Origin of the sequence: Pseudomonas sp. NFX224, from assembly GCF_048565165.1 — a bacterium.
In the GTDB taxonomy this organism is placed as follows: Bacteria; Pseudomonadota; Gammaproteobacteria; order Pseudomonadales; family Pseudomonadaceae; genus Aquipseudomonas.
Genome location: NZ_CP183416.1, coordinates 2,575,457 through 2,690,799 on the forward strand (window position 1 = coordinate 2,575,457; position 115,343 = coordinate 2,690,799).

The 115,343-nt window shown below is 59.4% G+C and carries 104 protein-coding genes, 2 tRNA genes and 2 pseudogenes (2 of these 108 running past the window's edge); 61 read left to right on the top strand and 47 right to left on the bottom strand.

Translation table 11 applies throughout. The annotated features are described in order from the left end of the window. Positions 1–987, bottom strand: partial view of a pilus assembly protein PilM gene (locus ACNYC6_RS11510; protein WP_419712403.1) — the 5' portion only. Its footprint begins 75 nt before the window's first position; the window shows 987 of its 1,062 coding nt (coding positions 1–987); its start codon is at positions 985–987; its stop codon lies beyond the left edge, outside the window. Positions 988–1,204: 217 nt separating this feature from the next. Here ACNYC6_RS11510 and ACNYC6_RS11515 point away from each other — a divergent pair, with 217 nt between their 5' ends. Continuing rightward, entirely contained in the window at positions 1,205–3,643 is a 2,439-nt protein-coding gene (locus ACNYC6_RS11515; protein ID WP_419712949.1) for a penicillin-binding protein 1A, read from the top strand. A 924-nt stretch (positions 3,644–4,567) separates the two neighbouring features. Here ACNYC6_RS11515 and ACNYC6_RS11520 read toward each other — a convergent pair. The 3 genes from ACNYC6_RS11520 to rpmE all read right to left on the bottom strand — a co-directional run bounded on the left by ACNYC6_RS11520 (position 4,568) and on the right by rpmE (position 7,061). Beyond that, positions 4,568–5,836 carry a malic enzyme-like NAD(P)-binding protein gene (locus ACNYC6_RS11520; protein ID WP_419712404.1) on the bottom strand — a complete coding sequence of 423 codons (1,269 nt, stop codon included), beginning with the start codon at positions 5,834–5,836 and terminating at the stop codon, positions 4,568–4,570. Between the two features lie 182 nt (positions 5,837–6,018). Further along, complete coding sequence (locus tag ACNYC6_RS11525; RefSeq protein ID WP_419712405.1) at positions 6,019–6,807, bottom strand: thermonuclease family protein; 789 nt, start codon at positions 6,805–6,807, stop codon at positions 6,019–6,021. A 35-nt stretch (positions 6,808–6,842) separates the two neighbouring features. Then, the gene (rpmE, locus tag ACNYC6_RS11530; protein WP_008047849.1) at positions 6,843–7,061 is read right to left on the bottom strand and encodes a 50S ribosomal protein L31; all 219 of its coding nucleotides are present in this window, start codon (positions 7,059–7,061) and stop codon (positions 6,843–6,845) included. Positions 7,062–7,227: 166 nt separating this feature from the next. Between rpmE and ACNYC6_RS11535 the strand changes: the two genes are divergently transcribed. The 10 genes from ACNYC6_RS11535 to ACNYC6_RS11580 all read left to right on the top strand — a co-directional run bounded on the left by ACNYC6_RS11535 (position 7,228) and on the right by ACNYC6_RS11580 (position 20,032). Continuing rightward, positions 7,228–9,447 carry a primosomal protein N' gene (locus ACNYC6_RS11535; RefSeq protein WP_419712406.1) on the top strand — a complete coding sequence of 740 codons (2,220 nt, stop codon included), beginning with the start codon at positions 7,228–7,230 and terminating at the stop codon, positions 9,445–9,447. A gap of 165 nt (positions 9,448–9,612) precedes the next feature. Beyond that, positions 9,613–11,349, top strand: a complete 1,737-nt coding sequence (gene argS / locus ACNYC6_RS11540; protein WP_419712407.1) for an arginine--tRNA ligase — start codon at positions 9,613–9,615, stop codon at positions 11,347–11,349. 1 nt (position 11,350) lies between these two features. Then, positions 11,351–12,061 carry an SPOR domain-containing protein gene (locus ACNYC6_RS11545; RefSeq protein ID WP_217872653.1) on the top strand — a complete coding sequence of 237 codons (711 nt, stop codon included), beginning with the start codon at positions 11,351–11,353 and terminating at the stop codon, positions 12,059–12,061. 231 nt (positions 12,062–12,292) lie between these two features. After that, complete coding sequence (hslV, locus tag ACNYC6_RS11550; protein ID WP_077045027.1) at positions 12,293–12,832, top strand: ATP-dependent protease subunit HslV; 540 nt, start codon at positions 12,293–12,295, stop codon at positions 12,830–12,832. Between the two features lie 52 nt (positions 12,833–12,884). Continuing rightward, entirely contained in the window at positions 12,885–14,222 is a 1,338-nt protein-coding gene (hslU, locus tag ACNYC6_RS11555; RefSeq protein ID WP_419712408.1) for an HslU--HslV peptidase ATPase subunit, read from the top strand. Between the two features lie 64 nt (positions 14,223–14,286). After that, the gene (locus ACNYC6_RS11560; RefSeq protein ID WP_419712409.1) at positions 14,287–14,664 is read left to right on the top strand and encodes a gamma-butyrobetaine hydroxylase-like domain-containing protein; all 378 of its coding nucleotides are present in this window, start codon (positions 14,287–14,289) and stop codon (positions 14,662–14,664) included. 256 nt (positions 14,665–14,920) lie between these two features. Continuing rightward, positions 14,921–16,603 (top strand): class II poly(R)-hydroxyalkanoic acid synthase, encoded by a 1,683-nt coding sequence (phaC, locus tag ACNYC6_RS11565; protein ID WP_419712410.1) that lies wholly within the window; start codon positions 14,921–14,923, stop codon positions 16,601–16,603. A gap of 80 nt (positions 16,604–16,683) precedes the next feature. Continuing rightward, positions 16,684–17,538 (top strand): poly(3-hydroxyalkanoate) depolymerase, encoded by an 855-nt coding sequence (gene phaZ, locus ACNYC6_RS11570; RefSeq protein WP_338584296.1) that lies wholly within the window; start codon positions 16,684–16,686, stop codon positions 17,536–17,538. Between the two features lie 130 nt (positions 17,539–17,668). Beyond that, the gene (gene phaC, locus ACNYC6_RS11575; protein ID WP_419712411.1) at positions 17,669–19,351 is read left to right on the top strand and encodes a class II poly(R)-hydroxyalkanoic acid synthase; all 1,683 of its coding nucleotides are present in this window, start codon (positions 17,669–17,671) and stop codon (positions 19,349–19,351) included. A gap of 60 nt (positions 19,352–19,411) precedes the next feature. After that, complete coding sequence (locus tag ACNYC6_RS11580; RefSeq protein WP_419712412.1) at positions 19,412–20,032, top strand: TetR/AcrR family transcriptional regulator; 621 nt, start codon at positions 19,412–19,414, stop codon at positions 20,030–20,032. A gap of 50 nt (positions 20,033–20,082) precedes the next feature. Here ACNYC6_RS11580 and ACNYC6_RS11585 read toward each other — a convergent pair whose 3' ends face one another. From ACNYC6_RS11585 to ACNYC6_RS11600, 4 genes are all read right to left on the bottom strand, one after another. Further along, positions 20,083–21,030 carry an IS110 family transposase gene (locus tag ACNYC6_RS11585; protein WP_419708264.1) on the bottom strand — a complete coding sequence of 316 codons (948 nt, stop codon included), beginning with the start codon at positions 21,028–21,030 and terminating at the stop codon, positions 20,083–20,085. 356 nt (positions 21,031–21,386) lie between these two features. After that, positions 21,387–22,268: a phasin family protein gene (locus ACNYC6_RS11590; protein WP_419712413.1), complete on the bottom strand. Its 882-nt coding sequence runs from the start codon at positions 22,266–22,268 to the stop codon at positions 21,387–21,389. Between the two features lie 10 nt (positions 22,269–22,278). Further along, a complete protein-coding gene (locus tag ACNYC6_RS11595) occupies positions 22,279–22,701 on the bottom strand; it encodes a phasin family protein (RefSeq protein ID WP_338584292.1) in 423 nt (140 codons plus the stop codon). 183 nt (positions 22,702–22,884) lie between these two features. Continuing rightward, positions 22,885–23,160: a polyhydroxyalkanoic acid system family protein gene (locus ACNYC6_RS11600; protein ID WP_419712414.1), complete on the bottom strand. Its 276-nt coding sequence runs from the start codon at positions 23,158–23,160 to the stop codon at positions 22,885–22,887. Between the two features lie 155 nt (positions 23,161–23,315). Between ACNYC6_RS11600 and ubiE the strand changes: the two genes are divergently transcribed. From ubiE to ACNYC6_RS11670, 14 genes and pseudogenes are all read left to right on the top strand, one after another. Beyond that, positions 23,316–24,086, top strand: coding sequence for a bifunctional demethylmenaquinone methyltransferase/2-methoxy-6-polyprenyl-1,4-benzoquinol methylase UbiE (gene ubiE / locus ACNYC6_RS11605; RefSeq protein WP_007948968.1), 771 nt, complete (start codon positions 23,316–23,318; stop codon positions 24,084–24,086). Beyond that, the gene (locus tag ACNYC6_RS11610) at positions 24,086–24,709 is read left to right on the top strand and encodes a ubiquinone biosynthesis accessory factor UbiJ (RefSeq protein ID WP_419712415.1); all 624 of its coding nucleotides are present in this window, start codon (positions 24,086–24,088) and stop codon (positions 24,707–24,709) included. The genes ubiE and ACNYC6_RS11610 overlap by 1 nt, the downstream gene beginning before the upstream one ends. After that, positions 24,706–26,310 (top strand): ubiquinone biosynthesis regulatory protein kinase UbiB, encoded by a 1,605-nt coding sequence (gene ubiB / locus ACNYC6_RS11615; protein WP_419712416.1) that lies wholly within the window; start codon positions 24,706–24,708, stop codon positions 26,308–26,310. Before ACNYC6_RS11610 ends, ubiB begins: the two co-directional genes overlap by 4 nt. Before the next feature lie 81 nt (positions 26,311–26,391). After that, positions 26,392–26,793 carry a phosphoribosyl-AMP cyclohydrolase gene (hisI, locus tag ACNYC6_RS11620; protein ID WP_046816940.1) on the top strand — a complete coding sequence of 134 codons (402 nt, stop codon included), beginning with the start codon at positions 26,392–26,394 and terminating at the stop codon, positions 26,791–26,793. After that, positions 26,786–27,118 (top strand): phosphoribosyl-ATP diphosphatase, encoded by a 333-nt coding sequence (locus ACNYC6_RS11625; RefSeq protein ID WP_090328169.1) that lies wholly within the window; start codon positions 26,786–26,788, stop codon positions 27,116–27,118. Before hisI ends, ACNYC6_RS11625 begins: the two co-directional genes overlap by 8 nt. Before the next feature lie 25 nt (positions 27,119–27,143). After that, positions 27,144–27,416 carry a twin-arginine translocase TatA/TatE family subunit gene (locus ACNYC6_RS11630; RefSeq protein ID WP_218439040.1) on the top strand — a complete coding sequence of 91 codons (273 nt, stop codon included), beginning with the start codon at positions 27,144–27,146 and terminating at the stop codon, positions 27,414–27,416. A 10-nt stretch (positions 27,417–27,426) separates the two neighbouring features. Next, positions 27,427–27,885, top strand: a complete 459-nt coding sequence (gene tatB, locus ACNYC6_RS11635) for a Sec-independent protein translocase protein TatB (protein WP_419712417.1) — start codon at positions 27,427–27,429, stop codon at positions 27,883–27,885. Then, positions 27,882–28,676, top strand: coding sequence for a twin-arginine translocase subunit TatC (gene tatC, locus ACNYC6_RS11640; protein ID WP_419712418.1), 795 nt, complete (start codon positions 27,882–27,884; stop codon positions 28,674–28,676). Before tatB ends, tatC begins: the two co-directional genes overlap by 4 nt. After that, complete coding sequence (locus ACNYC6_RS11645; protein WP_419712419.1) at positions 28,673–29,380, top strand: 16S rRNA (uracil(1498)-N(3))-methyltransferase; 708 nt, start codon at positions 28,673–28,675, stop codon at positions 29,378–29,380. Before tatC ends, ACNYC6_RS11645 begins: the two co-directional genes overlap by 4 nt. 99 nt (positions 29,381–29,479) lie before the next feature. Then, positions 29,480–30,493: pseudogene (locus ACNYC6_RS11650) on the top strand (methyl-accepting chemotaxis protein); the annotation flags it as partial. A 198-nt stretch (positions 30,494–30,691) separates the two neighbouring features. Then, complete coding sequence (locus ACNYC6_RS11655) at positions 30,692–31,396, top strand: methyl-accepting chemotaxis protein (RefSeq protein ID WP_419712950.1); 705 nt, start codon at positions 30,692–30,694, stop codon at positions 31,394–31,396. A gap of 216 nt (positions 31,397–31,612) precedes the next feature. Then, the gene (locus ACNYC6_RS11660) at positions 31,613–34,279 is read left to right on the top strand and encodes a fibronectin type III domain-containing protein (RefSeq protein WP_419712420.1); all 2,667 of its coding nucleotides are present in this window, start codon (positions 31,613–31,615) and stop codon (positions 34,277–34,279) included. Positions 34,280–34,335: 56 nt separating this feature from the next. Further along, positions 34,336–35,433: an IS630 family transposase gene (locus tag ACNYC6_RS11665; protein WP_419709546.1), complete on the top strand. Its 1,098-nt coding sequence runs from the start codon at positions 34,336–34,338 to the stop codon at positions 35,431–35,433. A 40-nt stretch (positions 35,434–35,473) separates the two neighbouring features. Next, entirely contained in the window at positions 35,474–36,415 is a 942-nt protein-coding gene (locus ACNYC6_RS11670) for a fibronectin type III domain-containing protein (RefSeq protein ID WP_419712421.1), read from the top strand. Positions 36,416–36,504: 89 nt separating this feature from the next. Here ACNYC6_RS11670 and mdoH read toward each other — a convergent pair whose 3' ends face one another. From mdoH to hutC, 17 genes are all read right to left on the bottom strand, one after another. Continuing rightward, complete coding sequence (gene mdoH, locus ACNYC6_RS11675) at positions 36,505–39,075, bottom strand: glucans biosynthesis glucosyltransferase MdoH (protein ID WP_419712422.1); 2,571 nt, start codon at positions 39,073–39,075, stop codon at positions 36,505–36,507. Then, a complete protein-coding gene (locus ACNYC6_RS11680; RefSeq protein WP_419712423.1) occupies positions 39,068–40,885 on the bottom strand; it encodes a glucan biosynthesis protein G in 1,818 nt (605 codons plus the stop codon). Before ACNYC6_RS11680 ends, mdoH begins: the two co-directional genes overlap by 8 nt. 321 nt (positions 40,886–41,206) lie before the next feature. Then, positions 41,207–41,644 (bottom strand): D-aminoacyl-tRNA deacylase, encoded by a 438-nt coding sequence (dtd, locus tag ACNYC6_RS11685; protein WP_419712424.1) that lies wholly within the window; start codon positions 41,642–41,644, stop codon positions 41,207–41,209. Further along, positions 41,641–42,612, bottom strand: coding sequence for a prolyl aminopeptidase (pip, locus tag ACNYC6_RS11690; protein WP_419712425.1), 972 nt, complete (start codon positions 42,610–42,612; stop codon positions 41,641–41,643). Before pip ends, dtd begins: the two co-directional genes overlap by 4 nt. 104 nt (positions 42,613–42,716) lie before the next feature. Further along, positions 42,717–43,634: an alpha/beta hydrolase gene (locus ACNYC6_RS11695; protein ID WP_419712426.1), complete on the bottom strand. Its 918-nt coding sequence runs from the start codon at positions 43,632–43,634 to the stop codon at positions 42,717–42,719. Continuing rightward, complete coding sequence (locus ACNYC6_RS11700; RefSeq protein ID WP_419712427.1) at positions 43,634–44,581, bottom strand: choline ABC transporter substrate-binding protein; 948 nt, start codon at positions 44,579–44,581, stop codon at positions 43,634–43,636. Before ACNYC6_RS11700 ends, ACNYC6_RS11695 begins: the two co-directional genes overlap by 1 nt. 176 nt (positions 44,582–44,757) lie before the next feature. Then, positions 44,758–45,561, bottom strand: coding sequence for an N-formylglutamate deformylase (hutG, locus tag ACNYC6_RS11705; protein ID WP_419712428.1), 804 nt, complete (start codon positions 45,559–45,561; stop codon positions 44,758–44,760). 10 nt (positions 45,562–45,571) lie between these two features. Further along, positions 45,572–46,777 carry an imidazolonepropionase gene (hutI, locus tag ACNYC6_RS11710; RefSeq protein WP_419712429.1) on the bottom strand — a complete coding sequence of 402 codons (1,206 nt, stop codon included), beginning with the start codon at positions 46,775–46,777 and terminating at the stop codon, positions 45,572–45,574. An 89-nt stretch (positions 46,778–46,866) separates the two neighbouring features. Beyond that, positions 46,867–48,399, bottom strand: a complete 1,533-nt coding sequence (gene hutH / locus ACNYC6_RS11715; protein ID WP_419712430.1) for a histidine ammonia-lyase — start codon at positions 48,397–48,399, stop codon at positions 46,867–46,869. Positions 48,400–48,517: 118 nt separating this feature from the next. Then, on the bottom strand, positions 48,518–50,041 hold the full coding sequence (hutH, locus tag ACNYC6_RS11720) for a histidine ammonia-lyase (protein WP_419712431.1): 1,524 nt from the start codon (positions 50,039–50,041) through the stop codon (positions 48,518–48,520). Between the two features lie 142 nt (positions 50,042–50,183). Continuing rightward, a complete protein-coding gene (locus ACNYC6_RS11725; protein WP_150735520.1) occupies positions 50,184–51,014 on the bottom strand; it encodes a quaternary amine ABC transporter ATP-binding protein in 831 nt (276 codons plus the stop codon). Continuing rightward, positions 51,011–51,862, bottom strand: coding sequence for an ABC transporter permease (locus ACNYC6_RS11730; protein WP_419712432.1), 852 nt, complete (start codon positions 51,860–51,862; stop codon positions 51,011–51,013). Before ACNYC6_RS11730 ends, ACNYC6_RS11725 begins: the two co-directional genes overlap by 4 nt. Before the next feature lie 70 nt (positions 51,863–51,932). Further along, positions 51,933–52,901 carry an ABC transporter substrate-binding protein gene (locus tag ACNYC6_RS11735; protein ID WP_419712433.1) on the bottom strand — a complete coding sequence of 323 codons (969 nt, stop codon included), beginning with the start codon at positions 52,899–52,901 and terminating at the stop codon, positions 51,933–51,935. 69 nt (positions 52,902–52,970) lie between these two features. Then, a complete protein-coding gene (locus ACNYC6_RS11740) occupies positions 52,971–54,443 on the bottom strand; it encodes a purine-cytosine permease family protein (RefSeq protein ID WP_419712434.1) in 1,473 nt (490 codons plus the stop codon). A 136-nt stretch (positions 54,444–54,579) separates the two neighbouring features. After that, entirely contained in the window at positions 54,580–56,247 is a 1,668-nt protein-coding gene (gene hutU, locus ACNYC6_RS11745; protein ID WP_253557707.1) for a urocanate hydratase, read from the bottom strand. Positions 56,248–56,695: 448 nt separating this feature from the next. Continuing rightward, a complete protein-coding gene (locus ACNYC6_RS11750; protein ID WP_419712435.1) occupies positions 56,696–57,265 on the bottom strand; it encodes a HutD family protein in 570 nt (189 codons plus the stop codon). Then, the gene (gene hutC, locus ACNYC6_RS11755; protein WP_419712951.1) at positions 57,262–57,972 is read right to left on the bottom strand and encodes a histidine utilization repressor; all 711 of its coding nucleotides are present in this window, start codon (positions 57,970–57,972) and stop codon (positions 57,262–57,264) included. The genes ACNYC6_RS11750 and hutC overlap by 4 nt, the downstream gene beginning before the upstream one ends. A 146-nt stretch (positions 57,973–58,118) precedes the next feature. On the opposite strand from hutC, the gene ACNYC6_RS11760 reads away from it, so the two are divergent. Further along, positions 58,119–59,483, top strand: a complete 1,365-nt coding sequence (locus ACNYC6_RS11760) for a formimidoylglutamate deiminase (RefSeq protein ID WP_419712436.1) — start codon at positions 58,119–58,121, stop codon at positions 59,481–59,483. Between the two features lie 48 nt (positions 59,484–59,531). Here the strand turns inward: ACNYC6_RS11760 and ACNYC6_RS11765 are convergent, their stop codons facing one another. Next, positions 59,532–60,101: a lipocalin family protein gene (locus ACNYC6_RS11765; RefSeq protein ID WP_419712437.1), complete on the bottom strand. Its 570-nt coding sequence runs from the start codon at positions 60,099–60,101 to the stop codon at positions 59,532–59,534. A 31-nt stretch (positions 60,102–60,132) separates the two neighbouring features. Further along, a complete protein-coding gene (locus ACNYC6_RS11770) occupies positions 60,133–60,387 on the bottom strand; it encodes a hypothetical protein (RefSeq protein WP_273901397.1) in 255 nt (84 codons plus the stop codon). A gap of 30 nt (positions 60,388–60,417) precedes the next feature. Here ACNYC6_RS11770 and ACNYC6_RS11775 point away from each other — a divergent pair, with 30 nt between their 5' ends. The 5 genes and pseudogenes from ACNYC6_RS11775 (at position 60,418) to ACNYC6_RS11795 (ending at position 63,340) form a co-directional block, all read left to right on the top strand. Next, positions 60,418–60,570: a hypothetical protein gene (locus ACNYC6_RS11775; RefSeq protein WP_419712438.1), complete on the top strand. Its 153-nt coding sequence runs from the start codon at positions 60,418–60,420 to the stop codon at positions 60,568–60,570. Between the two features lie 110 nt (positions 60,571–60,680). Continuing rightward, positions 60,681–61,703 (top strand): annotated as a pseudogene (locus ACNYC6_RS11780) (cache domain-containing protein); the annotation flags it as partial. 93 nt (positions 61,704–61,796) lie between these two features. Further along, on the top strand, positions 61,797–62,561 hold the full coding sequence (locus tag ACNYC6_RS11785) for a methyl-accepting chemotaxis protein (RefSeq protein ID WP_419712952.1): 765 nt from the start codon (positions 61,797–61,799) through the stop codon (positions 62,559–62,561). 177 nt (positions 62,562–62,738) lie between these two features. Then, complete coding sequence (locus ACNYC6_RS11790; protein WP_419712439.1) at positions 62,739–63,011, top strand: type II toxin-antitoxin system Phd/YefM family antitoxin; 273 nt, start codon at positions 62,739–62,741, stop codon at positions 63,009–63,011. Continuing rightward, positions 63,008–63,340: a type II toxin-antitoxin system RelE/ParE family toxin gene (locus ACNYC6_RS11795; protein ID WP_419712440.1), complete on the top strand. Its 333-nt coding sequence runs from the start codon at positions 63,008–63,010 to the stop codon at positions 63,338–63,340. Before ACNYC6_RS11790 ends, ACNYC6_RS11795 begins: the two co-directional genes overlap by 4 nt. A 12-nt stretch (positions 63,341–63,352) precedes the next feature. Here ACNYC6_RS11795 and ACNYC6_RS11800 read toward each other — a convergent pair whose 3' ends face one another. From ACNYC6_RS11800 to ACNYC6_RS11820, 5 genes are all read right to left on the bottom strand, one after another. Further along, positions 63,353–63,955 (bottom strand): DUF924 family protein, encoded by a 603-nt coding sequence (locus ACNYC6_RS11800; protein ID WP_419712441.1) that lies wholly within the window; start codon positions 63,953–63,955, stop codon positions 63,353–63,355. Between the two features lie 3 nt (positions 63,956–63,958). Further along, positions 63,959–64,969 (bottom strand): class 1 fructose-bisphosphatase, encoded by a 1,011-nt coding sequence (locus ACNYC6_RS11805; RefSeq protein ID WP_419712442.1) that lies wholly within the window; start codon positions 64,967–64,969, stop codon positions 63,959–63,961. Between the two features lie 250 nt (positions 64,970–65,219). Beyond that, positions 65,220–66,590 (bottom strand): DUF3999 domain-containing protein, encoded by a 1,371-nt coding sequence (locus tag ACNYC6_RS11810; protein WP_419712443.1) that lies wholly within the window; start codon positions 66,588–66,590, stop codon positions 65,220–65,222. Beyond that, positions 66,587–69,757 (bottom strand): DUF2339 domain-containing protein, encoded by a 3,171-nt coding sequence (locus ACNYC6_RS11815; RefSeq protein ID WP_419712444.1) that lies wholly within the window; start codon positions 69,755–69,757, stop codon positions 66,587–66,589. Before ACNYC6_RS11815 ends, ACNYC6_RS11810 begins: the two co-directional genes overlap by 4 nt. A gap of 163 nt (positions 69,758–69,920) precedes the next feature. Then, on the bottom strand, positions 69,921–72,371 hold the full coding sequence (locus ACNYC6_RS11820) for a glycogen/starch/alpha-glucan phosphorylase (protein ID WP_419712445.1): 2,451 nt from the start codon (positions 72,369–72,371) through the stop codon (positions 69,921–69,923). Positions 72,372–72,626: 255 nt separating this feature from the next. Here ACNYC6_RS11820 and ACNYC6_RS11825 point away from each other — a divergent pair, with 255 nt between their 5' ends. Continuing rightward, a complete protein-coding gene (locus tag ACNYC6_RS11825) occupies positions 72,627–73,064 on the top strand; it encodes a YkgJ family cysteine cluster protein (RefSeq protein ID WP_085725491.1) in 438 nt (145 codons plus the stop codon). 153 nt (positions 73,065–73,217) lie between these two features. On the opposite strand, the gene typA is transcribed toward ACNYC6_RS11825, so the two are convergent. Together typA and thiI are read right to left on the bottom strand one after the other, a co-directional pair. Next, entirely contained in the window at positions 73,218–75,038 is a 1,821-nt protein-coding gene (gene typA, locus ACNYC6_RS11830) for a translational GTPase TypA (RefSeq protein WP_090465730.1), read from the bottom strand. Between the two features lie 139 nt (positions 75,039–75,177). After that, positions 75,178–76,632 (bottom strand): tRNA uracil 4-sulfurtransferase ThiI, encoded by a 1,455-nt coding sequence (thiI, locus tag ACNYC6_RS11835; protein ID WP_419712446.1) that lies wholly within the window; start codon positions 76,630–76,632, stop codon positions 75,178–75,180. Positions 76,633–76,963: 331 nt separating this feature from the next. On the opposite strand from thiI, the gene glnA reads away from it, so the two are divergent. The 5 genes from glnA (at position 76,964) to ntrC (ending at position 82,384) form a co-directional block, all read left to right on the top strand. Continuing rightward, positions 76,964–78,370: a type I glutamate--ammonia ligase gene (gene glnA, locus ACNYC6_RS11840; protein WP_056852215.1), complete on the top strand. Its 1,407-nt coding sequence runs from the start codon at positions 76,964–76,966 to the stop codon at positions 78,368–78,370. Positions 78,371–78,514: 144 nt separating this feature from the next. Continuing rightward, positions 78,515–79,024 carry a DUF4124 domain-containing protein gene (locus tag ACNYC6_RS11845; protein WP_419712447.1) on the top strand — a complete coding sequence of 170 codons (510 nt, stop codon included), beginning with the start codon at positions 78,515–78,517 and terminating at the stop codon, positions 79,022–79,024. Continuing rightward, positions 79,021–79,635, top strand: a complete 615-nt coding sequence (locus ACNYC6_RS11850) for a DUF4124 domain-containing protein (RefSeq protein WP_419712448.1) — start codon at positions 79,021–79,023, stop codon at positions 79,633–79,635. The genes ACNYC6_RS11845 and ACNYC6_RS11850 overlap by 4 nt, the downstream gene beginning before the upstream one ends. A gap of 230 nt (positions 79,636–79,865) precedes the next feature. After that, the gene (glnL, locus tag ACNYC6_RS11855) at positions 79,866–80,951 is read left to right on the top strand and encodes a nitrogen regulation protein NR(II) (protein ID WP_419712449.1); all 1,086 of its coding nucleotides are present in this window, start codon (positions 79,866–79,868) and stop codon (positions 80,949–80,951) included. After that, positions 80,948–82,384, top strand: coding sequence for a nitrogen regulation protein NR(I) (gene ntrC / locus ACNYC6_RS11860; RefSeq protein ID WP_137804065.1), 1,437 nt, complete (start codon positions 80,948–80,950; stop codon positions 82,382–82,384). Before glnL ends, ntrC begins: the two co-directional genes overlap by 4 nt. Before the next feature lie 614 nt (positions 82,385–82,998). Here ntrC and ACNYC6_RS11865 read toward each other — a convergent pair. After that, entirely contained in the window at positions 82,999–83,439 is a 441-nt protein-coding gene (locus ACNYC6_RS11865) for a hypothetical protein (RefSeq protein ID WP_419712450.1), read from the bottom strand. Between ACNYC6_RS11865 and ACNYC6_RS11870 the strand changes: the two genes are divergently transcribed. Further along, positions 83,438–83,893, top strand: a complete 456-nt coding sequence (locus ACNYC6_RS11870) for a tRNA (cytidine(34)-2'-O)-methyltransferase (protein WP_419712451.1) — start codon at positions 83,438–83,440, stop codon at positions 83,891–83,893. The genes ACNYC6_RS11865 and ACNYC6_RS11870 overlap by 2 nt on opposite strands. Before the next feature lie 85 nt (positions 83,894–83,978). Here ACNYC6_RS11870 and secB read toward each other — a convergent pair whose 3' ends face one another. From secB to ACNYC6_RS11885, 3 genes are read right to left on the bottom strand one after another with little or no spacing between them, the layout of a single operon-like run. Then, a complete protein-coding gene (secB, locus tag ACNYC6_RS11875; RefSeq protein WP_034148553.1) occupies positions 83,979–84,464 on the bottom strand; it encodes a protein-export chaperone SecB in 486 nt (161 codons plus the stop codon). Positions 84,465–84,506: 42 nt separating this feature from the next. After that, entirely contained in the window at positions 84,507–84,761 is a 255-nt protein-coding gene (gene grxC / locus ACNYC6_RS11880; RefSeq protein ID WP_008058538.1) for a glutaredoxin 3, read from the bottom strand. A gap of 1 nt (position 84,762) precedes the next feature. After that, positions 84,763–85,176 carry a rhodanese-like domain-containing protein gene (locus ACNYC6_RS11885; protein ID WP_419712452.1) on the bottom strand — a complete coding sequence of 138 codons (414 nt, stop codon included), beginning with the start codon at positions 85,174–85,176 and terminating at the stop codon, positions 84,763–84,765. Between the two features lie 154 nt (positions 85,177–85,330). On the opposite strand from ACNYC6_RS11885, the gene gpmI reads away from it, so the two are divergent. The 5 genes from gpmI (at position 85,331) to ACNYC6_RS11910 (ending at position 91,711) form a co-directional block, all read left to right on the top strand. Then, positions 85,331–86,860 carry a 2,3-bisphosphoglycerate-independent phosphoglycerate mutase gene (gpmI, locus tag ACNYC6_RS11890; RefSeq protein ID WP_419712453.1) on the top strand — a complete coding sequence of 510 codons (1,530 nt, stop codon included), beginning with the start codon at positions 85,331–85,333 and terminating at the stop codon, positions 86,858–86,860. A gap of 315 nt (positions 86,861–87,175) precedes the next feature. Then, entirely contained in the window at positions 87,176–88,123 is a 948-nt protein-coding gene (locus ACNYC6_RS11895; protein ID WP_419708264.1) for an IS110 family transposase, read from the top strand. Between the two features lie 166 nt (positions 88,124–88,289). Further along, positions 88,290–89,582 carry a murein hydrolase activator EnvC family protein gene (locus tag ACNYC6_RS11900; protein WP_419712454.1) on the top strand — a complete coding sequence of 431 codons (1,293 nt, stop codon included), beginning with the start codon at positions 88,290–88,292 and terminating at the stop codon, positions 89,580–89,582. A gap of 31 nt (positions 89,583–89,613) precedes the next feature. After that, a complete protein-coding gene (locus tag ACNYC6_RS11905) occupies positions 89,614–90,933 on the top strand; it encodes a S41 family peptidase (protein WP_419712455.1) in 1,320 nt (439 codons plus the stop codon). Between the two features lies 1 nt (position 90,934). Next, positions 90,935–91,711, top strand: a complete 777-nt coding sequence (locus ACNYC6_RS11910) for a divergent polysaccharide deacetylase family protein (RefSeq protein WP_419712456.1) — start codon at positions 90,935–90,937, stop codon at positions 91,709–91,711. 68 nt (positions 91,712–91,779) lie between these two features. On the opposite strand, the gene ACNYC6_RS11915 is transcribed toward ACNYC6_RS11910, so the two are convergent. The 7 genes from ACNYC6_RS11915 to ACNYC6_RS11945 all read right to left on the bottom strand — a co-directional run bounded on the left by ACNYC6_RS11915 (position 91,780) and on the right by ACNYC6_RS11945 (position 97,590). Next, positions 91,780–92,535, bottom strand: a complete 756-nt coding sequence (locus ACNYC6_RS11915; protein WP_419712457.1) for a substrate-binding periplasmic protein — start codon at positions 92,533–92,535, stop codon at positions 91,780–91,782. A 78-nt stretch (positions 92,536–92,613) separates the two neighbouring features. Continuing rightward, complete coding sequence (gene hisF / locus ACNYC6_RS11920; RefSeq protein ID WP_007897430.1) at positions 92,614–93,384, bottom strand: imidazole glycerol phosphate synthase subunit HisF; 771 nt, start codon at positions 93,382–93,384, stop codon at positions 92,614–92,616. Positions 93,385–93,393: 9 nt separating this feature from the next. After that, complete coding sequence (gene hisA / locus ACNYC6_RS11925; RefSeq protein WP_008041005.1) at positions 93,394–94,131, bottom strand: 1-(5-phosphoribosyl)-5-[(5-phosphoribosylamino)methylideneamino]imidazole-4-carboxamide isomerase; 738 nt, start codon at positions 94,129–94,131, stop codon at positions 93,394–93,396. A 42-nt stretch (positions 94,132–94,173) separates the two neighbouring features. Continuing rightward, entirely contained in the window at positions 94,174–94,434 is a 261-nt protein-coding gene (locus ACNYC6_RS11930; protein WP_419712458.1) for a DUF2164 domain-containing protein, read from the bottom strand. Continuing rightward, on the bottom strand, positions 94,435–95,073 hold the full coding sequence (hisH, locus tag ACNYC6_RS11935; RefSeq protein ID WP_419712459.1) for an imidazole glycerol phosphate synthase subunit HisH: 639 nt from the start codon (positions 95,071–95,073) through the stop codon (positions 94,435–94,437). Then, positions 95,073–95,666, bottom strand: a complete 594-nt coding sequence (gene hisB / locus ACNYC6_RS11940) for an imidazoleglycerol-phosphate dehydratase HisB (RefSeq protein WP_007939452.1) — start codon at positions 95,664–95,666, stop codon at positions 95,073–95,075. Before hisB ends, hisH begins: the two co-directional genes overlap by 1 nt. 262 nt (positions 95,667–95,928) lie before the next feature. After that, positions 95,929–97,590 (bottom strand): OFA family MFS transporter, encoded by a 1,662-nt coding sequence (locus ACNYC6_RS11945; protein ID WP_338584240.1) that lies wholly within the window; start codon positions 97,588–97,590, stop codon positions 95,929–95,931. A gap of 223 nt (positions 97,591–97,813) precedes the next feature. On the opposite strand from ACNYC6_RS11945, the gene ACNYC6_RS11950 reads away from it, so the two are divergent. The 5 genes from ACNYC6_RS11950 to ACNYC6_RS11970 all read left to right on the top strand — a co-directional run bounded on the left by ACNYC6_RS11950 (position 97,814) and on the right by ACNYC6_RS11970 (position 102,025). Continuing rightward, positions 97,814–98,218: an acetyl-CoA sensor PanZ family protein gene (locus tag ACNYC6_RS11950; protein WP_419712460.1), complete on the top strand. Its 405-nt coding sequence runs from the start codon at positions 97,814–97,816 to the stop codon at positions 98,216–98,218. A gap of 78 nt (positions 98,219–98,296) precedes the next feature. Then, positions 98,297–100,525, top strand: coding sequence for an AsmA family protein (locus ACNYC6_RS11955; protein ID WP_419712461.1), 2,229 nt, complete (start codon positions 98,297–98,299; stop codon positions 100,523–100,525). After that, positions 100,522–101,589 (top strand): A/G-specific adenine glycosylase, encoded by a 1,068-nt coding sequence (mutY, locus tag ACNYC6_RS11960; RefSeq protein ID WP_419712462.1) that lies wholly within the window; start codon positions 100,522–100,524, stop codon positions 101,587–101,589. Before ACNYC6_RS11955 ends, mutY begins: the two co-directional genes overlap by 4 nt. Next, the gene (locus ACNYC6_RS11965) at positions 101,586–101,858 is read left to right on the top strand and encodes an oxidative damage protection protein (protein WP_419712463.1); all 273 of its coding nucleotides are present in this window, start codon (positions 101,586–101,588) and stop codon (positions 101,856–101,858) included. The genes mutY and ACNYC6_RS11965 overlap by 4 nt, the downstream gene beginning before the upstream one ends. A 91-nt stretch (positions 101,859–101,949) precedes the next feature. Then, a tRNA-Phe gene (locus ACNYC6_RS11970) sits at positions 101,950–102,025 on the top strand. Positions 102,026–102,101: 76 nt separating this feature from the next. Here the strand turns inward: ACNYC6_RS11970 and ACNYC6_RS11975 are convergent. Next, on the bottom strand, positions 102,102–102,551 hold the full coding sequence (locus tag ACNYC6_RS11975) for a carboxypeptidase regulatory-like domain-containing protein (protein WP_419712464.1): 450 nt from the start codon (positions 102,549–102,551) through the stop codon (positions 102,102–102,104). A 257-nt stretch (positions 102,552–102,808) separates the two neighbouring features. On the opposite strand from ACNYC6_RS11975, the gene ACNYC6_RS11980 reads away from it, so the two are divergent. The 5 genes from ACNYC6_RS11980 (at position 102,809) to vapC (ending at position 105,495) form a co-directional block, all read left to right on the top strand. Further along, positions 102,809–103,774 (top strand): alpha/beta fold hydrolase, encoded by a 966-nt coding sequence (locus ACNYC6_RS11980; protein ID WP_419712953.1) that lies wholly within the window; start codon positions 102,809–102,811, stop codon positions 103,772–103,774. A gap of 36 nt (positions 103,775–103,810) precedes the next feature. Continuing rightward, positions 103,811–104,227 carry a hypothetical protein gene (locus ACNYC6_RS11985; RefSeq protein ID WP_419712465.1) on the top strand — a complete coding sequence of 139 codons (417 nt, stop codon included), beginning with the start codon at positions 103,811–103,813 and terminating at the stop codon, positions 104,225–104,227. 6 nt (positions 104,228–104,233) lie between these two features. Continuing rightward, entirely contained in the window at positions 104,234–104,686 is a 453-nt protein-coding gene (locus tag ACNYC6_RS11990; RefSeq protein WP_419712466.1) for a hypothetical protein, read from the top strand. A 171-nt stretch (positions 104,687–104,857) separates the two neighbouring features. After that, positions 104,858–105,088: a type II toxin-antitoxin system VapB family antitoxin gene (vapB, locus tag ACNYC6_RS11995; protein WP_419712954.1), complete on the top strand. Its 231-nt coding sequence runs from the start codon at positions 104,858–104,860 to the stop codon at positions 105,086–105,088. Beyond that, the gene (vapC, locus tag ACNYC6_RS12000) at positions 105,088–105,495 is read left to right on the top strand and encodes a type II toxin-antitoxin system tRNA(fMet)-specific endonuclease VapC (RefSeq protein WP_419712467.1); all 408 of its coding nucleotides are present in this window, start codon (positions 105,088–105,090) and stop codon (positions 105,493–105,495) included. The genes vapB and vapC overlap by 1 nt, the downstream gene beginning before the upstream one ends. A gap of 72 nt (positions 105,496–105,567) precedes the next feature. Here the strand turns inward: vapC and gabP are convergent, their stop codons facing one another. Then, a complete protein-coding gene (gene gabP, locus ACNYC6_RS12005) occupies positions 105,568–106,959 on the bottom strand; it encodes a GABA permease (protein WP_419712468.1) in 1,392 nt (463 codons plus the stop codon). A 552-nt stretch (positions 106,960–107,511) separates the two neighbouring features. Here gabP and ACNYC6_RS12010 point away from each other — a divergent pair. The 8 genes from ACNYC6_RS12010 to ACNYC6_RS12045 all read left to right on the top strand — a co-directional run. After that, the gene (locus ACNYC6_RS12010) at positions 107,512–108,285 is read left to right on the top strand and encodes an ABC transporter ATP-binding protein (RefSeq protein WP_007972784.1); all 774 of its coding nucleotides are present in this window, start codon (positions 107,512–107,514) and stop codon (positions 108,283–108,285) included. A gap of 13 nt (positions 108,286–108,298) precedes the next feature. Continuing rightward, positions 108,299–109,048 carry an ABC transporter substrate-binding protein gene (locus tag ACNYC6_RS12015; protein WP_419712469.1) on the top strand — a complete coding sequence of 250 codons (750 nt, stop codon included), beginning with the start codon at positions 108,299–108,301 and terminating at the stop codon, positions 109,046–109,048. A gap of 72 nt (positions 109,049–109,120) precedes the next feature. Further along, the gene (locus tag ACNYC6_RS12020) at positions 109,121–109,816 is read left to right on the top strand and encodes an ABC transporter permease (protein WP_060544038.1); all 696 of its coding nucleotides are present in this window, start codon (positions 109,121–109,123) and stop codon (positions 109,814–109,816) included. Next, the gene (locus ACNYC6_RS12025; RefSeq protein WP_419712470.1) at positions 109,813–110,502 is read left to right on the top strand and encodes an ABC transporter permease; all 690 of its coding nucleotides are present in this window, start codon (positions 109,813–109,815) and stop codon (positions 110,500–110,502) included. The genes ACNYC6_RS12020 and ACNYC6_RS12025 overlap by 4 nt, the downstream gene beginning before the upstream one ends. Beyond that, the gene (locus ACNYC6_RS12030; RefSeq protein WP_419712471.1) at positions 110,483–111,712 is read left to right on the top strand and encodes a methyltransferase; all 1,230 of its coding nucleotides are present in this window, start codon (positions 110,483–110,485) and stop codon (positions 111,710–111,712) included. The genes ACNYC6_RS12025 and ACNYC6_RS12030 overlap by 20 nt, the downstream gene beginning before the upstream one ends. A 417-nt stretch (positions 111,713–112,129) precedes the next feature. Continuing rightward, positions 112,130–112,205 (top strand) — tRNA-Thr (locus ACNYC6_RS12035). Positions 112,206–112,369: 164 nt separating this feature from the next. Next, positions 112,370–113,698: a tyrosine-type recombinase/integrase gene (locus ACNYC6_RS12040; RefSeq protein ID WP_419712472.1), complete on the top strand. Its 1,329-nt coding sequence runs from the start codon at positions 112,370–112,372 to the stop codon at positions 113,696–113,698. A 904-nt stretch (positions 113,699–114,602) separates the two neighbouring features. Then, positions 114,603–115,343 carry the 5' portion of an integrase domain-containing protein gene (locus tag ACNYC6_RS12045; protein ID WP_419712473.1) on the top strand. The gene runs 240 nt beyond the window's last position, so the window shows 741 of its 981 coding nt (coding positions 1–741); its start codon is at positions 114,603–114,605; the stop codon falls past the right edge of the window.

Genomic DNA, 115,343 nt, shown 5'->3' on the forward strand with positions numbered 1-115,343 from the left:
GACCTTGCTGCTCAGCGTCATCTCGGCAAACGGGTTGGCCACCTGCGTCGGCGTGCCCAATTGCTGCTCGATCAAACGATCCAGACCGGAGACTGACGCGGTGCCGCCGGCCAGCAAAATGTGATCGACCGAGTGGTACTGACCGGAAGCGAAGAAAAACTGCAGCGAACGCGAGACCTGCTGCACCAAGGCCTCGCGAAACGGCTGCAGCACTTCACTGACGTAATCGTCAGGCAAACCGCCCTGCTTCTTTGCCAACCCCGCCTGCTCGACAGTCATCCCGTATCGTCGCTGAATCTCTTCGGTCAATTGACGACCGCCGAACAATTGTTCGCGGGTATAGATGATCCGCCCGTTCAGCAGCACGCTCAGGGTGGTCATGGTCGCGCCAATGTCGACCACCGCCACCAGACGCTCCCGGGAGCCGGCCAATTGATTCGCCAGCAGGCCGAACGATCGCTCCAGGGCATAGGCCTCGACATCGACCACACGGGCGGTCAGGCCGGCCAATGTCAGGGCCGCTTCACGCACCTCGACGTTTTCCTTGCGACACGCCGCGAGCAGCACATTGACTCGCTCGGGGTTGCGTACAGACGCGCCCTGGACTTCAAAGTCGATGGCGACCTCGTCCAACGGATAAGGGATGTACTGATCGGCCTCTATCTTCAGCTGGCTTTCCATCTCGTCGTCGGAAAGACCGGCATCCATTTCGATGGCCTTGGTGATCACCGCCGAACCGGCCACGGCCACCGCGACGTTCTTGAGGCTGGTTCTGGCCTTGATCAGAACCCGCGAGAGAGCCTGGCCCACACCTTCGAGCTCGGCGATGTTTTTCTCGATCACCGCGCTGGCAGGCAGCGGCTCGACCGCGTAGGCCTCGACCCGATAGCGGTCGCCTTGGCGGCTCAGCTCAAGGAGCTTCACCGAAGTGGAGCTGATGTCGATCCCTAAAAGCGTACTGGCTTTTTTATTGAAGAGTCCTGGCACTAGCAATTCCCTATGACTATCCGTGAGTTACGGACTCTGTAATGTGTGTTGCGTTCCCTCCGCCCGTCTTGACAGCCGCCGCCAATGACGCCCACGCCGGAAAAATGCTTATAATGCCCAGCGTTTTTTTCCGCTTTTTCTCAAGCGCGGGTCGTTCGCCTTTAGCCTGAACCCTGATGCGTCATTCATTCTTTGCCCTGGATATCCAAAAGCCTTGATTCGTCTGCTGAAATTTTTCGGTTGGTCCATCGTCGCGGTTTTCTGCGGACTGCTTTTGGGTCTGAGCGGGGCGTTTCTTTACCTTAGCCCCGGATTGCCGTCCGTGGAGGCGCTGCGAAGCATCCAGTTGCAGATTCCATTGCGGGTCTATAGCAGCGACAACAAGTTGATCGCAGAATTCGGCGAAATGCGTCGCACACCGATCCGTTTCGCCGACATTCCCCCCAATTTCATTAATGCGTTACTAAGTGCTGAAGACGATAACTTCGCCAACCACTATGGCGTCGACCCAAGCAGCCTGATGCGGGCCGCCACCCAATTGGTCAAAAGCGGCCACATCCAGTCCGGCGGCAGCACCATCACCATGCAGGTGGCGAAGAACTTCTTCCTGACCAGCGAACGCAGCTTCTCGCGCAAAACCACTGAAATCCTCCTGGCGTTGCAGATCGAACGGCAGCTGACCAAGGACGAAATCCTTGAGCTGTACGTCAACAAGATCTATCTGGGCAACCGCGCCTACGGCATCGAGGCGGCGGCGCAGGTGTATTACGGCAAGTCGATTCGTGACATCAGCCTGGCGCAGATGGCGATGATTGCCGGCCTGCCAAAAGCCCCGTCTCGCTTCAACCCGCTGGCCAACCCGGCTCGCAGCAAGGAACGTCGCGACTGGATCCTGGGGCGCATGTACAAGCTCGGCAAAATCACCGAAGCCGATTACACCGCCGCGGTCAACGAGCCGCTTAACGCCAGCTATCACGTACCGACCCCGGAAGTGAACGCGCCTTACATCGCCGAAATGGCCCGCGCCGAAATGGTCGGTCGCTATGGCAGCGACGCGTACACCGAAGGTTTCCGCGTCACCACCACGGTGCCGAGTAACCTTCAGGAGATGGCCAATACCGCCGTCCATGAAGGCTTGATGACTTACGATCAGCGTCACGGTTATCGCGGCCCTGAGTCGCGCCTGCCGGGCAAGACCCGCGAAGCGTGGGCCACCGAGCTGACCAAGCAGCGCACCATCAGCAGTCTTGAGCCGGCCATCGTCACCCAGGCCGACAAGACCGGTCTGCAAGTGCTGACCCGCACCGGACAGGAACACGTCAACTGGGACACCATGAAGTGGGCTCGTCCGTTCCTGAACACCAACAGCATGGGGGCCAATCCGAAGCAGCCGTTGGACGTGGCACAGGTCGGCGACCTGATCCGCGTGCAACGTCAGCCGGACAATTCGCTGAAGTTCAGCCAGATCCCGCAAGCCCAGGGTGCGCTGGTTTCCCTCGACCCGCAAAACGGCGCGATCCGCTCACTGGTCGGTGGCTTTGCCTTCGAGCAGAGCAACTACAACCGTGCATTGCAGGCCAAACGCCAGCCGGGTTCAAGCTTCAAGCCATTCGTCTACAGCGCCGCGCTGGATAACGGCTACACCGCCGCCAGCCTGGTCAACGATGCGCCGATCGTGTTCGTCGACGAGTACCTGGACAAGGTCTGGCGTCCGAAGAACGACACCAACACTTTCCTCGGCCCGATCCGTCTGCGTGAGGCGCTGTACAAGTCGCGCAACCTGGTGTCGATTCGCCTGCTGCAGGCGATGGGCGTTGGCAAGACCATCGACTACATCACTCGTTTCGGCTTCAACAAGCAGGATCTGCCACCCAACCTGTCCCTGGCACTGGGCACCGCAACCCTGACGCCGATGGAAATCGCCACGGGCTGGAGCACCTTCGCCAACGGCGGCTACAAGATCACCCCGTACATCATCGACAAAGTCGAAAGCCGCAATGGCGATATGCTGTTCGTCGCCAATCCGCCGAGCGTTCCAAAAGGCGAGGCAGCCACTGACGGTATCGCCGCGCCAGTCGCCGAGGCCTTTACAGTCAACGCAACACCGGCCGATGCACTGACCGCCCAACCGGCGCCGCAGGCACCGGCGGTGGCTGAACGCATCGTTGATGGCCGTACGACTTACATCCTCAACAGCATGCTCGAGGACGTGATCAAGCTCGGCACCGGCCGTCGTGCACTGGCCCTGGGCCGCAGCGACATCGCCGGCAAGACCGGCACCACCAACGAATCCAAAGACGCTTGGTTCTCCGGTTACAACGCCGATTACGTGACCACGGTCTGGACCGGTTTTGACCAGCCTGAAAGCCTTGGCCGCAAGGAGTTCGGCGGCACCGTCGCGCTGCCGATCTGGATGAACTACATGGGCGCCGCCCTCAAGGATCTGCCACCTCACACGCAACCTGAGCCGGAAGGCATCCTGAGCCTGCGCGTCGACCCGATCAGTGGCCGCGCGGCCTCCCCAAGCACGCCAGGGGCTTACTTCGAACTGTTCAAGGCCGAAGATACGCCACCATCGGTGAATGAACTGGGCAACGGCAATGCGCCGGGCAGCCCGCTGCCGGCGGATGAAGCGGCGCCGATCGATTTGTTCTGATCGCCGCCACATTGAAAAGCCCCGCCTTCGAGAGAAGCGCGGGGCTTTTTTGTGCCTGCGGTTTTTGTAATGACTGGACTGGCCTAATCGCTAGCAGGCTAGCTGCTCCCACAGGGGGCCGCATTTCAAAGGTGACAGCTAGCCTGCTAGCGATTACGCCATTACTACTGACACAAAACCTTCAGGATCGAGTAGGAGGCGGGGTTGCCCCCGCCGTCCTCTCACACCACCGTACATACGGTTCCGTATACGGCGGTTCCTGCCTACTGACATACAACGTCAGCGAGCTTGGTTCCGTTGATGTGTCGCCTGTGGTATCTAAGCGCCCAGACCGGCCCTCGGAGCTTCCGGCTCCTACCTCCTGATGGTCTCGACCCCCGCTATGCGGTGTTTCTGCTTTACGCTCCAACAGAGATCACACCCGACTATCCACTCATGGCAGGTTCAGCCCTTCGTTACTCCGGTGTCGAGCAACTACTACGGCCTCTGCTGACTTCTGTCGCCCATCCCGTCATCTCGCGACGCCGGTAGCACATGGCAGGCTATACAGATCTCCCAGGGTAATTCGCGCGACCTTCCTGCTTATGCCTGTCGGATCTACGTCACAGCGTTCCGTGCAAGTATTGGGCTTTGAAGATATTGGCCTTCTTACCCCGCTGCACCGCCTAATCCGCTTCCTGTTCGTCAGGCCAGCATTTTGCCTCGGGCTTCCTTCAGATTCGCAGTCACCCGCGACACCCTTGCCTCTGGCTAACACTTCCCCTTGCCGGGTGTGTAGAGGACTTTCACCTCCAAGTCACCAGCGTGGCCACCACAGCCAAGCTGGTTGCGCTTACGCGCAACGCGCCATGCCTGGCGCACCAATAAAAAGCCCCGACTCATTACAAGCCGGGGCTTTCGGTTGAAGCGCTACAACGACTCGACTTAGCCGTTGAACACGTCATCCACGCTGTTCAGCGGGTAGTTCTTCGGATACGGCAGGGTCGCCACACCGGTCTCGATGGCGGCTTTGGCCACAGCGTCGGAGATCAGGGTGATCAGACGCTTGTCCATTGGTTTCGGAATGATGTACTCACGACCGAATTCCAGCTTGATGCCGCCGTAGGCGTCGCACACTTCCTGTGGCACTGGCAGCTTGGCCAGTTCGCGCAGGGCGTTGGCCGCGGCCACTTTCATTTCTTCGTTGATGCGCTTGGCGCGAACGTCCAGGGCACCACGGAAGATGAACGGGAAGCCCAGTACGTTGTTGACCTGGTTCGGGTAGTCCGAACGGCCGGTGGCCATGATCACGTCGTTACGGGTGGCGTGCGCCAGTTCCGGAGAAATTTCCGGATCCGGGTTGGAGCACGCGAACACGATCGGGTTAGGCGCCATCGACAGCAGGCCTTCAGCGCTCAGCAGGTTCGGGCCGGACAGGCCAACGAACACGTCAGCACCTTGCAGGGCGTCAGCCAGGGTGCGCTTGTCGGTCGCGTGAGCGAAGACAGCCTTGTACTGGTTCAGGTCGTCACGGCCGGAGTGAATCACGCCGGTACGGTCGATCATGTAGATGTTTTCGATGTTGGCGCCCATGCTCACCAGCAATTTCATGCAGGAGATGGCGGCGGCACCGGCGCCCAGGCAGACGATCTTGGCTTCCGGCAGGGTTTTGCCAGCGATTTCCAGGGCGTTGATCATGCCGGCTGCGGTAACGATCGCAGTGCCGTGCTGGTCATCGTGGAATACCGGAATGTCGCACTGCTCGATCAGAGCACGTTCGATCTCAAAGCACTCAGGTGCCTTGATGTCTTCCAGGTTGATGCCACCGAAGGTGATGGAGATGCGCTTGACGGTGTCGATGAAGGCTTGCGGGCTTTCGGAGTCGACTTCGATGTCGAACACGTCGATGCCGGCGAAGCGCTTGAACAGTACGCCTTTACCTTCCATCACTGGCTTGGAGGCCAATGGGCCGAGGTTACCCAGGCCGAGAATCGCGGTGCCATCGGAAATGACTGCAACCAGGTTGCCCTTGCCGGTGTATTTGTAGGCCAGTTCAGGATCGCGGGCGATTTCGCGTACTGGTTCGGCTACGCCGGGGCTGTAGGCCAGCGACAGGTCGCGAGCGGTAGCGGTGGCCTTGGTGAGCTCGACACTCAGCTTCCCTGGACGAGGATTGGCGTGATATTCGAGAGCGGCAGTTTTCAGATCAGACATTTTGGCATTCCGCTTTTACTGTTGGACAGACTGGTCAGCGAGGATACGCGCCTCGCAAAATCCCCACAAGACTGACCGGTCACCCCTGTCAAGCGCCCGGCCTTACGACTTTGGGCCAAGAGCCGCGGAACACAAGGGATAGACTGTTCACAATCGACATAAAAAATGTCTACAATTTTTTCTTACTGCACCACTTGCAGCATCGCCGGATCCGTCAGCGGCAACATCCAGCGCGCCTGACCCTCCTTGAGCCCACCGCGGCGTGAACGATCCAACACCCAGCCACGCGCCTCGATTTGCCTGCCTTTGAGCTTTTCAAGCGCGGCGGCATCAAAACGGGCCAACAAATTGGGTGCAACGCGCAACACAACCGAATCCTGCAATTCGATCCAAACCCCGCCACGATTACGCTGAACCTTGCTCACACGACCGCCGAGCACGGCAAAACCGGACGCGCTGATCTGATCCGCTTTCAGCACAGGTGACTGTCGCCATACGCCGAGCCCGGCCTGACGGGCACTGCGTTCCGCTGCTTGCTGACAGTCGACCAAATCGACATTCGGGGCAACCGCCACCAGAAAACCGAGGCCCTCAGAGAGCATTTGCGCTTCGAGATTGGCGCCGTCGGCGCTGTAGACATGGGCCAGGGTCCGGCCGTAATGGTCTTTGCTTTCCTTACCGGACTGCAAACCGACCCGCCCGTCGCTGGCCGCTACCAACGCTTCGAGCCGCTTACGTGCAGCCACGGCGAATGGCTCGTCGGAGCGGCCTTTCTTGCCCAGCTCCGGCGTGTTCAAGCCGATCATGCGCACACTGCGACCGTCGCTCAAGCGTAGCGTGTCGCCATCGACCACTCGCTGCACGGTGACGGATGTCAGGCCACCCGGCGCCGGGCAGAAAGCCTGGGCCGCGGAGAGCCAAATCGCGGACACAAAAAAGGCGCCCACAAGGGACGCCTTTTTCATCAGCATGGAAAAACCGGAACGGTTTCCCAAGTTGAGAGGCCTTAGGCCTTTTTCGCGCCGAAAGCACCGAAACGGTCGGCGAAGCGCTGAACGCGGCCGCCAGTGTCCAGAGTCTTTTGCTTACCGGTGTAGAACGGGTGGCATTCGTTGCAAACGTCGATCGCCAGGGCTTTGCCGAAGGTCGAACGGGTTTCGAACTTGTTGCCGCAGCTGCAGGTAACAGCAACTGCTGGGTATTCTGGATGGATATCAGCTTTCATGGTGTCTTCCTCAGGCTAGCGTGCCGCCACCCAACACTATTGTTGAATACCGCACGTAATTAGGCCGCGGATTCTACCAGACAATGCCAATCACGCAAGCTGTCCCTCAAACCGGTCGTCTGCTAGGCTCGCGGCCTGCCACTTCACCCCTTCATCGAGAAAACGCGTGCCCGACGCCATTCTGCGCCTCGCCCTGCCATCGCCCCTGCGCCGCCTGTTCGACTACCGCGCACCGGCCGGCGTCCTGCGCGCGCAATTGCATCCCGGCATGCGCCTGCGGGTGCCGTTCGGGCGTCGGGAGATGATCGGGATTCTGGTGGAAGTCACTGACACCAGCGAAGTCCCTGCCGAAAAACTCAAACCGGCGCTGGCCCTGCTCGATGTCACCCCGCCGTTGCCGCCCGCGCTGTTCAAGCTGTGCCTGTGGACTTCCCAGTATTACCAGCACAGCCTCGGCGACACCTTGAGTTGGGCACTTCCGGTGCTGCTGCGCCAGGGCGAGCTGGCCGAGCCACGCCAGGAACGTTTCTGGTCTGCCGCGCTAGGCGCGAGCCTCGATGACCCGCGTATCGCCCGCGCCCCGCGCCAGCGTGAAGCCCTGGCGACACTGGCGCAGCATCCCCATGGCGTGGCCCATCAGTTGCTGAGCAAATTGATGTTGAGCAAGGACAGCCTCGATCTGCTGCTGGCCAAGGATCTGGTGCAAGTCGAGGTCCGCAAGCACGCCCCCGGCGCCCGACACGAACACTGGCTGGCGCAGCCGGAGCTGCCGCTCAACCCGGAACAGCGTGCAGCATATGAAGCGATTCGCGCCGGGTTCGACAGTTACCACGCGTTCCTGCTGGCCGGCGTCACTGGCAGCGGCAAGACGGAAGTGTATTTGCAGTTGATCCGCGAAACCCTGGAGGCCGGCAAGCAAGCGCTGGTGCTGATCCCGGAAATCAACCTCGGCCCGCAGACCCTGGCGCGCTTCGAGCAGCGCTTCAATGCGCGCATCGCGCTGATCCACTCGGCAGTCAACGATCGCGAACGCCTCGACGCATGGCTCGCCGCCCGCGACGGCGAGGCCGACATCATTATCGGCACCCGTTCAGCGCTGTTCACACCAATGAAAAACCCGGGCCTGATCATCATCGACGAGGAGCACGACGGCTCCTATAAACAGCAGGAAGGTTTGCGCTACCACGCTCGCGACCTGGCATTGGTGCGGGCACGGCAGGAAAACATCCCGATTGTGCTCGGCTCCGCCACACCTTCACTGGAAAGCCTGCACAACGCCTACACCGGCCGTTACGGCCTCCTACGCCTGAATGAGCGCGCTGGCGGCGCCAAGCAACCACGTTTCCTGCGTCTGGACGTGAAAAGTCGCCCGCTGGACAGCGGCATTTCCGGGCCGATGCAACAAGCCATCGGTCAGACCCTGGCCGCCGGGCAACAAGTGCTGGTGTTCCTCAATCGCCGCGGCTTCGCACCGACGTTGCTTTGCCACGACTGCGGCTGGATGTCCGAATGCCAACGCTGCGATGCGCGCATGACCGTGCACCAGCGCTACGGTGAGCTGCGCTGCCATCATTGCGGTTATGTCGAACGCGTCCCCCGTCAGTGCCCAAAGTGCAACAAGGTCGATTTGCGTCCCGTGGGCGCCGGCACCGAACGGGCCGAAGAGCGCTTGAAAATCCTGTTTCCGGACTATCCGGTGCTGCGGGTCGACCGCGACAGCACCTCGCGTAAAGACGCAATGAACCAGTTGTTCGCAACCATTCAAAAGGGTCAGCCGTGCATTTTGATCGGCACCCAGATGCTTGCCAAAGGGCACCACTTTCCGCGAGTGACGCTGGTGTCGATTCTCGACGCCGACGGCGGGCTGTTCTCCGGCGACTTCCGCGCCAGCGAGCGTATGGCGCAATTGATCGTCCAGGTCGCGGGCCGCGCTGGTCGGGCGGAAGAACCCGGCAAGGTGATCATCCAGACGCACCTGGCCGACCATCCGCTGCTGGTGCAATTGACCGAGCAAGGCTACTTCGCCTTCGCCGAACAGGCCTTGAGCGAGCGTCGCGCGGCGGGCCTGCCGCCGTTCGCGCATCTGGCGTTGTTGCGGGCTGAAGCACATAAACCGGGACAGGCCGAAGGCTTCCTTGATGAGGCATGCAGCGAGGCCGAGCGCTTGCTGGCCGAGCAGAACCTGAGCGGGATTGAACTGTTGGGGCCAGTGCCGGCGCCGATGGAGCGTCGTGCCGGGCGTTATCGCGCACAACTGTTGTTGCAGGCTACGGCCAGGGCGCCTTTGCATCGATTGCTGGCGAGTTGGTTGCTGGTGCTTGAGCAGATGCCGAGTGGGCGGGCGGTGCGCTGGTCGCTGGACGTTGATCCGGTCGACTTGTATTGATAGATAGACCGCCATCGCTGGCAAGCCAGCGATGGCGGCCCAATTGTCACCACACATCCACAACCTGCCTGCTAAGGTTGGCAAGCCCGCCTCGGCAACGGATAATGCCCAGTTTTTCCACCAGCGCATGATGCGCCGCCGCGCCAGCGGTCGAAAGAGAAGACCATGAAAGACACCATTCGCCAGCTGATCCAACAAGCCATCACCCAACTCGTCAACGAAGGTGTGTTGCCTGAAGGCCTGTCGCCGGCGATCCAGGTGGAAAACTCCCGCGACAAGAAGAACGGCGACTTCGCCAGCAACATCGCCATGATGCTGGCCAAGCCTGCAGGGATGAAGCCACGCGACCTGGCGGAAAAAATCATCGCTGCGCTGCCAGCTGACGAAAACGTCAGCAAGGCCGAGATCGCGGGTCCGGGCTTCCTCAACTTCTTCCAGAACACCGATGCCCTGGCTTCTCGCCTGGACGCCGCCCTGGCCGACGCCCACATCGGCGTACGCAAGACCGGCCCGGTGCAGCGCACCGTGGTCGACCTGTCGGCCCCGAACCTGGCCAAAGAAATGCACGTCGGCCACTTGCGCTCGACCATCATTGGCGACGGCGTGGCCCGTGTTCTGGAATTCCTCGGCGATACCGTGATCCGCCAGAACCACGTCGGCGACTGGGGCACCCAGTTCGGCATGCTGATGGCTTATCTACAGGAAAACCCGATCACCAGCGACGAGCTGTCGGACCTGGAAAACTTCTACCGCGCCGCCAAGCAACGCTTCGACGAATCCGAAGAGTTCGCCGACCGCGCCCGTGGCCTGGTGGTCAAGTTGCAGGCCGGTGATGCCGATTGCCTGGCGCTGTGGACCAAGTTCAAGGACATCTCGCTGTCCCACTGCCAGAAAATCTACGAACTGCTCAACGTCAAACTGACCATGGCCGACGTGATGGGCGAAAGCGCCTACAACGACGACCTGATCAACGTGGTCAACGACCTGAAAGCTGCCGGTATGCTGGTCGAGAGCAATGGCGCCCAGTGCGTGTTCCTCGACGAGTTCAAGAATGCCGATGGCGATCCGCTGCCGGTGATCATCGTCAAGGCTGACGGCGGCTACCTCTACGCCACCACCGACCTCGCGGCCGTGCGCTACCGCAGCGGCACGCTCAAGGCTGATCGCGCGCTGTATTTCGTCGACCAGCGTCAGGCCCTGCACTTCCAGCAAGTGTTCGCCGTAGCGCGCAAGGCCGGCTTCGTGACGCATCCGATGGAAATGGAACACATGGGCTTCGGCACCATGAACGGCGCCGATGGCCGTCCATTCAAGACCCGCGATGGCGGCACCGTGAAGCTGATCGACCTGCTGACCGAAGCCCAGGAGCGCGCCTACACCCTGGTGAAGGACAAGAACCCGGAACTGGCCGAAGCCGACCTGCGTAACATCGCCAAGGTCGTCGGCATTGGCGCAGTGAAATACGCCGACCTGTCCAAGCACCGCACCAGCGACTACAGCTTCAACTTCGACCTGATGCTGAACTTCGAAGGCAATACCGCGCCGTACCTGCTGTACGCCTACACCCGCGTGGCCGGTGTGTTCCGCAAACTCGGCAAGGACTTCAGCGAAGTCGAAGGCCAGATCGTGCTCGAAGCACCGCATGAACACGAGCTGGCAGCGAAACTCGCGCAGTTCGGCGAAGTGCTGAACAACGTGGCCGAGAAAGGCACGCCGCACATCCTCTGCACTTACCTGTACGACGTCGCCGGCCTGTTCTCCAGCTTCTACGAGAACTGCCCGATCCTCGCCGCCGACACCCCGGAACAAATGCAGAGCCGCCTGCGCCTCGCCGCGCTGACCGGACGCACCCTCAAGCAAGGCCTGGAACTCTTGGGCCTGGAAACTCTGGAGCGTATGTAAGTTGGCTGCCAAGAAAAAACCTGCACCCAAGCGTGGCGCCAGCCGTTACCAAGCTCCAGCGAAGCAACCGATCCCGGGTTGGCTGTGGATGGCCATCGGCCTGACGGTCGGTGCATTCATCGTATTCCTGATGAAACTGGAGCCGGGCAAGGGTAGCGACACGGTCAAACGCGAGAAGGTGGAGCAGCAACAGAAAGCCACCAAGATCGCCGAGGCCAACAAGACCCCGCCGAGCCCGACGCAACCGGTGAAGCCGAAGTACGACTTCTACACCCTGTTGCCGGAATCGGAAGTCATCGTGCCACCGGATGCCGTGCCGGAAAAAACCCTGCCGACACCACAAGTGCCGGCGATTCCGACCACGCCGGTGACACCGGCCGAAGCGGCGAAAATCGACACTGCCCGCGCCCAGGCAGCCCTGGCCGGGATCACTCCGCCACCAGCGCCGCCGGTCACCAAAGCGGCGCCGGTGACCAAGTTCTTCCTGCAGGCCGGCTCGTTCCGCAAGGAGACTGATGCGGACAAGGTTCGGGCGCAGATCATTCTGCTCGGCCAGGCCGTGGCGGTTGAATCGGGTACGGTGAAAGACGAGACCTGGTACCGGGTTCTGGTTGGGCCGTTCAGCAACCGCGAGCAACTGACCACCGCACAGAAACAACTGGCCGGCGCCGGCTTCAGCAACCTGTTGTTACAACAACGCCAGAGCCGCTGATCCCTTCGGAAACACCGCGTCATCGTTCATCGCCAGCAGGCTGGCTCCCACAGGTTTGGCTCAGCCGCTGCGGGAGCCCGCCTGCTGGCGATGGCGTCATGTCCAACACCGCCTATCCACGTTTGACAAACACCGCCCGTCCCCTCTCGCGCTGCGCGGTTGAAATCCACTCCACCACCCCCATATGAATGGGCATAAGGCACTTTCGCCCGCTGTGTGGAGACTCTTCCCTTGACCACCATCGTTTCAGTTCGTCGCCACGGCAAAGTCGTCATGGGCGGCGACGGCCAGGTTTCTCTCGGCAATACCGTGATGAAAGGCAACGCCAAGAAAGTCCGTCGCCTGTACCACGGCGAAGTCCTCGCCGGTTTTGCCGGTGCCACGGCTGATGCCTTTACCCTGTTCGAACGTTTCGAAGGCCAGCTGGAAAAACACCAGGGCCATCTGGTTCGCGCCGCCGTCGAGCTCGCCAAAGAATGGCGCACCGACCGCTCCCTGAGCCGCCTCGAAGCCATGCTCGCGGTTGCCAATAAAGACGCTTCGCTGATCATCACCGGCAACGGCGATGTGGTAGAGCCTGAGAACGGGCTGATCGCCATGGGCTCCGGTGGCGCTTACGCCCAGGCTGCCGCCAGCGCGCTGCTGAAAAAAACCGACCTGTCGGCCCGGGAAATCGTCGAGACCGCTCTCGGCATCGCCGGCGACATCTGCGTATTCACCAACCACACCCAGACCATTGAGGAGCAGGACTGCGCCAAAGGCGACGAGTAAGTCTGTTTCGGCCACACGCCACGACTCACTTGTTTAAGGTCCGTCAAATATTATGTCCATGACTCCCCGTGAAATCGTCCACGAACTCAATCGCCATATCATCGGCCAGGACGATGCCAAGCGCGCCGTCGCCATTGCCCTGCGCAATCGCTGGCGCCGGATGCAGCTGCCTGAAGAGCTGCGCGTTGAAGTAACCCCAAAGAACATCCTGATGATCGGCCCGACCGGTGTCGGTAAAACCGAGATCGCCCGTCGCCTGGCCAAACTGGCTAACGCGCCGTTCATCAAGGTCGAAGCGACCAAGTTCACCGAAGTCGGCTACGTCGGCCGCGACGTCGAATCGATCATTCGTGACCTGGCCGATGCCGCGATCAAGTTGCTGCGCGAGCAGGAAATCACCAAGGTTCGCCATCGCGCCGAAGACGCCGCCGAAGAGCGCATCCTCGACGCCCTGCTGCCTCCGGCCCGCATGGGCTTCAGTAACGAAGACGCCCCGAGCTCCGATTCCAACACCCGTCAGCTGTTCCGCAAGCGCCTGCGTGAAGGTCAGCTGGATGACAAGGAAATCGAGATCGAAGTGGCCGAAATGTCCGGCGTCGATATCTCCGCGCCACCGGGCATGGAAGAAATGACCAACCAGTTGCAGAGCCTGTTCGCCAACATGGGCAAGGGCAAGCGCAAGAGCCGCAAGCTCAAGGTCAAGGAAGCGCTGAAACTGGTGCGCGACGAAGAGGCCGGCCGCCTGGTCAACGATGAAGAGTTGAAGGCCAAGGCCCTGGAAGCGGTCGAGCAGCACGGTATCGTGTTCATCGACGAAATCGACAAGGTCGCCAAGCGCGGCAATGTCGGCGGTGCCGATGTGTCCCGCGAAGGCGTGCAGCGCGACTTGCTGCCGCTGATCGAAGGCTGCACCGTCAACACCAAACTGGGCATGGTCAAGACCGACCACATCCTGTTCATCGCTTCCGGTGCGTTCCACCTGAGCAAGCCGAGCGATCTGGTGCCGGAACTGCAAGGCCGTCTGCCGATTCGCGTCGAGCTCAAGGCACTGTCGCCGCAGGACTTCGAACGCATTCTCAGCGAGCCGCACGCTTCGCTCACCGAGCAATATTGCGCACTGTTGAAAACCGAAGGTTTGGGTATCGAGTTCCAGCCAAGCGGCATCAAGCGCATCGCCGAGATCGCCTGGCAGGTCAACGAGAAAACCGAGAACATCGGTGCCCGTCGCCTGCACACCCTGCTTGAGCGTCTGCTCGAAGAGGTGTCGTTCAGCGCCGGCGACCTGGCCAGCACCCATGACGGCAAGGTCATCCAGATCGATGCCGACTACGTCAACAGCCACCTGGGCGAATTGGCGCAGAACGAAGACCTGTCCCGTTATATCCTGTAAGCCATACTTGTAGGAGCGAGCCTGCTCGCTCCTACAGGGTTCCATCCACAACGGAACGGCGCTCATGACCCAACTCCCCACCGACATCAAGCTGCACAAAGCCTCGAAAACCCTGACGCTCAAATACGCGTCCGGTGAGGAATACACCCTGCCCGCCGAGTTCCTGCGCGTGCACTCTCCTTCCGCCGAGGTCCAGGGCCACGGCAAACCCATCCTGCAATTTGGCAAGATCAACGTAGGCCTGAGCAAGCTGGAACCAGCCGGTCAGTACGCACTGAAACTGACCTTCGACGACGGCCACGACAGCGGCCTGTTCACCTGGGAATACCTCTACGAACTGGGGCGACGTCATGACGCACTCTGGGAGGATTATCTTGCCGAGCTCAAAGCCGCCGGAAAGACCCGCGACCCGAACGAATCCGTCGTCAAGCTGATGCTCTAGCCTGAGCTTCTTGCTCTTTAGAGGGCATTTTCTAATTTCATCTGCTTGAATGCTCCGCTCCAAAGCAAGCGATTGGCCTGCTTGCGAAAAAAATTAAACTCGGGTAACCAATGGAGCTGGCAAGTTCCCTGCAGTGCTCTCTGAACAAAAAGCATCGATGCAGAATTAACGGTCACCCGAGCAGTAGTACCTGGCATTTGCTGTGTGACTGCACAGCAGGACCGGGTACTCGTCTCAGGACAATGGAGCGTCGTAGATGAGTAAACAGAATAACGATGACTTGAAGTATCAGGCCTCGGAAAACACTTTGGGTCTGAATCCTGTCGTTGGGCTGCGTGGAAAGGATCTACTGGCTTCTGCTCGCATGGTACTCAGGCAGGCCATCAGGCAACCGGTGCACAGCGCAAAGCATGTTGCGCATTTCGGCCTTGAACTCAAGAACGTGCTGTTCGGCAAATCCGAGCTGCAACCGACCAGCGATGACCGTCGCTTCGCGGATCCGGCCTGGAGCCAGAACCCGCTCTACAAACGTTATCTGCAAACTTATCTGGCGTGGCGCAAGGAGCTCCACGAATGGATCGACGACAGTAACCTTGGGCCCAAGGATGTCGCCCGCGGGCACTTCGTGATCAACCTGATGACCGAAGCCTTCGCCCCGACCAACACGGCGGCCAACCCGGCGGCAGTCAAACGCTTTTTCGAAACCGGCGGCAAAAGCCTGCTTGACGGGCTCTCGCATCTGGCCAAGGACATGGTGCACAACGGCGGCATGCCGAGCCAGGTCAACATGGGCGCGTTCGAGGTCGGCAAGAGCCTGGGCGTGACCGAAGGCGCGGTGGTGTTCCGCAACGATGTGCTGGAGCTGATCCAGTACAAACCGATCACCGAACAGGTCCACGAGCGTCCGCTGCTGGTGGTGCCGCCGCAGATCAACAAGTTTTACGTTTTCGACCTGAGCCCGGACAAGAGCCTGGCGCGGTTTTGCCTGCGCAACAACGTGCAGACCTTCATCGTCAGCTGGCGCAACCCGACCAAGGAACAGCGCGAGTGGGGCCTGTCGACTTACATCGAGGCACTCAAGGAAGCGGTCGACGTGGTCACCGCCATCACCGGCAGCAAAGACGTGAACATGCTCGGCGCCTGCTCCGGTGGCATCACCTGCACCGCGCTGCTGGGCCACTACGCCGCGATCGGCGACAACAAGGTCAATGCCCTCACCCTGATGGTGAGCGTGCTCGATACCACCCTGGACAGCGACGTAGCCCTGTTCGTCGACGAGCAGACCCTGGAGACCGCCAAGCGTCATTCGTACCAGGCCGGCGTGCTGGAAGGCCGTGACATGGCGAAAGTCTTCGCCTGGATGCGCCCCAACGACTTGATCTGGAACTACTGGGTCAACAACTACCTGCTGGGCAACGAGCCGCCGGTGTTCGACATCCTGTTCTGGAACAACGACACCACACGACTGCCGGCGGCGTTCCACGGCGACCTGATCGAGATGTTCAAAAACAATCCACTGATCCGCCCGAATGCACTGGAAGTGTGCGGTACGCCGATTGACCTCAAGCAGGTGACGGCCGACATCTTTTCCCTGGCTGGCACCAACGACCACATCACGCCGTGGAAGTCCTGCTACAAGTCGGCACAACTGTTTGGTGGCAACGTTGAGTTCGTGCTGTCCAGCAGCGGGCATATCCAGAGCATCCTGAACCCGCCGGGCAACCCGAAATCCCGTTACATGACCAGCACTGAAAAAATGGCGAGCAGTGCCGAGGAGTGGCAAGAGAACTCCACCAAGCACACCGATTCCTGGTGGCTGCACTGGCAGGCCTGGCAGGCCCAGCGTTCCGGCGAGCTGAAAAAGGCCCCGGCGAAACTGGGGAACAAGGCATATCCGGCGGGCGAAGCAGCGCCGGGCACCTATGTACATGAGCGGTAACTGACACACCCCTACCCCTTGCAGGAGCGAGCAGGCTTGCGCCTGCAAGGGGGGGATGAATTCATAAACAGGGCTTGAGCATGCCGCAACCTTTCATATTCCGCACTGTCGACCTGGATGGCCAGACCCTCCGCACGGCAGTACGCCCCGGCAAGCCTCACTTGACGCCCTTGCTGATTTTCAACGGCATCGGCGCCAACCTTGAGCTGGTATTTCCGTTCGTCGCGGCGCTGGACCCGGACCTGGAAGTCATCGCTTTCGACGTACCCGGAGTCGGCGGGTCGTCGACGCCGAATCGTCCGTATCGATTTCCCGGCCTGGCGAAACTCACGGCACGCATGCTCGACTACCTCGATTACGGACAGGTCAATGTGATCGGTGTGTCCTGGGGCGGCGCGCTTGCCCAGCAATTCGCCTACGATTACCCGGAGCGCTGCAAGAAGCTTGTCCTGGCAGCGACGGCGGCGGGTGCGGTAATGGTGCCGGGCAAACCGAAAGTGTTGTGGATGATGGCCAGCCCAAGACGCTACATCCAGCCATCACATGTGATCCGCATTGCGCCGATGATCTACGGCGGTTCGTTCCGTCGCGACCCGACGCTGGCCGCAAGCCACGCGGCGAAGGTGCGTTCGGCGGGCAAGCTCGGTTACTACTGGCAACTGTTCGCCGGCCTCGGCTGGACCAGCATTCACTGGCTGCACAAGATCAACCAGCCAACCCTGGTGCTGGCCGGCGATGACGATCCGCTGATCCCGCTGGTCAACATGCGCTTGCTGGCCTGGCGGATTCCCAACGCCCAGTTGCACATCATCGATGACGGGCACCTGTTCCTGATTACCCGCGCCGAAGCGGTGGCGCCGATTATCATGAAATTCCTCGAGGAAGAACGCCAGCGTGCGGTGATGCACCCGCATCCGGCACCTCAGGGTGGCTGACCGGCCCGGTTTTTGTATATGAGTAAATGGGTGGGCAGGATGCCGCGCCGCGCAACAACCCGTTACAGCGTCTATGGTGTTCTGGTTCGGTGTATTTGTTTTTGGCCTGAAGACGAAGGAGTGTTGAGTCATGCGCGATAAACCAGCGAGGGAGTCACTCTCCACTCCCGCCGCGTTCATCAACGCACAAAGTGCGATTACCGGCCTGCGCGGCCGGGATCTGATTTCGACTTTGCGCAGCGTTGCCGCCCATGGCCTGCGCAACCCCGTGCACACCGCTCGACACGCTTTGAAGCTCGGCGGCCAATTGGGTCGTGTGTTGCTGGGCGACACCCTGCACCCGACCAACCCGCACGACAGTCGCTTCGCTGACCCTGCGTGGGCCCTCAACCCGTTTTATCGTCGTAGCCTGCAGGCCTACCTGAGCTGGCAGAAGCAGGTCAAAAACTGGATCGACGACAGCAACATGAGCCCGGACGATCGCGCCCGCGCGCACTTTGCGTTCGCCTTGCTCAACGATGCCGTATCGCCGTCCAACAGTTTGCTCAATCCGCTGGCGATCAAGGAAATCTTCAACTCCGGTGGCAACAGCCTGGTGCGCGGCATCAGCCATTTGGTGGATGACTTGCTGCACAACGATGGCCTGCCCCGGCAAGTCACCAAACAGGCATTCGAGGTCGGCAAGACCGTCGCCACTACCACTGGCGCAGTGGTGTTTCGCAACGAATTGCTGGAGTTGATCCAGTACAAGCCGATGAGCGAAAGGCAGTATTCAAAACCGCTGCTGGTGGTGCCGCCACAGATCAACAAGTACTACATTTTCGACCTGAGCCCGCACAACAGCTTCGTGCAGTACGCGCTCAAAAATGGCCTGCAAACCTTCATGATCAGCTGGCGCAACCCGGATGTGCGCCACCGCGAATGGGGCCTGTCGACCTACGTCGAAGCGGTGGAGGAAGCCATGAACGTCTGCCGGGCGATCACCGGCGCGCGCGAGGTCAACCTGATGGGCGCCTGCGCCGGCGGCCTGACCATCGCCGCGCTGCAGGGTCACCTGCAAGCCAAGCGACAACTGCGCCGCGTCTCCAGCGCGACCTATCTGGTGAGCCTGCTCGACAGCCAACTGGATTCGCCGGCCACCCTCTTCGCCGACGAACAGACCCTGGAAGCCGCCAAGCGTCGTTCCTATCAGAAGGGTGTGCTGGACGGCCGCGACATGGCCAAGGTCTTCGCCTGGATGCGCCCCAACGATTTGATCTGGAGCTACTTCGTCAACAACTACCTGCTGGGCAAGGAGCCGCCCGCGTTCGACATCCTTTACTGGAACAACGACAACACGCGCCTGCCGGCCGCCCTGCATGGCGACTTGCTGGACTTCTTCAAGCACAACCCGCTGAGCCATCCGGGCGGTCTCGAAGTGTGCGGCACACCCATCGACTTGCAGAAGGTCACCGTCGACAGCTTCAGCGTTGCCGGCATCAACGATCACATCACGCCGTGGGATGCGGTGTATCGCTCGACGCTCCTGCTGGGTGGCGAGCGGCGCTTCGTGCTGTCCAACAGCGGGCACGTGCAGAGCATTCTCAACCCGCCGAGCAACCCGAAAGCCAACTACGTGGAGGGTGTAAAACTGAGTAGCGACCCACGCGCCTGGTATTACGACGCCAAGCCGGTCGACGGCAGTTGGTGGACACAGTGGCTGAGCTGGATTCAGGAACGCTCGGGCGCGCAGAAGGAAACCCTGATGACCCTTGGCAACCAGAACTATCCACCGATGGAGGCGGCGCCCGGTACTTACGTGCGTGTGCGCTGACGCCCAAACGACCCACGGCCGCTGCCGGCCGTGGCATGACTCGATCACTAAGAAGACTGGATGAAAACCCGCGACCGCATCCTCGAATGTGCCCTGCAGTTGTTCAATCAGAAGGGCGAACCGAACGTCTCCACCATGGAAGTTGCCAACGAAATGGGGATCAGCCCAGGCAACCTCTACTACCACTTCCACGGCAAAGAACCGCTGATACTCGGACTGTTCGAGCGCTTTCAGGCCGAGTTGGCCCCGTTGCTCGATCCACCGGCCGACGTCGAACTCGCTCCTGAAGATTACTGGCTGTTCCTGCACCTGATCATCGAACGCCTGGCCCATTACCGGTTTCTGTTCCAGGACTTGTCGAACCTGGCCGGGCGCCTGCCGAAACTGGCCAAGGGCATTCGCAACCTGCTCAATGCCCTCAAGCGCACGCTGGCTTCGTTGTTGGCGCGATTGCAGGCGCAGGGGTTATTGGTCAGCGATACGCAAGCGTTGGGGCAATTGGTGGAACAGATCACCATGACCCTGCTGTTCTCGCTGGACTATCAGCGGATCCTCGACCGTGAGGGTGAGGTGCGCCTGGTGGTTTATCAGATCATGATGCTGGTGGCGCCGCACCTGCTACCGCCGATCAAGGCTGCGACCGAGCAGATGGCGATGCAGTATCTGGAAGATCACGAATAGCTCCCGCCACCGCCAACCTTGTGGGAGATTCTATGGTTGAGGGGAAGCCTTCAACCTGCTTTCGGTTGGTATTCACCTTGCCCTTTCAGCAGTGCAAATACGATCCGGGCAAGTTTACGGGCCAAGATCACCAGTGCCTGCGTAGTACTGAACCCTTTAGCTCTTTGTTCTTGGTAAAAACCTTTCCAGGCGGCTGTGCGGCTGGCCGACATGGCAGCGTTGTGCAAAAGCCGACGCGCCTCCGGATCGCCGCGCTTGGTCAGGCTGCGGCGACCGTCTTTTTGTCCTGACTGCGATACCCGCAAATCCATCCCCAAAAACGCGATGAAGGCATCTGCATTTCTGAAATCGCCTCGCTGAAAAGCCGCGATCAAGCGGGCACCAGTCAGAAAGCCGATACCTTCGACTTTCATGCAACGCTTCAACTGGGCAAGCAAGCCGGCTTCTTTCAGGCGGTCGTTGATCATTTTCTCGACCAGCCCTTCAAGCCTCTGCATGGAGGCCACTTGCTCGGCAAAAGCGGCTTTGAGCAGCGGTTCATTTGTCCAGCTCTGCACCAAGCCAACCCGCGCCTGAACCAGCGCCGCGCGCCGGCGGAAAAGGCTCAAGAGGCAGCGGTACAACGGCGATGGCGGAATCCATGGATGAAGCTCTTCATACTCGTTCTTCAGATAGCGAGCGAGTAACTTTGCATCCAGCGCGTCAGTTTTGGCGCGAACTTTCACACCTTTGCGGTAATGGCTCAGTTCATAGCCACCGACCATGTAAATGGTGCAACCGGCCTCATGGGCCAGGTCGGCGAACTCCAGGTGATAGATATTGGTCGACTCAATAGCGATATCGACCGGTGCCAGCAAGGCTTTCAGCCATTTCTTGATGGCTGGCTTGTTATTGGGAAGCGTCTCAAGCAGATCCAGTTCGGCCTGATAGATCATCAACTCACTCTTGGCGACATCCACGCCCACGATTGGCTTGATAGCAGAAACCGGCATTGCCATTAAACATCCCCCGAGATATGGTTTTGAGCACTTGAAGGGCTCACCCAGAGGCGCAGGCTTGTTCCTATCGTCGGTCTAGCCAGATGCATTCTTTATCGGCGCTTGGGTGAAAGGAGGAGGGGCGAAATCTCCCACGGATCTGTACTGCGCTAACAGTCAGAATCGAGCCTTGTCCCTCCTCCTCCCTTCAAGTCCTAGCATACAAGCGAGCCTGCTCGCGATAGTGGTCCATCAACCAACATATTCACTGGCTGACACGCTCGCTTGTACACAGTGGATCTGTGGCGCTCACACATTCTGCACAAACAAAAACGCCCGACCTTGGCAGGCCGGGCGTTTTCTTGAGCCCTGAAGAATCAGGACTGACTGGTTGGCGTCGATGGAGCCGGCGCGACAGTCGGGGTGACAGCAGGGGTCGGCGCGGTCGCGGAGTTCGATGCGCTCACCGGTGCTGCCGGGGCTGCCGGCTTTGCAGCTGCCACTGCTGGCTTCGCGGCGGCTTTTGGAGCGGCCGGTTTTTTCACCGCTGGCTTCTTCGCAGCCGCAGGTTTTGCCGCTGGCTTGGCGGCAGGTTTTGCTGCGGCGGTTTTTGCAGCAGGCTTAGCCGCTGGCTTAGCGGCTGGCTTCACTGCCGGCTTGGCGGCTGCTTTAGCAGCAACCGGTTTGGCCGCTGCCTTGGCGGCAGCAGGTTTCGCTGCGGCAGTTTTGGCTGCTGGTTTAGCAGCAGGTTTGGCCGCCGCTTTTACCAGTGGTTTAGCCGCTGTTTTTGCGGCCGGTTTGGCAGCAGGTTTGGCCGCCGCGGTTTTCGCCGCAACAGGCGCAACCTTGGCACCGGTCAGTTTTTCGATTTGCTTGGTCAGGGTATCGACCTTGCTGTGCAATGCTTTTACTTCATTGCGGCTCGGTACGCCCAGGCGCGAAATGGCGCTGTTCAGACGCTTGTCGAAAGCGCCTTCCAACTCATCCCACTTGCCCAGTGCGCGATCTTTCACGTCGCTGATGCGCGACTTGGCCGAAGTAGCGGAGTCCTTGGCGGCGTCGACTTTCTTGCCAACGGCGCTCTTGGTGAGCTTCTCGGCTTTCTCGCCGTCCTTAACCAATGCATCGAAGAGTTTGCTGCCGTCAGTGTCGATCTTCGAGTACACGCCTAAACCAGCCAGCCAGATTTTCCGGGAGTAGTCTTCGACCTTCCCGATCCACGAGCTGCCTTCTTTTTCGGTGTTCTTTTTAACAGCCATCCCGTTCTCCTTAAGATTTACGCGCGACACGTTCGAGCAATGCCGTCAGCTCATCGAGCTTAGCAGAGAGTGTCTCAACGTCATGTTTAGACGGAATGCCGATACGATTCAAGGCACTTGCGACACGCGTGTCGAACGCCTTCTCGACCTTGTCGAGTTGAAGCTCGACCTTGCCCTTGAAAGTGCTCACTTCGTTCTTGGCTTCATCGATCTCGGCATTCGCCGCTTCGAGTTTCTCAGCAACTACTTTTTTGCCTTTCTTTTCAACAGTTTGACCAGCTTTTACCAACTCTTGAAAGTATTCGCTGCCCTCTTGCCCGACCTTGGCGTAGGCGCCCAGGCCTGCCAGCCAGACTTTGCGGGCATAGGATTTGACGTCGCCCAGAGCACTGGTCGATGCGTCGATTTTTTTCTTCAGAATCACTTTGGCCATGGTTCACCTCACGCGCAGAAGGTTTGAGGAACTGCCCGGATAAGTGTCGGGCTCTGGCACAAAGTAGGGAGAAAAATTAGAAACGGCACCCTAACAAATGACATAAACCATCAGGTGCACCGCAATACAAAATGTGGGAGCCAGCCTGCTGGCTCCTGCATGGGGTCTCATTTCAGCCGGAAATCAGACCAAGGCTTTATCGAGCGCCTTCTCGATCTCTGCTTTGATCATGCCGCTCATGGCCGACATCATCAGGCCCAGTTCCACATCGACCTTGATCGAATCGTCACTGACATGCACTGCGCCTTTCACACCCGAACGCTTGAGGTTCAAGGTGTCGCCGGACCATTGCGGCTCCAGGCCATATTGCTCGGAAAGTTTCTGCGCCAGCTTATCGGCCTTCTCCCGCGCCGCTTCCCTACCCAGGCCGTGGGCACGTTCAACACTAATACGGGCCATTGAATGACTCCTGCTTTATGAATGCTTGTTCGGTAAATCTTGACCGCCACTGCGGCAAAACGTCCCGAGGGTGATCCATCTTACCTGCAGCCTTGCCAAGACAAAGCATCCCTTGGGGATTAGAATGTCGCGCATTCTCTTTTGGTGACAGCGATATGACTGATCAGCGCAAAGGCAGCGATGCCGAACCCACCACTCACTTCGGCTTCAAAAACGTTCCGGAAAGCCAGAAAGCGGAAAAAGTCGCTGAGGTTTTCCACTCGGTGGCCGCCAAGTACGACTTGATGAACGACCTCCTGTCGGGCGGCATGCACCGTCTGTGGAAGCGTTTCGCGATCGAATTGTCGGGCGTACGCACCGGCAATCGCGTGCTCGACATCGCCGGCGGCACCGGTGACCTGACCAAAAAATTCTCGCACCTCGTCGGCCCGACCGGCCAGGTCGTGCTGGCCGACATCAACGAATCCATGCTCAAGGTCGGCCGTGACCGCCTGCTGGACCTGGGTGTGGCCGGCAACGTCGAATTCGTCCAGGCCGATGCGGAAAAGCTGCCGTTCCCGGACAACCATTTCGACTGCGTGACCATCGCCTTCGGCCTGCGCAACGTGACGCACAAGGAAGACGCCCTGCGTTCCATGTTGCGCGTGCTCAAGCCCGGTGGCCGCTTGCTGGTGCTGGAGTTCTCCAAGCCGACCAACGCGCTGATGTCCAAGGCCTATGACGCCTACTCGTTCGCCTTCATGCCGCTGATGGGCAAGCTGATCACCAACGACTCGGAAAGCTATCGCTACCTGGCCGAATCGATCCGCATGCACCCGAACCAGGAAACCCTGAAGTCGATGATGGTCGAGGCCGGTTTTGACCGCGTGACCTACCACAACATGACCGCAGGCATCGTTGCCCTGCACCGCGGCATCAAGCCCTGATGTTGCTCGCCGGTCTGCTCGCCAGCGTTGAACTCGGCCTGAACCGGGTGCTGCGCCTCGACAGCACGGCGCTGCCGCGGCTCGCGCAATTGAGCGGCAGAGTGATTGCCGTCGACTGCCGCAGCCCGGCGCTGCAATTGTTCATTTTGCCCAGCGATGAAGGCCTGATGCTCGCCTCCCAGTGGGAAACCGGCGCCGACTGCAACTTGCGTGCACCGGCCTCCAGCCTGTTGAAACTGGCGATGAGCAAGGACAAGACCTCCGTCCTGCATGGCCCTGAAGTCGAACTCGACGGCGACAGCGGCGTGCTGCTGGAGCTGGCGGCGATCCTTCAGGACCTGGAACTGGACTGGGAGTACGAACTCTCGCGCTGGATCGGCCCCGTCGCCACGCAACTGGTCGGCGGTCACCTGCGCAGCCGCGCTCGCTGGTATCAGCAAGGATTTGCCAGCCTGGGCCAGAACCTGGGCGAATACCTGGCCGAAGAATCGCGCACCCTCGTTGGTCAGCGCGAAGCCGAAGCCCGATTCAGTGAACTGGACCAGATCAAGCTCGATCTGGAACGTCTTGAGGCGCGCTTCGAGCGCCTTTCCCGATCCCTCGACCCAAGCGATAACGCATGAAGCTGCTTGCCGTCCGCCGTTTGTTGCGCATCCAGCGCGTCGTGATCCGCTACCGCCTCGATGACCTGCTGTTCGCCCTGCCGCTGCCCTGGTTCTTGATGGCGCTGCGTTATGCCTTGCCATGGCGCTGGTTCCCGCGCAAGACCCTGGAGCTGAGCCGTGGCGCACGATTGCGCCTGGCACTGCAGGACCTGGGGCCGATTTTCATCAAGTTCGGGCAGATCCTGTCTACTCGCCGCGATTTGCTGCCGGAAGACATCGCCGATGAGTTGATGAAGTTGCAGGACCGCGTGCCGCCGTTCGATTCGCAAGTGTCGGTCAAGTTGATCGAAGAACAGCTCGGCAAGAAAATCAGCGAAGTGTTCAGCCGTTTCGACGTCGAACCGCTGGCCTCGGCCTCGGTGGCGCAGGTGCACGCCGCGCAGTTGAAAACCGGTGAAGAAGTCGTCGTCAAAGTGATTCGCCCGGGCCTCAAGCCGATCATCGCCCAAGATCTCGCGTGGCTGTTCATCCTGGCTCGCGCTGCCGAAAAACTCTCGGCCGATGCGCGTCTGCTGCATCCGGTGGACGTGGTCAGCGACTACGAAAAAACCATCTACGACGAACTCGACCTGCTGCGCGAGGCGGCCAACGCCAGCCAGTTGAAGCGCAACTTCGAAGGCTCGCCGTTGCTGTATGTGCCGCAAATCTATTGGGACTGGTGCCGTCCGAAAGTGCTGGTGATGGAGCGTATCTACGGCATCCAGGTCACGGATCTCGCGACCTTGGCCGACCAGCGCACCGACATGAAAATGCTCGCCGAACGCGGCGTGGAGATTTTCTTTACCCAAGTGTTCCGCGACAGCTTTTTCCACGCCGACATGCACCCCGGCAACATCTTCGTCAGCACCGTGAATCCGTGGAGCCCGCAGTACATTGCGATCGACTGCGGTATCGTCGGCAGCCTGACCCCGGAAGACCAGGACTACCTGGCACGCAACCTGTTCGCCTTCTTCAAGCGTGATTACCGTCGCGTGGCGCAGTTGCACATTGATTCGGGCTGGGTGCCGGCGGAAACCAAGCTCAACGAATTCGAAGCGGCGATTCGTACCGTGTGCGAGCCGATTTTCGAAAAACCCTTAAAAGATATTTCATTTGGCCAGGTGCTGATGCGCCTGTTCCAGACCGCGCGTCGCTTCAACATGGAAGTGCAGCCTCAGTTGGTTCTGTTGCAGAAAACCCTGCTGAACATCGAAGGCCTGGGCCGTCAGCTGTACCCGGACCTCGATTTGTGGAACACCGCGCAGCCGTTCCTTGAGCGCTGGATGCGCGAACGCGTCAGCCCGAAAGCCTTGATCGGCAACGTGCAGAGCCAGTTCGAACAGCTCCCGCACCTGGCCAACATGGCCCGCGACCTGCTCGAACGCATGTCCCAACCCCACGCCTACGACCCGCCGCCACCGTGGCATCGACGCCGCGACGACTGGTTTCTGCGCCTGCTCGGCACGGCACACCTGGCCGGTGGCGCGATCCTCGCCGCTGGCGGTCCGCTGAACCAGTTGGCGTATTGGCCAGCCGGTATCATGATGGCCGTCGGTTTGTATCTGGTCGTTCGCCGATAGCCAGTTGTGCTGCGCACTGGCACACTGTTTCAACGCCTGAGCTCGGCTATTGAAGTGCCGAGCCCGCTGTCGGAGTCAAAGATGAAAAACTGGCTGGACGAGATCAAGTGGGACGCCGATGGCCTGGTGCCGGCGATTGCCCAGGATCACAAGACCGGGCGCGTCCTGATGATGGCCTGGATGAACCGTGAAGCGCTGGAACTGACCGCTGCCGAGAATCGCGCAATTTACTGGTCCCGCTCCCGTGGCAAGCTGTGGCGCAAGGGCGAAGAGTCCGGCCACGTGCAAACCCTGCATGAGATGCGCCTGGACTGCGACGCCGATGTGATCATCCTGATGGTCGAGCAGATCGGCGACATCGCCTGCCATACCGGCCGCCAGAGCTGCTTCTACCGTGTCTTTGAGAACGGCGACTGGACAACCGTCGACCCGGTTCTGAAAGATCCGCACGCCATCTATTCCGCAGGACACAAACATGAGTGACACTCTGACCCGCCTGGCCGCAGTGCTGGAAGAGCGCAAAGGCGCCGCCGCCGACAGCTCGTATGTCGCCAGCCTGTACCACAAGGGCTTGAACAAGATTCTGGAAAAAGTCGGCGAAGAGTCGGTCGAAACCATCATTGCCGCCAAGGATGCCGCCGTCAGCGGTGACTGCAGCGATGTGATCTACGAAACCGCCGATTTGTGGTTCCACAGCATGGTCATGCTCGCCCAATTGGGGCAGCATCCACAGGCTGTACTCGATGAACTGGACCGTCGTTTCGGTCTCTCCGGACACGCCGAGAAAGCCTCGCGCCCGTCCGCCTGAATAACGATTAGAGAGGAGCAGCAACATGGGCATTTTTGACTGGAAACACTGGATCGTCATCCTGGTTGTTGTCGTACTGGTATTCGGCACCAAGAAACTGAAAAACCTTGGCACCGACGTTGGCGAATCGATCAAGGGCTTCAAGAAAGCCATGAACGACGATGAAAAACCGGCCGACCCGACCGCGACCCCGGCCCAACCGGTGCCACCGGTCCAGCCGCAGGCCTCGGTAAACCAGCCGCACACCATCGATGTGCAGGCGCAGAAAGTCGAAGAGCCGATCCGCAAAGACGTGTGAGCACTGACTAATGTTTGGTATCAGCTTCTCTGAACTGCTGCTCGTCGGCCTCGTCGCCCTGCTGGTGCTGGGCCCCGAGCGCTTGCCGGGCGCTGCGCGCACCGCCGGCCTGTGGGTCGGGCGTTTGAAGCGCAGCTTCAACGCGATCAAACAGGAAGTTGAACGTGAAATCGGTGCCGACGAAATTCGTCGGCAACTGCACAACGAACACATCCTGTCGCTTGAACAGGAGGCGCGGAAGATCTTCACGCCGACCCAGCAGGAGCCGACGCCGGTTGAGCATGTGGGAGCGCAGACAATGGATGCACCTGCCGCGACTGTCGCAACAGCACCTGCACCTGCACCTGCCGTAGCGGCTACGGAGCCAGCGCCCGTTGTGGCGGCAACTCCAGCTGAACCCGTTGCTCCAGTCGCCGCGCCGTCCACGCCAGCGCCCAATGACACCACTTTGCCGCCGCGAGCCCCATGAGCGATCTCCCAGAAAACGACCAGCACATGCCGCTGGTTTCGCACCTCACCGAGTTGCGTACCCGTCTGCTGCGCTGCGTAGCGGCAATTTTCGTCATTTTTGCCGGGCTGTTCGCCTTCACCCAGCAGATCTACACCTTCGTCTCGACGCCGTTGCGCGCATACCTGCCGGCCGGGGCGACGATGATCGCCACCGACGTATCGTCGCCGTTCCTGACGCCCTTGAAGCTGACGATGATGGTCTCGCTGTTCCTGGCGATCCCGGTAATCCTGCATCAGATCTGGGGCTTCATCGCGCCGGGCCTGTACAAGCATGAAAAACGCATCGCCGTGCCTTTGCTGTGCTCGAGCATCGTGCTGTTTTACGCCGGCATGGCATTCGCCTATTTCCTGGTGTTCCCGCTGATCTTCAAGTTCTTCGCCGCCGCCACCCCAGCCGGTGTGGAAATGATGACCGACATCACCAGCTACCTCGACTTCGTCATGACGCTGTTCTTCGCTTTCGGCGTAGCGTTCGAAATCCCGGTGGCCGTGGTGCTGCTGGTGTGGATCGGCGTGGTCGACGTCAAATACCTGAAGAAAATCCGCCCGTACGTGATCATCGGCTGCTTCGTGGTCGGCATGATCCTGACCCCACCGGACATCTTCTCGCAGACCCTGCTCGCCGTGCCGATGTGGTTGCTGTTCGAAATCGGCATCCTGTTCGGCAGCCTGATCAGCAAGCGTGGCGAGCATCCGGACGACCAACCGGCTGACGATCACAACGACCAGCCGCCAGCGACCCAAGCGTGAACCTGCTGCTCCTCGAAGAGGCCGATTTCATTGCGGCCGACCGGGTGATCCTGCGTGATCGCCGCTTCACGCACATGCAGGAAGTCCACCGCTGCGAAGTCGGCGACAGCATGCGCGTCGGGCGGATCGGCGGGCTGATGGGCGCGGCCGAGGTGCTGCGCCTGGACGCCGCTGAAGCTGAATTGCGCGTCACCCTCGACCAGACGCCACCGGCCAAGCTGCCACTGACTCTGGTATTGGCCCTGCCACGCCCCAAGATGCTCCGCAGGGTGTTCCAGACCGTGGCGGCCATGGGTGTGCCGCGCGTCATACTGGTGAACAGCTACCGCGTTGAGAAGAGCTTCTGGCAAACACCGTTCCTTGAACCGGAAGCCATTCGCGAGCAACTGATCCTTGGCCTCGAACAGGCCCGGGACAGCGTGCTGCCGGAAGTGGTGATCGAGAAACGCTTCAAACCCTTCGTCGAAGATCGCCTGCCTGCCATCACCGAGGGCACCCTCGGTTTCGTTGGCCATCCGGGCAATTACCCGCCCTGCCCTCGTGCCCTCACTGAACCGGTGACCCTGGCGATCGGTCCAGAGGGTGGCTGGATCCCTTACGAAATCGATTTGCTCGGCAAATCCGGCCTGCAACCGGTGCAACTTGGCGAACGCATCCTGCGCGTAGAAACCGCCGTTACTGCGCTGCTGGCTCGACTGTTCTAAACCCATTCCTACCCGCTCGTCAGTCCGCGTCTACAGATTGCCTGCCCACGGCCGATACAACTTCCATAAAACCAATGTGTGGTCCGAGGGAGTTGCAGCATGTACCAATGGCTGGCCGATAAGCTGGGAAACGTAGGTGTAAACCGCAAATTGGGCGTCGGTTTCGGTCTTGTGTTGCTGCTGACATTGCTGATCACCGTCACAGGCTGGAGCGGCCTGAGCGATGTCACCCGCCGCGGCGATAAACTGGGATTCATCTCCGAAATCAACGGGCTGACCAAAGACCTGCGCATTGCCCGCCTGGACTACGACATGCGTCGTGGCGAACAAGGTCCCGATGCGGTGAACGACCTGTTGGGCAAGCTCGACACCGGCCTGCAAGCCGCTCGCCAGATGCTCGAGCAACCCGCCGACGTGGCCATGGTCGACCAGCAACTGGACGCCGTCAGCCAATACAAGCAAGCCTTCGCCGCGCTGATCCAGGCCGGGGCCAGCCGTGAAGATGCCCGCAGTAAACTGGGCGCCACCGCCGACAATGCCGTGGCCAAAGTCGCTGAAGTTGAAAAAGCCATGCTGCAAGGCGACAGCGTGACCGCGTTCAACAGCGTGATCGATCTGAGCAAACTGCTTCAGCAAGCGCGCTTCCAGGTGCGTGGCTACACCTACAGCGGCAAAAGCGAGGCGGAGCAACCAGCCCTCGACGCGATCGACAACGCCCTGAAAAACCTCGAAAGCCTGCCGGCCAAGCTGCCTCAAGAACATATCGCCAACCTGCAACAGGCATCCGACTCGCTCAAAGCCTATCGCGCTGCGGTCAGCCAGTATCGTGATTCCCAGGTTGCCAGTGCCGACGCCCTCAAACGCATGGCGGCCCAAGGCGAGATCCTGCTTCAGGTGAGCAACAAACTGACGGTTTCGCAAACGCTGGTGCGCGATACCGATGTGGCACATGCCAAGAACATGCTGTTGCTGGCCACCGCTCTGGCACTGGCCTTCGGTCTGTTTGCCGCTTGGGCCATCACCCGGCAGATCGTGATTCCGCTGGCCCAGACCCTCAAAGTGGCCGAACGCATCGCTGCCGGCGACCTGACTCATAACCTGACCTCCATACGCCAGGACGAATTGGGTCAGTTGCAACGCGCCATTCAGCGCATGACCCAGGGCCTTCGCGAATTGATCGGCGGCATCAGCGATGGCGTCACGCAAATCGCCAGCGCCGCCGAAGAGCTGTCGGCAGTCACCGAACAGACCAGCGCCGGGGTCAACAGCCAGAAGGTCGAGACCGACCAGGTGGCCACCGCCATGAACGAAATGACCGCCACCGTGCAAGAAGTCGCGCGCAACGCGGAAGAGGCCTCCGAGGCCGCGGTCGCCGCTGACCAGCTGGCCCGCGAGGGTGACAAGGTGGTGGGTGAAGCCATCGCCCAGATCGAGCGTCTGGCCGCGGAAGTCGGTCACTCCACCGAAGCCATGGGCGAGCTCAAGCGCGAAAGCGACAAGATCGGCAGCGTCCTCGACGTGATCAAGTCTGTTGCCCAGCAAACCAACCTGCTGGCGCTCAACGCCGCCATCGAAGCCGCCCGTGCCGGTGAAGCCGGTCGCGGTTTCGCCGTGGTCGCCGACGAAGTCCGCAGCCTGGCCCAGCGTACCCAGAAGTCCACCGAAGAGATCGAAGAGCTGATCGTCGGCCTGCAAAACGGCACCCAGCAAGTCGCGACCATCATGGACAACAGCCGCACCCTGACCGACAGCAGCGTCGAACTGACCCGCCGCGCCGGTGGCTCACTGGCTAGCATCACTCGCACGGTGTCGGCGATCCAGGCAATGAACCAGCAGATCGCCGCCGCAGCCGAACAGCAAAGCGCTGTGGCCGAGGAGATCAACCGCAGTGTGCTGAACGTTCGGGATGTGTCGGACCAGACGTCGGCAGCGAGTGAGGAGACGGCAGCGTCCAGCGTCGAGCTGGCGCGGTTGGGGACGCATTTGCAGATGCTGGTGGGGCGGTTCAAGGTTTGATGTGGTAGTCCCTCAATTCAATGCGTTTTATCGCTGGCGAACCAATCGCCAGCCACCGCCTCCTCTTCCTCGCCTGCGCATTCGAGTCTTGTGGGATGGTGAATTAAACGAATAAAGATAGCAATGCAACCAAACCAAACAACTAACAGTTCTGCTAGTTACGTCAATTTTTAAAAACGCGCACATTGAAGCTCCTTGTTTTTACTGGAGCCCACCATGAACGATGATACAAATGGCGCTGCTGCCAGCTCGCCTGCGTCAACATCAGACGACATCGAGCCCAAGGCCAACTACAGCCGCTGGATGACCGACATCTCAGCGGAAATCTCACACCTGAAATTATATCAACTGGCAATACCCGGCACACATAACTCCGGAGTGGATATGGCTGGAACCTGGGGGTTTGAGGAATTGTTGGCAGCCAACCAAGATAACTCTTTCCCTCAGCAATTGGCCGCCGGCTCACGCTACCTGGACCTGCGCCTGGTCGATAGTAGTTATAAAAAAACCGTCGGAAATAAATTCCCGACCTACGTGTTCAATGAGATATTCGAATTCAAGCACGGGATCGTTAGTGCAGGCCGGCGTTTAAATCACTTAATTGAAAACGTCAAGAATTTCATCACCGCAAACCCCGGCGAAATAGTGATACTCGACTTTCATAGCTACGACCGGGGTCAATACTCGCACAACAGCCTCCAACGCTGCTTACCCTATTTCTCTCCAATCAAGAATCTTTTGATTCCCCTGTCAGCCAGCGATCTCAGTCTCCAAGAAATTCGCACCAAGCATCCTGGATGCAGCATCGTACTAGCCCTGAACCATGGTTACCCAAAACCTGAACCAGGTACAACAGACAAGTGGCAATCCAACTGGGTGCAGAGGGAGCAAATCTGGGGCGGTTTCAAGCGCAATTGGAATCCAGACCCTAGCGAGAGCGCTGTCGAAGACAATGTGATCAAGTCCATGGAATCGCCGCCAACGGATGCCTATTGGGTGCTTGATGCATCCTCCCGTAATGGAAACGGCGCCATGTATCTGCGCAAAGATCACCCTATTCGCAAAGAAACATTCAAGGAAGGTTACCAGAACGCTCAGATCGTCATAGTTGACTTCATTGAGAGGCCTGATAGCTTGATAAGTGTCGTAGACCGCTGCATAGCCCTAAACATACTAAGAGCAGTAGACAAGACCAACCCAGCCCCCCCAACTGATCTGAAAGTAAAAGCGGAGCTGGGACAGGACCTCCAAAACACTTTGAGGTTTACTTGGAAAACAGCCACCGACAATCTCGGCGTGCGAAGTTATGAAGTCTACAGAAACGACGAGCACTATTTTCACACCACAAAAATCACTTACGAAGTAAAAAATGATCGCCTACTAAACCACACATTTAAAGTGAGAGCAGCCGACCACAGTAATAATCAATCCGAATTCTCCACACCTTTCGAACTGATCCAGGATAAAACACCTCCGACTATCCCTGAAAATTTCCGTTTCGAATTGGCAGGCTTTACGGTTGTTTATTGTAGATGGGATCCCTCTTTTGATGAAGCCGGAATAGAGGGGTACGAAATTGACTGCGATGGTGACCCACTCTTTACCGATTCCACTGTTTGTAGCTTCATAGCAAACCCGCACAAACAGCACGAGATAAAATTGCGGGCAAAAGATATCAACGGATTTTATTCCGAATATACAAACCTTACGCTTCTACCGCGCCCATCCCTTTCGAACCCAAAAATAGTAGTTACTTCACACGTTAACGGTTCGCGATACCGTGCACAAATCGTTTGGGACCCAATAAAAAACATCCCCAAAAATCATAGTGTCGTCGTTGAGTACTCCATGCATAGCAAATGGCACATGCACTACTGCAATGAGGACGAAGCCCCCACCTTCGAATTCGAAGCCGACGCAGGAGAAAAAATAGAAATTCACGCACACATTAACTTGCACTTCAACTTGAGAGAGTATGATAGAAGTGAATTGTTCATGCACGAAGCTATTTTCGACCCTATACCACCAGAGCCTATCACCAACTTAAAAATCACGCACCGCGATCCGGCCGGTACGTCTATATCTTGGACACCTTCATCAAGCACTGTTGTAACGGCCTACGAAATTTCGCTGAACGAAGAGTCTCCGATATTAGTCCCTAAATCAGCGACGTCCTATACATTCAAAGAAATGCCACTGATCGAAAACTTTCTAGTCGACGTTTGGGCGATTAACGATTGCTATGCCTGCTCAACGATTGAATCAATAACAATTGATTCCATTGATATTACCCCACCAGAAAAGCCTGGAACCCCGATCATTACTCACATTTCAGTAAATACGGCACAACTCAGTTGGACACCATCCAACGACAATGTCGCGGTAACCGGCTACACAATCACCACAAACAACAAACCACCCATTTCAACTACAAGCACTCAATACACACTTACCGAGTTAGAAGAAGCACACCAATATACGGTTGAAATAAAAGCCTTTGACGCAGCCGGAAACTCATCGCCGCCCTCCACCGCATCGTTCAGGACCAAGGCAAGACCTACTCCACCACGACAACTCAGTTATAGTAACCTGACATCCGCTAGCGTGAAGTTGTCATGGCTTGCAGGTAGTGACGATGGATCGGTAACCGGCTACACAATCACCACAAACAACAAACCACCCATTTCAACCACAAGCACTCAATACACACTTACCGAGTTAGAAGAAGCATACCAATATACGGTTGAAATAAAAGCCTTTGACGCAGACGGAAACTCATCGCCGCCCTCCACCGTATCGTTCAGGACCAAGGCAAGACCTACTCCACCAAGACAACTCAGTTATAGTAACCTGACATCCGCTAGTGTGCTGTTCGCGAAATAAATTTCTCCATGCTTGCACTACACTTCAGGTGCCATTCCTACCTTGGAGAGTTCCTGGTGAGCGCTCTGGACATTACGCTTAGCCCTGAAGAATTTGCCGAACTGAGCCGCCGCGTACGTTCCGCCACCATCAGTCAGCGCGATGGCCGTCGAGCCCGCGTCATCTTGCTGGCAGCGCAAGGATCAATGCGAGAAGAAATTGTACGATTGACAGGTTTCTCTCGCCCTACGGTCACCGACTGGTGCCAGCGTTTTCAGGCGCTCAGATTGGAAGGCCTGCTCGACAAGCCTGGCCGAGGACGCAAATCCCCTCTGCCTGCCGACACGATCCGCCGCGTGCTCGAACAGGTCACTCAACCTCGTATCGGCGAGCCCCGCTGGAGCTGCCGAAGCATGGCCCGTGCCGCCGGCATATCAGCGACCACCGTGCATAAACTGTGGGCGGCCAATGACTTAAAGCCTCATCTGACACGTACCTTCAAACTGTCGAACGACCCGCAGTTCGAGGAGAAATTCTGGGATGTCATCGGCCTGTACCTGGCCCCGCCAGACAAGGCGTTGGTGCTCTGCTGCGACGAGAAAAGTCAGGTGCAAGCCTTGGAACGCACACAGCCTGGGCTGCCTCTGGGGATCGGTCATATCCAAACAAAATCCCATGATTACACTCGCCACGGCACGGTCACGCTGTTCGCAGCGCTGGATTATCTCCAAGGCAAACTGATCAGTAGCATCGAGCGCCAGCACCGCCATCAGGAGTGGTTGGCTTTCCTCAAGAAAATCGACAAGGAAACCCCCAAGCACCTCCAGCTGCATCTGATCGTGGATAACTATGCGACACACAAGCACGCCAAGGTGAAGGCTTGGCTAGCGAAACATCCGCGCTTCCATGTGCATTTCACGCCGACCTCCAGCTCGTGGATGAACATGGTCGAGCGGTTTTTCAGGGACATTACCGTGTTCTTGCGCGACGGCAGCTTCGGCTCCGTACGTGAGTTGGAAAGCTCGATTACCACCTTCCTGGCATTACGGAACGCACGACCGACCCGGTACGTTTGGAACGCGAAAGGCGAGGAAATTTTGAGCAAGATCCGGCGGGCACGTGAAGCGATGGAGACGCAGATGGAAGGGCAAGTTATTTCGAAAACAGCACACTAGCGTGAAGTTGTCATGGCTTGCAGGTAGTGACGATGGATCGGTGACTGGCTACCAGGTTTATCGTGATGGCACGTCGCTTCGCATGGTTGACAGCACCACTTACGACGCCTATTGGCTGTCTCCAGGCAGAACCTACCTCTTCGAAGTACGAACCAAAGACAATGAAGGGTACTTTTCCGAACCTGCCCGGTTGCAAGTCACAACACCGGAGGCATCGACTCCACCGGGGCCGGTCAGGAATCTTCGGTTGAGCACGACTGGGTCCCCCACTCTGGCATGGGCTCCACCTGAAACCGGGGCAGCCATTCAGTACATCGTTTCCAAAGACGATCGCCAATGGGCTGCTACCGTTCTCCCACTCTGCCTGATCGAGTTACCTGCTGCCGGTGAAGCCTATCTCTATGAAGTCCGTGCGCGGAACATGACTGACCAGTTCTCCGAGCCTGTCGCGATTCGAACGGGCTTCGCTCCCCCTCACGTACTGAACGTGAGGGATGTGACAAAAACATCATTCAGGTTGGCCTGGGATACACCACCTGGCGCCGTGGGGATAACGGGTTATCAGCTTACCCTTGACGATGCGGTGCCGTTTTGTGTCTCGGAAACTCAGCATATTTTTTCTGGACTGACGCGAGCAGGTAATTACACCGTTACCGTGAAAACGCAAATTGAATCTGGCGAACTATCCGAGCCAACTTCGATCGACTTATACATACAGGGCGATGCACCAAGTGCACCTCAGAATTTCCGCTATACCCAGCCAGCGGATGAAACAATTCTGGAATGGGATGCACCACGTGAACCTGTAACCGGGTACCAAGTCACGCTGGTCAATCCGCAAGGGAAGGAGTTCAACTACCGTCCAAGCGCAACAACCATGAGGGAGCGCCTGACCTCACGCACGCGTTACGAAGTGCGAATCGTCGCCTCTAACAATGCGGGACCATCTCGACCGTTAATTACTGACTTGACCACAAAATAATTAGTGGCGACCCAAGGTTAACCATGCCTCTGGAAAACAAGTCGTAGGAACGATCACCCCAAAAAAAACCCGCTTTCGCGGGTTTTTTATCAGGCCGGTTGGGCCTGCAAGCTCACTGGTCGAAGCGGCAATAGCGGCGCATGGGGATCGGCTTTCACCGAAGCCCGCCAGGCGTTGAGCCATTCAGCATGCCCTTCGCTCCAGACCTGCTCATGCAGGCGGGCCAATGCCACTGGGTCGCTCAGCAGTTGCACACGTTCGTTGTTGGTCAGCCCTTGCGGACCGACCTTCATCGCGTGACGCACCCGCTCGACGCGCAGCCACTCGATCGGCTCGGACTGACGGTGGCGTGAAGTCGCCAGCGAGCACGCCAGGGCGTTCTGCTGTGGATCGACCACCGAACGGACGAAACCGTCGTTCAAGGCGTGGTAACGGTTTTCGTGGGTGTACTGGTCGGTGGCCAGCAACGCCTGTGGCGGATTGTATTCCTCAGGAATGAGGAACAGGCTCTCGTCACGGGACTTCAGGCCCAGGCCAACACGGCTGGAAATCACCGATACCGGGATCGACAGCATCAACGAACCGACGATCGGCACCAGCCACCACAGGAAGCTCGGGTTCAGCCAGATCACCAGCAAAGCCCAGAAGAAGCCCAGCAAGGTCTGCGGACCGTGGCGTTTGACCGCTTCGCTCCATGGCGTGGAGTCGTCGTCACGCTGCGGCGAATTCCAGGTTGCGGCCCAGCCGAGGAACGCGGCGAGGACGAAACGGGTGTGGAAAATCATCCGCACCGGTGCCAGCAGCATGGAGAACAACATCTCCAGCAGCATCGACAGCGTCACCTTGAACTTGCCGCCGAACTCTTTCGCCCCCTTGGCCCAGATCAGGATGATGCTCAACAGTTTCGGCAGGAACAGCAGCACGATCGTCGTCGAGAACAGCGCAATCGCCTTGTCCGGGTGCCATTGTGGCCACAACGGATAGAGCTGGCGCGGTTCGAGGAAGTACTGCGGCTCCATCAGCGTGTTGACCGCCAGCAGCGCGGTCGACAGCACCAGGAAGAAGAACCACAACGGCGCCGACAGGTAAGACATCACGCCGGTCAGGAACACCGCGCGGTGTACCGGGTGCATGCCCTTGACCAGGAACAGGCGGAAGTTCATCAGGTTGCCGTGGCACCAGCGACGGTCACGCTTGAGTTCGTCCAGCAGGTTCGGCGGCAGTTCTTCGTAGCTGCCCGGCAAGTCGTAGGCAATCCACACGCCCCAACCGGCACGGCGCATCAGCGCGGCTTCAACGAAGTCGTGGGACAGGATCGCACCGGCGAACGCGCCTTTACCGGGCAACGGCGCCAGGGCGCAGTGCTCGATGAACGGCTTCATGCGGATGATCGCGTTGTGGCCCCAATAGTGCGACTCGCCCAACTGCCAGAAGTGCAGGCCGGCGGTGAACAGCGGACCGTACACACGGGTGGCGAACTGCTGCATGCGCGCATACAGGGTGTCCATGCCCGACGCACGTGGCGCGGTCTGGATGATCCCGGCGTCCGGCGTGGCTTCCATCAAGCGCACCAGGCTGGTCAGACACTCGCCACTCATGACGGAGTCGGCGTCGAGGACAACCATGTACTTGTAGTCACCGCCCCAGCGACGGCAGAAGTCGTCGAGGTTGCCGCTCTTACGTTTTACGCGACGACGGCGGCGGCGATAGAAGATCTTGCCGAAGCCACCGGCTTCGCGGCAGACGTCCAGCCAGGCCTGCTGCTCGGCAACGCAGATGTCGGCTTCGTTACTGTCGCTGAGGACGAAGAAGTCAAAGCGGTCCAGGTCACCCGTGGCCGCGACCGATTCGAACGTTGCACGCAAGCCAGCGAATACACGCGGCACGTCTTCGTTGCAGATCGGCATCACCAGTGCGGTGCGCGCGTCCTTTGGAATCGGCTCGTTGCCCGCGCTTTTACCGGAGATGCGGTATTTATCGTGACCGGTCAGCAACTCCAGGAAGCCCATCAGCGCGGTCCAGAAACCGGCGGACACCCAGCAAAACAGAATCCCGAACAGAATCAGGATGCTGGTCTGCAATGCATATGGCAGCACCTGCGTGGCCGTTTGCAGAAACGGCTGGTGCAAGATTTCTTCGAGGTCGACGAACGACCAGCCCTGGTACGGCATGATGCCTTTCATGTACCAGCCCGCGACGATGGTCTGACCCAGCATCAACACCAGCAAAATGTAGCGACGGATCGAACCGACAGTACGCCAGCGTGCCGCCGGCAGCACATTCTCGTCCTTCGGCGGCTTCGGCGGGTTGGTGCGACCGGTCAGGCGACGCCAGCCACGCACCAGGATGTTGGTACGCCACGGCTCCGGCACGACTTTGGTCCGACGAATCGGCGGAGTCGCCTTGAGGCAGACCCGACCGCTGGCGTCGAGCGCCAGCATTTCGGCGTCCTGCAGTTCTTCGGCGGTGCTCAAGGTCAGGCGCTTGCCAACCGAAGCCTGGGCGGCCTCGGTCGGGGCGTCGAACGTCGAGGACGAAAGGCGTTCGTGCAGTTCACTGAAGGACTGGCAGCCCGCGAGTTCCGCGCGCTGCTGGTCGGTCATCGGCAGATGCGCCAGATACTCGGAAAGAGTCTCTGGCTGTACTTGAGAATTACTCATCGGCAGGCAACTGATAGCTCCAGGTCTCGGTCAGGACTTCTTCAGTCGGCGCCGATTCCGGTGTGGCTGGGGCCGCGTCGGCAGCAGCAGGCTGCTTGGCGTCATTGTTGTGCGCCTTGTCCTTGGCATCTGCGACCGGCTTGGCTTCAGCCTGTTTGGCCTCGGCTGCCTTCGCTTCCTTGTCGGCTTTTTCCTGCTGCTTGGCGGCGACTTTGTCGGCCTTGGCAACAGAAGAATTGGACGCCGGCAACGAAGTCTTGGCCAGGTCGGCAGGCACGATGTTCTGCACCAGTGCAGCGCGCATTTCGGTGGACTTGCCCGGGTCCTTGATCTTCATGCGCAAGGTCAGGCGCCAGCCCTTGGTTTCAGGGTTGTAGCGCACGCTGTTTTCCACCAGCTCGGCATTGTCGCCAACGCTGACCTGGCTGCGAACGTCCGCATCTTCCGGCAATGCCGCCAGGGACGGGCCTTCGAAGTCCACCAGATAGGCAACGCTGCCGTCCGGCTGACGAATCAGGTTGGACTGTTTGACGTCGCCGGTGGAACGCAGGGTCTGCTTGACCCAGGCGCTGTCCGGAGCATGAATCGAGGCTTCGTCCATGGTCCAGTGCATGCGATAAGCGAAGTCCAGCGGCTGGCCGGGCTCAGGCATTGTTTCCGGGCTCCAGAAAGCCACGATATTGTCGTTGGTTTCGTCGGCGGTCGGAATCTCTACCAGATCGACGGAGCCCTTGCCCCAGTCGCCTTTCGGTTCGATCCAGGCGCTTGGGCGCTTGTCGTAGCGGTCGTCGAGGTCTTCGTAGTGGCTGAAGTCACGGCCACGTTGCAGCAAGCCGAAACCACGCGGGTTCTCGACCGAGAAGTTGCTCACGGCCAGGTGTTTCGGGTTGTTCAGCGGACGCCAGATCCACTCGCCGTTGCCGGCATGGATCGCCAGGCCGCTGGAGTCGTGAAGCTCGCGACGATAGTTCAGCACTTTCGACGGCTGGTTGGCGCCGAACAGGTACATGCTGGTCAACGGTGCGATACCCAGTTTGCCGACCTTGTCACGCAGGAACATCTGCGCCTTGACGTCGACAATGGTGTCGCTGCCCGGACGCAGGGTCAGGCGATAGGCGCCGGTCGCACGTGGCGAATCCAGCAGCGCAAAGATCACGAGATGCTTGTCGCCCGGCTTTGGCTGTTGAATCCAGAACTCGCGAAAACGCGGGAATTCTTCGCCGGACGGCAAGGCGGTATCGATCGCCATGCCGCGAGCGGACAAACCGTAGACGTGACCCTTGCCGACAACGCGGAAGTAACTCGCGCCGAGCATGGTCATGATTTCGTCTTGCTTGTCAGCCTTGTTGACCGGGTACAGCACACGGAAACCGGCGTAGCCCAGTTGTTCAGTGGCCTTAGGGTCGAACTTAACGTCACCGAAATCAAATCGATTCGGGTCGTACTTGATCTCTTCGACGGTGTTCGCCGTGATTTCGTTGATTTTCACCGGCGTATCGAAGTGCATGCCCTGGTGATAGAACGACAGCTTGAACGGAGTTTTCTGATCAGCCCATTCGGCTTTTTCCGTCAGGAAGCGAATTTTCTGATAGTCCGCGAATTTCATCTCGCGGAACTCGTTCGGCAGGTTACTGCGCGGCGCTTCGTACTTCTGACCGGCCAGCTCTTTTGCCTTGACCGATACATCATCCAGACTGAATGCCCAAAGCTGGCCGGCACTGAGCAGGCAGAGCAGTGCCGAGCCCGCTACCAGTGCGCTACGTAACCGTTTGGCAGACAATTTTGGTGCGTTACAGGGACTAACAATCACGAGCAACCCTCGCCGAAAACAGATCAAAAAACCAACGGCCAGTTAAAGGGTTTGCACGGTGCCCGGCATGAAAAAACCGACCTTGCAGACCACTCTTGCCAAGTTGGCGAGCATTGTTCCGACTCCGCTGGGGCGAAATGATTCCCCAATCGGATCCGTACAAGTCTCTACCTAAGTCAAAATGGACCAACGAACGCTGATCCCCGTAGCGCGCGATTATCTAGTAGGCCGCGTTACAACGCATCAGGGGTAACAAAGTATTTATCGGGAAAAACGCCTGTTTTCAGTCGAAAAGCGCTTAAAAAGATGTTTCAAGCGCTTTCAGGTCTGTAACAGGAAGGTTACCGGGCCATCATTGACCAGATGCACCTGCATATCCGCGCCGAATCTACCTGATGCCACAGTGCCATGCACCTGTTTCGCTTTGCCTAATAGATAGTCGAACAACTCCTCACCCAGGGCCGGAGGGGCCGCGGTCGAAAAACTCGGGCGCAACCCACTTTTGGTGTCGGCGGCCAGGGTGAACTGCGAGACCAGCAGCAACCCGCCGCCCACATCCGCCAGGGACAGATTCATCTTGCCCTCGGCGTCGCTGAACACTCGATAGTTAAGCAGCTTATTGAGAAGTTTGTCGGCGCTGGCCCGCGTGTCGTCGGGCTCGACGGCCACCAACACCAGCAAACCCTGGTCGACCGCGCCGACCACCTCTCCCGCTACCTCGACTCGCGCGCCTCGCACGCGTTGCAGCAGGCCCTTCATGCTTCGTCGGGAGCCAGGTCGAGCAGACGTCGTGCCATCTGATCGGCGGCACGCACCAGTGCATCGGTAATGCCCGGTTCGGAAGCGGCATGGCCGGCATCGCGAATGACTTGGAGCTCGCTGTTCGGCCAGGCCTGGTGCAGTTCCCAGGCGTTGTCCAGCGGGCAGATCACGTCGTAACGACCATGGACGATCACGCCCGGCAAGTGAGCGATCTTGCCCATGTCGCGAATCAACTGGTTCGGTTCAAGGAATGCATTGTTGCTGAAGTAGTGGCATTCGATACGAGCGATGGACAACGCGCGCTGAGGTTCGGAGAAGCGATCCACCACCAACGGATTAGGGCGCAGGGTCGCCGTGCGACCTTCCCACAGGGACCAGGCCTTGGCCGCGTGCATCTGGGCGATCTGATCGTTGCCCACCAGGCGCTTGTGGAATGCTGTCAGCAGGTCGTCGCGCTCTTCCAGCGGAATCGGTGCGATGTAGTCCTGCCAGTAATCCGGGAACAGACGGCTGGCGCCCGCCTGGTAGAACCATTCGATTTCCTGCGGACGGCAGAGAAAGATCCCGCGCAGGATCAGGCCGTGCACACGCTCCGGATGGGTTTGCGCGTAGGCCAGTGCCAGCGTCGAGCCCCAGGAGCCGCCGAACAGCACCCACTTGTCGATACCCAGGTGCTGGCGAATCTTCTCGAGGTCGGCGACCAGATCCCAGGTGGTGTTGTTTTCCAGGCTGGCGTGGGGCGTGGAGCGACCACAACCGCGCTGGTCGAAGGTGACAATGCGATACAGGTTGGGGTCGAAGTAGCAACGACTCTGGGCATCACACCCGGCGCCGGGGCCGCCGTGGATGAACACCACCGGCAAACCTTCCGGTGAACCGCTTTCGTCGACATACAGCGTGTGAGTTTCGTCGACGGCCAGATCGTGCCGGGCGTGGGGTTTGATCTGCGGGTACAAAGTCTGCATTGCGCACTCCGTAAGGGGTCGAGGTCATCCCTGGGGGGACTTCTATTATTCTGCCGTTGGGCATCATAAACCCGATTTACGTCAATGAGCATGCCCTTGCAGGGTCAGAGTTTTTCCGCGAGATACCGCAGCAGCGTTTCGTACAACGCATCCACCTCGACAGCCAGCCCCCGCGCCCGTAAACAACCATGAACCAGCCCGTTGCCGTAATACAGCGCCGCGGTCACACCGGCGGCGTTCAACCGTTCGGCGTATAGCACGCCGTCATCACGCAGCGGGTCGAACTGCGCCACGGCAATCCATGCCGGTGGCAGTCCGCTGAAATCCCCGGCGAGCAACGGCATCGCGTAGGCGCCCGGTTTGACCGTGCCGCGCAGGTACAAGGCGTGATAGCAATCCACATCACTGCTGCTGAGCAATGGCGCATCAACGCATTCACCGCGCGATGCTAAACGCTGATCGCCTCCCAGCCCCGGATAAATCAGGACCTGCGCAGCCGGTAATGGCTCACCCGTGTCACGCAACGCCAGACACAGCGCCGCAGCAAGATTGCCACCGGCACTGTCTCCGGCCACCAGCATGCGTTCGGGGTCGATTCGAAACGGACCGGTACGCAGAGCACGCCAGACGCCGAGACAGTCATCGAACGCCGCCGGAAACGGATACTCCGGCGCCAGACGGTAATCGACGGCGATCACCAACACGCCAAGTGTCGAGGCCAGCTCGGCGCAAATGAAGTCGTGGGAATCCAGGTCGCCAACGACCCACCCGCCGCCGTGCAGATAAACGATGCACGGAACAGCATCGGTCGACGATGAGGCCGGCGGTTGGTAGGACCGCACCGCCACACCGGCCAACTCAAAATCGACGACATACAGCCCGGGGGGATATGGCGGGTTGAATGCCCGGCACATCTCGCTATAGGCCTGGCGCAAACCGCTCAGGCTGCTTTCGGTGCTGTTGAAGCTCAGGGTTTTGTCGACGAACGCCGACAGCTGTTCTGATAGAGGATAAGTCGTCATCAGTTTTTCAGGCTGGCCTGAACCGTAGTCACGCCGTCTTTACCATCAAAACTGCTGACACCGGCCAGCCACCGCTGAAGATCTTCCGGATGGTCACGCAGCCATTTCCTGGCGACGTCCTGAGGCGTCTGGCGCTCCATGATCGGCACCATCAACTGACTTTCCTGAGCGGCGGTGAACGTCAGGTTTTCCAGAAGGCGATTGACGTTCGGGCACCGCTGGGCGTATTCCGGCGCGGTCACGGTGGAGACGGTCGCCGCCCCTTCGTTCGGCCCGTAGACGTCTTCGCTGCCGGTCAGGTAGGCGATCTTCATGTTGATGTTCATGGGGTGCGGGGTCCAGCCGACGAACACCACGAACTCCTTGCGGTTCACCGCACGCTGAACGGCAGCGAGCATACCGGCCTCACCGGACTCGATCAGTTTGAAGTCCTTCAGGCCGAAGTGATTGGTTTCGATCATGGTCTTGATCGTGGTGTTGGCGCCGCTGCCCGGCTCGATACCGTAGATCTTGCCGCCGAGTTGGTCTTTGAATCTGGCGATGTCGGCGAAGGTTTTCAAACCCGCCGCTGCCACGTAATCCGGGACTGCGAGGGTGGCTTGGGCGTCGGCCAGGCTTGGCTTGTCCAGGACCTTCACCTGATTGGCGGCCAGGAACGGTGCGATGTTCTTGTCCATCGCCGGTTTCCAGTAACCAAGGAAGATGTCCAGGCGCTTGTCGCGAATGCCGGCGAAGATGATTTGCTGCACGGCGCTGGTCTGTTTGCTTTCGTAGCCGAGGCCGTTGAGCAGCACATCCGCCATGCCGCTGGTGGCGATCACGTCGGTCCAGTTGACCACGCCCATGCGCACGGCTTTACAGGAGGCGTCGTCAGCGGCCATGGCGCCGGCGTTCAACAGAGCGGTGCCGCAGAGGATTGAGAGACAGCGGGTAAACAGTCTTTTCATCGGGAGGAGTCTCGTGCGGCAGCGATTATTGTGAGGCCGGTGTCTTCGTGCACCGTGGCCAGAACATTACGCAGCAGACGAGCGGTAAAAGCGAACTGTGGCGACCGAGATTTGCACAGGGGCGACAAAAAAGATCGTCCGAAGAATCGGGCCGCGTTCGGACGATCTTTTGATCTTCAGCTCTTGTAGTGCTGCTGCCCCCAAGCCAGCAACCCTTGCAGCAACGCCTTCAACACCACCCGCGTTGGCTCCGCAAGATCAGGGCGATAGCGGAACGGCTCGAACTCTTCCATGTACGTGCACTGCCCCAACTCCAGTTGCACGGCATGGATGTTCTCGGCCGGGTTACCGTAGTGCCGGGTGATGTGGCCGCCCTTGAAGCGCCCGTTCAGCACATGGCTGTAATCCGGGTGTCCGGCGCAAATCGCGTCCAGTTGAGTGGCAAGCCGGGGATCACAACTGGCGCCATTGAAGGTCCCGAGGTTGAAGTCCGGCAGTTTGCCGTCGAACAGATGCGGAATGATCGAGCGGATCGAATGCGCATCGAACAGCAGCGCATAGCCGAACTCGGCTTTCAGGCGTGCCAGTTCGCTTTGCAAGGTGTTGTGATACGGCGTCCAGATCTGCTCCAGATAAGTCGCACGTTCTTCTTTCGACGGCTCCAGCCCTTCACGGAACAACGGAATTCCGTCAAACAATGTCGCCGGATACAGACCGGTGGTGGCGCCCACGTACAAAGGCTTGTCGTCGGACGGCCGGTTCAGGTCGATGACGAACCGCGAGTATTCGGCGGCCAGGGTGCTGGCGCCCAGTTCGACGGCGAAGTCATAAAGCTGCGGAATGTGCCAGTCGGTGTCCGGCAGGCTTTTCGCGTCGGGGATCAGCCCGGCTTCGACCGCAGGCGTCAGACGCACACCCGCGTGAGGCATGCTGATCAGCAGTGGCACGCGACCTTGTTTGAAGTTCAGAACCTTATCCACAACAGATCTCCTACAGACTCGTTTCGACGCCGTGGCGCACGACGCGTTTTTCCAGGTCGCCGCCCAGCCAGTAACACAGGTCGGCCGGACGATCGATTTGCCAGGCGACGAAGTCCGCAAACTTGCCCGCCTCAAGCGAGCCGTGGGTTTCAGCCATGCCCAAAGCAGTGGCGGCATGAATCGTCGCGCCCGCCAGGCTTTCTTCCGGTGTCATGCGGAAACAGGTGCAAGCCATGTTCAGCATCAGGCGCAACGACAGCGCTGGTGAGGTGCCGGGGTTGAGGTCGCTGGCGATGGCGATTTTCACGCCGTGTTTGCGCAGGGCATCCATCGGCGGCAATTGGGTTTCACGCAGGAAGTAGAACGCGCCAGGCAACAGGACCGCGACGGTGCCGGATTCGGCCATGGCAATGGCGTCGTCTTCGGTCATGAATTCCAGGTGATCAGCGGACAATGCGTGGTAACGCGCGGCCAGACTCGAACCGTGCAGCGACGACAATTGCTCGGCGTGCAGCTTCACCGGCAAGCCCAGTTCCTGAGCGGTGATGAATACGCGCTCGACCTGCGCGGGCGAGAACGCCAGGTACTCACAGAATGCATCCACTGCATCGACCAACCCTTCCGCGGCCAGAGCCGGGAGCATGTCGGCGCAGATGTGATCGATGTAGTCGTCGGCGCGATCCTTGTACTCCGGCGGCAAGGCGTGAGCCGCCAGACAGGTGCTGCGCACGCTGACCGGCAGTTCGGCGCCGAGGCGACGGGCCACGCGCAGCATCTTGCGTTCGTTGGCCAGGTCCAGACCGTAGCCGGATTTGATCTCGATGCTGGTGACGCCATCGCGCATCAGGCTTTTCAGGCGCTTGGCGGCGCTGGCGAACAACTCGTCTTCACTGGCGGCACGGGTGGCGCGCACGGTGCTGGCGATGCCGCCGCCGGCAGCCGCGATTGCCGCGTAGCTGACGCCTTGCAGACGCTGCTCGAATTCGCCGCTGCGGTTACCGCCGAACACCGTGTGGGTGTGGCAGTCGATCAGGCCCGGCGTGACCCAGGCCCCGTTCAAATCATTGACCGCCGGGTACTCGCCCGCCGGCAGTTCAGCGCGCGGACCGATCCACTCTATGAGCGCACCGGTCGTCACGATGGCCGCGTCTTCGATGATCGAGTAGACGCCTTGCGCCATGGTTGCGACGTGGCAGTGTTGCCAGAGGGTTTTCATCCCTTAGTCTCCACAATGTTCAAAATCGAATCGCCAGCAGGCTGGCTCCCACCTCACCTGTGGGAGCCAGCCTGCTGGCGATGAGTACATCACAGGCTCGGCAAAAGCCTGGCCGAAACCAATTCAGTCAGGCAACGCGAGGCCAACAGTTCAGTCGCCGCATTGATGTCCGGCGCAAAGAACCGGTCCTTCTCATAAAACGGCACTTCTTTACGCAAGATGGCGCGAGCCTTTTCCAGCTTCGGCGACGTTTTCAGACCGTTACGCAAGTCCAGGCCTTGCGCCGCCGCCAGCCATTCCACCGCGAGAATCCCGCGGGTATTCTCGGTCATTTCCCACAGGCGCTTGCCCGCCGCCGGAGCCATCGACACGTGGTCTTCCTGGTTGGCGGAGGTCGGCAGGCTGTCCACCGAATGCGGATGGGACAGTGCCTTGTTTTCGCTGGCCAGTGCCGCAGCCGTCACCTGGGCGATCATGAAGCCGGAGTTCACACCGCCATTAGCCACCAGGAACGGCGGCAGTTGTGACATGTGCTTGTCCATCATCAACGAAATGCGGCGCTCGCTCAGGGAGCCGATTTCAGCGATGGCCAACGCCATGTTGTCAGCGGCCATGGCCACCGGCTCGGCGTGGAAGTTGCCGCCGGAAATCACGTCGCCTTCAGCGGCGAAAACCAACGGGTTATCGGAGACGGCGTTGGCTTCAACGGCCAGCACTTCGGCGGCCTGACGGAACTGAGTCAGGCAGGCGCCCATGACTTGCGGCTGGCAGCGCAGCGAGTATGGGTCTTGTACCTTCTCGCAGTTTTCATGGGAGTCGGACACTTCACTGCGCTCGCCCAGCAGATCGCGGTAAGCGGCAGCGGCGTCGATCTGGCCTTTCTGGCCACGGGCAGCGTGGATGCGCGCATCGAACGGCGAGCGCGAGCCCAATACCGCTTCAACGGTCAGGCCACCCAGCGCCAAGGCACCGGCGAACAGGTCTTCGCCTTCGAACAGGCCACGCAGGGCAAACGCGGTGGACACCTGAGTGCCGTTGAGCAGCGCCAGGCCTTCTTTCGCGGCCAGGGTCAGCGGCGCCAGACCGGCGACTTTCAGCGCTTCGGTGGCTTCCATCCACTCGCCTTTGTGCCGCGCCTTGCCTTCGCCCAGCAGCACCAGCGACATGTGGGCCAGAGGCGCCAGGTCACCTGATGCACCGACCGAACCTTTCAACGGAATGTGCGGGTAAACCTCGGCATTGATCAGAGCGATCAGCGCATCGATCACCACGCGGCGAATGCCAGAGAAACCACGGCTCAGGCTGTTGACCTTGAGCACCATGATCAGCCGAACCAGCTCGTCGCTGATCGGCTGGCCGACACCGGCGGCGTGGGACAGCACCAGCGAGCGCTGCAGGTTTTCCAGGTCTTCGCTGGCGATGCGGGTCGAGGCCAGCAGGCCGAAACCGGTGTTGATGCCGTAGGCGGTGCGGTTCTCGGCGAGGATCTGTTCCACGCAGGCAACGCTGGCTTCGATCTGCGCCGAGGCGCTGTTGTCGAGGGTCAGTTTCACCGGTTGCTGATACACGTCACGCAGTTGAGCGAGGGTCAGTTGGCCGGGAATCAGGTTTAGCGCAGTCATTTCATGCTCCTTTTGAGAGTTTTTTATTAACTACCAGACGCTCCGGATAATTCCGTTGTCCGTCGCTTCCCCCTTTTTGAGGGGGCTGGCGCCTTGGCACGCTGGTTTTGTAGGAAATTCAGTTGAGATTCGGTAAAGCCTTGTGCAGCAAATTCGCGTCTTTCAACACACCGGCAGCGGCGGCAATGTCCGGTGCCAGCCAACGATCCTGATCGTAAGCCGGGACCCGCTCACGCAGCAGACGCCACGCGGTATCGGTGCCGGCGCCGAAGCGCTGCTCTTTCAAAAATTCAAAGGCCTGGGCCGCCAACAGGTACTCGATGGCGAGGATCTGCGTGCAGTTTTCCAATGCGCGATGCAGCTTGAGCGCGGCGTTGGTGCCCATGCTCAGGTGATCTTCCTGCAGGCCCGACGTCACGTAGTTGTCGAGCACTGCCGGTTGTGCCAATTGGCGGTTTTCCGCGCACAGCGAAGCGGCGACGTACTGCACGATCATCATCCCGGAGTTCACCCCCGGATTGGCCACCAAAAATGCCGGCAAACCGCTGACATGCGGGTTGATCAAGCGGTCCAGGCGACGTTCGGCGATGGAACCGATTTCCGCCATGGCGATCGCCAACAGGTCCGCCGCCAACGCCACAGATTGACCGTGCGGGTTAGCCTGGGAAACCACGCGATAATTGTCCGCAGTGCCCAGCACCAGCGGGTTGTCGGTGGCGCCGTTGAGTTCGGTTTCGATCTGTTTGACCGCGTGCACCAGCTGATCACGCGCGGCGCCATGCACTTGCGGGATCGAACGAATGCTCAGGGCATCTTGCGTGCGAATGCCTTTGCTCTGGGCGATCACTTCGCTGCCGTCGAGCAAGGCGCGCAGGTTGATCCCGACCTGCTGCATGCCCGGGTGCGGCTTGAGCGCAATGATCTCGGTATCGAAGGCGTCGATCTGCCCGCGCTGGGCTTCGAAGCTCATGGCGCCGATCACGTCGGCCCAGTGCAGCAGGTGCGTGGCGTCGGCGATGGCCAGGCAGCTCAAGCCACTCATGCACGGGGTGCCGTTGACCAGGCACAAACCGTCCTTGGCGCCGAGTTTTACCGGTTGCAGGCCTTCTTCAGCCAGCGCCTGCTGAGCCGAAACGATTTGCCCGCGATAGCTGACATTGCCCACGCCCAGCAGCGCGATACCGATGTGCGCCATGTGGGTCAGGTAACCCACGGAACCCTGGGACGGTACTTGCGGGGTGATACCGCGGTTGAGCAGCGCCAGCAGCGCTTCAACCACCTGACGATGCAGGCCGGATTTGCCGTGGCTGTAGTTGACGACGGCGGCGCACATGATCGCTCGGGTCTGCTCGTCGCTCAGTGGCGCGCCGACGCCACAGGCGTGACTCAGCAAGGTGTTGCGCGACAATTGGCTGAGTTGTTCGTCTTGCAGCGAGACGTTGCACAAGGCACCCAGACCGGTGTTGATGCCGTAGGCGCGTTCGCCGCTGGTGACGATGCGCTGGACAATGGCCTGAGCGTTTTCGATGCGCGCCCAGATCGGCGCCGACAGTTCAAGCTGTGCGCCATCGCGGGCCACGGCGACCACGTCCTGCCAAGTGACTTGCGCTTCGGTGATAACGATATTTTCAGCCTGGGACATCTTCAACCTCATCCAAATATTGATGCAGCTTTACCGGCCCCATCGCTGGCAAGCCAGCTCCCACAAGTATCTCCAGCGCTCACATAATCCCTGTGGGAGCTGGCCTGCCAGCGATGGGGCCGAAACAGCCACCACAAAACCTTTAAACCACCGCCGCCCGACGCTGCACGAACCGGTCGACATACTCATCCGCCGGCGAATGCAGGATCTCCCGTGGCGTGCCGACCTGGATCAGGCGGCCGTCCTTGAGGATCGCGATGCGGTTGCCAATGCGCACGGCCTCGTCGAGGTCGTGAGTGATGAAGACGATGGTCTTGTGCAGGGTCTTTTGCAGCTCCAGCAACTGGTCCTGCATTTCGGCGCGAATCAGCGGGTCGAGGGCGCTGAACGCTTCGTCCATCAGAATGATGTCGGTGTCCGCCGCCAATGCGCGAGCCAGGCCCACACGCTGACGCATGCCGCCCGAGAGCTGATGCGGGTATTTGTTTTCGTAGCCCTTGAGGCCAACGGTGTTGATCCAGTGCAGCGCACGCTCGCTGCACAGGGCTTTGCTTTCACCGCGGACTTTCAAGCCGTAGGCGACGTTGTCCAGCACGCTCTTGTGCGGCAGCAGGCCGAAGCTCTGGAACACCATGCTGATCTTGCGTCGACGAAATTCGCGCAGGGCTTCCATGTCGTATTGCAGGATGTCCACGCCGTCCACCAGGATCGCGCCGCTGGTCGGGTCGATCAGGCGGTTGAAGTGGCGTACCAGCGTCGACTTGCCGGAACCCGACAGGCCCATGATCACGAAGATCTCACCGCTGCCGATGCTCAGGGACAAATCGTTCACACCGACCACGCAGCCGGTCTCGCTCAGCACCTGTTCTTTGGTCTTGCCCTGGCCGACCATGGCCAGCGCATCCTTGGAACGGTTGCCGAAAATCTTGAAGACGTTTTTGACTTCGATCTTGCTCACGGTTGCGTTGTTCATTTGCTCACCTCATGCCGTGCACGACCATACGCCTGAGTAATGCGGTCGATCACCACAGCCAGAATCACGATCGCCAGACCGGCTTCAAGGCCGCGTCCGACGTTGAGGGTCTGAATCCCCACCAGCACGTCTTCACCCAGGCCACGGGCACCGATCATCGAGGCGATCACCACCATCGACAGGGCCATCATGGTGGTCTGGTTGATCCCGGCCATGATGCTTGGCAGGGCCAACGGCAGTTGCACACCGAACAGTTGCTGCCAGCGGTTGGCGCCGAAGGCGTTGATGGCTTCCATCACTTCACCGTCGACCTGGCGAATACCCAGATCGGTCAGGCGGATCAGCGGCGGTGCGGCGTAGATCACGGTGGCGAAAATCGCCGGAACCTTACCCAGACCGAACAGCATCAGCACCGGGATCAGGTACACGAAGCTCGGCATGGTCTGCATGATGTCCAGCAGCGGCATCAGCACCGAACGCAGACGATTGCTGCGCGCCGAAAGGATGCCCAGCGGAATGCCGATGAGTACCGAAATGACCGTCGCCACCATCATCAGCGCGAGGGTCTGCATCAGCTTGTCCCAGAGGCCGACCGCACCGACCAAAAACAACAAGCCGACGATCACGGCGGTGGTCACGACCTTGCGGGTCGCGTGCCAGGCCACGCCGGCGACGATGGCCAGCATCAACCACCACGGAGCTGCACGCAGCAGGCTTTCAAGATTGACGATGGCCCACAGCAGGGTGTCGGAAATGCTGCGGAACACGTCGCCGTAGTTGGTGACCAGCGAATCGACCCAACCGTTGACCCAGTCGGCGATGGAAAAGGTAAAGCTTTCGGGAAACATAAGAGACTCTCAATCAAGGGGTTGCGATCAAGCATCCGACTGCCGTTGCCGACAGCCGGAAAAGCCCAACCTACAAGGCCGCGTCGATTTTCTTGGCTGCGTCTTCACTCACCCACGCGTGCCAGACTTCAGGATGTTCCTTCAAGAAGATCTTGGCCAGTTTTGGCGACTCGATCCGCTCTTTGGTCATGCGCCCCAGATTCTGGTTCAAGATGTCGATCGGTACGTTGACCTTTTCCAGCACCGCCACCAGTTCTGGCGCTTCGTCGTGGAAAGTCTTGGACAGACCGACCTTGATGGTCACGGTCTTGTTCACGCCTGGCTTCTCTTCGAGTTTCACCACATCGACCTGGCCCATCAGCGGGGTTGGCGACCAGTAGTAGAACAAGATCGGCTCGCCACGCTTGTAGCTCGACAGCACGGCGGCATCCAGCGCCGGGCCGGTGCCTGGGCGGAAGTTGGTGTAGCTGCTTTCCAGGCCGTAGCTTTTCAGCATTTCGCTGTTGTCCAGCTCACAGGTCCAGCCGGCAGGGCAGTTGTAGAAACGGCCCTTGGAGGGCTCTTCGGCGTCCTTGAAGATCGCCGAGTATTTGCCCAGGTCAGCAATGTTTTTCAGGTCCGGCGCTTTAGGCTCCAGCTTGCGCTTGGCGTCGCCTTCGATCACGTAGCGTGGCACGTACCAGCCTTCGATTGCGCCCACTACAGGTGCGCCGACGCCGACGACTTTGCCGGCCTTCTCGGCCTTGTTCCAGACTTCGCTGCGGCCGACCCATTCTTCGGCAAACACTTGAATATCGTTGCTGCCCAGGGCGTTTTCCATGGTGATGGAGTTGCCCGGCAGGCTGTCAGTCTTGCAGTCGTAGCCTTTCTCCAGCACGACTTGCATCACGTCGGTCAGGAGCATGGCGCTTTCCCAGTTCAGGCCGGCGAATTTCACCGGTTTACCCGACTCGCACCAACCCGCCGCCTGAGTGGCGCCAGCGCTGGCCAGCAGGCCCATGGAAAGCAATGTGGTCAGCAGGGTCTTGTTCGATTTCATTGTAGTGACACTCCTAATCATGAATGGGCTTACGGCAGTCAAGAGGCATCCAGCCCTGTCCACGTCCAGTCAGGCCTGCGCCGCAGCGCGATCGGCCCCGCTTGTTTTTGGTTGTTCAACGCTGTCCTGCTCGACCGGCAGAATCAATTGATCGGGCACGCTGCCGTGCCATTTTTTTGCGCACACGTAATACACGGCGGCAGGCAGTACCAAGCCGATGATCCAGGAAATATCCACATCACCCAGGGCCGCCACCATTGAACCGGTATAGAACTTGGTGGAGATGAACGGCAACTGCACCAGCACACCGAAAACATAGACGCTGATACCGAGTGCGTTCCAACGGCCGTAACGACCGTTCGGATCGGCCAGCGCCGGCACGTCATAGCGCTCGCGGGTGATGCAGTAGTAGTCCACGAGGTTGATCGCGCTCCAGGGCGTGAAGAACGCCAGCAAGAACAGGATGAAGGACTTGAACGCACCGAGGAACGAGTGCTGACCGAGCAACGCCATCAGGGTCGCAGCACCGACGATGACCAGCACAAAGACCAGACGCTGAAAGCGCGTGACCTTCAGGTCACCACGGAAACCGCTGATGATGGTCGCGATGCACATGAAGCTGCCGTAAGAGTTCAGCGTGGAGATGGTGACCTTGCCGAACGCGATGCTGAAGTACAGCAGCGCGGCGGTGGCACCGGTACCGCCCAAACCAACGATATAGGCCACTTCGTGCCCGGCGAATTGCCCATTGGCAGAAGCTGCGGCAAACACGCCGAGGACCATCGCCACCTGTGCGCCAATCACCGAACCTGCGCCAGCGGCGAAAAAGGTTTTCACCGAGGAAACCTTGCTCGGCAAGTAACGCGAATAGTCAGCCACGTAAGGGCCAAAGGCGATCTGCCAGGATGCCGCGAGCGACACCGCGAGCAGGAAGCTGCTCCAGCTGAAGTGACGGATTTGCAGGAGTGCGCCAACGTCTGTCTGGCTCATCAGGCGAGCGAACAGGTAAACAAAGGCAATCACACCAATGACGCTGGCGATACGGCCGATCCAGTGGATCACCCGATAGCCGAGCACCGTGACCAGCACGATGACACTGGCGAACATGAGGATGCCGGCGCTGTCGCTGACGCCAAACAACTGGCCCAGCGCCTGACCGGAAAGTACCGTGCCCGTTGCGGTGAAGCCCAGGTACATCAGGCACACCAGCACGATCGGGATGGCCGCGCCATAAACGCCAAACTGCACGCGGCTGGAGATCATCTGCGGCAGGCCAAGTTTTGGACCTTGCGCGGCATGCAGTGCCATCACGCCACCGCCGAGCAGTTGCCCGATCAGCAGACCGATCAACGACCAGAACACATCACCCCCCAGCACCACGGCCAAGGCCCCGGTGACAATCGCGGTGATCTGCAGGTTGGCGCCCATCCACAAAGTGAACTGGCTAAACAGACGACCGTGTCTCTCCGCTTCCGGGATGTAGTCGATCGAGCGCTTCTCGATCAACGGTTTGCTACCTGCACGTTCGCTGTTAACAGCCATGGTTCAACCTCTGTGGATTGTTTGTTGTTTTGATTCCTGTAGGAGTGAGCCTGCTCGCGATGGCGGTGTGTCAGTCAGCATAAATACTGAATGTGCCGCCCTCATCGCGAGCAGGCTCGCTCCTACAGGGCAAGCATTACTTGCCGGTAATCATCGGCAGGTTCAGCCCTTGTTCCTTGGCGCAATCGATGGCGATCTGATAACCGGCATCGGCGTGACGCATAACGCCGGTCGCCGGGTCGTTGTGCAGCACGCGAGCGATACGCTCGGCCGCTTCGTCAGTACCGTCGCAGACAATCACCATGCCCGAGTGCTGGGAGAAGCCCATGCCGACGCCGCCGCCGTGGTGCAGGGATACCCAGGTCGCGCCGCTCGCGGTGTTGAGCAAAGCGTTGAGCAGGGGCCAGTCGGACACAGCGTCGGAACCGTCCTGCATCGACTCGGTTTCGCGGTTAGGGCTCGATACCGAACCGGAGTCCAGGTGGTCGCGACCGATCACGATCGGCGCGGACAATTCGCCGCTGCGCACCATTTCGTTAAATGCCAGACCCAGCTTGGCGCGCAGGCCCAGGCCCACCCAGCAGATACGCGCCGGCAGACCCTGGAAGCTGATGCGCTCGCGGGCCATGTCCAGCCAGTTGTGCAGGTGGGCGTCGTCCGGGATCAGCTCTTTGACTTTGGCGTCGGTCTTGTAGATGTCTTCAGCGTTGCCCGACAGCGCAGCCCAACGGAATGGGCCGATGCCACGGCAGAACAGTGGACGGATGTAGGCTGGAACGAAGCCAGGGAAGTCGAATGCGTTTTCCACGCCTTCTTCCTGGGCCATCTGACGGATGTTGTTGCCGTAGTCGAAGGTCGGCACGCCCATTTTCTGGAAGTCCAGCATCGCTTTGACGTGCACGGCCATCGATTGCTTGGCGGCTTTGATTACAGCGGCTGGTTCAGTCTTGGCGCGTTCGCGGTACTGATCCCAGGTCCAGCCGGCCGGCAGGTAGCCGTTGAGCGGGTCGTGGGCGCTGGTCTGGTCGGTCACCATGTCCGGGCGTACGCCGCGCTTGACCAGTTCCGGGAGGATTTCAGCCGCGTTGCCCAGCAGCGCGATGGAGATCGCTTTGCCTTCGGCGGTGTATTTGGCGATGCGGGCCAGCGCGTCGTCGAGGTCAGTGGCTTGCTCGTCGACATAGCGGCTTTTCAGACGGAAATCGATGCTGACCTGCTGGCATTCGATGTTCAGCGAGCAAGCGCCGGCCAGGGTTGCTGCCAGTGGTTGAGCGCCACCCATGCCGCCCAGGCCAGCGGTCAGTACCCACTTGCCTTTCAGGTCATCGTTGTAATGTTGGCGACCGGCTTCGACGAAGGTTTCATAGGTGCCCTGGACGATGCCCTGGCTGCCGATGTAGATCCAGCTGCCGGCGGTCATCTGGCCGTACATGGCCAGGCCTTTGGCGTCGAGTTCGTTGAAGTGTTCCCAGCTCGCCCAGTGTGGCACCAGGTTGGAGTTGGCGATCAGTACGCGTGGTGCGTTGGCGTGAGTCTTGAACACGCCGACCGGCTTGCCGGATTGCACCAGCAGGGTCTCGTCGTCGTTCAGGTTGGTCAGGCTTTCGACGATCTTGTCGTAGCATTCCCAGTTACGTGCCGCACGACCAATACCACCGTAAACCACCAGTTCTTTAGGGTTCTCGGCGACTTCCGGGTCGAGGTTGTTCATCAGCATGCGCAGCGGCGCTTCGGTCAGCCAGCTCTTGGCGGTCAGCTTGTTACCGCGGGCAGCGCGGATTTCAACGTCACGAAATTTAGTCACGAAAAGAACTCCTCAGCAATCAATCCAAAACCAACCCAGGCAGTGGGCGAGCAAGCCGATGGGCATCAGTGCACACCGGCGAATCAGTGGACGACGGTTGAGTCTTCGTGACTCATACGCATACGTCTTTACTTGTACATACAAGCATATGCAATCAAGCGGCCAACTTGTTGGATGGGCATTCAAGAAAAATTCTGAAACAGCTGGAGAGCGCCTGAAACAGGGGTTCTGGCGTAGATGAATTTTTCCGGAGGGATTTCGTGGAGGGCGTGTGCGTTGTTACTTGAGCGGGGTTTTGCGCCACGCTGGGGCGTTCGGTAACAAAGTGGTGCGCTTTCGGGAACGGATTTGCAGTGACAAAAAGCATCGCGGGCAAGCCCGCTCCCTCAGGATGTTCATAGGACCTGTGGGAGCGGGCTTGCCCGCGATTGTGTCACTTGAGTATGGATCAGTGTGCGGACAGCTCAATCACACAGCATGGGCTATTAACGGAGATGTCCAGCAGACCGGTGTTACCGCCCAGTTGCAAACAATCATGCCGACCCAGCTGCGAAGCACTGTTACCGACCTTCACCTCCAGCGCATCGCTGACACTGAACACCAGCACCGACTCCGCCGAGCTGAAAAACCGCTGCTCGCCACTCAACCACTGCAACCGCACGCCGTAACGCTGCGGCGCATAGATCAGGTTGAAATCGCGAATCGGACCGCCAAGCAATGTGCAGGACACCTTGCTCTCCCCACTGAACGCAAACGGGTCCAGCGGCAGCAGTGCCCGTGTGTTCTGACCGTCAACCGACAAGGTCATGCCATCACCCTGCAACACGGTGATGATCCGCTCGTAACCGGCGAAGGTGGAAAACCCGCCCGACTCGCCAATGTCGGCAATCGACAGACGCCAGCCAAACCCGTCCAGACCGGTGCCGGCATCACGGGTGATTTCTTCGGTACTGCCGCCGCCGTTTTTCCACGGCATGCGTGGGTAATCGACTGCACGTAAAACTTTCAGACTGCTCATTTATGGAACCGACCTTCCAGACGATGACGGGAACCAGGGTGGATCAAGCGAGCGGCTGTCACCGGCTGACGCCCGGACCAGGTGCGACGGCGGATCAGCAGGCACGGCTCGCCTTTTTCAATCTGCAGCAATTTGCATTCGGACGTCTCGGCGAGGATTGCCTCGACCACGTGCTCGCCTTCGGTCAGCGGCGCGACCTGGTTCAGGTAGGCGTAGGGCGTTTGCAGGGTGAAATCCTGCTTGAGGTATTCCGGCGCCACCAGCGCATTGACGAAACGGTCTTCGATTTGCACCGGAATGCCGTTTTCGAAATGCACGATCAGCGAATGGAATACCTTCTGCCCTTCGCGCATGTCCAGGGCCAGGGCGCGCTCGGAGCCCGCGGCCTCTTCCTCAAGGGTGATGACCTTGCAGGTGTGGCGATGACCGCGAGAGGCGATTTCGTCGGCGATGTTGTGTACTTCAAACAGCGCGGACTGGCTTTTCGGCTCGGCGACGAAGGTGCCGACGCCTTGCATGCGCACCAACAGACCATCGGCCGTCATCTCACGCAGGGCGCGGTTGATGGTCATGCGGCTGAAACCCAACTGACTGACCAGTTCGCTTTCCGACGGAACGCGGTAGTGCGGCGGCCAGTTTCCACTGTCGATTTGCTGGGTAATCATTTGTTTGACGCGGGCGTACAAGGGCGCCGGACTGTCGCCCATGTTCGCGGCCAACGGAGAGACTGGAGGCGGAGTCGGCACGGTTGATCCTTGTTCGTTTGGATAGGGTTGCTAGCTTGCCGGAGTTTACCGGGCAGGCAAACGTCTGTATATGTATATACAAATAACACACGATGGGGTGCTGAACCATGTCCGCCTTCTTTGCCGAACGCGCGCTGCTGCCTAGTGGATGGGCCAACAATGTACGTCTTGAGGTCAACGCCGACGGCGTATTGACCCATATTCAGGCCGATTCCCATGCAGATGACGCCGAACGGTTGAGCGGTCCGCTGCTGCCGGGCATGCCGAATCTGCACTCCCACGCCTTCCAGCGGGCCATGGCCGGGCTGGCGGAAGTGGCAGGTAATCCGAACGACAGTTTCTGGACCTGGCGCGATTTGATGTATCGCCTCGTCGGAAAAATCAGCCCGGAACAACTCGGCGTCATCGCCCGTCAGCTGTACATCGAAATGCTCAAGGCCGGTTACACCTCAGTCGCGGAATTTCACTACGTGCACCACGACCTCAATGGTCAGCCTTACGCCGATCCGGCCGAACTGGCCCTGCGCATCAGCCAGGCCGCCAGCTCCGCCGGTATCGGTTTGACCTTGCTGCCGGTGCTCTACAGCCACTCCGGCTTCGGTGGCCAGACGCCGAACGAAGGCCAGCGCCGCTTCATCAACAGCACCGAAAACTACCTCAAGCTGCAATCGCGGCTGCAACCGATCCTCGCGCAGCAACCGGCGCAGGCTCTGGGGCTGTGCTTCCACTCGCTGCGCGCGGTCACACCGCAACAGATCAGCGAAGTGCTGGCGGCCAGCGACAAGCAGTGTCCGGTGCACATCCACATCGCCGAACAGCAGAAAGAAGTCGACGACTGCCTGACCTGGAGCGGTCGCCGTCCGCTGCAATGGCTGTACGAAAATGTCGACGTCGATCAGCGCTGGTGCCTGGTCCATGCCACCCATGCCAACCCGGAAGAAGTCACGCTGATGGCCAAGAGTCGCGCCATCGCCGGTCTGTGCCTGACCACCGAAGCCAACCTGGGTGACGGGATTTTCCCGGCGGTTGATTTCCTGGCTCAGGGCGGACGCATGGGCATCGGTTCCGACAGCCATGTGTCATTGAGCGTGGTGGAGGAGTTGCGTTGGCTGGAATACGGCCAACGACTGCGTGACCAACGCCGCAACCGCTTGTATGGCGCGGATCAACCGATGGTCGGGCGCACGCTGTTTGATGCGGCACTGGATGGCGGCGCGCAGGCGTTGGGTCAGCCGATTGGCGCATTGGAAGTCGGCAAGCGTGCGGACTGGCTGGTGCTGGATGGCAATGATCCATACCTGGCAACGGCCAGTGGTGACGGGATTTTGAATCGTTGGTTGTTTGCCGGTGGTGATCGGCAGGTGCGGGATGTGCTGGTCAACGGGCAATGGGTTGTGCGTGATGGCCGGCATGCTGATGAAGCCGAGAGCAACCGTGCGTTCACCCAGGTCCTGCGCGATCTCCTGGGCTAACGAAAAAACCCTGTAGGAGCGAGCTTGCTCCTACAGGGTCATGCGCTATCAATTCGAGGTTTTCGCCATCTGCGTATCCGACGCCCGCCAGATCAGTCGCGTCGTATCGTAACCCTGTTGACGCGCCTTGCTCAGCAGCTCTTCGCGCACGACACCGTTGACGGTCGGCGTGCGCGACAGCAACCAAAGGTACTTGCGGCTCGGGTCGCCGACGATGGCCGTCTTATAGTCATCGCTGACGTACAGCACCCAGTACTCACCCTTCGCAACGCCCGGAATCAGGCGGGAAAACCAGGTATCGAACTCGACCCACAATTTGTCGGTCTTGCCCGGCACCTGTGGATAAGCCGTGCCCTTGACCTCCTCCCATTGCCACTGCGCTGTCAGGCAGCGGTTCAACACGGCGACGTTACCGTCGGGCAAAAGCGTGTAATGAGCTTCGGATTGCGCGCAGTCTCGCTGGAAATACATCGGCAAGCGCGCCATCTCATACCAGGTACCCTGGTAGCGTTTGAGGTTGACGCTGTTGGCCGTTTTCGGCGCCAACGGATCCTGGCCAGAACTGGCACAGCCGGCCAATACCAAGCCGGCAAAAAGCATGATCAATAACCGCTTCATTGTTTTTCTCCCGTGGGCGCGTAGCCCCGGATTACTTCAGGCCTTGGCCGGAAAACATCAGCACTTTGTCACCGGCATACTGCACGCTGATAAAGCTGTTCTTGTCGCCCCAGGTGCAACTGGACATGCCGAGCGCGCCTGAACAATCGGTGGGTTTGCCCAATAAGGTTTCCACATCGGCCTTGGCCATGCCGGCCGAGAGCTTCGAGTAGTTTTCCTGATTGACCTTGCTGCATGCAGCCAACAACACGCAGAACGAAAGCAGGGCGATGGATCGCAGCGACATGGTGTAACTCCAGGGGCGAAGGGGATTGGCATGGCTGCCAAGCAGAACCTTAGAAGAGAAAACACCCATCTGGTTCCCTCGCCGACCCGCTATTTGTTGGGCCGCTCGTCTGCCATTTCCCCAAGAATCAGCGACTTTCCCTGGCTGTCGGGTATTTCGTCGGTTTTCGCGAAAAACGCCTAATCTTTGGCGCCGCTCAGTCGACATTAAATGCAACGCAGCGCCACGTCCGTGGCGCTTGCCCCTCTTTGTTGACCAGATCCCCTGCGGTAGCTCATCCAATGACCAGAAACATGAAATTCAGCCACAAGATCTTGTTGGCTGCCGCCCTCGTGGTGGCCGTCGCATTCGCTTGTTTCATCCTGTTCAACGACTATCGCCAGCGCCAGACATTGCGCAGTAACACCGAAGCCTCGATGCAGGAACTCGGCAGCCTGACCACCAGCAACATCCAGACCTGGCTGGAAAGCCGCATGCAGCTGCTGCAATCAATGGCCCAACAAGTCAGTGCCGACGGCAATGCCCCGGCCAGCCTGAAACGCATCATCGACCTGCCCGCCTACACCGGTAATTTCCAGTTGAGCTACTTCGGTGGTGCGGACGGCGTGATGTTTTCGATCCCGGCGGGCAACCGCGCGCCGGACTACGACCCACGCGCCCGTGGCTGGTACAAAGCGGCCAACAGCGCGCAACAGACCATTGTGACCGAACCGTACATCGCCGCTTCGTCCGGCAAACTGGTGATTACCGTAGCGACCCCGGTACAGCGTCAGGGCCAGATGATCGGCGTGGCCGGTGCTGACATCGACCTGACCAGCGTCAGCGCAATCATCAACTCACTGAACTTCGGCGGTCACGGCCATGCGTTCATTGTCAGCGCCGATGGCAAGATCCTGATTCACCCGGACAGCAAACTGGTGCTCAAGAACCTGACCGAGGCCTATTCCAACGGTGCGCCGAAAGTCAGCCCGGGCATGAAAGAAGTCGAGATCGACGGCAAGCGCCAGTTCATCTCCTTCACCCACGTCAACGGCGTGCCGTCGGCGGATTGGTACGTGGCACTGGTGCTCGACCAGGACACCGCGTTCTCGATGCTCAGCGAATTCCGCACCTCGGCGATCATTGCCATGGTGATTGCGGTGGTGATCATCATTGCGCTGCTGGGCATGCTGATCAACTTGTTGATGCAGCCATTGCTGACCATGGGCCGTGCCATGCATGACATCGCCGAAGGCGAAGGTGACCTCACCAAACGCCTGACCATTCACGGCCACGACGAATTCGGCGCGCTGGGCTTGTCGTTCAACCGTTTCGTCGAGCGCATTCACACCTCCATCACCGAAGTCTCCTCGGCCACCGGCCAGGTCAACGAAGTGGCGTTGCGCGTGGTGGCCGCCTCCAACTCGTCGATGTTCAACTCCGACCAGCAAGCCTCGCGCACCAGCAGCGTGGCTGCCGCTATCAACCAACTCGGCGCCGCCGCCCAGGAAATCGCGCAGAACGCCGCCCTCGCCTCGCAACACTCCAGCGACGCGCGCAGCCTGGCTGAAGACGGTCAGCAGGTGGTGGATAAAACCATCGCGGCGATGCAACAGCTCTCGGCGAAGATCAGCGATTCGTGCGGCAATATCGAAACGCTCAACAGCAACACGGTCAACATCGGGCAGATTCTGGAAGTGATCACCAGCATCTCCCAGCAGACCAACCTGCTGGCGCTCAACGCCGCCATCGAAGCCGCCCGCGCCGGTGAAGCCGGCCGTGGTTTCGCGGTGGTTGCCGATGAAGTGCGCAACCTCGCCCACCGCACCCAGGATTCGGCGCAGCAAGTGCAGAAGATGATCGAAGAACTGCAAATCGGTGCCCGCGAAGCGGTGAGCACCATGACCGACAGTCAACGCCAGAGCGAAAGCAGCGTCGGCATCGCCAATCAGGCCGGCGAGCGCTTGGGCAGCGTGACCCAGCGCATCGGCGAAATCGACGGCATGAACCAGTCGGTCGCCACGGCCACCGAAGAGCAAACAGCCGTGGTGGAGTCGATCAACGTTGACATCACCGAGATCAATACGCTGAACCAGGAAGGCGTGGAGAACCTGCAGTCGACCTTGCGTGCGTGTTCCGACCTTGAACAGCAGGCGGCGCGCTTGAAGCAGTTGGTGGGCAGTTTCAGAATTTGAGGTGCTCTTACCGGCCCTATCGAGAGCAGGCTCGCGTCCACATTTGATCTGTGGCGCTTCCATAACCTGCTCGCGATGGTGGCATCACACCCTGCAGAAATCACTGGTCGACTCAACCTGACGCAGGACTGAATTAAGACTAAACTCAGTCCTATTCAACTTGGAGCGGCTTATCCCATGAAGCTTTCATCCCAAATCAAACCGATCAGCTACCTGAAAAGTCATACCGCCGAAATCGTCAAACAGCTCACAGAGAGCCGGGAGCCATTGGTAATCACCCAAAACGGAGAAGCGAAGCTGGTGGTCATGGACGTGAAAAGCTTTGAAGAGCAAGAAGACACAATGGCCTTGCTTAAGCTTTTGGCGATGGGTAATCGTGAGATTGAAGAAGGCAAGTTTCGCGACGCTGAAGATGTCTTCGCTGAGTTGGACAGGGCCGACCATCAATGAGCTTGAAGGTCGTCATTCTTCAGTCCGCCGAAACCGACTTGAAAGAACTTCGCGCCTATCTCGTCAAACAGTTCTCCACCCAAACCTGGCAAACCACCTATGCCGGCCTGAAGACAGCTATCCGCCATTTGGGAATGCAGCCTTATTCAGGATCGATTCCGGAAGAAATCGAGAAGCTCAATCTCAGTCAATACCGGCAAGTTCTCTCGGGAATGAACCGAGTCATTTATGAAGTTCGGGAGCAAACCGTTTACATCCACATCATTGTTGATTCGCGAAAAAGTTTACCCGCACTGCTTATGAAGCGACTGCTTCAAGGTAATACGTGAGCACTGAGATCGTTAAAACCGTGAACCCGGTTTCGACAAAAACACCAACTCCTCAGCCGTAGACTCCCGCCCCAACACCGCATTGCGATGCGGAAACCGTCCAAACTGCGCGATCACTTTCTGATGCTTCTCGGCGTAGTCCAGGTAATCGGCAAACAACGCCCGGTCAGCTTCAGTCTGTTGTGCCACCAGTTCGATGTAGCGCGAGATGCATTCGTTCTGCACCGCGAGGTTCTCGCTGTGCTCGAACACCAGGTAGATGAATACCCGCTGAATCGGCCTTAACTGCCGATCAAAATCCGCAGCAATGCCTTGCGCTACCAGCGCTTGTGCCCTGAGATCGCCGGAAAAGGACTTGGGAGAGTCGCGAAAGATCATTCGCGGGAGTTGATCGAGCAACAGCACCAGTGCCAGCCAACCTTCGGGACGTTGCGCCCATTCAGTCAATCCGCCGGCCAGTGCCTGCTCGACCCAGTCCCCGAAACGCATCCGCGCTTCGAGGTCCTGGCTGTCGCGCTTGCCGAACCACAACTTGCCCTTGTCAGCCGCGATTGCCCTGGAAGTTTCGGCTGTACCGAACCACCAATCGAGCAACGGCTGCCAGGGCGCGGTCATGGTTTATTCCTTGTGGTAAGCCGTGACGCGTGCAACTTCTTCTTTCGAACCGAGGAACACCGCTACGCGCTGGTGCAGACCTTCCGGCTTGATGTCGAGGATGCGCTGGTGACCGTCGGTGGACGCGCCGCCCGCTTGTTCCACCAGGAACGACATCGGGTTGGCTTCGTACATCAGGCGCAGTTTGCCCGGCTTGGATGGCTCGCGGCTGTCGCGTGGGTACATGAACAGACCGCCACGGGTCAGGATGCGATGCACGTCCGCAACCATCGCGGCCACCCAACGCATGTTGTAGTTCTTTTTCAGCGGGCCTTCGTCGCCTGCCAGCAGTTCGCCGACGTAACGCTGTACCGGGGCTTCCCAGTGACGCTGGTTGGACGCGTTGATGGCAAATTCCTGGGTGGTTTCAGGAATGGTGATGTTTTCGTGAGTCAGCACGAAACTGCCCATTTCACGGTCCAAGGTGAAGCCTTTCACGCCGTCGCCCAGGGTCAGGATCAGCATGGTTTGCGGACCATAGATCGCGTAACCGGCGGCGACTTGTTGGGTACCTGGCTGCAGGAAGGCCTTTTCATTCAAAGGTTCGTTCTGGCTCAGGTATTCGTTCGGGCAACGCAGTACCGAGAAGATAGTGCCGACAGGGGCGTTGATGTCGATGTTCGACGAACCGTCCAGCGGGTCGAAGACCAGCAGGTACGCGCCCTTCGGGTATTTGCCCGGGATCTGGTAGGCGTTGTCCATTTCTTCGGACGCCATGCCGGCCAGGTGACCGCCCCATTCGTTGGCTTCGAGCAGAATCTCGTTGGAGATCACGTCGAGTTTCTTCTGCACTTCGCCCTGAACGTTTTCAGTGCCCATGCTGCCCAGAACGCCGCCGAGGGCACCTTTGGATACGGCGTGGTTGATCTCCTTGCAAGCACGCGCCACCACTTCGATCAGGAAGCGCAGATCGGCAGGAGTGTTGTTGCTGCGGGTCTGCTCAATCAAATAGCGACTCAAGGTAACGCGGGACATGGAAGGCTCCGGTGGAATGGGGGGCTAAAAACCCGCGCAGTTTAACGCGAGTCGGGGCGCATTTCCTCCTATCAGACGAGATCGGCTGAAGAGAGTTCATGCGCGGGGTACAGCGTAGTAGGAAATGGGCTGGATGTGAGGCGCCGACAAATGGCAATTTCGATAATTTAGAGTCGGTTCCGACGCCATCGCGGGCAAGCCCGCTCTGTAGGAGCGAACCTGTTCGCGATTGAGCGCGAAGCACCCGCCTTCAGGGTTTGACCGGCGGCTTGCGCAGCAGACTGAACGCCATCGCCGCCAGGAACAAGACGCTAAGCAGCAACACCGCCCAAAGACCAAATTTTTTCCAGTCGGTGCCCATGGCAACCGGCACCGTCGCAGCCGTCGAGGTAATCACCACCCCGCCATCGACTGAAGCCCTGCCCAGCGTCGTCAGCTTCCCAGCGCTGTAATCCGGAATCAGCGTCGACAACGGCAGGTTCGCCGCCTTGACCGTCGAATTGCCCAGTGCCAGCGTATATGGTCCGGGACCGCGGGCCAGAAACACCAATTGCGTGGCACGCACGGCGAACTTCAGCGTTGGCGCTTGCGCTCCCAGGCCGCCGCCGCGCTCGTCCACGGTCAGTTTCAGTTGTTGCACGATTTGCCCCGACAACTGCAATTCGTTCTGCACCACGTCCTGGCCGTTCTGGGTCAGGCGATAGAGCAAACCACTGCTCAATGTCTGCCACGGCAGACTGCTGTCACGGCGCCCCGACAAGGTCACGGGCGCCAGGCTGTTGGGTTGTTCCAACTCGACCCGCACACGCTCGACGTTCAGGCCCATCGGCAATTGCCAAATGTACTCACCGGCCTTCGCACTGCTGCCGGCCAACGCTTGCGACCAGACCAACGGCAACGGCAGGTTGCGGGGGCTGGCGCTTTGCAGTTGCGCCGAGGTCAGGATCGGCGCCGATTGCGGCGCTTCCCACAACAAACGCAAGTAGCGCGCCGACTGCCCCGGCAGACCGACTTCGTGCTGCTCGACCTGCTCATCGGCAAAGGTCAGCCGCGCCACCTGCCCTTCGCCCCACGACTGCCAATGCTGCAAATCGTCGCTGGCCTCGATGGTAAATCGCTGGAAACCGTCGCGCTCGCTGGTCCAATCAAGGATCAACTGCTGCAACGGTGCCTTGATCCCGCTGGCATCGAGCAGCCAGCCACGCAACTCCTCCTCGCCCGCCTCCAACTGACTGGAGGGCTGCACTTCGACCAGCGTACCGTTGGCGCTCGATTGCACGCGCACACTCGGTGTGTGCTCGGTGGCATCCGCCGAGTTGTACAACGGGAACCATTTGACGTCGGTCAGCGTGCGGTTGTCGTCGGTTTGCGCAGTTTGGCGAGCCAGGGCGTAGGCCTGCTGGTCGCCGGCAGCATTGAATACCCGCACATCGCCAAGGTCACTCTGCCGTGCATTCAGTTGCACTGCCAGCGGCAATTCGAGGCGATACCAAGGGCCTTCACCACTCACCGACAACGGTACCTGCGTGGCGAAGTCCACCGGTTTTTCCTGAGCAACGGCTGTAAGCGCCATGCCCATCGCAACAGCGCCCAACCAGAACAGGTTCAACTTCTGACTCAAGACGACACTCCTTCGGTTTCCGGGGCCGGTCTTTCAGCTTCCGGCACAGCCTCGACGCGCTTGGGCGGCAACGGGGCGAAGTAGCCCACCACCAGCAGCAGCACGCCAACGCCGATAAACGACACGATCCGCGCCAGCCCGCCGCGGTTACTCAATTCGACAAAGAACAATTTGGCCACCACCACACCGATCAGCGCCGCGCCGATCAGCCAGACATCGCGGCGATGACGCAAATGGCCGCCGATCATCAAGCTCAAGGCCATCAAGGTCCAGACGATCGACAGACCGGCCTGCACCCGCATCGATTCGAGCAGCGCATCGAGTTCGTAAGGCACGCCGCTCCAGTGATGAGCCGTGCGCATCACCAGTGCAGTAAAGAACACGAACAGCGAGATGCCAACGATCAGTTGTGTGGCGGAGGCGGCGAAATCATTGCGGATGCCCAGTTGCGCGACAGCGCTGCGGGACCAGACGTAGACGCCGAACAGCGCAAACAGCAAACCCAGCTCCAGCGGGTTGATCAGCGGCACGTACGGCAGCGGCTCGGCCAGGCCGTCACTGAAGACGTTGGCCAGCCAGAACCAGCCCAGCATCAACAACGCCAACGGCGCGGCGGCATACACGCGGTACTCGCGGGAATACTCCGATATCGGCCATGGCCAGGCACGCGGCGCAGCCATCAACACCAGATACAGGCTCGGGAGGATCGCCCAACCCAGCCAGCGCCATGCATTGTATTGCTCGGACAACAGCAGCAAGCCGTATCTCAACTCCAGCGCCAGCACGCCAATCAACAGCCAGCAACCAAGCACATGGGCGGTACTGAGCACCCGGGCAGGGAGCAGCGGCGCCAAGCGGCGCAGCGAGATGAAATGCACGACGAACACTGCCATCCATGCCAACCAGCCGAAGCTGGCCGCCGGGTGATAGCGCGAATGCCAGGCAGCGAGCAACACCAACCCGGCCGCCGGGATCAGCATGGTGCACAGCAGCCCCAGCGATGGCCATTTCAGGCGCAGCGCCAGCACCGCCCACAACGCAACACTCACCGCCGCGACGGCCAGCAGCAGCGTCGCTTGCAAGAACAACGGAGCAAAGCGCAGCACTTCACTGACCCACGCCAGCGCCCACCAGCCTGCGCCCCACACCAACAATGCCTGGGACAAGCGTTGCGCACTCAGCCCGACGAGGCCGGCGAACTGCAAGCGCCAGGCCCCGACCAACCCCGCCATACCGAGCACCAACGGCGTCCAGAATTCGCCATGGGTCATTGGACGCATGCCTTCGCCGAACATGGGTTCGGCGACCAGGAACAACGCACCACCCAGCCACTGCACAGCAAATGAAGTGAATACAAATGTCCGCGAAGGCAGGCGCAAACCGACCAGCAACGTGACCAACCCGGCCAATGCCCAACTGATCGCCGTGCCATGGGCGAAGAAAAACAGCGGTGCCAGCAGGTAGAGGAACGACAGGCCGAGACACGCCAGCACCGGCAGGCCTTTGCGCTCCCACGATGACGTCTGCCCGGGCTGTGCTTTGTGCAGTTGATAGAAACTGAACAGCAGCGCAACACCCAACATCAGCGCACCCAACGGTGCGCCATCGAGCAGACTGCTCTGGCCATCGCCCAACTCACTGAGAAACGCCAGCGCCGAGCCCAGTTGCAGCAGCAAGGCAAAGGCCCGGGCCAACGTTCGTTGCTGACGCAGGCCCAGCCACAGGATCCCCGCGCCCTCCACTGCCCAGGCGGCGGTGGTCCAGCGCGCGTCGAGCCCCAGGGGAATCGCCAGGCTGGTGAAGATCACGCCCAAAGCCAGGCAGGTTTCCGCCAGCAGCAACGTGCGACCGGCAAACAGCAAACGGGCAAGACCCATGTAAAGGATGCCAAGCGCCAGGGCACTGAACGCGGCGGCGAACGCCAGATGCTGCACCAGTGCGAACTGCAAACCGAAGCCCACCAACGGCGGACCGAACAGCAGCGTGCCGTCGACGTAGTCACCTTTGCGCGCCGACCAGTGCAGCAGCGCCTCGCGGCTGCCATCCTCGGGGGCATCGCCCATTTCCTGCAGCTTGCGTCGGGCGAACAACAGACCGATCGCCAGATACATCAGGAAGAACAGAATCAGGAACGGTTCGGTGCTCCACAACAGCTCCGGTGTATAGGAGCGCGCTCCCCAGGCGAAACCGATGCCGAACGTGCCGACGAAGCCGATCACGTTCAGCAGGCGCCAGGCCTTGAACCAGGCGATGGCGAGGATGCCGGCGTTGAGCAAGGCGAAATAGCTGAACAACGCCACGTGGCTTCCGCTGCCGGTGGAGGCCAGGAGCGGCGCGGCGAAGCCGCCCAATGCCGCCACTGAGGCCAGCCCCAAGGAGTCCTGGGTAATGGCGAGAACTGCCGAAAACACCGTCACCGCCACCAGCAGCCCAAACGCCGCCGAAGGATCGATAAGCGGATGCAAACGCATCGCCGCAAACACCGTCAGGTACAACACCGCGACCCCGGCGCCCTGCAATATCAACGCGTAATTATTGTTTCGCGATCGCAGCCACCAACCGAGGCCCAGCAGGCCCAGCGCCGCCGCCGCGACACCGGCATAACGCAACTCGATCGGCACCACCACACCTTCAGTGGCATAGCGCAGCAAAAAGGCCAGGCCGAGAAACAACAACACCACGCCAACCCGCAACACCGTGTTGCCGCCGAACAGCCAGGCGCGGGCACCGTTGATGGCGCGCTCGATGAAGGTGGGGCCGCTCGGGATGGCAGGTTTCTGCGGCTCGCGGGTGACCGGCTCAGGTTTCCAGGCATCGACGGGAGCAAGTTCGGGAGGCAGTTCCCAGATCAGTTCAGGCGTTTCGACAAAGGATTGCGCGATGTTGATCTCAGGTGCCGCAACGGATTCACTGATATCAGGTTCACGGGTTTCAGGGGCCGTGAAAACGGTGGGTTCCAATACGGCCAAACGCAGTTCCACACCATGCAGCGCAACCTGTGCCTGCTCCAGCAAGCGGCGTTGCTCGTCGGCCTGCGAAGCCAATTTGCCGATACGAATGGCCTGGCCGATCGCCAACCCGAGCAAAGCGCCCGGCAGCGCATCGCTGAACGACTCGTCGAGTATCCAGCCCAGCACCAGGCCAATCAGCATCAACATCCATTGCATGGTCGATATCCTTGAGCGCAATCCAGAAAGATTAGCGTAGCCACAGCCGAAAGATCGCAGCCCTCGGTAGCGCCTACAAAAGCGTTTTGATACGCGATTCTGTAGGCGCTGCCGAAGGCTGCGATCTTTTCCGGTGCGTCAGTATATCGATCCGACTGAAGACTTACTCCAACGCCTTCCAGATCTCGGTGGCATATTCACGAATCGTCCGGTCCGACGAGAACCAGCCCATCCGTGCCGTGTTCAACACCGCTGAACGCCACCATTGCTGAGAATCATGCCAATGGGCTTCGACCCGCATCTGCGCACTCCAGTAGGAATCGAAATCGGCGCAGACCAGGAAACGGTCGTAGTCCACCAACGAGTCGATGAAGCCGGCATAGCGGGACGGGTCATCCGGCGAAAACACCCCGCCGCGGATGGCCTGCAACACATCGTTGAGCCGATGGGACGCGGCGATGTCCGGCACCGCGCTGAACTCGTGGTTCTGCTTGCGCGCTTCAACCTGTTGCGCGCTGAGGCCGAAGATGAACATGTGCTCGGCGCCGATGCGCTCGCACATTTCCACGTTGGCGCCGTCCAGCGTACCGATGGTCAGCGCGCCGTTGAGGCCGAACTTCATATTGCTGGTGCCCGAGGCCTCGAAACCGGCGGTGGAAATCTGCTCGGACAAATCCGCCGCCGGAATGATGCTCTCCGCCAGGCTGACGTTGTAGTTGGGCAGGAACACCACTTTGAGCAAGCCGCGCACGGTCGGGTCGTTGTTCACCACTCGAGCGATGTCGTTGGTCAACTTGATGATCAGCTTGGCCTGGTGATAACTGGCCGCCGCTTTACCGGCGAAGATTTTCACCCGCGGCACCCAGTCGATTTCCGGCTCGGCGCGTATCGCCTGGTACAGCGCCACAGTGTGCATCAGGTTGAGCAGTTGGCGTTTGTACTCGTGGATCCGTTTGACCTGCACGTCGAACATCGCCGCCGGATTGACCGCAATCCCCAGCCGCTCGTGAATCAGGTAGGCCAAGGCTTTTTTACTGTGCAGCCGCTGTTCGGCAAACGATTTGCGGAACGCGGTCTTTTCGGCGAACGGCTGTAGATCAAGCAGTCGCTCTTCAGGGTTGTCCAGGACATCCGGGCCGAGTGCATCGACCAGCATCGAGGTCAGTTCCGAGTTGGCTTGATACAACCAGCGGCGGAAGGTGATGCCGTTGGTCTTGTTGTTGATCCGCTCCGGGTAAAGTTTGTGCAGTTCGGAGAACACGGTTTTGCGCATCAACTGCGTGTGCAATCCGGATACGCCGTTGACACTGTGGGAACCCAGGAACGCCAGGTTGCCCATGCGCACGCGGCGGCCGTTGTCTTCTTCGATCAGCGACACCGCGCGCAGCACGTCGAAGTCGTGGATGCCTTTGGCGCGCAGCGAGTCGATATGCTGGGCGTTGATCAGGTAGATGATCTGCATGTGCCGCGGCAGCATGCGCTCCATCAAACCGACCGGCCAGGTTTCCAGCGCTTCGGGCAGCAGCGTGTGGTTGGTGTAGGAAAGCGTGTCGACCGTAACCTGCCATGCCGCGTCCCAGGCCACGTCATACACGTCGACCAATTGGCGCATCAGTTCGGCCACGGCAATCGAGGGATGGGTGTCGTTAAGCTGGATCGAGGCGTGATCGCCCAGGGTCAGCACCGAGGTGTGCATGTTGCGATGACGGCGCAGCAGATCCTGCAGGGACGCGGCGACGAAGAAATATTCCTGGCGCAGACGAAGTTCCTGCCCGGCTTCGGTGCTGTCCGCCGGGTACAGCACGCGGGAAATACTTTCCGCCCGGGCCACTTCGGCGACCGCGCCCAAGTGGTCACCGGCGTTGAAGCGTTCCAGGTGCAAATCTTCCATGGCCCGCGCGCGCCACAGACGCAAGGTGTTCACGCTCGCCCCGCGCCAGCCCACCACCGGCGTGTCATAGGCGATGGCCCGTACGGTTTCCGCCGGGTGCCAGACTTGCTTGGACTTGCCGTTTTCATCGGTGACCGTCTCGACGCTGCCACCGAAACCGATCGGATAAACCACTTCCGGCCGTTCGAACTCCCACGGGTTACCGAAATCCAGCCAGTGTTCGGTCTGTTCCTGCTGCCAACCATCGACGATGGCCTGGCGGAACAAGCCATGTTCGTAGCGAATACCGTAACCATGACCGGCGATGCCGAGGGTCGACATGCTTTCCAGGAAGCACGCCGCCAAACGCCCCAAGCCACCGTTGCCCAGCGCCGCATCGGGCTCCAGCAGGCGGATGCGCTCCAGGTCGACGCCGAGCTCGGTCAAGGCCTCGCGGGCTACGTCGAGCAGGCCGAGGTTGCTCAGGCTGTCAAAGAGCAATCGGCCGATGAGGAATTCCAGGGAAAGGTAGTAAACGCGCTTCTGACCTTTGCGGTAGATCTGCCGCGTGTGGTCCATCCAGTGCTCGACCATGTGGTCCCGCGCGGCCAGGGCAATGGCTTCGAACCAGTCATGGTCGAAGGCGTGATCCGGGTCTTTGCCCACCGCGTAGGTGAGTTTGGTCAAGACGGCGTCGCGGAATGCGGCCACCTCTGCTTCGCGAACAAGTGGTTCTTGAGTCATCGATAGGACCTCGAGCGAGCTTGGAGTTGTCTGAGCCTAGACGGTCTGACAGGCGGTAGAGGCTCTGGTTCGGCAGTTTTTCCTGTAAGTGCGAATCGGCTTGGCAATACATTGTCGCCTGCCGGAATTAATGCAGGGGCCGTGCCGGATTACCGGCTTGCCGGGCGACGAAGAAAAAATCTGGCGAAAGGTTGTTCAAAAATCCACCAGTCCCGGTATGATCGCGCGCCCTGATGCACACGCTGGTAACAACCGATGATGAAGCCGAACCTGATCGCCGCCGCGGAGATCGACCGACTCGATACCTGGGCCAAGTACTCCGCCCCGATGTGCGGCTCGTGCATGTCGAGCTGCTGCACCCTGCCGGTCGAGGTCAAGATCAAGGATCTGGTCCGTATCGGCGTGGTCGATGAATTCGAGCTGGGTGACCCGCCAAAGAACATCGCCAAGCGCCTGCAAAAGGAAGGTTTGGTCGAGCGCTTCAACCAGAAGTCAGGAATCTTCACTCTCCAGCGCATGAGCAACAACGATTGCTACTACCTGGATCGTAAGAGCCGTCTGTGCACTATTTATGAAAAGCGCCCGGATACTTGCCGCAACCACCCGAAAATCGGCCCGCGGCCGGGGTATTGCGCGTACAAGCCGAAGGAAGTCGAGCGCGAGCGCAATTCGCGGTCGATCGAGCGGTTCTGATAGTTCCTGATTTATTTGGCGGCTGATCGGCCGCCATCGCTAGCAGCTAGCCTGCTAGCGATGGCGGCGGCACAATCACCCAACAAATCCCAGACAAACAAAAACGCCCCCGGCCTTTCGACCGGGGGCGTTTTCGTTAAGCCGGGCTAAATCTTATGCCTTGGCTTTCTTGGCAGCGCGGGTACGCTCGCTTTCGTCCAGGATCTTCTTGCGAAGACGGATGGACTTAGGCGTTACTTCGCACAGCTCGTCGTCCTGGATGAATTCCAGAGCCTGTTCCAGGGTGAAGCGAACAGGTGGAACCAGAGCGATGGTTTCGTCTTTACCCGAAGCACGCATGTTGTCGAGCTTCTTGCCCTTGGTAGGGTTGACGCCCAGGTCGTTGTCACGGCTGTTCAGACCAACGATCTGACCGTTGTAGATTTCCTGACCGTGTTCTACGAACAGCTTGCCACGCGCCTGCAGGGTTTCCAGGGAGTAGGTCAGTGCCTTGCCCGTTTCAACCGAAACCAGAACGCCGTTCTGACGGCCGGACATATCGCCGGACTTCATCACGTCGTAGCGGTCGAAGATCGAGGTCAGGATGCCAGCGCCGTTGGTCAGGGTCAGGAACTGGTTACGGAAACCGATCAGACCACGAGCAGGGATGTTGTATTCCAGACGTACACGGCCCTTGCCATCCGGCACCATGTTGGTCAGGTCGCCCTTACGCAGGCCCATCTCTTCCATCACCTTGCCCTGGGATTCTTCCGGCAGGTCGATGGTGACGTTTTCGTACGGTTCGTGCTTCACGCCGTCAACCAGACGGATGATCACTTCCGGACGGCCTACAGCCATTTCGAAGCCTTCGCGACGCATGGTTTCGATCAGTACCGAGAGGTGCAGCTCACCACGGCCGGAAACCTTGAACTTGTCAGCCGAGTCGCCTTCTTCAACGCGCAGTGCAACGTTGTACAGCAGCTCTTTGTCCAGACGTTCCTTGATGTTACGGGAAGTCACGAACTTGCCTTCTTTACCGCAGAATGGCGAGTCGTTTACCTGGAAGGTCATGGAAACGGTTGGCTCGTCAACGGTCAGAGGCTTCATCGCTTCCGGCGTATCCAGCTGGCACAGGGTGTCGGAGATGAACAACTCGTCCATACCGCTGATGCACACGATGTCGCCTGCTGCAGCTTCTTCAACGTCTACACGGTGCAGACCGTGGTGACCCATCAGCTTCAGGATACGACCGTTACGCTTCTTGCCGTCGGCGCTGATAGCAACAACCGGGGTGTTCGGCTTGACGCGACCACGAGCAATACGGCCAACGCCGATAACACCCAGGAAGCTGTTGTAGTCCAGTGCGGAGATCTGCATCTGGAACGGACCGTCACGGTCAACAGCCGGCGCGGGTACGTTGTCGACGATCGACTGGTACAGCGGGGTCATGTCTTCAGCCATTTCGTTGTGGTCCAGACCGGCAATACCGTTCAGGGCCGAGGCGTAGACGACTTTGAAGTCCAGTTGTTCTTCGGTGGCACCCAGGTTGTCGAACAGGTCGAAGATCTGGTCCAGAACCCAGTCCGGACGCGCGCCTGGACGGTCAACCTTGTTGATGCACACGATCGGACGCAGGCCGGCTTCGAAAGCCTTCTTGGTCACGAAACGGGTTTGCGGCATAGGGCCGTCTTGAGCGTCAACCAGCAGCAGAACGGAGTCAACCATCGACATTACGCGTTCAACTTCGCCGCCGAAGTCGGCGTGGCCCGGGGTGTCCACGATGTTGATGTGGTAGCCGTTCCAGTTGATGGCGGTGTTTTTCGCCAGAATGGTAATACCGCGCTCTTTTTCCTGGTCGTTGGAGTCCATCACGCGCTCGTCGTTGAGCTCGTTGCGCTCCAGAGTGCCGGATTGACGCAGGAGTTTGTCTACCAGGGTGGTTTTACCATGGTCAACGTGAGCAATGATGGCGATGTTGCGTAGATTTTCGATCACTTGTGTATCTCGATCAGAGGATTCGGTGTGCTGACAAGTCTTGGCAGCGATTTACAGTAGAGTCAGGCCTTGCCGTTACAGCTTGACGGCGGCGTCGGGGGGCCGGTGACGCAAGCCACAGGCAAACAGCCCCGGGCACTTAGCTCGGTCGATAAACGCGCACATTGGCATGCCCCTCACTGAGCAAATGGTGGGCATGCAGGCGACTCATCACGCCTTTGTCGCAATAAAGCAGGTACTGGCGAGTAGGGTCCAGTTCCTTGAAACGAGCGTTCAGAGCATAAAACGGCATCGTTTGTACCTCGATGCCAGCAAGGTCCAGCGGGTCGTCTTCAGCGGCATCCGGGTGACGGATATCGATGACGATCTGACCGGCCAGCGCTTCGCTGACTTCTTCAATTTGCAAATCCTGGCCCAATTCGTCGATCACACGATCGATCGGCACCAGTTTGGCGTTTTCGAGCGCACGCTCGAGTACCGCCATGTCGAATTCTTTCTCTTCGTGCTCGACGCGATGGCGCTTGGCTGCGGTCTTCGGATTGACCGAGATGACGCCGCAGTATTCCGGCATGTGCCGGGCGAAATCGGCGGTGCCGATCTCGTTGGCCAGGTCGATGATGTCCTGCTTGTGGCTGGCGATGAGCGGGCGCAACACCAGCTTGTCGGTTACGCAGTCGATCACGTTCAGGTTCGGCAATGTCTGGCTCGACACCTGGGAGATCGCCTCACCGGTCACCAACGCTTCAATGTGCAGTCGATCGGCAATTTGGGAGGAAGCGCGCAACATCATACGCTTCAATACTACGCCCATATGACTGTTATCGACTTTGCCGAGAATTTCACCCAGCACTTCTTCGAACGGCACACTGACAAATAACACGCGTTGGGAGCTGCCGTACTTCTTCCAGATGAAATGCGCGACTTCCATGACGCCCAGTTCATGGGCACGTCCGCCCAGATTAAAGAAGCAGAAGTGCGCCATCAGGCCACGGCGCATGATCTGGTAGGCCGCCACGGTGGAGTCGAAACCACCGGACATCAGCACCAGCGTCTGCTCCAGTGCGCCCAGCGGATAACCACCGATGCCGTTGTGCTGGCTGTGAATAACAAACAACCGTTGGTCGCGAACTTCGATCCGGACTTCGATTTCCGGCTTTTTCAGGTCGATTCCGGCGGCACCGCACTGACGGCGCAACTGGCTGCCGACATATTTCTCGATATCTATAGAGCTAAATGGGTGCTTGCCGGCGCGCTTGCAACGCACCGAGAAAATCTTCCCGGCCAGCGCATCGCCGTAGTGCTGCTTGCACTTTTCAACGATGTCGTCGAAATCGCCCAGCGGGTATTCGTCGATTTGCAGGAAGTGTGCGATGCCCGGCATGCAGCTCAGGCGCTCACCCATCTCTTTCAGGGCCTTGGGGTCGCTGACGCGGGTTTCCAGCTCGAGGTTGTCCCACACGCCGTTCACCACCACGGCCGGGTCCAGATCGCGGAGCACGGCACGGATGTTCTTGGCCAATTGGCGGATGAAACGCATCCGTACCGGGCGGCTCTTGATGGTGATCTCGGGGAAGACTTTTACGATTAATTTCATGGAAACAGCGCGCGCAGGGCCTGCCGAAAAAGGGGGGCGCGGATTATAGCGGAAATTGCTCAAGGTTTAACCAGTTAATGTGCAGAAGGTTTTGAGCGCACCAAAACAGGTCATTTTTCGATTTTAACGCCACATTGTAGGGCGATTTTTTCCGCCTTAAGGCGCTTTGCACCTTTATAAGCGTGAATTTGGGGCAAAAAACCCATGGTGGGGCACTGGCATGCAATTTGCTCCCTTGTGAGGCAGGTTGCCTTGGCAGAGTATTCGCGCCGGCATCACCCACATTTCAAGGGCTATCCATTACTAAGCCCGAAGCCACCCGGAGGACACTATGTCGAAGTCGGTTCAACTCATCAAAGATCATGACGTCAAGTGGATTGATCTGCGCTTCACGGACACCAAAGGCACTCAGCACCACGTGACCATGCCAGCTCGCGATGCGCTGGATGAAGACTTCTTCGAAGTCGGCAAGATGTTCGACGGTTCGTCCATCTCTGGCTGGAAAGGCATCGAAGCCTCCGACATGATCCTGATGCCGGACGATTCCACCGCTGTGCTGGACCCGTTCACCGAAGAGCCAACCCTGATCCTGGTCTGCGACATCATCGAACCTTCGAGCATGCAAGGCTACGACCGCGACCCACGTGCGATCGCCAAGCGCGCTGAAGAACATCTGAAAGCCACCGGTATCGGTGACACTGTGTTCGCCGGTCCAGAGCCAGAGTTCTTCATCTTCGACCAGGTGAAATTCAAGTCCGACATTTCCGGCTCCATGTTCAAGATCTACTCCGAACAAGGTTCGTGGATGTCCGACCAGGACATCGAAGGCGGTAACAAGGGCCACCGTCCAGGCGTCAAAGGCGGCTACTTCCCGGTTCCACCGTTCGATCACGACCACGAAATCCGTACCTCCATGTGCAACGCACTGGAAGAAATGGGCCTGACCGTTGAAGTTCACCACCACGAAGTGGCGACTGCCGGCCAGAACGAAATCGGCGTCAAGTTCAACACCCTGGTGAAGAAAGCCGACGAAACCCAAACCCTGAAGTACGTTGTGCACAACGTTGCCGACGCCTACGGCCGTACCGCTACTTTCATGCCTAAGCCGCTGTACGGCGACAACGGTTCGGGTATGCACGTACACATGTCCATCTGGAAAGATGGCAAGAACACCTTCGCTGGCGAAGGTTATGCCGGCCTGTCCGACACCGCCCTGTACTTCATCGGCGGCATCATCAAGCACGGTAAGGCCCTGAACGGCTTCACCAACCCGGCTACCAACTCCTACAAGCGTCTGGTACCAGGCTTCGAAGCACCGGTAATGCTGGCCTACTCGGCTCGCAACCGTTCCGCTTCGATCCGCATTCCTTACGTGTCGAGCCCGAAAGCCCGCCGTATCGAAGCACGCTTCCCGGATCCAGCAGCCAACCCATACCTGGCTTTCGCTGCACTGCTGATGGCTGGCCTGGACGGCATCCAGAACAAGATCCACCCTGGCGACGCCGCTGACAAAAACCTGTACGACCTGCCGCCTGAAGAGGCGAAAGAGATCCCACAAGTTTGCGGCAGCCTGAAAGAAGCCCTGGAAGAACTGGACAAAGGTCGTGCGTTCCTGACCAAAGGCGGCGTGTTCTCCGACGACTTCATCGACGCTTACATCGCTCTGAAAAGCGAAGAAGAAATCAAGGTACGTACCTTCGTACACCCACTGGAATACGAGCTGTACTACAGCTGCTAATCCGGTAGCGCCTGCGCAAGCGGCGTGACAAAAAGAGGCCTCCCTTGTGGAGGCCTTTTTTATGTCTACAAATATGAACAAGCTGGGCCAACCGCCGCCCCTGACCTATGCTGCAACCCAATGCTTTCGTTTGCGGTTGATTTTATGGGTCGTGCTTTTCTCTTCATCCTGGTGATGATCGCCCTGCCCGCCGCAGCGCAGATCTACAAGTACACGGACGCCAATGGCAACACCGCGTACAGCAATCAACCGCCGGATGGCGTGAAGGCCCAAGCGGTCGAGTTGCCACCACTCAACAGCGTGGAGCCGCAAACCCCTCCACCAGCAACCACAAAAACCCATGCGGACGAACAACCCCAGAACGCCTACGAGGTACTGGAACTGACCGGCCTGCCCACCACCGAAGCCCTGCGCGCCAACAACGGCACCTTCACCGTCAACGTGCTGATCAAACCGCGCCTGCAAGGGCCCCATCTGCTCAGACTGATGCTGGACGAGCAACCCTACGGTCAGCCGAGTAATGTTCCGATCCTGCAACTGGTAAACGTCGACCGCGGCATGCATAGCCTCGCCGTGCAGGTGATCGACGGCGAAACCGTGGTCCAGCAGAGCCCCAGCGTGACCTTTACCGTGCAACGGGTGCACAAGCCTTGAAGTGTTGGCTGCTGATCGCCTGCCTGTTCGTCTTGCCCGCATCGGCGGAGGTCTTTACTTACGTTGATGCACAGGGCAATCGGGTTTTCACGGATCAACCCGGTATCGGCAACGCCAAGCGAGTGCCGCTGGCAACCGGCAATCGAATGACCGCCCCCGGCACGTCAGCGGCGATTGCCACAAAGAAGACAGCGAAAAAACCACGGTTCCACTACGACATGCTGCGCATTCTGGTACCCGAGCCTGACGCCACCGTGCGCAGCACCGCCGGCGAAATCATCGTCAGCGTCACCAGCGAACCGGGCTTGCAGCGAGGTCATCGCTATCGATTGCTGCTTGATGGCCAACCCACCGCCGAGCCAGGACCGAGTCCGGTATTTGCGCTGAGCAACATCAACCGTGGCACCCATCAATTGTCCGTGGAGATCCTCGACGAGCACGGCCGAACCGTCGAACGCACCGCCAATCAACCATTCCACATGCAACGCATGTCCCTCGCCCAAAAACGCAAGGTCAAACCCTGCACCCTCGACGACTACGGCCAACGGCCGGAATGCCCGCCCAGCGATAAACCCGCCGTAGAAAAAAATCCGTTCCTGCGGTTCTTCTAACCTCATTCAGCTTTGAGCACTATATTGGTGCAGTTGGTTGCACCGCGAGCCGATCGCATCCCATTTTGGTTCGAAAGTACCCGCGAAAGCTGAAAGAGCGCCACGCAATCGAGCGTCAAACGCCCGTTTCAGGGGTTCAACGCTTCTTTTCGGAGCCTTGGTTTGGTTTTTGCATTTTCCTCGCGTCAGCGCTTTTTTCTTGCGCATGCTCCGCCCTAAAAGAGGTCCCGATGACCATTAGCGACGCACTCCACCGTTTGCTACTCGACAACCTCACCACCGCGACCATCCTGCTCGATGCCGAATTGCGCCTCGAGTACATGAACCCGGCGGCGGAGATGCTCCTGGCTATCAGCGGCCAGCGCAGCCATGGGCAGTTCATCAGCGAGTTGTTCACCGAATCCACCGAGGCGCTGAACTCCTTGCGCCAGGCAGTCCAGCAGGCGCATCCGTTTACCAAGCGCGAAGCGATGCTCACCGCGCTCACCGGCCAGACCCTGACGGTCGATTACGCGGTCACGCCGATCCTCAGTAATGGCGAAACGCTGTTGCTGCTTGAAGTCCATCCCCGGGATCGCTTGCTGCGAATCACCAAGGAAGAAGCGCAGCTCTCGAAACAGGAAACCAGCAAGATGCTGGTGCGCGGCCTCGCCCACGAAATCAAGAATCCGCTGGGCGGCATTCGCGGCGCGGCGCAGTTGCTGGCCCGTGAACTGCCGGAAGAAAGTCTGCGCGACTACACCAACGTGATCATTGAAGAGGCCGACCGCCTGCGCAACCTGGTCGACCGCATGCTCGGCTCCAACAAGCTGCCGTCGCTGGCCATGTGCAACGTCCATGAAGTGCTGGAGCGTGTTTGCCACTTGGTCGAAGCGGAAAGCCAGGGCTGCATCACTTTGGTGCGCGACTACGACCCGAGCATTCCCGACGTGCTGATCGATCGCGAACAAATGATCCAGGCCGTCCTGAACATCGTGCGCAATGCGATGCAAGCCATCAGCAGCCAGAACGAGCTGCGCCTGGGCCGCATCAGCCTGCGCACCCGCGCCATGCGCCAGTTCACCATCGGCCACGTGCGCCATCGCCTGGTGACCAAGATCGAAATCATCGACAACGGTCCGGGCATTCCTGCGGAACTCCAGGAAACCATTTTCTTTCCCATGGTCAGCGGTCGTCCGGACGGTACCGGGCTGGGCCTGGCCATTACCCAGAACATCATCAGCCAGCACCAGGGCCTGATCGAGTGTGACAGCCACCCCGGCCACACCACGTTCTCGATCTTTCTGCCACTGGAACAAGGAGCCACATCGACATGAGCCGTAGTGAAACCGTGTGGATCGTCGATGACGACCGTTCTATCCGTTGGGTCCTGGAAAAAGCCTTGCAACAAGAAGGCATGACCACGCAAAGCTTCGACAGCGCCGATGGCGTGATGAGCCGCCTGGCGCGCCAGCAGCCGGACGTGATCATCTCCGACATCCGCATGCCCGGTGCCAGCGGCCTTGACCTTCTGGCGCGGATTCGCGAACAGCACCCACGGCTGCCGGTGATCATCATGACGGCGCACTCCGATTTGGACAGCGCTGTCGCGTCCTATCAGGGCGGCGCTTTCGAGTACTTGCCCAAGCCGTTCGATGTCGACGAGGCCGTCTCCCTGGTCAAACGCGCCAACCAGCACGCCCAGGAACAACAAGGCCTGGAAGTCGCCCCGACCCTGACCCGCACCCCGGAAATCATCGGTGAAGCACCGGCGATGCAGGAAGTGTTTCGCGCCATTGGCCGTCTGAGTCACTCCAACATCACCGTGCTGATCAACGGCGAATCGGGCACCGGTAAAGAGCTGGTGGCCCACGCCCTGCACCGCCACAGCCCTCGCGCGGCGTCGCCGTTCATTGCGCTGAACATGGCGGCGATCCCGAAAGACCTGATGGAATCCGAGCTGTTCGGTCACGAGAAAGGCGCGTTCACCGGCGCAGCTAACCTGCGTCGCGGACGTTTCGAACAGGCCGATGGCGGCACGTTGTTCCTCGATGAAATCGGCGACATGCCAGCCGACACCCAGACTCGCTTGCTGCGAGTCCTGGCCGATGGCGAGTTCTACCGCGTTGGCGGTCATGTTCCGGTGAAGGTTGATGTGCGAATCATCGCCGCGACCCACCAGAATCTGGAAACCCTGGTGCATGCCGGGAAATTCCGTGAGGACTTGTTTCACCGCCTCAACGTGATCCGCATCCACATTCCGCGCCTGTCGGACCGTCGCGAAGACATCCCGACCCTGGCCAAGCACTTCCTCAGCCGTGCCGCGCAGGAGCTGGCCGTCGAGCCGAAGTTGCTGAAAAACGAAACCGAGGAGTACCTGAAAAACCTGCCATGGCCGGGCAACGTGCGTCAGCTGGAGAACACCTGCCGCTGGATCACGGTGATGGCTTCGGGTCGCGAAGTGCATATCGGCGACCTGCCACCCGAGCTGCTGAGCCTGCCGCAGGATTCGGCGCCGGTGACCAACTGGGAGCAGGCGCTGCGTCAGTGGGCCGACCAGGCATTGGCTCGCGGTCAGTCGAGCCTGCTGGACAGTGCCGTGCCGACCTTCGAGCGGATCATGATCGAAACCGCGCTCAAGCACACCGCCGGGCGTCGCCGCGATGCCGCCGTGTTGCTGGGCTGGGGCCGTAATACCCTGACTCGCAAGATCAAGGAGTTGGGGATGAAGGTTGATGGCGGGGATGATGATGAGGGGGACGAAGGCTAAATCCGGCTTTCGAATTTAGTCGCTTGCGAAAAGATCGCAGCCTTCGGCAGCGCCTACAGGCGTACTCAAAAACCTGTAGGCACTGCCGAAGGCTGCGATCTTTTTTTTGGCCGAAAACCACACTCATGCACCGACTGAATGCACCGTGAACCGCAATCGCGCACGGCAACTGATCTGAAATCCCGTTTAAGTTCACAATCGAACCCTTACCGAAAAAACACGAAAGCCCCGGATTACGGGGCTTTCGACGTATTTACGCGCCTTTCAGTTTCAACTTGTTAAAAACTGGCACGCCCCCTGCAATAGTCTCAACAGTGATTCAGTTCACTACCCAGTTTCGGGGACCTTGGTACAGGCAGGCCGGGGATTCCCCTCTTTACACCGGGCTCACACCGCACTTGCGACGAGCCCACCCAGTTTTGGGGTCCTTGGTACAGGCAGGCCGGGGATTCCCTCTTTACACCGGGTTCACGACGCAATGCGCGAACCCTTCCGTTTTGGGGACCTTGGTACAGGCAGGCCGGGGATTCCCTCTTTACACCGGGTTCACGACGCAATGCGCGAACCCTTCCGTTTTGGGGACCTTGGTACAGGCAGGCCGGGGATTCCCTCTTTTATTGCTCCCGGAGATGGATCTCCAGCCGCCAGCGGTCATCGACCTCGCTACCGGCCCACTCTCCCTGCAGCGGCCGCGCCGCCACCAGCGTCAGCAACAACCCCCCATCACTCGAACGCACCCGCCAGTTCACGCCCTTGTCGTTGAGCTTGAGCTGACCTTGCTGCGCCTTGCCCTCAGCCTCGAACAGCAACGCGACGCTGCCATCGACAATCTCGCCGTGGGTCTTGGGTTCGTTGTTGAACCACACCACCAGGCCCTCATTCGTCAGCTCGACTTGTTGCAACTCAGTCGGGTCAGGAGTAGTCAGGCGACCGATCATCAGCCCCACCATTACCCCGACAATGGCCAGCGACATCATCACGCGCGGGAATAGTTTCGAACGAGGGTCGGCTTGCGGCGTAGAATGCCGCTCATCTTTACCTTCGGAGCCGTGCATGTTTCACGTCATCCTTTTCCAACCAGAAATTCCGCCGAATACCGGCAACGTTATCAGGCTGTGCGCCAACAGTGGCTGCCACCTGCATTTGATCGAACCGCTAGGCTTCGAGATGGACGACAAGCGCCTGCGCCGGGCCGGCCTCGATTACCACGAGTATGCCACCCTGCAACGTCACGCGGACTTGGCCAGCTGCCTGGAAAGCCTCGGTCACCCGCGGGTGTTCGCTTTCACCACCAAGGGCTCGCGGCCGTTCCACGATGCGAGCTTCGTGGAGGGTGATGCCTTCCTGTTCGGCCCGGAAAGCCGTGGCCTGCCAGCCGAAGTGCTCGATGCCCTTCCCGGCGACCAGCGCCTGCGCCTGCCGATGCGTGAGGGTTGTCGCAGCCTGAACCTGTCGAACACCGTGGCGGTGGCCGTGTACGAGGCCTGGCGCCAGAACGGCTTCAAGTAACACTGCAGCTCCTACTCGCAGGTTTCGTTTGCTCCATGAAAAAAGCGCCTTCAGAGGCGCTTTTTTCATGGAGCAAACGAAGCTTTTATTGAACAGTCGGCGTCTCGCCCGCTGCCTGCATGCGTTGCAGCTCTTGCGCGTACAGCGCGTCGAAGTTCACCGGAGCCAGCATCAGCGCCGGGAACGAACCACGGGTCACCAGGCTGTCCAGCGCTTCGCGAGCGTACGGGAACAGGATGTTCGGGCAGAACGCGCCCAGGGTGTGGCTCATCGAAGCGTCGTCCAGGTTCTTGATCAGGAAGATACCGGCCTGTTGCACTTCGGCGATGAACGCCACTTCGTCACCGTTCTTCACGGTAACCGACAGGGTCAGCACGACTTCGTGGAAGTCGTTTTCCAACGCCTTTTGACGGGTGTTCAGGTCCAGACCGACGCTCGGCTCCCACTGCTGGCGAAAGATCGCCGGGCTTTTCGGGGCTTCGAAGGACAGGTCACGTACGTAGATGCGCTGCAAGGAGAATTGCGGTGCGGTTTCTTCTTCGCTAGCTGCAGTGTTCTGTTGGTCAGTCATCTCAGATCCTTTCTGATCTAGGGCTTTTATAGGGTATGGAATTCAGGCCTTGAGCAGCGCGTCGAGCTTACCCGCGCGCTCCAGGGCAAACAAATCATCACAACCGCCAACGTGGGTGCTGCCGATCCAGATCTGCGGCACGGACGTGCGTCCGGCTTTCTGAGCCATAGCGGCGCGCACCTGCGGCTTGCCATCGACCTTGATCTCTTCGAAGGCCACGCCTTTGTTCTCGAGCAGGTACTTGGCTCGGGAGCAATAAGGGCAGTAATCGCTGGAGTAGACGACGACGTTGCTCATATCACTTCACCAGCGGCAGATTGTCGGCTTTCCAGCTGGAAACGCCACCGGACAGCTTGGCGGCGGTGAAACCGGCCTTCACCAGCTCGCGAGCGTGAGTGCCGGCGGTCTGGCCCAGGGCGTCGACCAGGATGATGGTCTTGGCCTTGTGCTTTTCCAGTTCGCCGACGCGGGCAGCCAGTTTGTCGTGAGGAATGTTCAGCGCGCCAACAATGTGGCCGGCGGCAAAGTCCTTGGCCGGACGAATATCGATCACCACACCCGCGTCTTTGTTGACCAGGCCGGTCAGTTCACCGGTGCTCAGGCTGCGGCCGCCGCCCTGCATCTGATAAGCAATCAGCGCGGCCAGCAGTACGACGAAGATACCGACGAGAATGTAGTGGTTAGTGGCAAATTCAATCAGGTGAGCAACCATCGAAGGAGGTTCCAGGGCGTTAAAATGTCGGCCAGTATACACAGCCACTATGGTGGGCCAAACCCCGTCCGGCGGTGACGTGGCAGGAACTTCGCTTTAAACTGCGACTCCCTTTTTCCATTACCTCTTTTTACCTCAGCCACGAGTGGATTCCATGACTACCACGCCTAAACCTTTGGTCCTGATGATTCTCGACGGCTTCGGTCACAGTGAAAGCCCCGAATCCAACGCCATCTATGCGGCCAAGAAGCCCGTACTCGACCGTTTGTGGGCCACCGTGCCCAACGGCCTGATCTCGGGCAGCGGCATGGACGTCGGTCTGCCGGACGGCCAGATGGGCAACTCCGAAGTCGGCCACATGAACCTCGGCGCCGGCCGCGTGGTGTATCAGGACTTCACTCGCGTAACCAAATCGATCCGCGACGGCGAATTCTTCGAGAACCCGACCATCTGCGCCGCGGTGGATAAAGCGGTCGCCGCCGGCAAAGCCGTGCACTTCATGGGCCTGCTGTCCGATGGCGGCGTGCACAGCCACCAGGATCACCTGGTCGCCATGGCCGAACTGGCCGCCAAGCGTGGCGCCGAAAAAATCTACCTGCATGCTTTCCTCGATGGCCGCGACACACCGCCGAAAAGCGCGCAATCGTCGATCGAGTTGATGGACACAGCCTTCCAGGCCTTGGGTAAGGGTCGCATCGCCAGCCTGATCGGTCGCTACTTCGCCATGGACCGTGACAACCGTTGGGACCGCGTATCCCAAGCCTACAACCTGATTGTCGACGGCAACGGCGAGTTCAACGCCGCCACCGCACAGGAAGGCCTGCAAGCTGCTTATGAGCGTGGCGAGAGCGACGAATTCGTCAAAGCCACCTCCATCGGCGAGCCGGTGAAAGTCGAAGACGGCGATGCCGTGGTATTCATGAACTTCCGCGCCGACCGCGCCCGCGAGCTGACCCGCGTGTTCGTCGAGGACAATTTCAAGGAATTCGAGCGCAGCCGTCAGCCAAAACTGGCCGGTTTCGTCATGCTGACCCAATACGCCGCGAGCATTCCCGCGCCTTCGGCCTTCGCCGCCGGCAGCCTGGAAAACGTGCTGGGCGATTACCTGGCGAAAAACGGCAAGACACAACTGCGCATCGCTGAAACCGAGAAGTACGCTCACGTGACCTTCTTCTTCTCCGGCGGCCGCGAAGAACCGTTCCCGGGCGAAGAGCGCATCCTGATCCCGTCGCCGAAAGTCGCCACCTATGACTTGCAGCCGGAAATGAGCGCGCCGGAAGTCACCGACCGCATTGTCGACGCCATCGAAAACCAGCGCTACGACGTGATCGTGGTCAACTACGCCAACGGCGACATGGTCGGTCACAGCGGCGTGTTCGAGGCGGCGGTGAAAGCCGTTGAATGCCTGGACACCTGCGTTGGTCGTATCGTCGAGGCACTGGAAAAGGTTGGCGGCGAAGCCCTGATCACCGCTGACCACGGCAACGTCGAGCAAATGTCCGACGCATCCACCGGCCAGGCGCACACCGCGCACACCACCGAACCGGTGCCGTTCATTTATGTCGGCAAACGTGACCTCAAGGTCCGCGAAGGCGGCGTGCTGGCCGATGTGGCGCCAACCATGCTGAAACTGCTGGGCCTGGAAAAACCGGCAGAAATGACCGGGACTTCGATTCTGGTGTAAACCCGTCGTTCAAGCGCCGCAAAACCCTGTGGGAGCAAGCCTGCTCGCGATAGCAATCTGACAGACAACATCTATGTTGAATGATCGGATGCCATCGCGAGCAGGCTCGCTTGTATGCTAGGACTTGAAGGGAGGAGGAGGGACAAGGCTCGATTCTGACTGTTAGCGCAGTACAGATCCGTGGGAGATTTCGCCCCTCCTCCTTTCACCCAAGCGCCGATAAAGAATGCATCTGGCTAGACCGACGATAGGAACAAGCCTGCGCCTCTGGGTGAGCCCTTCAAGTGCTCAAAACCATATCTCGGGGGATGTTTAATGGCAATGCCGGTTTCTGCTATCAAGCCAATCGTGGGCGTGGATGTCGCCAAGAGTGAGTTGATGATCTATCAGGCCGAACTGGATCTGCTTGAGACGCTTCCCAATAACAAGCCAGCCATCAAGAAATGGCTGAAAGCCTTGCTGGCACCGGTCGATATCGCTATTGAGTCGACCAATATCTATCACCTGGAGTTCGCCGACCTGGCCCATGAGGCCGGTTGCACCATTTACATGGTCGGTGGCTATGAACTGAGCCATTACCGCAAAGGTGTGAAAGTTCGCGCCAAAACTGACGCGCTGGATGCAAAGTTACTCGCTCGCTATCTGAAGAACGAGTATGAAGAGCTTCATCCATGGATTCCGCCATCGCCGTTGTACCGCTGCCTCTTGAGCCTTTTCCGCCGGCGCGCGGCGCTGGTTCAGGCGCGGGTTGGCTTGGTGCAGAGCTGGACAAATGAACCGCTGCTCAAAGCCGCTTTTGCCGAGCAAGTGGCCTCCATGCAGAGGCTTGAAGGGCTGGTCGAGAAAATGATCAACGACCGCCTGAAAGAAGCCGGCTTGCTTGCCCAGTTGAAGCGTTGCATGAAAGTCGAAGGTATCGGCTTTCTGACTGGTGCCCGCTTGATCGCGGCTTTTCAGCGAGGCGATTTCAGAAATGCAGATGCCTTCATCGCGTTTTTGGGGATGGATTTGCGGGTATCGCAGTCAGGACAAAAAGACGGTCGCCGCAGCCTGACCAAGCGCGGCGATCCGGAGGCGCGTCGGCTTTTGCACAACGCTGCCATGTCGGCCAGCCGCACAGCCGCCTGGAAAGGTTTTTACCAAGAACAAAGAGCTAAAGGGTTCAGTACTACGCAGGCACTGGTGATCTTGGCCCGTAAACTTGCCCGGATCGTATTTGCACTGCTGAAAGGGCAAGGTGAATACCAACCGAAAGCAGGTTGAAGGCTTCCCCTCAACCATAGAATCTCCCACAGTGGTTTATGGAGTTTTCAAAAGGGTATTCACCCTGTCGATTGCTCCAGTTATCACACAGTCCCAATTGGGCGTTTTTTTTGCAGCGTGGGGCGGGCATACTAGGCCGTCCCTTTCCCTGGTGTCGCCCGCCTCTATGCTTCGCGTCCTGATAGCCCTTGCTCTGACTTGCCTGCTCCAACCGGCCTTCGCTGACGAGCGCGCGCAAACCCAACAACAGTTGGACGCCACGCGTCAGGACATTGCCGAGCTGAAGAAACTGCTGGGCAAGTTGCAGGAAGAAAAATCCGGCATTCAAAAAGAGCTCAAGGGCACCGAGACCGAAATGGGCAAGCTCGAGAAGCAGGTCGAAGCCCTGCAAAAAGAGCTGAAGAAGAGCGAAACCGAGCTGCAGCGTCTCGATGCGGAGAAAAAAAAACTCCAGAGCGCGCGCACTGAACAGCAACGACTGATCGCCATCCAGGCCCGGGCGGCCTACCAGAACGGCCGTCAGGAATACCTGAAGCTGCTGCTCAACCAGCAGAATCCCGAGAAGTTCGCCCGCACCCTCACCTATTACGACTACCTGAGCCAGGCCCGCCTGGAGCAGCTGAAGAATTTCAACGAAACCCTGCGCCAACTGGCCAATGTCGAAAAAGACATCGGCTTGCAGCAGGCGCAGTTGCTGGTACAGAAAAGCAGCCTCGACACCCAGCGCGACGAACTCGACAAAGTCCGTCAGGAACGCCAGCAAGTCCTGGCCAAGCTCAGTGACGACGTGAAGGCCCGCGACCAGAAACTGGCAGCTCGCGAGCAGGATCAGGCAGACCTGTCTAAAGTCCTTAAAACCATTGAGGAAACCCTGGCCCGCCAGGCTCGTGAGGCAGAAGAAGCGCGACAGAAAGCGCTGATTGCCCAGCAGGAAGCCGAAAAAAAGCGTTTACGTGAGGCCCAGGCTCAAGCAGATGAGACTGACGCCCCACGCAAACCGGTTAAATCAACACCTGGCGCACTGGTTTCCAGCTCCGGCGAAACCTTCGGCGGCCCGTTTGCGTCAACTCGCGGCAAACTTCCATGGCCAGTCGATGGTCGACTGCTGGCACGCTTCGGTGAAAGCCGTGGCGACGATGCCCGGACCAAGTGGGACGGTGTGATGATCAGCGCGTCGGCCGGCAGCGCAGTGCATGCGGTGCATGGCGGCCGCGTGGTGTTCGCCGACTGGTTGCGCGGCGCCGGCTTGCTGGTGATTCTCGACCACGGCAACGGTTTTTTGAGTCTATATGGTCACAACCAGACGCTGCTCAAGTCTGCGGGTGACGTGGTAAAAGCCGGCGAGTCCATCTCCACTGTCGGTAACAGTGGCGGACAGGACACGCCGGCCTTGTATTTCGCGATTCGTCAGCAGGGTCACCCGAGTGACCCGGCACAATGGTGTCGCGCGCAAGGATAAGCGCGCTGCCTAATTCAGGAGTTCGTTCGACATGCTGCATTTGTCCCGCCTTACCTCGCTGGCCCTGACGATCGCCCTGGTGATCGGCGCGCCTCTGGCGTTTGCCGCTCAACCGGCCCCGGCGGTCGCGCCTGCGGGCACTGCTGCGACCACCAAGGCGCCATTGCCGTTGGAAGAGTTGCGCACCTTTGCCGAGGTCATGGACCGGATCAAGGCTGCCTATGTCGAACCGGTAGACGACAAGACCCTGCTGGAAAACGCGATCAAGGGCATGCTCAGCAACCTTGACCCGCACTCCGCTTACCTGGGGCCTGAAGACTTCGCTGAATTGCAGGAAAGCACCAGCGGCGAGTTCGGCGGCCTGGGCATCGAAGTCGGCGCCGAAGACGGCTTCATCAAGGTAGTCTCGCCAATCGATGACACCCCGGCCTCCAAGGCGGGCATTCAGGCGGGCGACTTCATCGTCAAGATCAACGGCCAGCCGACTCGCGGCCAGAGCATGACCGAAGCCGTGGACAAGATGCGCGGCAAGATCGGTGAAAAAATCACCCTGACCCTGGTGCGCGACGGCGGCACGCCATTCGACGTAACCCTGGCCCGCGCCATCATTCAAGTGAAGAGCGTGAAGAGCCAGTTGCTGGAGTCTGGCTACGGTTACATCCGCATCACCCAGTTCCAGGTCAAGACCGGCGAAGAGGTTTCCAAGGCGCTGGCCAAGCTGCGCAAGGACAACGGCAAGAAGCTCAAAGGTATCATTCTCGACCTGCGCAACAACCCGGGTGGCGTGTTGCAGGCAGCGGTGGAAGTGGTCGACCACTTCATCACCAAAGGCCTGATCGTCTACACCAAGGGCCGGATCGCCAACTCCGAACTGCGCTTCTCCGCCACCGGCAAAGACGAAAGCGAAGCTGTGCCAATGGTCGCGCTGATCAACGGCGGCAGCGCCTCGGCTTCGGAAATTGTCGCCGGCGCCCTGCAGGATCAGAAGCGTGCAGTGATCATGGGGACGCCAAGTTTCGGCAAAGGCTCGGTGCAAACCGTGCTGCCGCTGAACAACGACCGCGCCCTGAAGATCACCACTGCGCTGTACTACACGCCGAACGGCCGCTCGATCCAGGCTCAGGGCATCGTGCCGGACATCGAAGTGCGCAAGGCCAAGATCACCAGCGAGCAGGACAGCGATTACTTCAAGGAAGCGGACCTGCAAGGTCACCTGGGCAATGGCAACGGCGGCGCCGACAAGCCAAGCAGCTCCGGCGGCAAAGCCAAGCCGATGCCGCAGGACGACGATTACCAGTTGGCCCAGGCCCTGAGCCTGCTCAAAGGGCTGAGCATCACGTCCGGCCGCTGAGATGTTTCTGCGGTTAGCCTTGGCTCTGTTGTGCTGTCTGGCGGGTGTTGCTCACGCCACCCCCGCTGCTACGGCGCCACACAAAGCGTACCTGAGCTTGATCATCGACGACCTGGGGCAAAGCCTGCCCCGGGATCGCCGCGTGCTGGCCCTGCCCGGGCCGGTGACCACGGCGATCATGCCCGACACACCCCACGCCACCGAGTTTGCCCGCGAAGCCCATCGCGCCGGCAAGATCGTCATCCTCCACATGCCAATGGACCCGGCCACCGGGCCGTTCGCCTGGCATCCCGAGCTGCCCATCGAAGAGCTTGAGAAACGCCTCAACGCCGCGTTCAAGATGGTCCCCTACACCGCCGGCATCAACAACCACATGGGCAGCCGCATGACCGCGCAACCCGCCGCCATGGCATGGTTGATGGCGGACTTGCAGCGTCGCCACAAGTTCTTCGTCGACAGCCGCACCAGCGCGCAGACCGTGGCCGCGCAGCAAGCGCAGAAGATCGATCTGGCGAGTGTTTCGCGGGATGTGTTTCTCGACGACGAGCGCACTGAAGCGGCCATCTTCACGCAGCTACAGACGGCGATAAACCTGGCGCACAAACAGGGTTCAGCGGTGATGATCGGGCATCCGTACCCACAGACCCTGGCGGTGCTGGAGCGCGAGTTGCCAAAGCTGAAGGCTCAAGGGATTGAGTGGATTGATATCAAACAGATGATCAGTGTGCGCAGCAATCGGGCGACAGCGGCGCACGGCAAGGATGGGGTTTACCGCTAAAAAGATCGCAGCCTTCGGCAGCTCATTGGAATGGTGTACATCCTGTAGCGGCGATCTTTTAAAAGGCTCTAGAGATACTTCGCCATGATGTTATCCACCACGCCTTCCTTGCGCAGCTGATCCAGCGCCGACTGCAGCTTGGCGACGGTTTCGTCCGGCACGTCTTTGTTCAGTGCCAGGTAAAGCTCGGCGCTATTGAAGCGCAACACCGTCTTGAGCCCGCTCACACCTTCCTGACGCGCCAGATAGCGACCGGCCGGATCGCCAGTGGCCCACAAATCGATCTGGCCGTTGACCAGTTTCTTCGCGTTGTCCTGATCGCGCAGCACCACCACCGGCTTCAAGCCTTGCTTGGCCAGCGTCGTGGCAATCGCGTCGCCCTTGTACGCGCCGATCTTGTATTTTCGCGCGTCATCCAGGGTTTCGAGGGTGATTTTGCTGTCAGCCTTGGCCAGCATGATCCAGTCGTCCGGACCGATCGGCCCGACCCACTTGAACAACCGCTCGCGATCCGGCAAACGCGCCATCACGAAGGCACCGTAACCGGGGTTTTCCAGGGCGAGTTTGTAGACGCGCTCCCAGGGGAAGCGCAACGTCAGGCTGTAGGTAATGTCGGCACGCTTGAAGATTTCGCGGACGATGTCGGTGGCGATGCCATCGATGTTCTCGCCCTGGGCAAAGTTCTTGCCGTTCTTGGCCATGTTGTACGGTGGGAAGTTTTCCGTCAGCAACACCATGTCGGTGTCGGGACGGTCTGCGGCATGCGCTGCGCTGACGAACAACAGAGAAGCGCTGGCAAAGGCAAGAAGAAGGCGTTTAAGCATGTCTGGCTACCGAAATCCATGGCGTACCCAAGAGTGCCCTGAGCCCGCCATGATGTCCACTGGCCTGTATCGGTTTGTTTAACGCATCACGATTCCGCGATGGGCCATATAGGCTTTGGCTTCCTGCACGGTGTATTCGCCGAAGTGGAAAATACTCGCCGCCAACACCGCACTGGCGTGACCTTCGAGAATACCGTCGGCCAAGTGTTGCAGGTTGCCGACGCCACCCGACGCGATCACCGGAATACCTAGCGCATCGCTGATGGCGCGGGTGACACCGAGGTCGAAGCCGTTTTTCATGCCGTCCTGATCCATGCTGGTCAGCAGGATTTCACCGGCACCCAGGCCTTCCATCTTCTTCGCCCACTCGACAGCGTCGAGGCCGGTCGGCTTGCGGCCGCCGTGGGTGAAGATCTCCCAGCGCGGGGTTTCGCCCGGACCGGAAACTTTCTTCGCGTCGATGGCAACGACGATGCACTGCGAGCCGAAATGCTGCGCCGCTTCGCCGACGAACTCCGGGTTAAACACCGCGGCAGTGTTGATTGACACCTTGTCCGCACCTGCATTGAGCAGGTTGCGGATGTCTTGCACGGTGCGCACGCCACCGCCCACGGTCAGCGGGATGAATACCTGGCTGGCCATGCGCTCGACGGTATGCAGCGTGGTGTCGCGACCGTCGACGCTGGCGGTGATGTCGAGAAAGGTAATCTCGTCGGCACCCTGCTCGTCGTAGCGACGGGCGATTTCCACCGGGTCACCGGCGTCGCGGATGTTTTCGAATTTCACACCCTTGACCACCCGGCCGTTGTCCACGTCCAGGCAAGGGATGATGCGTTTGGCCAGCGCCATGGTCAGTCCTCAGCCTTTGTACGAATCGCAGAAAGCTTGCGCTTCAGCGACGTCGAGGGTGCCTTCGTAGATCGCCCGGCCCGTGATCGCGCCGATGATGCCTGGCGCCTTGGCGTCGAGCAGCGACTTGATGTCGCCCAGGTTGTGAATACCACCGGAAGCGATCACCGGGATCTTGGTGGCGGCGGCCAGTGCGGCGGTGAACGGGACGTTGCAGCCCTGCATCATGCCGTCTTTGGCGATGTCGGTATAAACGATGGCGGACACGCCGTCGGCTTCGAACTGCTTGGCCAGGTCGATCACCTGCACGGTGCTGATTTCAGCCCAGCCGTCGGTGGCGACGAAACCGTCTTTGGCGTCCAGACCCACGATCACCTTGCCCGGGAAAGCACGACAGGCTTCGGCGACGAAGGCCGGATCTTTCACGGCTTTGGTGCCGATGATCACGTAGCTCACGCCAGCCTTGACGTAGTGTTCGATGGTTTCCAGGGAACGGATGCCGCCGCCGATCTGGATCGGCAGGTTCGGGTAGCGTTTGGCGATGGCAGTGACCACTTCGCCGTTGACCGGCTGACCTTCAAAGGCGCCGTTCAGGTCGACCAGATGCAGACGACGGCAACCGCCCTCCACCCACTTGGCAGCCATGCTCACCGGGTCATCGGAGAACACTGTGGAATCTTCCATGCGGCCCTGGCGCAGGCGAACACAGGCACCGTCTTTAAGATCGATAGCGGGAATAATCAGCATCTGGCAAACCTTCAAATTTGAATGTTCAGCTTGGCTCGGAAATCAGTTTTTCTCGAGCGCCCACAGGTCGCTTTCGATGCTTTCGAACCTCTCTTTGAGGTGCGCCTGCACATCGAAAATCGCCCTGTTGTAATAGTGCGGAGCAATTTCGCGGGTAAACAGCTCAAGAATCTCAGCCGCCTCGAACGAACCGAGGTCGAGCTCGAAACGATCTTCCATGAAGCGTTTGATCTTGTGATTGGCCTCGTTCTCCTGTTCAGGAGTGAGGGTCAGGATCGGCGGCTTGGATTTCTTGACGGCCATTTACCAGCGACCGTCCCACGCAGCGAAGTTCTGCAGCAATTGCAGGCCATGGGTATGGCTTTTCTCCGGGTGGAACTGCACCGCGAAACGCGAGCCATCGGCCAGCGCCGCAGCGAAATCGACACCGTAATGACCACCGCCAACCACCTGACGCGCATTGGCGGCGGCGATGTAGTAGCTGTGTACGAAGTAGAAACGCGCCATGTCCGGAATGTCGTGCCACAGCGGGTGGCTCACCTTCTGCTTCACCTGGTTCCAGCCCATGTGCGGGACTTTCAGATGCTCGCCGTCTTCATGCAGGTCTTTGCCGAAGAACTTCACCGCACCCGGAAACAGGCCGATGCAGTCCACACCGTCGTTCTCTTCGCTGGTGTCGAGCAAGGCTTGCATGCCGACGCAAATGCCGAGGAACGGACGATCCTGGCTGACTTCACGCACCAGCGAGTCGAAACCGAGGCGACGAATCTCCGCCATGCAGTCGCGAATCGCGCCGACGCCGGGGAAAACCACCCGGTCGGCTTCGCGAATCACGTTTGCATCGCTGGTGATCAACACCTTGCCGGCACCGACGTGCTCGAGGGCCTTGGCCACCGAGTGCAGGTTGCCCATGCCGTAATCGATAACCGCGACTGTCTGCATTACAGAACGCCCTTGGTCGACGGCATTTGCCCGGCCATGCGGTCATCAAGCTCGACGGCCATGCGCAGGGCGCGGCCGAAAGCCTTGAACACGGTTTCGATCTGGTGGTGGGTGTTGTGCCCACGCAGGTTGTCGATGTGCAAGGTGACGTTGGCGTGGTTGACGAAGCCCTGGAAGAACTCCTGGAACAGGTCAACGTCGAAACCGCCAACGGTGGCGCGGGTATACGGAACATGCATCTGCAGGCCTGGACGGCCGGAGAAGTCGATCACGACACGCGACAGCGCTTCATCGAGCGGCACGTAGGCGTGGCCGTAGCGACGGATGCCTTTCTTGTCGCCGATGGCTTTGGTGAATGCCTGGCCGAGGGTGATACCGACGTCTTCCACGGTGTGGTGGTCATCGATATGCAGGTCGCCCTTGCTGACAATATCCAGGTCGATCAGCCCGTGACGGGCGATCTGGTCCAGCATGTGCTCAAGAAAAGGAACACCGATATCGAATCGGGCCTTTCCGGTGCCATCAAGGTTGATCGAGGCTTTGATCTGGGTTTCCAGAGTGTCGCGCTCGACAGACGCCATACGTTCGGCCATCACCAGCTCCGCAAAATCATTGGGCGAAAAAGGCAACCATTATAGGGGCGCGGGCCGGAAACAGAAACACGAGAGGTGATATCGCTGACGGATAGAATCCCCAGTCGTCGGGGATAGACATGTCCGTACAAGCCATTTCAGACACCCAAAACAACTGTAGGAGTGAGACTGCTCGCAATGAGGCCCTCACATTCAACCTCTTCGTTGACTGTCAGACCGCAATCGCGAGCAGCTTCGCTCCTACAGGTGGAGTGCGTTTTACTTAGTGAAACAGTACCGCCGTCTTCTGCAGAGTCACCCAGACACCCCACGCCAACGGAATGCCCACTGCCAGCCAGGCAGCGATTGCCAGCGGCTTGGTGCCCGGCGCTGCTTTCCACTCCAGCGACGTGCTGGCATCAGCACCCTTGTCGTGGCCCAGCGCCTGTTCGGCAGCCAGTTCAGCGTCGGTCATGAAGTACTTGTCGGCCACCGGACGCACCAGCAAGTTGCAGATGAAACCCAGCACCAGCAGGCCGGCGAGGATGTACAAGGTGATGTCGTAAGCCGCGGCACGTTCAACGCCGATGCTCAGCTGATACTCACGCAGGTAGTTCACCAGCACCGGACCCAACACGCCCGCCGCTGCCCACGCGGTCAGCAGACGACCGTGGATCGCGCCAACCATCTGCGTACCGAACAGGTCCGCCAGATACGCAGGAACAGTGGCAAAACCACCGCCGTACATCGACAGGATGATGCAGAACGCAGCCACAAACAGCGCAACGTTGCCCAGGTGACCGAGGTTCGGAATCAGTGCGTACAGCGCAAAGCCGAGGGCGAAGAACACGAAGTAGGTGTTTTTGCGCCCCAGGTAGTCCGAGAACGAGGCCCAGAAGAACCGGCCACCGATGTTGAACAGGCTCAGCAGACCGGTGAAACCGGCGGCGATCGCGGCGATCGAAGCCAATTGACCTGCATCCAGCTGACCGAACGGCAGGTCATTGCCCAACAACTTGCCGCCAAACACTTCCTGCAATAGCGGCGAGGCCATGCCGAGGATGCCGATACCGGCGGATACGTTCAGGCAGAGCACCAGCCACACCAGACGGAATTGTGGAGTTTTCCAGGCCACATTCACGTGTACGTGACGGTTGGTGATCATCGCGTTCGAAGCTTTTTTTGCCGGAGCGGTCCAGCCTTCAGGCTTCCAGCCGGTTGGAGGCACACGGTAGGACAGAGCACCACCGATCATGAACACGAAGTAGATCGCAGCCATCGCCACGAAGCTCTGCCATACACCAACGCCTTCAGGCGAACCGAAGTGGCTCATCAAGGCAGTCGCCAACGGTGCACCGACCATCGCGCCGCCGCCGAAGCCCATGATCGCCATGCCGGTCGCCATGCCGCGCTTGTCCGGGAACCACTTGATCAGGGTCGACACCGGCGAAATGTAGCCCAGGCCCAGGCCGATACCGCCGATGACCCCGGAGCCGATCCACATCAGCCAGATCTGGTGGGTATAAATACCCAGCGCCGAAATCAGCAGACCGCCACACCAGCACAGTGCCGACACAACGCCAGCCTTGCGTGGCCCGGCGTGTTCCAGCCAGCCGCCCCAAATGGCTGCCGAGCAACCCAGGAAGATGAAGAACAGGGTGTAGATCCAGCCGAGCATCGAGATCGGCCAGTCGCATTGCGAAGAAAAGACTTGAGCAATGAAGCTCATGTCAGGCGCACAGGCCATCGGTTTGGTGATGCCCAGCGCTTTGGACAGTGGCAACCAGAACACCGAGAAACCGTAGGCCATGCCGATGCAAAGGTGGATAGCCAAAGCGGCCGGTGGCACCAGCCAACGGTTGAAACCGGGCTTGGCGATGATTCGCTCCTTTGACAGGAACGAGGGCTGGTCGGCATAGCCGTCCGCCGCGATACTCGTGGTCATTGTGTATCCCCCAATTATTAGTATGGTTCGCCAGCCACTCTTCACCCCCCAGCCTTTATGCGCACGCATGACTGTTTTTAGGGTGAGGCTCCATTTTGGTGCGGCATCAAGTCGCAGAAGGACTGACGAACGGGCGAAGGTTACCATTTGCACGTGACAGAAAAACCAAAGTGACATCACCTTTTTCTACGTTGTCTGTTCTCGTACCACTGAAGGAAGCTCCATGCCCATCGTTGTCGAGTCATTGAACCAAGCCACTGAGCAAGATCGGCTGGATTTGCAGAAGATCTACCAGGACGCCCCGCAGTGGCTGTTGACGCCGTTTACAGCGGCTGCGCAGCTGGTTGAAGCCTGTTTACAGGACGGCTCGCTGATTGCCGGACGCTTCAATGATCGACTGCTGGGCGCGGCACGCCTGCAACGGCACCCGGACGTTTGGCATCTGTCTTATTTGTGTGTAAGAAAAATCACCCGACGTCGTGGCGTCGCGGAACGACTGGTGCGAGAAGCACAGTCCATGGCCACGCAGTCCGGCGCCGAATTGCGCCTGCTCGCGCCCGCCGGGCATCTGGAAACCCAGGCATTGGCGGCCAGCCTGAACGTGCCGCTGGATGCCCTGTCCGAGTGATCACTGACCGGTCGTCTCTTTTGGAGCGCTATACTCCCCGGCTAAATTTCGAATTCGACTAACTACAAGGACTCGCCCATGAAAGCGTTCGGCAAAATCCTGGGTCTGGTACTTCTCGGGCTGTTGCTGATCATTGTGGCGCTGGGCTTTGCCCTGACCCACCTATTCGATCCCAACGACTACAAAGACGAGATTCGCCAGATTGCCCGCGACAAGGCCCACATCGAGCTGACGCTCAATGGCGATATCGGCTGGAGCCTGTTTCCGTGGCTGGGCCTGGAGTTGCATGACGCCGCTGTAGCGACCCTGGCCAAACCCGCCGAGCCGTTCGCCGATTTGCAAATGCTCGGTCTGTCAGTCCGCGTGCTGCCGCTGCTGCGCCGCGAAGTGCAGATGAGCGATGTGCGCGTCGAAGGCCTGAACCTGCGCCTGAACCGCGACAAGGACGGCCACGGCAACTGGGAAGACATCGGCAAGGTGCCGAAGCCTGCGACCCCGGACACGCCGCCTGCAACCACCAGCGAACCTGAACCGCAAACCACCGCCCAAGCGGAGAAACCGGCGCAGCCGATTCGCCTGGACATCGACAGCCTTACCGTCAACAACGCCCGCGTTGAATACAACGACGAAAAAACCGGTAAGCAGTTCAGCGCCGAAAGCATCCAGCTGAGCACCGGTCCGGTACACGACTCCACCAACATACCGGTCAAGCTCACCGCGTTCCTCGGCACCAACCAGCCGGTTCTGCGGGTTCGCACCGAGCTCAATGGCGAGTTGCGTTTCGAACGCGCGTTGCAGCGCTATAAACTTGAAGACATGAAACTGTCCGGTGAAGTTGCCGGTGAGCCGCTGCAAGGCAAGACCATGACCTTCGCCGCCCAAGGCCAGCTGCTGCTGGACAAGGCAGCCAACGTCGCCGAATGGACAGGCATCAAGATTTCCGCCAACCAGCTGCGCGCACTGGGTGAACTGAAGGTCAACGACCTCGATAAGACGCCACAGGTCAGTGGCGGCCTGTCGATTGCCCAATTCGATCTGGCGAAGTTCGTCGACAGCATCGGCCAGAAACTCCCGGCCATGGCCGAAGGCAGCCTGAGCAAAGTGGAACTGGCGACCCGTCTGGCGGGCACGCCTTCGAGCCTCACGCTGGACGACATCAACCTGAAAGTCGACGACAGCACGTTCACCGGCCGCATCGCCGTCGAGGACTTTGCCAAGCAATCGCTGCGCGCCACCCTCAAGGCAGACACTTTCAACGTCGACCGTTACCTGGCGCCTAAATCAGCCGAGGCCAACAGCGCCAAGCAAGTGCGTCAGGCCGAAGTCGCCAGCACCGAAGCCGATGCAATGGCCGGTGCCGGCAGCACCACACCGCTGCCGCAATCCCCGACCAAAGAGGCATGGAGCAACGAACGCCTGTTGCCGGTGGAGCGCCTGAGCAAACTGGATGTGGACGCTGATCTGACCTTCGGCCAGTTGACCCTGGAAAAACTGCCGATCCATAACGCGGTACTCAAGGCCAACGGCCAGGGCGGATTGCTGACGCTGGCGAGCCTGCGCGGTGATCTCTACGAAGGGAACTTCGAAGCCAAGGGCACTCTCGATGTGCGCCAGCAAGCGCCTGTGCTGAACATGCAGACGCAGATCAGCCGCGTACCTGCGGAAAAAATCCTCGAGAGCCAGGGCAAAGAACCACCGGTCAAAGGTCTGGTCACACTCAACAGCACACTGACAGGTACCGGCAATAGCCAGAAAGCGCTGATCGAAACCCTCAACGGTAACGCCAGTTTCGTCATCAACAATGGCGTACTGCTCAATGCCAACCTTGAACAACAGCTGTGCAAAGGCATCGCCACGCTCAATCGCAAATCCCTCAGTGGCGAGCCACGGGGCAAGGACACACCGTTCCAGGAACTCAAGGGCAACCTGAATTTCCGCAACGGCGTAGCCAGCAACCCGGACCTGAAAGTGCGCATCCCGGGCATGACCGTCAACGGTGATGGTGATGTCGACCTGCGGGTGCTGGGCATGGACTATCGCGTGGGCATCATTGTCGAAGGCGATACGAGCGCCATGCCGGACCCGGCCTGCCAGGTCGGCGACAAGTTTGTCGGCATCGAGTGGCCATTGCGTTGCCGTGGCCCGCTTGAGTTGGGCGCCAAGGCCTGTCGCCTGGATAACGAGCGCATGGGTCAGGTCGCGAGCAAACTCGCTGGCGAACGAATCAGCGAAAAGATCGACGAGAAACTGGGCGACAAGGTCAGCCCGGAGCTGAAAGACGCGCTCAAGGGGCTGTTCAAGCGATGAGAGCCGAGCAGTTTTCAACGGCGGTGCTGGACTGGTTCGACCGCCATGGCCGTCACGATTTGCCTTGGCAACAGGGCATCAACCCGTACCGGGTGTGGGTCTCGGAAATCATGTTGCAGCAAACCCAGGTCAGCACCGTGCTGAATTACTTCGACCGCTTCATGGCTTCGCTGCCGACGGTCGAAGCCCTGGCCGCTGCGCCGGAAGACGAAGTGCTGCACCTGTGGACCGGGCTGGGTTACTACACCCGTGCGCGCAATCTGCAGAAGACCGCGAAGATCGTCGTCGAGCAGTACGGCGGCGAATTCCCCCGGGATGTGGAAAAGCTCACCGACCTGCCCGGCATCGGCCTGTCCACCGCTGGTGCGATCGCCAGCATCAGCATGGGCCTGCGCGCGCCGATCCTCGACGGAAACGTCAAACGCGTGCTGGCGCGTTTTACCGCGCAAGAGGGCTATCCCGGCGAGCCGAAAGTCGCCAAACAGCTCTGGGCGAACGCTGAGCGTTTTACGCCGCATGATCGGGTCAACGCCTACACACAGGCGATGATGGACCTGGGCGCGACGCTCTGTACCCGCAGCAAACCCAGCTGCCTGCTTTGTCCCCTGGAACGGGGCTGTGAAGCGCACATGCTCGGCCTGGAAACCCGCTACCCGATTCCCAAGCCGCGCAAAGCCATCCCGCAAAAACGCACGCTGATGCCAATGCTCGCCAACGGTGAAGGGGCGATTCTGCTTTACCGTCGCCCTTCCACGGGCTTGTGGGGCGGTCTGTGGAGCCTGCCGGAACTCGACGACCTCGATGACCTGCAGCATCTGGCGACACAGCACTCGCTGGAACTGGGCACCCAACAGGCGTTGCCGAACCTGGTGCACACCTTCAGCCATTTTCAGTTGTCCATCGAACCCTGGCTGGTTCAGGTCCAGGAGGCCGGCCATCACGTGGCCGAGGCCGACTGGCTCTGGTATAACCTCGCCACCCCGCCGCGCCTGGGCCTTGCCGCCCCGGTCAAAACCTTGCTCGAACGCGCGGCCGCCGTATTGAACGCAGGAGAGTCGTCATGACCCGCACCATCATGTGCCGCAAGTACAACGAAGAATTGCCAGGCCTGGAACGCGCTCCGTTCCCGGGCGCCAAAGGCCAGGACATTTTTGACCACGTCTCGGCCAAGGCCTGGGCCGACTGGCAAAAACACCAGACCCTGCTGATCAACGAGAAACGCCTGAACATGATGAACGCCGAAGATCGCAAATATCTTCAGGGCGAGATGGACAAGTTCTTTTCCGGCGAGGATTACGCCAAGGCCGAAGGCTACGTGCCGCCGTCCGAATAACCCCCCGTTTTCGTAAGCGACGGAATTAATTTAAGAAATTTTTAAAAAGTCGTTGACGTAAATCCGAAAAACCCTTTTAATGCGCCCCGTTGCCCAGATAGCTCAGTCGGTAGAGCAGGGGATTGAAAATCCCCGTGTCGGCGGTTCGATTCCGTCTCTGGGCACCAAATACCGAAAACCCTGAATCGCAAGATTCAGGGTTTTTTTATGCCTGCGATTCAGGTTTTTGTTTGCGACACCCCGCTAGCTCTCACCGTTCCAATGGAAGACCAGGTTGCGGGCCGCACCGCTGCCGATATCCGCCACGTCCCGCCGGACCTCACCGTTACGCGTAGCGATGACTGTGTATTTGCCGGCAGGTAATTGCACATACACCAACGGGCCGGCGTCATTCAGCGTCAGCACGGTCTGGCCTTGGGCTTCTTCAATGACCACATCTACGTCCGGAATGTATTTATTCTCCGTTCCGATCGCGAAAGTCATGTGCAGGTTGTAGCCCGTTGTCTGTTGAATGGCCTTTGCCTCATCCTCGCCAATCCCCCCGGACAGATAGGTAATGCCGTTCTGCTCCTGCCGCTGAACCTGCACGCCAGAGCTGTCTACGGGCTCAAGGCTGGCGGCGGACGAGATCACAGGAAACAGCAGCATGCTGACGGCGACGAAGGGCAACATGAATGAATGGATGTTTTTCATGATGACGACTCCCGGGTTCTGATGAACCCAATCGTTACCTTCTTTGGATTTGCGGGCGGGCGGCGGGGTTTTAGATTTATTGGGTATTAGCGCGGGTTCATAAAGGCCATTGGCGCTTGTTGGTTTCGCAACGCACTGCGTTCCATTTTCTGAGCGTCGCAAAAAGTGGTTTCCATGTGCCGTGTCAATTTCCCGATATTGCGCAAGCCTCAGCCCACAGGTCATTCTTGGGTTCGTTTCCTTCTGGGCCCAATAACATGAACCTGGAATGCCCACCGTCAGATTCCATGATGGAATCCACACCTGCGAACATCCAAGGCAACCCGTTCAAGGAAGTTGCCCTGGATGGTTTTACCCTTGGCGGCTTCACCTGGCGACATGCCGTCCAGGACATCACTCGTCCGGTCGTTATCATCAACGCCGCCACCTCCGTTCGTTGCCGCCATTACTCACGTTTCGCCGACTACCTGTTCGCCAACGGCTTCGACGTCATCACCTACGACTACCGCGGCATCGGCGAATCGCGTCCGGCATCGCTCAAGGGGCTTGAGGCTTCATGGACCGATTGGGGCGCACTGGATTTCGAGGCGATGCTCAAACGCGCACAGCGTGAATTCCCCGATCAGCCTGTCGATGTGGTCGGCCACAGCTTTGGCGGCTGTGCAGCGGGCCTGGGAGCCTCAGGACAACTCATCCGGCGACTGGTGACCGTTGGCGCGCAGTTCGCTTACTGGCGCGATTATGCGCCGGCCTACCGCTGGCGGATGTTCGGCAAATGGCATGTGATGATGCCGTTGATCACCATGATTTGCGGTTACTTTCCCGGCAAGCGCCTCGGCTGGCTGGAGGATACGCCCGCCGGCGTTGTCCGCGACTGGAGCCTGTCCACTGCCCGCTACGAAGAACGCTCCAGTGGCCGCGTCATCCATGAAACCGCCGGTCGCTTGCCCTTCTCGGCCGTCACCGCGAAAATCCTCGCGATCAGCATCAGCGACGATCCCTACGGCACGATCCCGGCCATCGAACGCCTGCTTGCCTATTTTACCGCCAGTGCTAATACCCACCTGCGCATAACCCCCGAGGACATCGGCGAGACAGAAGTTGGACATTTCGCCTTTTTTCGCAGCGCATACCAAGCCACACTATGGCCCATTGCATTGTCCTGGCTGCAAAACGGCGAACTGGCCCCCGACACACCCGGGCGGACAGTGCCACGCATCTGAGCCACTGCCCTTTTAACGAATTACGGAACGACGACCATGGCCTCCGCCAACAAGCAGCAAAAACGCGCCTCCCGCGCCAAAGCCAAGGCCAAGCAGAACCGCACCCAACGCGTCGCCGCGCCGGTTGAACTGGACCCAAACGACGATCGCATCGATTTCGAGTCGGTGGACCTGACCGACCTGTTTAAAGAAATGATCGATGCGCAAAAGATCAGCCAGCAAGCCATGTGTGCGGCCTTTCTTGAGCACCCACTGCTCGCGCTGGTGCTGGAGCAGGAAGGCGAAGAAACAGCGACAGATTTCATCATTGCTGCGCTGATCGAGTATCACCAATGGTCGACCGAAGCGGATGAAGCCAGTGCCCTGGCGTGGATCGAATCCCCGGCCTTCCAGACTGACTACGTAGCAGCGTCCGAAGTCATCGCAGCCCAAAACCAACAGAAACCGAACTGAGTTCCCATGGCCTCCCTGAACAAGCAACAGAAACGCGCCAAGCGTGCAAAAGCCAAAGCCAAGCAGATCAATATCCACGGCAGAAAACCCGCCGCACTGGACGATGATCTCGGAGAAATCGGCGAGCCGATCCCGGAATACACCCTGGCGATGTTCAGCAAAATGCGCGACGCGGAAGCCGTCAGCCGCAGCGAAATGCTCTCGGTCTTGCTGACGAACCTGGCCTTTATCATCATCGAACATCCAGAATTGCTGGACATGGAAAACGCCGACGACGAAGGCATGGCCGCCACCCACCTGGCCGCCGATATGCTGATCGATTACCGCATGTGGGCCGACGGCATGGACCGCGAAACCGCCCAGGCCTGGCTCAGCGAGCCGCAATTCATCGCCGATTTCGGCGATGCCCTGGACGTCTACGGCCAATCTTTGGAAGCAACGAAAGAAAAAGCCGAGTAAGTGTTTCAGCTCGAATCAAAATGGCCGCTCGTCATCACTGACAGCGGCCGTTTTGTTGAGCCGCATGAATGCTTACTGCCCTTCGCCCAGCAAAATGTATATCCCATTGACATATCCCGCTTGCGACCTATTCTTGGGCGAGTCGCGACAACACAAGCGCAGGGGGTCGACATGGAACAAACCACTCTTTTCATGAGCAATCGAAGCCAGGCTGTCCGCCTGCCCAAAGCAGTGGCGATGCCAAGCGATGTGAAGCGAGTCGACGTAATTGCCGTTGGCAGAGCTCGTATCATCACCCCGGCTGGCGAGACCTGGGATAGCTGGTTCGACGGTGACAACGTCACAGCAGACTTCATGTCCGACCGCGAACAAACTGCAGATCAGGAGCGTGAGTCCTTCTGATGCTCAAATACATGCTCGATACCAGCATCTGCATTTTCACTATCAAGAACAAGCCACAAGTCGTGCGCGAGGCGTTCAATCGCCATCACGGCCAACTGTGCATCAGCGCCGTCACGCTGATGGAATTGATCTACGGCGCGGAGAAATCAGCGGCCCCCGAAAAAAATCTCGCCGTCATCGAGGGATTTGCCGCTCGTCTCGAGATTTTACCTTTCGACTATGAAGCCGCCGCGCACACCGGAATGATTCGATCCGAACTGGCAAAAAACGGAACACCCATTGGCCCCTACGACCACATGATCGCCGGCCATGCACGCTCACGCGGGTTCATTGTTGTGACAAACAACATGAAGGAGTTTGAGCGAGTACCGGGATTACGCGTGGAAGACTGGGTCAGTTCTTGCTGAACTGAACACGTCGACGCAAAAAAACGACCGCGATCATTACTGATGGCGGTCGTTTCGGTGTTTCAACAGCGCTTAGCGAGCGGTTGCTGCGATCATATTTTCGTTGCGACGACGGCGAGCCACCAGCAAACCGGCGGCAACCACCAGAGCACTGAGCAGGCCGGTCGCGAGGATTTCCACGCGATGCGCATCCTGGAACAGCATGATGGTCAGGGCCGCGACGATGAAGACAATCACCGCGTAGGTCAGGCCCGGGAACAGCCACATGCTGAAGACGATTTTCTCACCGCGAGCCATGCGCTGTTTGCGCATGCGCAGTTGCGAGATCGCAATCACCAGGTACACCAGCAGCGCAATGGCGCCGGAGCTGGCCAGCAGGAATTCGAACACCGCCGCCGGGGCCACGTAGTTGGCGAAGGTGGCCAGGAACGCCGCGCCAGTGGACAACATCACGGCCCAGTAAGGCGTACCGCTTTTATTGGTGCGGGTGGACATCGCCGGCGCATCACCGCGCTTGCCCAGGGAAAACAGCATGCGCGACGAGGTGTAGAGCGCCGAGTTCAGGCAGCTGGTCACAGCAACCAGCACCACAATGTCGACGATCATCTTGGCGTTCGGGATGCCCATGCGCTCAAGCACTGTCTGGTAGGAGCCGACGCTGGCCAGGATCGGGTCGTTCCATGGCACCAAAGCCACAACGATGAAGATCGACACGAGGTAGAACAAACCGATCCGCCAGATCACCGAATTGGTGGCCTTGGAGATTTGCTTGCCCGGGTCTTTCGATTCCGCGGCCGCAATGGTCACGATCTCGGTACCCATGAAGGAGAACATGGTGGTCAGAATGGCACCCAGCACCGCGCCCATGCCGTTTGGCAGGAAGCCTTGGGTGTCGAACAGGTGCGAAACGCCGCTGACCTGACTGTTTGGCAGGAAGCCGAAAATCGCCGCCACGCCGAGAATAATAAAGCCGATGATTGCCAATACTTTGATGAGGGCGAACCAGAACTCGAACTCACCGTAGTTCTTCACACTGAACAGGTTGGTCACGGTCAGCAGCATCGTGATGACCAGCGCGAAGGCCCAGATGTCCACACCCGGGAACCAGGCGTGCAGGATAGTCGCGGCGGCGTTGGCCTCCAGCGGGATCACCAGGACCCAGAACCACCAGTACAACCAGCCGATGGTGAAACCGGCCCAGTGACCGATCGCGCGATCGGCGTACGTCGAGAAAGAGCCGGTGTCCGGCGAGGCAACCGCCATTTCGCCGAGCATGCGCATCACCAACACCACCAGCATACCGGCGGCCGCGTAGGCCAACAGCACGGCTGGGCCTGCTGCGGCGATGGCGTGGCCCGAGCCAACGAACAGGCCGGCGCCGATAACCCCGGCGATCGACAGCATGGTCACATGACGCGGTTTAAGCCCCTGTTCGAGGCCGTTAGAGCTTTGGGTACTGCTCATTGAAACTACCTTTGTAAGGAAAAGCGAATGCATGCATCCCGCCGGGAATTCTCTTCCGTAAAAAGAAACCAACGGGGCGTTCCGGATTCTGCACGCAATAATTGCGCCAAAATATTTCAAAACCCTCTGCGCCGGGGCTCTGCTCCAGACCGGACAGTCATCGCAAGTCATTGAGATTAATGGCAATTCGCCATAGCGTTACCCTGCGACCCACTTTATGGACGAATCAGAGCACCAGAAACACACCCCCAAAATGCTTGGCGCACAATAAAAGTGCGTTTGGCCGGTTAACACTTCACACCCCCCGCCAAAGCTGGCAACATCGCGCCCTTTTTTACGCGACAGCCACCGCGCTTTACCGGAAAGCAGGGCTCAAACGGCTGTTCGGTTGTTGGTGGGGCGACAGTCTGCTGTGCCAATGCGACAACCTGCCACACGCCACCCGTTTACTGCTCGTAACGCTGTTGGCTGCCTTTGAAACGCTATGCTAGGTTGGCCGCCTCGTCAGGAAGGCCACCAACAGCAGGAGCGAATACACAATGAGGAACGCACATGGCTGAGGCCACGCCCGCGCTTGAAATCCGCAACTTGCACAAACGCTACGGCTCGCTGGAGGTGCTCAAAGGCATCTCGCTGACTGCCCGCGACGGCGACGTGATCTCGATCCTCGGCTCCTCCGGCTCCGGCAAATCCACGTTCCTGCGTTGCATCAACCTGTTGGAAAACCCGCATCAGGGCCAAATCCTGGTAGCCGGCGAAGAACTCAAGCTCAAGGCCGCCAAGAACGGCGAACTGGTCGCTGCCGACGGCAAGCAGATCAACCGCCTGCGCAGCGAGATTGGTTTTGTGTTTCAAAACTTTAATCTGTGGCCGCACATGAGCGTGCTCGACAACATCATCGAAGCCCCGCGCCGCGTGCTCGGCCAGAGCAAGGCCGAAGCCATCGAAGTCGCCGAAGCCTTGCTGGCCAAGGTGGGCATCGCCGACAAACGCCACGCTTACCCGGCGCAATTGTCCGGTGGGCAGCAACAACGCGCGGCCATCGCCCGCACCCTGGCCATGCAGCCCAAGGTCATCCTGTTCGACGAGCCCACCTCGGCGCTTGACCCGGAAATGGTCCAGGAAGTACTTAATGTCATCCGCGCACTGGCCGAAGAAGGCCGCACCATGCTGCTGGTCACCCATGAAATGGGCTTTGCCCGTCAGGTTTCCAGCGAAGTGGTGTTCCTCCACCAGGGCCTGGTAGAAGAGCAAGGATCGCCACAGCAGGTGTTTGAAAACCCGCTTTCGGCGCGCTGCAAACAATTCATGTCCAGCAACCGCTAACGGAGCTACCCACATGCAGAACTACAAAAAGGTCTTCCTGGCTGCCGCCGTCACCCTGGCGTTCAGCGCCGGTGCCATGGCCGAAACCCTGAAGATGGGCATCGAAGCGGCTTACCCGCCGTTCAACAATAAAGATGCCAGTGGCAATGTCGTCGGCTTCGACAAAGAGATCGGCGACGCCCTGTGCGCCAAGATGAAAGTCGATTGCACCGTCGTGACCTCCGACTGGGACGGTATCATCCCAGCCCTGAACGCCAAGAAGTTCGACTTCCTGATTTCCTCGATGTCGATCACCGACGAGCGCAAGCAAGCGGTGGACTTCACCGACCCGTACTACTCCAACAAGCTGCAATTCATTGCGCCGAAGACCGTCGACTTCAAAACCGACAAGGCTTCCCTGAAAGGCAAAGTGATCGGTGCCCAACGTGCAACGCTGGCGGGGACCTGGCTGGAAGACAACATTGGTGACGACATCACCATCAAGCTCTACGACACCCAGGAAAACGCCTACCTCGACCTGACGTCCGGTCGCCTGGACGGCATCCTCGCCGACAAGTACGTCAACTACGAGTGGCTGAAAAGCGACGCCGGCAAATCCTACGAATTCAAGGGTGATCCGGTAGAAGAAAGCGACAAGATCGGTATCGCCGTGCGCAAGAACGATCCTATCCGCGAGAAGCTGAACGTCGCGCTGAAAGAAATCGTTGCTGACGGCACCTACAAGAAGATCAACGACAAGTACTTCCCGTTCAGCATCTATTGATACTGACCTGCCTGGCCGGCGCCTGAGGGTGCCGGTTCTCGGCCTTGCCTGCCGCGATTTGAAAAGAAATCCATGATTATCGACCTCTACGGATTCGGCCCGGCGCTCGCCGCTGGCGCGCTGATGACTGTGAAACTGGCACTCTCGGCCCTGTGCCTGGGGCTGGTGCTCGGCCTGCTCGGCGCCTTGGCCAAGACGTCCCCGTACAAGCCGCTGCAATGGCTTGGCGGCACTTATTCGACCCTGGTTCGCGGCATCCCGGAATTGCTCTGGGTGCTGCTGATCTACTTCGGTACGGTCAACCTGATGCGTGCCCTGGGTGAGTTCTTCGGCAATCCCGACCTGGAACTCAACGCCTTCGCCGCCGGCGTGATTGCGCTCGGCCTGTGCTTCGGCGCCTACGCCACGGAAGTGTTTCGTGGCGCGATCCTCGCCATTCCCAAAGGCCATCGTGAGGCCGGCGTGGCCCTGGGCCTGTCGAAATGGCGCATCTTTACCAAGTTGATCATGCCGCAGATGTGGCGTATCGCCCTGCCCGGCCTGGGCAACCTGTTCATGATTCTGATGAAAGACACCGCGCTGGTGTCTGTGATCGGCCTGGAAGAAATCATGCGTCACGCGCAAATCGGCGTGACCGTGTCCAAGCAACCGTTCACCTTCTATATGGTCGCTGCATTCATGTACCTGGGTCTGACGATCCTGGCCATGACTGGCATGCACTTCCTGGAAAAACGCGCCGCTCGCGGCTTCGCGAGGAGCACCCAATGAACTGGGAAGTCATCATCAAGTGGCTGCCGAAACTGGCCCAGGGCGCGACCCTGACCCTGGAGCTGGTGGCGATCGCCGTCATCGCTGGCCTGCTGCTGGCAATTCCGCTGGGCATCGCTCGCTCGTCGAAACTTTGGTGGGTTCGCGCTTTTCCCTACGGCTACATCTTCTTTTTCCGTGGCACGCCGTTGCTGGTTCAGTTGTTCCTGGTCTACTACGGCCTGGCGCAGTTCGACGTGATCCGCAACAGCTCGATGTGGCCTTACCTGCGCGATCCGTTCTGGTGCGCCACGGCAACCATGACCCTGCACACCGCCGCTTATATCGCTGAGATCCTGCGCGGCGCCATTCAGGCGATTCCACCGGGCGAGATCGAAGCGGCGCGAGCCTTGGGCATGTCAAAACCCAAAGCACTGTTCTACATCATCCTGCCCCGCGCCACGCGCATCGGCCTGCCCGCCTACAGCAACGAAGTCATCCTGATGCTCAAGGCCAGCGCTCTGGCCAGCACCGTGACCCTGCTGGAACTGACCGGCATGGCCCGCACCATCATTGCCCGGACTTACCTGCCCGTGGAGATCTTCTTCGCCGCCGGCATGTTCTACCTGCTGATGGCTTTTGTGCTGGTACGTGGCTTCAAGCTGCTGGAGCGCTGGCTGCGCGTCGATGCCTGCCAAGGGCGTTGATTCCCGCGTGCTGACGGGCGAGGACCTGCTCGCCCGCTTCACCGCGCTGGATGCTTTTCTGACAGCGCATCAGGCGCTGTGGAAGCCACGGCCGTTCACTCATCTGCAGCTTCCCTGGGAAACCTCCTACCCTGAGTTGGCCGCCTGGCTACGCGGGCGCTCGCTGGAAGAGGCAGAAAACAGTCATAAGCAACCGTGCCTGCTTGAAGCGCCCGAGCCATTTGCAACCCTGGCGCAGATGTCCCTTGCCCTGAGCGCGGTGGATGAATTGCCCGCCCATGCGCTGGAAGCTGCAGGCCATCGACTGAACGTCGATGTTCCGGGGCGCAAATGGCAGCAGATCGAAGCCTTCTCCAGTCGCTTACTGTTTGCCGACCCGCCACGGCATTGGCTGGATTGGTGTTCGGGCAAAGGTCACCTGGGCCGACGCCTGCTGCAAACCGGGCAACAACTGACCTGCCTGGAATACGACCCGGCGCTGGTTGCCAGTGGTCAGTCGCTCAGCCAGCGGCATCATTTGCCTGCGCTGCACGTAGGACAGGATGTGCTCGCGGCCAACACGGCTGCGTTATTGAAGTCAGAACATACGCCCGTTGCACTGCACGCCTGCGGCGATCTGCATGTGCAACTGATCCGGCTCGCCAGTGCAGCAGGCTGCAAACAACTCGCCATCGCCCCTTGCTGCTACAACCGGATCAGCCTGACCCAGTATTCGCCCATTTCCGCGTCCGCCAAAGTTTCTGCCCTACAGTTGTCCCTCGACGACCTCGCGCTGCCGATGAGTGAAACCGTTACGGCTGGCGCTCGCGTGCGACGTCAACGCGATATGTCCATGGCCCGGCGACTGGGATTCGATCTGTTGCAGCGAGAGCTGCGCGGCGTTGACGAGTACCTGCCCAGCCCTTCCCTGCCGAGCGCCTGGCTCGATCAGTCGTTTGCCGACTACTGCCAACATTTAGCCGCACTCAAAGAGTTATCCACAATCGACCCGCAAGATTGGCCAGCCCGGGAAGCCGCCGGTTGGCAACGCTTGGCGCAAGTGCGCAATCTGGAGCTGCTGCGCGGACTTTTCCGACGCCCACTGGAGCTGTGGCTGGTGCTTGATCGAGCGCTTTTCCTGCGTGATCAAGGCTACGAAGTTCGTCTCGGCACCTTCTGCGAAACCCCGCTCACACCGCGTAATTTTCTGCTGCTGGCAGAACGCGCGTAAAGCACCGCAGCCTGTGGATAACTCTGTTGATTAAAATATCGTGGATCCAATATTTACAGCTGTTTCAGGGGTGAAACGATGCTGTTCAGTTTTCGTACACTTGAATAAAAAACCAGTAAAACAGTGATTTGCGTGCTGATGAGAACGGATCCACAAATTCGTCATATAGCCCGTGCATAGCAAATTCCGTTGTGCATAAGCATCCGATCAAAAGGACATAACCGCCGAAATAGAGGCGGCTTAAGCAGAAAATAGCGGGAATCAGCGTCGAGTGATCAGCAGATTTCGACATGGTTTTTCAAGCACTCGATAACGCCTCTGGAGCGCCCGGCATCCACGATGAAAGCCAATCCAAAAATAGTCAGAATTCAGGGGTTTACAGAACCTCACCAATCGCTATAATCGTCGCCCTGACACGCCGGTATAGCTCAGATGGTAGAGCAACTGACTTGTAATCAGTAGGTCCCGGGTTCGATTCCTGGTGCCGGCACCACATTAGGCTCCATTGCATTCCACCGAATGCTCTGGAAGCCCCGAAAACCCGCCCTTTGGCGGGTTTTTTCGTTCCGGGACCCTCCGTCGGGATCCAACAAAATCCCCCTTCCCCGAGGGTATGTTAGGGGTACTGCGATTTCCCGGTCAGGAGCGCGTACCCCTATGCCACGTCTAGCGATCCCCCTCAGCGACCTGCAATGCCGCACGGCCAAAACCCGCGAACGCGCCTACAAACTGTTCGACGGCGGAGGCATGTACCTTTTCGTCAAACCCAATGGCGTGAAGACCTGGCGCTTGAAGTACACCAAGCCCAGCGGCAAGGAAGGTACGCTCATCATCGGCAATTACCCCATCGTTACCCTTTCCGTCGCACGACGTAAGCGAGACGAAGCCAAGGCGTTGCTGCTCGACAACCTCGACCCAATGGAAGAAAAGAAGAAGGCCAAGATCGTAGCCCAGCGGGCGGCACTGCTTTTCGAAACCGTTGCTCTGGAGTGGCACGCCGACATGTCCCGTCGCTGGACCGAAGGACACGCAAAAACCGTGATGAGCCGACTGCGTACCCACGTCTTTCCGCTGATCGGCCAACGACCCATCGCTGAACTCGATACCCACGACCTACTAGAGATCACCCAGCGCATCAAGGAACGCGGCACCATGGATGTGGCGTTAAGGGTACAGAACTACTTATCCACCATCATGCGCGGGGCCAAGAGGGCTCGGCAGATCACCATGAATCCTGCACTGGATCTGGCAGGCTCGATTCACGCGCCGCGCACCATCCATCGCCCGGCCCTCTCCCTCAACCGCCTACCCGAATTGCTACACCGTATCGACAACTACAACGGCCGCGAGCTGACGCGCCTTGCCGTCCTGCTCACGCTGCATGTATTCGTCCGCTCCAGCAAACTGCGCTTCGCGCGATGGAGTGAGTTCGACCTCCAACGCGCCATGTGGGAAATCCCCGATACACGCGCACCGATTGAAGGGGTACGCAACTCCACACGTGGGACCAAGATGAACGGCGATATTCAAATGGTTCCGCTATCGCCGCAGGTCATCGAAATACTGGAGCGTCTGCGCAGCCTCAGTCGCTTTTCAGAGTTGGTGCTACCGGGCGACCACAAGTACTGGAAGCCCATGTCCGAGAACACGGTGAACACCATGCTCCGCAACGTCGGCTATGACACCAGCAAGGACGTGTGCGGCCATGGCTTCAGGACCATGGCCTGTAGCGCCCTGCTTGAGTCCGGGTTATGGACCGACGCAGCCATCGAAAGACAAATGAGCCATAAGGAACGCAACCGCGTGCGCGCCGCGTATATCCACAAGGCCGAATTTCTGGAACAGCGCAGGCTGATCATGGCCTGGTGGAGCAACTACATCGACGCCAACCGCCATGGGCATGTGACGCCCCACGAATTCGCTCACCCGGTAGGCGACAACATTACCGCCCTGCAAAAAAGCCGTGGCGCATCCAAACGTGGGTAAGCCAATGAGATCACCGCAGTCCGCCCTTCCACGCGGGTCCATCCAAGCAGGGCTGCAAAGCCGCCCTGCTTGGATGGACCTCACTTAAAAAATCTAAAGCCCACGCAACTGTCTGTGGAAAACCACTGATTTCCAACGGTGGATAATTTCATCCACAGCCGCAGAATCCCCGAAAACTCGAGCCTTGACCCGAATTATCCACAGGCGTAGAAAAGATCGGGCAAAGCGCTGTCGTTGACAGCAACCCAGGTAGCCAGAACCTTTAAGGCTACGCCACATCGTGGTGGTTCTCCCAAAGTGCGATTAGCGTCCGGCGGCCCGCACGCTCACAGCGATGTGATGGATGCTACTTCTACCAGAGTGCCCACTGCGGCAACTCACACCCCTTCGTAGCTGCCCTGCAGCAACCCATCCGCTTGGCCATTTCACTGCGCCAACCTGCGCCCGTCTCTTTCTCCCGGAAAGAGACGGGCGCTCCTACCGCTGCTGCAGCCCATCTCGTACAAGGCTTTGCGGCATTCCCCCTCGTGACAATCGGCGTGACAAACACAGAAGTCACCAGCAACAGCGATGCAGATGATGGTGCCGCAGCCCAGGGAATGGACTGCACCTGACTGACAGTCAGGCATGCCCCGGTCATCACATCCCTGCCTTCACCCGACTCAGGATCTCGCGGCGCCGGTCTCGTCAACCAGTGCAGCCTCCACCCGCCCACTTCCTCGGAAGTGTTCAGGAGGCCAGATCATGAAATGCCCAAGCTCCCGGTCGTAAGGAGCCGCCAGTCCCGCGTTAGTGGACAACCCTCACAGGTCGCAGGGGCCTTGATCCCTGATAACACTCAACATCCTTGGCGGGATGACGTGGGGAATGTTTTAAAAGCTTTGGCTTCAAGAGGAGTTCGAGCATGGCACTGGTGGGCAGGCGAGATGGACGTAATTTTGGCTACGGTCGGCAGTTGAGCTATGCCGGGCCACAGGCATTGAAAGATCTGTTTGGCGGTGGGCATTACGGGACCGTCAAAGCACACAGTGATCGCTGGCAGGCGTTTGTGCGCTGGTGTCGCTCAGAGGATGGGCCGGGGTTTAACGATGCCCGGCTAATTGATCGGCAGACCTTGCTGGACTACGCCGGGCATCTGCGCCTGCAAGTTGACCAAGGTGAACTCGCCATCGCCACCGCGCAAAATCGGTTGTCCAGCGTGAACCGAACCATGGCCGCGCTTCGCGGTGATCAGTATGTGAAAGTGCCGAGCCCGAGCAAGGCGCTGGGAATGCGGCGCACCAGTGTTCGTTGCTCGGTTTCGCAAGGCCAAGACCGCGAACAGGTAAAACGGATCGTCGACGTGCTTTGCGAACATCAGCAGCCGCGCGCCGCAGCCATCGTGCAGTTAGCGCGAACCACCGGCATGCGCATGCGCGAGGCCATTTTGGCCGACCTGTCCCGATTGCAACGTGAAGCAGAGCAACTTGGCAGAATCAACATCCAGGATGGCACCAAAGGTGGCCGCTCAGGTGCATCGGCACCTCGATGGATTACGGTAGATGATCATGTTCGTGACGCACTTAGGTTTGCCGAACAGGCCTCGCCCGACGGTAGCCGCAACCTGCTTGCTCCGAACGAAAACTACCAGGACTTTCTGCGGGAC

Coding starts and splice junctions, on each gene's coding strand:
- ACNYC6_RS11520 (WP_419712404.1), bottom strand. CDS start 5,836: ATGTCTGATCTGAAAACTGCCGCTCTCGAATATCACGCCAATCCTCGT.
- ACNYC6_RS11525 (WP_419712405.1), bottom strand. CDS start 6,807: ATGCTGATGAAAAAGGCGTCCCTTGTGGGCGCCTTTTTTGTGTCCGCG.
- rpmE (WP_008047849.1), bottom strand. CDS start 7,061: ATGAAAGCTGATATCCATCCAGAATACCCAGCAGTTGCTGTTACCTGC.
- argS (WP_419712407.1), top strand. CDS start 9,613: ATGAAAGACACCATTCGCCAGCTGATCCAACAAGCCATCACCCAACTC.
- hslU (WP_419712408.1), top strand. CDS start 12,885: ATGTCCATGACTCCCCGTGAAATCGTCCACGAACTCAATCGCCATATC.
- ACNYC6_RS11560 (WP_419712409.1), top strand. CDS start 14,287: ATGACCCAACTCCCCACCGACATCAAGCTGCACAAAGCCTCGAAAACC.
- phaC (WP_419712410.1), top strand. CDS start 14,921: ATGAGTAAACAGAATAACGATGACTTGAAGTATCAGGCCTCGGAAAAC.
- phaZ (WP_338584296.1), top strand. CDS start 16,684: ATGCCGCAACCTTTCATATTCCGCACTGTCGACCTGGATGGCCAGACC.
- phaC (WP_419712411.1), top strand. CDS start 17,669: ATGCGCGATAAACCAGCGAGGGAGTCACTCTCCACTCCCGCCGCGTTC.
- ACNYC6_RS11580 (WP_419712412.1), top strand. CDS start 19,412: ATGAAAACCCGCGACCGCATCCTCGAATGTGCCCTGCAGTTGTTCAAT.
- ACNYC6_RS11585 (WP_419708264.1), bottom strand. CDS start 21,030: ATGGCAATGCCGGTTTCTGCTATCAAGCCAATCGTGGGCGTGGATGTC.
- ACNYC6_RS11590 (WP_419712413.1), bottom strand. CDS start 22,268: ATGGCTGTTAAAAAGAACACCGAAAAAGAAGGCAGCTCGTGGATCGGG.
- ACNYC6_RS11595 (WP_338584292.1), bottom strand. CDS start 22,701: ATGGCCAAAGTGATTCTGAAGAAAAAAATCGACGCATCGACCAGTGCT.
- ACNYC6_RS11600 (WP_419712414.1), bottom strand. CDS start 23,160: ATGGCCCGTATTAGTGTTGAACGTGCCCACGGCCTGGGTAGGGAAGCG.
- ubiE (WP_007948968.1), top strand. CDS start 23,316: ATGACTGATCAGCGCAAAGGCAGCGATGCCGAACCCACCACTCACTTC.
- ACNYC6_RS11610 (WP_419712415.1), top strand. CDS start 24,086: ATGTTGCTCGCCGGTCTGCTCGCCAGCGTTGAACTCGGCCTGAACCGG.
- ubiB (WP_419712416.1), top strand. CDS start 24,706: ATGAAGCTGCTTGCCGTCCGCCGTTTGTTGCGCATCCAGCGCGTCGTG.
- hisI (WP_046816940.1), top strand. CDS start 26,392: ATGAAAAACTGGCTGGACGAGATCAAGTGGGACGCCGATGGCCTGGTG.
- ACNYC6_RS11625 (WP_090328169.1), top strand. CDS start 26,786: ATGAGTGACACTCTGACCCGCCTGGCCGCAGTGCTGGAAGAGCGCAAA.
- ACNYC6_RS11630 (WP_218439040.1), top strand. CDS start 27,144: ATGGGCATTTTTGACTGGAAACACTGGATCGTCATCCTGGTTGTTGTC.
- tatB (WP_419712417.1), top strand. CDS start 27,427: ATGTTTGGTATCAGCTTCTCTGAACTGCTGCTCGTCGGCCTCGTCGCC.
- tatC (WP_419712418.1), top strand. CDS start 27,882: ATGAGCGATCTCCCAGAAAACGACCAGCACATGCCGCTGGTTTCGCAC.
- ACNYC6_RS11655 (WP_419712950.1), top strand. CDS start 30,692: ATGACCGCCACCGTGCAAGAAGTCGCGCGCAACGCGGAAGAGGCCTCC.
- ACNYC6_RS11660 (WP_419712420.1), top strand. CDS start 31,613: ATGAACGATGATACAAATGGCGCTGCTGCCAGCTCGCCTGCGTCAACA.
- mdoH (WP_419712422.1), bottom strand. CDS start 39,075: ATGAGTAATTCTCAAGTACAGCCAGAGACTCTTTCCGAGTATCTGGCG.
- dtd (WP_419712424.1), bottom strand. CDS start 41,644: ATGAAGGGCCTGCTGCAACGCGTGCGAGGCGCGCGAGTCGAGGTAGCG.
- pip (WP_419712425.1), bottom strand. CDS start 42,612: ATGCAGACTTTGTACCCGCAGATCAAACCCCACGCCCGGCACGATCTG.
- ACNYC6_RS11695 (WP_419712426.1), bottom strand. CDS start 43,634: ATGACGACTTATCCTCTATCAGAACAGCTGTCGGCGTTCGTCGACAAA.
- ACNYC6_RS11700 (WP_419712427.1), bottom strand. CDS start 44,581: ATGAAAAGACTGTTTACCCGCTGTCTCTCAATCCTCTGCGGCACCGCT.
- hutI (WP_419712429.1), bottom strand. CDS start 46,777: ATGAAAACCCTCTGGCAACACTGCCACGTCGCAACCATGGCGCAAGGC.
- hutH (WP_419712430.1), bottom strand. CDS start 48,399: ATGACTGCGCTAAACCTGATTCCCGGCCAACTGACCCTCGCTCAACTG.
- hutH (WP_419712431.1), bottom strand. CDS start 50,041: ATGTCCCAGGCTGAAAATATCGTTATCACCGAAGCGCAAGTCACTTGG.
- ACNYC6_RS11725 (WP_150735520.1), bottom strand. CDS start 51,014: ATGAACAACGCAACCGTGAGCAAGATCGAAGTCAAAAACGTCTTCAAG.
- ACNYC6_RS11730 (WP_419712432.1), bottom strand. CDS start 51,862: ATGTTTCCCGAAAGCTTTACCTTTTCCATCGCCGACTGGGTCAACGGT.
- ACNYC6_RS11735 (WP_419712433.1), bottom strand. CDS start 52,901: ATGAAATCGAACAAGACCCTGCTGACCACATTGCTTTCCATGGGCCTG.
- ACNYC6_RS11740 (WP_419712434.1), bottom strand. CDS start 54,443: ATGGCTGTTAACAGCGAACGTGCAGGTAGCAAACCGTTGATCGAGAAG.
- ACNYC6_RS11750 (WP_419712435.1), bottom strand. CDS start 57,265: ATGAGCAGTCTGAAAGTTTTACGTGCAGTCGATTACCCACGCATGCCG.
- hutC (WP_419712951.1), bottom strand. CDS start 57,972: ATGGGCGACAGTCCGGCGCCCTTGTACGCCCGCGTCAAACAAATGATT.
- ACNYC6_RS11760 (WP_419712436.1), top strand. CDS start 58,119: ATGTCCGCCTTCTTTGCCGAACGCGCGCTGCTGCCTAGTGGATGGGCC.
- ACNYC6_RS11765 (WP_419712437.1), bottom strand. CDS start 60,101: ATGAAGCGGTTATTGATCATGCTTTTTGCCGGCTTGGTATTGGCCGGC.
- ACNYC6_RS11770 (WP_273901397.1), bottom strand. CDS start 60,387: ATGTCGCTGCGATCCATCGCCCTGCTTTCGTTCTGCGTGTTGTTGGCT.
- ACNYC6_RS11775 (WP_419712438.1), top strand. CDS start 60,418: ATGGCTGCCAAGCAGAACCTTAGAAGAGAAAACACCCATCTGGTTCCC.
- ACNYC6_RS11785 (WP_419712952.1), top strand. CDS start 61,797: ATGTTCAACTCCGACCAGCAAGCCTCGCGCACCAGCAGCGTGGCTGCC.
- ACNYC6_RS11790 (WP_419712439.1), top strand. CDS start 62,739: ATGAAGCTTTCATCCCAAATCAAACCGATCAGCTACCTGAAAAGTCAT.
- ACNYC6_RS11795 (WP_419712440.1), top strand. CDS start 63,008: ATGAGCTTGAAGGTCGTCATTCTTCAGTCCGCCGAAACCGACTTGAAA.
- ACNYC6_RS11800 (WP_419712441.1), bottom strand. CDS start 63,955: ATGACCGCGCCCTGGCAGCCGTTGCTCGATTGGTGGTTCGGTACAGCC.
- ACNYC6_RS11805 (WP_419712442.1), bottom strand. CDS start 64,969: ATGTCCCGCGTTACCTTGAGTCGCTATTTGATTGAGCAGACCCGCAGC.
- ACNYC6_RS11815 (WP_419712444.1), bottom strand. CDS start 69,757: ATGCAATGGATGTTGATGCTGATTGGCCTGGTGCTGGGCTGGATACTC.
- ACNYC6_RS11820 (WP_419712445.1), bottom strand. CDS start 72,371: ATGACTCAAGAACCACTTGTTCGCGAAGCAGAGGTGGCCGCATTCCGC.
- ACNYC6_RS11825 (WP_085725491.1), top strand. CDS start 72,627: ATGATGAAGCCGAACCTGATCGCCGCCGCGGAGATCGACCGACTCGAT.
- thiI (WP_419712446.1), bottom strand. CDS start 76,632: ATGAAATTAATCGTAAAAGTCTTCCCCGAGATCACCATCAAGAGCCGC.
- glnA (WP_056852215.1), top strand. CDS start 76,964: ATGTCGAAGTCGGTTCAACTCATCAAAGATCATGACGTCAAGTGGATT.
- ACNYC6_RS11845 (WP_419712447.1), top strand. CDS start 78,515: ATGGGTCGTGCTTTTCTCTTCATCCTGGTGATGATCGCCCTGCCCGCC.
- glnL (WP_419712449.1), top strand. CDS start 79,866: ATGACCATTAGCGACGCACTCCACCGTTTGCTACTCGACAACCTCACC.
- ntrC (WP_137804065.1), top strand. CDS start 80,948: ATGAGCCGTAGTGAAACCGTGTGGATCGTCGATGACGACCGTTCTATC.
- ACNYC6_RS11870 (WP_419712451.1), top strand. CDS start 83,438: ATGTTTCACGTCATCCTTTTCCAACCAGAAATTCCGCCGAATACCGGC.
- ACNYC6_RS11865 (WP_419712450.1), bottom strand. CDS start 83,439: ATGCACGGCTCCGAAGGTAAAGATGAGCGGCATTCTACGCCGCAAGCC.
- secB (WP_034148553.1), bottom strand. CDS start 84,464: ATGACTGACCAACAGAACACTGCAGCTAGCGAAGAAGAAACCGCACCG.
- grxC (WP_008058538.1), bottom strand. CDS start 84,761: ATGAGCAACGTCGTCGTCTACTCCAGCGATTACTGCCCTTATTGCTCC.
- ACNYC6_RS11885 (WP_419712452.1), bottom strand. CDS start 85,176: ATGGTTGCTCACCTGATTGAATTTGCCACTAACCACTACATTCTCGTC.
- gpmI (WP_419712453.1), top strand. CDS start 85,331: ATGACTACCACGCCTAAACCTTTGGTCCTGATGATTCTCGACGGCTTC.
- ACNYC6_RS11895 (WP_419708264.1), top strand. CDS start 87,176: ATGGCAATGCCGGTTTCTGCTATCAAGCCAATCGTGGGCGTGGATGTC.
- ACNYC6_RS11900 (WP_419712454.1), top strand. CDS start 88,290: ATGCTTCGCGTCCTGATAGCCCTTGCTCTGACTTGCCTGCTCCAACCG.
- ACNYC6_RS11905 (WP_419712455.1), top strand. CDS start 89,614: ATGCTGCATTTGTCCCGCCTTACCTCGCTGGCCCTGACGATCGCCCTG.
- ACNYC6_RS11910 (WP_419712456.1), top strand. CDS start 90,935: ATGTTTCTGCGGTTAGCCTTGGCTCTGTTGTGCTGTCTGGCGGGTGTT.
- ACNYC6_RS11915 (WP_419712457.1), bottom strand. CDS start 92,535: ATGCTTAAACGCCTTCTTCTTGCCTTTGCCAGCGCTTCTCTGTTGTTC.
- hisF (WP_007897430.1), bottom strand. CDS start 93,384: ATGGCGCTGGCCAAACGCATCATCCCTTGCCTGGACGTGGACAACGGC.
- hisA (WP_008041005.1), bottom strand. CDS start 94,131: ATGCTGATTATTCCCGCTATCGATCTTAAAGACGGTGCCTGTGTTCGC.
- ACNYC6_RS11930 (WP_419712458.1), bottom strand. CDS start 94,434: ATGGCCGTCAAGAAATCCAAGCCGCCGATCCTGACCCTCACTCCTGAA.
- hisH (WP_419712459.1), bottom strand. CDS start 95,073: ATGCAGACAGTCGCGGTTATCGATTACGGCATGGGCAACCTGCACTCG.
- hisB (WP_007939452.1), bottom strand. CDS start 95,666: ATGGCCGAACGTATGGCGTCTGTCGAGCGCGACACTCTGGAAACCCAG.
- ACNYC6_RS11945 (WP_338584240.1), bottom strand. CDS start 97,590: ATGACCACGAGTATCGCGGCGGACGGCTATGCCGACCAGCCCTCGTTC.
- ACNYC6_RS11950 (WP_419712460.1), top strand. CDS start 97,814: ATGCCCATCGTTGTCGAGTCATTGAACCAAGCCACTGAGCAAGATCGG.
- ACNYC6_RS11955 (WP_419712461.1), top strand. CDS start 98,297: ATGAAAGCGTTCGGCAAAATCCTGGGTCTGGTACTTCTCGGGCTGTTG.
- mutY (WP_419712462.1), top strand. CDS start 100,522: ATGAGAGCCGAGCAGTTTTCAACGGCGGTGCTGGACTGGTTCGACCGC.
- ACNYC6_RS11965 (WP_419712463.1), top strand. CDS start 101,586: ATGACCCGCACCATCATGTGCCGCAAGTACAACGAAGAATTGCCAGGC.
- ACNYC6_RS11975 (WP_419712464.1), bottom strand. CDS start 102,551: ATGAAAAACATCCATTCATTCATGTTGCCCTTCGTCGCCGTCAGCATG.
- ACNYC6_RS11980 (WP_419712953.1), top strand. CDS start 102,809: ATGAACCTGGAATGCCCACCGTCAGATTCCATGATGGAATCCACACCT.
- ACNYC6_RS11985 (WP_419712465.1), top strand. CDS start 103,811: ATGGCCTCCGCCAACAAGCAGCAAAAACGCGCCTCCCGCGCCAAAGCC.
- ACNYC6_RS11990 (WP_419712466.1), top strand. CDS start 104,234: ATGGCCTCCCTGAACAAGCAACAGAAACGCGCCAAGCGTGCAAAAGCC.
- vapB (WP_419712954.1), top strand. CDS start 104,858: ATGGAACAAACCACTCTTTTCATGAGCAATCGAAGCCAGGCTGTCCGC.
- vapC (WP_419712467.1), top strand. CDS start 105,088: ATGCTCAAATACATGCTCGATACCAGCATCTGCATTTTCACTATCAAG.
- gabP (WP_419712468.1), bottom strand. CDS start 106,959: ATGAGCAGTACCCAAAGCTCTAACGGCCTCGAACAGGGGCTTAAACCG.
- ACNYC6_RS12010 (WP_007972784.1), top strand. CDS start 107,512: ATGGCTGAGGCCACGCCCGCGCTTGAAATCCGCAACTTGCACAAACGC.
- ACNYC6_RS12015 (WP_419712469.1), top strand. CDS start 108,299: ATGCAGAACTACAAAAAGGTCTTCCTGGCTGCCGCCGTCACCCTGGCG.
- ACNYC6_RS12020 (WP_060544038.1), top strand. CDS start 109,121: ATGATTATCGACCTCTACGGATTCGGCCCGGCGCTCGCCGCTGGCGCG.
- ACNYC6_RS12025 (WP_419712470.1), top strand. CDS start 109,813: ATGAACTGGGAAGTCATCATCAAGTGGCTGCCGAAACTGGCCCAGGGC.
- ACNYC6_RS12030 (WP_419712471.1), top strand. CDS start 110,483: ATGCCTGCCAAGGGCGTTGATTCCCGCGTGCTGACGGGCGAGGACCTG.
- ACNYC6_RS12040 (WP_419712472.1), top strand. CDS start 112,370: ATGCCACGTCTAGCGATCCCCCTCAGCGACCTGCAATGCCGCACGGCC.